The sequence below is a fragment of the Pontibacter amylolyticus genome, from assembly GCF_014638845.1.
GTDB classification, from domain to species: Bacteria; Bacteroidota; Bacteroidia; order Cytophagales; family Hymenobacteraceae; genus Pontibacter; species Pontibacter amylolyticus.
Map to the genome: position 1 here is coordinate 1 of NZ_BMFP01000006.1, position 115,343 is coordinate 115,343.

At 51.7% G+C, this 115,343-nt stretch carries 96 protein-coding genes; 53 read left to right on the forward strand and 43 right to left on the reverse strand.

From position 1 onward, the window contains the following. From IEV97_RS15160 to IEV97_RS15170, 3 genes are all read left to right on the forward strand, one after another. The coding region (locus IEV97_RS15160; RefSeq protein ID WP_188502346.1) for a T9SS type B sorting domain-containing protein at positions 1-1,494 on the forward strand (1,494 nt) is incomplete at its 5' end. 27 nt (positions 1,495-1,521) lie between these two features. Beyond that, positions 1,522-2,517 (forward strand): PorP/SprF family type IX secretion system membrane protein, encoded by a 996-nt coding sequence (locus IEV97_RS15165; RefSeq protein ID WP_188502347.1) that lies wholly within the window; start codon positions 1,522-1,524, stop codon positions 2,515-2,517. A 12-nt stretch (positions 2,518-2,529) separates the two neighbouring features. Beyond that, the gene (locus IEV97_RS15170) at positions 2,530-3,750 is read left to right on the forward strand and encodes an OmpA family protein (protein ID WP_188502348.1); all 1,221 of its coding nucleotides are present in this window, start codon (positions 2,530-2,532) and stop codon (positions 3,748-3,750) included. Positions 3,751-3,987: 237 nt separating this feature from the next. On the opposite strand, the gene IEV97_RS15175 is transcribed toward IEV97_RS15170, so the two are convergent. Then, the gene (locus IEV97_RS15175) at positions 3,988-5,232 is read right to left on the reverse strand and encodes an ROK family transcriptional regulator (RefSeq protein WP_188502349.1); all 1,245 of its coding nucleotides are present in this window, start codon (positions 5,230-5,232) and stop codon (positions 3,988-3,990) included. A 299-nt stretch (positions 5,233-5,531) separates the two neighbouring features. On the opposite strand from IEV97_RS15175, the gene IEV97_RS15180 reads away from it, so the two are divergent. The 9 genes from IEV97_RS15180 (at position 5,532) to IEV97_RS15220 (ending at position 19,942) form a co-directional block, all read left to right on the forward strand. Next, positions 5,532-7,640: a hypothetical protein gene (locus tag IEV97_RS15180; protein ID WP_188502350.1), complete on the forward strand. Its 2,109-nt coding sequence runs from the start codon at positions 5,532-5,534 to the stop codon at positions 7,638-7,640. Between the two features lie 87 nt (positions 7,641-7,727). Next, a complete protein-coding gene (locus IEV97_RS15185) occupies positions 7,728-8,930 on the forward strand; it encodes a DUF5689 domain-containing protein (protein ID WP_188502351.1) in 1,203 nt (400 codons plus the stop codon). Positions 8,931-8,979: 49 nt separating this feature from the next. Further along, positions 8,980-12,222, forward strand: coding sequence for a SusC/RagA family TonB-linked outer membrane protein (locus tag IEV97_RS15190; RefSeq protein WP_188502352.1), 3,243 nt, complete (start codon positions 8,980-8,982; stop codon positions 12,220-12,222). Between the two features lie 10 nt (positions 12,223-12,232). Next, complete coding sequence (locus tag IEV97_RS15195; RefSeq protein WP_188502353.1) at positions 12,233-13,996, forward strand: RagB/SusD family nutrient uptake outer membrane protein; 1,764 nt, start codon at positions 12,233-12,235, stop codon at positions 13,994-13,996. Between the two features lie 134 nt (positions 13,997-14,130). Then, positions 14,131-14,955 (forward strand): endonuclease/exonuclease/phosphatase family protein, encoded by an 825-nt coding sequence (locus IEV97_RS15200; protein WP_229733973.1) that lies wholly within the window; start codon positions 14,131-14,133, stop codon positions 14,953-14,955. A 13-nt stretch (positions 14,956-14,968) separates the two neighbouring features. Then, positions 14,969-16,597 carry an alkaline phosphatase PafA gene (gene pafA / locus IEV97_RS15205; protein ID WP_188502354.1) on the forward strand — a complete coding sequence of 543 codons (1,629 nt, stop codon included), beginning with the start codon at positions 14,969-14,971 and terminating at the stop codon, positions 16,595-16,597. Between the two features lies 1 nt (position 16,598). After that, positions 16,599-17,786, forward strand: coding sequence for a n-acyl-d-glucosamine 2-epimerase (locus IEV97_RS15210; protein WP_188502355.1), 1,188 nt, complete (start codon positions 16,599-16,601; stop codon positions 17,784-17,786). 3 nt (positions 17,787-17,789) lie between these two features. Then, the gene (locus IEV97_RS15215; RefSeq protein WP_188502356.1) at positions 17,790-19,046 is read left to right on the forward strand and encodes a sugar MFS transporter; all 1,257 of its coding nucleotides are present in this window, start codon (positions 17,790-17,792) and stop codon (positions 19,044-19,046) included. Positions 19,047-19,675: 629 nt separating this feature from the next. Continuing rightward, positions 19,676-19,942, forward strand: coding sequence for an Arm DNA-binding domain-containing protein (locus tag IEV97_RS15220; RefSeq protein WP_188502357.1), 267 nt, complete (start codon positions 19,676-19,678; stop codon positions 19,940-19,942). A 110-nt stretch (positions 19,943-20,052) separates the two neighbouring features. Here IEV97_RS15220 and IEV97_RS15225 read toward each other — a convergent pair whose 3' ends face one another. The 6 genes from IEV97_RS15225 to IEV97_RS15250 form a co-directional block, all read right to left on the reverse strand. Continuing rightward, a complete protein-coding gene (locus tag IEV97_RS15225; protein ID WP_188502358.1) occupies positions 20,053-21,120 on the reverse strand; it encodes a LacI family DNA-binding transcriptional regulator in 1,068 nt (355 codons plus the stop codon). A 270-nt stretch (positions 21,121-21,390) separates the two neighbouring features. Next, entirely contained in the window at positions 21,391-22,824 is a 1,434-nt protein-coding gene (locus IEV97_RS15230; protein ID WP_188502359.1) for a Gfo/Idh/MocA family protein, read from the reverse strand. A gap of 40 nt (positions 22,825-22,864) precedes the next feature. Next, positions 22,865-23,563 (reverse strand): carbohydrate-binding family 9-like protein, encoded by a 699-nt coding sequence (locus IEV97_RS15235; protein ID WP_188502360.1) that lies wholly within the window; start codon positions 23,561-23,563, stop codon positions 22,865-22,867. Between the two features lie 4 nt (positions 23,564-23,567). Then, entirely contained in the window at positions 23,568-24,731 is a 1,164-nt protein-coding gene (locus IEV97_RS15240; protein WP_229733975.1) for a phosphotransferase enzyme family protein, read from the reverse strand. Next, positions 24,713-25,633 carry a nucleotidyltransferase family protein gene (locus tag IEV97_RS15245; protein WP_188502361.1) on the reverse strand — a complete coding sequence of 307 codons (921 nt, stop codon included), beginning with the start codon at positions 25,631-25,633 and terminating at the stop codon, positions 24,713-24,715. The genes IEV97_RS15240 and IEV97_RS15245 overlap by 19 nt, the downstream gene beginning before the upstream one ends. Before the next feature lie 577 nt (positions 25,634-26,210). Beyond that, entirely contained in the window at positions 26,211-27,260 is a 1,050-nt protein-coding gene (locus IEV97_RS15250) for a LacI family DNA-binding transcriptional regulator (protein ID WP_188502362.1), read from the reverse strand. Positions 27,261-28,253: 993 nt separating this feature from the next. Between IEV97_RS15250 and IEV97_RS15255 the strand changes: the two genes are divergently transcribed. Together IEV97_RS15255 and IEV97_RS15260 are read left to right on the forward strand one after the other, a co-directional pair. Beyond that, positions 28,254-31,283 carry a SusC/RagA family TonB-linked outer membrane protein gene (locus IEV97_RS15255; protein ID WP_188502363.1) on the forward strand — a complete coding sequence of 1,010 codons (3,030 nt, stop codon included), beginning with the start codon at positions 28,254-28,256 and terminating at the stop codon, positions 31,281-31,283. 19 nt (positions 31,284-31,302) lie between these two features. Then, positions 31,303-32,796: a RagB/SusD family nutrient uptake outer membrane protein gene (locus tag IEV97_RS15260; RefSeq protein WP_188502364.1), complete on the forward strand. Its 1,494-nt coding sequence runs from the start codon at positions 31,303-31,305 to the stop codon at positions 32,794-32,796. A 419-nt stretch (positions 32,797-33,215) separates the two neighbouring features. On the opposite strand, the gene IEV97_RS20100 is transcribed toward IEV97_RS15260, so the two are convergent. Both IEV97_RS20100 and IEV97_RS15270 read right to left on the reverse strand, forming a co-directional pair. Beyond that, positions 33,216-33,413 (reverse strand): JAB domain-containing protein, encoded by a 198-nt coding sequence (locus IEV97_RS20100; protein ID WP_229733976.1) that lies wholly within the window; start codon positions 33,411-33,413, stop codon positions 33,216-33,218. Then, the gene (locus IEV97_RS15270; protein ID WP_188502366.1) at positions 33,407-33,658 is read right to left on the reverse strand and encodes a hypothetical protein; all 252 of its coding nucleotides are present in this window, start codon (positions 33,656-33,658) and stop codon (positions 33,407-33,409) included. Before IEV97_RS15270 ends, IEV97_RS20100 begins: the two co-directional genes overlap by 7 nt. 500 nt (positions 33,659-34,158) lie before the next feature. Here IEV97_RS15270 and IEV97_RS15275 point away from each other — a divergent pair, with 500 nt between their 5' ends. The 8 genes from IEV97_RS15275 (at position 34,159) to IEV97_RS15310 (ending at position 44,427) form a co-directional block, all read left to right on the forward strand. Further along, positions 34,159-34,725 (forward strand): RNA polymerase sigma factor, encoded by a 567-nt coding sequence (locus IEV97_RS15275; protein WP_188502367.1) that lies wholly within the window; start codon positions 34,159-34,161, stop codon positions 34,723-34,725. A gap of 54 nt (positions 34,726-34,779) precedes the next feature. After that, positions 34,780-35,844, forward strand: coding sequence for a FecR family protein (locus IEV97_RS15280; RefSeq protein ID WP_188502368.1), 1,065 nt, complete (start codon positions 34,780-34,782; stop codon positions 35,842-35,844). 91 nt (positions 35,845-35,935) lie between these two features. Then, complete coding sequence (locus IEV97_RS15285; RefSeq protein ID WP_188502369.1) at positions 35,936-39,058, forward strand: SusC/RagA family TonB-linked outer membrane protein; 3,123 nt, start codon at positions 35,936-35,938, stop codon at positions 39,056-39,058. Positions 39,059-39,077: 19 nt separating this feature from the next. Beyond that, the gene (locus tag IEV97_RS15290; RefSeq protein ID WP_188502370.1) at positions 39,078-40,406 is read left to right on the forward strand and encodes a RagB/SusD family nutrient uptake outer membrane protein; all 1,329 of its coding nucleotides are present in this window, start codon (positions 39,078-39,080) and stop codon (positions 40,404-40,406) included. 98 nt (positions 40,407-40,504) lie between these two features. Further along, positions 40,505-41,479: a phosphodiester glycosidase family protein gene (locus IEV97_RS15295; RefSeq protein ID WP_188502371.1), complete on the forward strand. Its 975-nt coding sequence runs from the start codon at positions 40,505-40,507 to the stop codon at positions 41,477-41,479. Between the two features lie 23 nt (positions 41,480-41,502). Next, positions 41,503-42,693 carry an Sb-PDE family phosphodiesterase gene (locus tag IEV97_RS15300; RefSeq protein ID WP_188502372.1) on the forward strand — a complete coding sequence of 397 codons (1,191 nt, stop codon included), beginning with the start codon at positions 41,503-41,505 and terminating at the stop codon, positions 42,691-42,693. Between the two features lie 36 nt (positions 42,694-42,729). Beyond that, positions 42,730-43,674 carry a sugar phosphate isomerase/epimerase family protein gene (locus IEV97_RS15305; protein ID WP_229733977.1) on the forward strand — a complete coding sequence of 315 codons (945 nt, stop codon included), beginning with the start codon at positions 42,730-42,732 and terminating at the stop codon, positions 43,672-43,674. A gap of 486 nt (positions 43,675-44,160) precedes the next feature. Then, a complete protein-coding gene (locus IEV97_RS15310; protein WP_188502373.1) occupies positions 44,161-44,427 on the forward strand; it encodes a hypothetical protein in 267 nt (88 codons plus the stop codon). Positions 44,428-44,750: 323 nt separating this feature from the next. On the opposite strand, the gene IEV97_RS15315 is transcribed toward IEV97_RS15310, so the two are convergent. The 8 genes from IEV97_RS15315 to IEV97_RS15350 form a co-directional block, all read right to left on the reverse strand. Further along, positions 44,751-46,148, reverse strand: coding sequence for a GH1 family beta-glucosidase (locus IEV97_RS15315; protein ID WP_188502374.1), 1,398 nt, complete (start codon positions 46,146-46,148; stop codon positions 44,751-44,753). Positions 46,149-46,205: 57 nt separating this feature from the next. Continuing rightward, positions 46,206-47,192, reverse strand: a complete 987-nt coding sequence (locus IEV97_RS15320) for a glycosyltransferase family protein (protein ID WP_188502375.1) — start codon at positions 47,190-47,192, stop codon at positions 46,206-46,208. Continuing rightward, entirely contained in the window at positions 47,189-48,031 is an 843-nt protein-coding gene (locus IEV97_RS15325; protein WP_188502376.1) for a UDP-2,3-diacylglucosamine diphosphatase, read from the reverse strand. Before IEV97_RS15325 ends, IEV97_RS15320 begins: the two co-directional genes overlap by 4 nt. 705 nt (positions 48,032-48,736) lie before the next feature. Next, positions 48,737-49,633 carry a hypothetical protein gene (locus IEV97_RS15330; RefSeq protein WP_188502377.1) on the reverse strand — a complete coding sequence of 299 codons (897 nt, stop codon included), beginning with the start codon at positions 49,631-49,633 and terminating at the stop codon, positions 48,737-48,739. A 152-nt stretch (positions 49,634-49,785) separates the two neighbouring features. Continuing rightward, entirely contained in the window at positions 49,786-50,394 is a 609-nt protein-coding gene (locus IEV97_RS15335; protein WP_188502378.1) for a TetR/AcrR family transcriptional regulator, read from the reverse strand. 196 nt (positions 50,395-50,590) lie between these two features. Beyond that, positions 50,591-51,046: a cold-shock protein gene (locus IEV97_RS15340; RefSeq protein WP_188502379.1), complete on the reverse strand. Its 456-nt coding sequence runs from the start codon at positions 51,044-51,046 to the stop codon at positions 50,591-50,593. A 50-nt stretch (positions 51,047-51,096) separates the two neighbouring features. Continuing rightward, positions 51,097-51,324, reverse strand: coding sequence for a hypothetical protein (locus tag IEV97_RS15345; RefSeq protein ID WP_188502380.1), 228 nt, complete (start codon positions 51,322-51,324; stop codon positions 51,097-51,099). A gap of 137 nt (positions 51,325-51,461) precedes the next feature. Next, positions 51,462-51,653 carry a cold-shock protein gene (locus IEV97_RS15350; protein ID WP_188502381.1) on the reverse strand — a complete coding sequence of 64 codons (192 nt, stop codon included), beginning with the start codon at positions 51,651-51,653 and terminating at the stop codon, positions 51,462-51,464. 587 nt (positions 51,654-52,240) lie between these two features. On the opposite strand from IEV97_RS15350, the gene IEV97_RS15355 reads away from it, so the two are divergent. Further along, positions 52,241-53,059, forward strand: a complete 819-nt coding sequence (locus IEV97_RS15355; RefSeq protein ID WP_188502382.1) for a prephenate dehydratase — start codon at positions 52,241-52,243, stop codon at positions 53,057-53,059. A gap of 47 nt (positions 53,060-53,106) precedes the next feature. After that, entirely contained in the window at positions 53,107-54,168 is a 1,062-nt protein-coding gene (locus tag IEV97_RS15360; protein WP_229733978.1) for a bifunctional 3-deoxy-7-phosphoheptulonate synthase/chorismate mutase type II, read from the forward strand. 73 nt (positions 54,169-54,241) lie between these two features. Here IEV97_RS15360 and IEV97_RS15365 read toward each other — a convergent pair whose 3' ends face one another. Further along, entirely contained in the window at positions 54,242-55,786 is a 1,545-nt protein-coding gene (locus IEV97_RS15365; RefSeq protein ID WP_188502384.1) for a hypothetical protein, read from the reverse strand. A 167-nt stretch (positions 55,787-55,953) separates the two neighbouring features. On the opposite strand from IEV97_RS15365, the gene IEV97_RS15370 reads away from it, so the two are divergent. The 10 genes from IEV97_RS15370 (at position 55,954) to ilvA (ending at position 68,295) form a co-directional block, all read left to right on the forward strand. Beyond that, positions 55,954-57,120 carry a 2-isopropylmalate synthase gene (locus tag IEV97_RS15370; protein ID WP_188502385.1) on the forward strand — a complete coding sequence of 389 codons (1,167 nt, stop codon included), beginning with the start codon at positions 55,954-55,956 and terminating at the stop codon, positions 57,118-57,120. A gap of 3 nt (positions 57,121-57,123) precedes the next feature. Continuing rightward, positions 57,124-58,518, forward strand: coding sequence for a 3-isopropylmalate dehydratase large subunit (gene leuC / locus IEV97_RS15375; RefSeq protein ID WP_188502386.1), 1,395 nt, complete (start codon positions 57,124-57,126; stop codon positions 58,516-58,518). Then, entirely contained in the window at positions 58,518-59,114 is a 597-nt protein-coding gene (gene leuD, locus IEV97_RS15380) for a 3-isopropylmalate dehydratase small subunit (protein WP_188502387.1), read from the forward strand. The genes leuC and leuD overlap by 1 nt, the downstream gene beginning before the upstream one ends. Further along, a complete protein-coding gene (leuB, locus tag IEV97_RS15385; protein WP_188502565.1) occupies positions 59,111-60,220 on the forward strand; it encodes a 3-isopropylmalate dehydrogenase in 1,110 nt (369 codons plus the stop codon). Before leuD ends, leuB begins: the two co-directional genes overlap by 4 nt. 545 nt (positions 60,221-60,765) lie before the next feature. Beyond that, complete coding sequence (locus IEV97_RS15390; RefSeq protein WP_188502388.1) at positions 60,766-61,659, forward strand: branched-chain amino acid transaminase; 894 nt, start codon at positions 60,766-60,768, stop codon at positions 61,657-61,659. Between the two features lie 267 nt (positions 61,660-61,926). Next, the gene (gene ilvD, locus IEV97_RS15395; protein ID WP_188502389.1) at positions 61,927-63,645 is read left to right on the forward strand and encodes a dihydroxy-acid dehydratase; all 1,719 of its coding nucleotides are present in this window, start codon (positions 61,927-61,929) and stop codon (positions 63,643-63,645) included. Beyond that, a complete protein-coding gene (gene ilvB / locus IEV97_RS15400) occupies positions 63,608-65,341 on the forward strand; it encodes a biosynthetic-type acetolactate synthase large subunit (protein WP_188502390.1) in 1,734 nt (577 codons plus the stop codon). The genes ilvD and ilvB overlap by 38 nt, the downstream gene beginning before the upstream one ends. 82 nt (positions 65,342-65,423) lie before the next feature. Continuing rightward, positions 65,424-65,900 (forward strand): hypothetical protein, encoded by a 477-nt coding sequence (locus IEV97_RS15405; protein ID WP_188502391.1) that lies wholly within the window; start codon positions 65,424-65,426, stop codon positions 65,898-65,900. Positions 65,901-65,970: 70 nt separating this feature from the next. Next, positions 65,971-67,017: a ketol-acid reductoisomerase gene (gene ilvC / locus IEV97_RS15410; protein ID WP_188502392.1), complete on the forward strand. Its 1,047-nt coding sequence runs from the start codon at positions 65,971-65,973 to the stop codon at positions 67,015-67,017. A 6-nt stretch (positions 67,018-67,023) separates the two neighbouring features. Then, positions 67,024-68,295, forward strand: a complete 1,272-nt coding sequence (ilvA, locus tag IEV97_RS15415; protein WP_188502393.1) for a threonine ammonia-lyase IlvA — start codon at positions 67,024-67,026, stop codon at positions 68,293-68,295. A gap of 7 nt (positions 68,296-68,302) precedes the next feature. Here ilvA and IEV97_RS15420 read toward each other — a convergent pair whose 3' ends face one another. The 4 genes from IEV97_RS15420 to IEV97_RS15435 all read right to left on the reverse strand — a co-directional run bounded on the left by IEV97_RS15420 (position 68,303) and on the right by IEV97_RS15435 (position 75,337). Beyond that, positions 68,303-69,562, reverse strand: a complete 1,260-nt coding sequence (locus IEV97_RS15420) for an MgtC/SapB family protein (RefSeq protein WP_188502394.1) — start codon at positions 69,560-69,562, stop codon at positions 68,303-68,305. Between the two features lie 112 nt (positions 69,563-69,674). Next, positions 69,675-71,012: a TolC family protein gene (locus IEV97_RS15425; RefSeq protein WP_188502395.1), complete on the reverse strand. Its 1,338-nt coding sequence runs from the start codon at positions 71,010-71,012 to the stop codon at positions 69,675-69,677. A 53-nt stretch (positions 71,013-71,065) separates the two neighbouring features. Next, positions 71,066-74,170: an efflux RND transporter permease subunit gene (locus IEV97_RS15430; RefSeq protein WP_188502396.1), complete on the reverse strand. Its 3,105-nt coding sequence runs from the start codon at positions 74,168-74,170 to the stop codon at positions 71,066-71,068. A 78-nt stretch (positions 74,171-74,248) separates the two neighbouring features. After that, complete coding sequence (locus IEV97_RS15435; protein WP_188502397.1) at positions 74,249-75,337, reverse strand: efflux RND transporter periplasmic adaptor subunit; 1,089 nt, start codon at positions 75,335-75,337, stop codon at positions 74,249-74,251. A gap of 214 nt (positions 75,338-75,551) precedes the next feature. Between IEV97_RS15435 and IEV97_RS15440 the strand changes: the two genes are divergently transcribed. From IEV97_RS15440 to IEV97_RS15455, 4 genes are all read left to right on the forward strand, one after another. Further along, entirely contained in the window at positions 75,552-75,887 is a 336-nt protein-coding gene (locus tag IEV97_RS15440) for an MGMT family protein (RefSeq protein ID WP_188502398.1), read from the forward strand. A gap of 359 nt (positions 75,888-76,246) precedes the next feature. Next, a complete protein-coding gene (locus IEV97_RS15445; RefSeq protein ID WP_188502399.1) occupies positions 76,247-77,356 on the forward strand; it encodes a sensor histidine kinase in 1,110 nt (369 codons plus the stop codon). 545 nt (positions 77,357-77,901) lie between these two features. Continuing rightward, positions 77,902-78,639, forward strand: a complete 738-nt coding sequence (locus IEV97_RS15450) for a LytR/AlgR family response regulator transcription factor (RefSeq protein WP_188502400.1) — start codon at positions 77,902-77,904, stop codon at positions 78,637-78,639. Between the two features lie 251 nt (positions 78,640-78,890). After that, the gene (locus IEV97_RS15455; RefSeq protein ID WP_188502401.1) at positions 78,891-79,925 is read left to right on the forward strand and encodes a hypothetical protein; all 1,035 of its coding nucleotides are present in this window, start codon (positions 78,891-78,893) and stop codon (positions 79,923-79,925) included. Positions 79,926-80,051: 126 nt separating this feature from the next. Here IEV97_RS15455 and IEV97_RS15460 read toward each other — a convergent pair whose 3' ends face one another. Beyond that, a complete protein-coding gene (locus IEV97_RS15460; RefSeq protein WP_188502402.1) occupies positions 80,052-80,426 on the reverse strand; it encodes a cupin domain-containing protein in 375 nt (124 codons plus the stop codon). 109 nt (positions 80,427-80,535) lie between these two features. Here IEV97_RS15460 and IEV97_RS15465 point away from each other — a divergent pair, with 109 nt between their 5' ends. Beyond that, positions 80,536-80,919 carry a hypothetical protein gene (locus IEV97_RS15465; protein ID WP_188502403.1) on the forward strand — a complete coding sequence of 128 codons (384 nt, stop codon included), beginning with the start codon at positions 80,536-80,538 and terminating at the stop codon, positions 80,917-80,919. A gap of 187 nt (positions 80,920-81,106) precedes the next feature. Further along, positions 81,107-81,643 (forward strand): ferritin, encoded by a 537-nt coding sequence (locus IEV97_RS15470; RefSeq protein WP_188502404.1) that lies wholly within the window; start codon positions 81,107-81,109, stop codon positions 81,641-81,643. Between the two features lie 159 nt (positions 81,644-81,802). Here IEV97_RS15470 and IEV97_RS15475 read toward each other — a convergent pair whose 3' ends face one another. Both IEV97_RS15475 and IEV97_RS15480 read right to left on the reverse strand, forming a co-directional pair. Further along, on the reverse strand, positions 81,803-82,087 hold the full coding sequence (locus IEV97_RS15475; RefSeq protein ID WP_188502405.1) for a (2Fe-2S) ferredoxin domain-containing protein: 285 nt from the start codon (positions 82,085-82,087) through the stop codon (positions 81,803-81,805). A gap of 79 nt (positions 82,088-82,166) precedes the next feature. Next, positions 82,167-82,583, reverse strand: a complete 417-nt coding sequence (locus IEV97_RS15480; RefSeq protein ID WP_188502406.1) for a hypothetical protein — start codon at positions 82,581-82,583, stop codon at positions 82,167-82,169. 277 nt (positions 82,584-82,860) lie between these two features. Here IEV97_RS15480 and IEV97_RS15485 point away from each other — a divergent pair, with 277 nt between their 5' ends. Further along, complete coding sequence (locus IEV97_RS15485) at positions 82,861-85,332, forward strand: S9 family peptidase (RefSeq protein ID WP_188502407.1); 2,472 nt, start codon at positions 82,861-82,863, stop codon at positions 85,330-85,332. An 83-nt stretch (positions 85,333-85,415) separates the two neighbouring features. Here IEV97_RS15485 and IEV97_RS15490 read toward each other — a convergent pair whose 3' ends face one another. Then, positions 85,416-86,183 carry a peptidylprolyl isomerase gene (locus IEV97_RS15490; RefSeq protein WP_188502408.1) on the reverse strand — a complete coding sequence of 256 codons (768 nt, stop codon included), beginning with the start codon at positions 86,181-86,183 and terminating at the stop codon, positions 85,416-85,418. Between the two features lie 417 nt (positions 86,184-86,600). Between IEV97_RS15490 and IEV97_RS15495 the strand changes: the two genes are divergently transcribed. Then, a complete protein-coding gene (locus IEV97_RS15495; protein ID WP_188502409.1) occupies positions 86,601-87,821 on the forward strand; it encodes a S8 family peptidase in 1,221 nt (406 codons plus the stop codon). A gap of 56 nt (positions 87,822-87,877) precedes the next feature. On the opposite strand, the gene IEV97_RS15500 is transcribed toward IEV97_RS15495, so the two are convergent. Then, positions 87,878-88,381, reverse strand: a complete 504-nt coding sequence (locus IEV97_RS15500; RefSeq protein WP_188502410.1) for a GNAT family N-acetyltransferase — start codon at positions 88,379-88,381, stop codon at positions 87,878-87,880. 130 nt (positions 88,382-88,511) lie between these two features. Here IEV97_RS15500 and IEV97_RS15505 point away from each other — a divergent pair, with 130 nt between their 5' ends. Beyond that, positions 88,512-89,510 (forward strand): zinc-binding dehydrogenase, encoded by a 999-nt coding sequence (locus IEV97_RS15505; protein ID WP_188502411.1) that lies wholly within the window; start codon positions 88,512-88,514, stop codon positions 89,508-89,510. A gap of 181 nt (positions 89,511-89,691) precedes the next feature. Here IEV97_RS15505 and IEV97_RS15510 read toward each other — a convergent pair whose 3' ends face one another. After that, the gene (locus tag IEV97_RS15510; protein ID WP_188502412.1) at positions 89,692-91,890 is read right to left on the reverse strand and encodes a S9 family peptidase; all 2,199 of its coding nucleotides are present in this window, start codon (positions 91,888-91,890) and stop codon (positions 89,692-89,694) included. 130 nt (positions 91,891-92,020) lie between these two features. Here IEV97_RS15510 and IEV97_RS15515 point away from each other — a divergent pair, with 130 nt between their 5' ends. Next, positions 92,021-92,272 (forward strand): acyl-CoA-binding protein, encoded by a 252-nt coding sequence (locus IEV97_RS15515; protein ID WP_188502413.1) that lies wholly within the window; start codon positions 92,021-92,023, stop codon positions 92,270-92,272. Between the two features lie 53 nt (positions 92,273-92,325). On the opposite strand, the gene IEV97_RS15520 is transcribed toward IEV97_RS15515, so the two are convergent. The 4 genes from IEV97_RS15520 to IEV97_RS15535 all read right to left on the reverse strand — a co-directional run bounded on the left by IEV97_RS15520 (position 92,326) and on the right by IEV97_RS15535 (position 96,613). Then, entirely contained in the window at positions 92,326-92,748 is a 423-nt protein-coding gene (locus IEV97_RS15520; protein WP_188502414.1) for a putative signal transducing protein, read from the reverse strand. A gap of 21 nt (positions 92,749-92,769) precedes the next feature. Beyond that, positions 92,770-92,994: a CDGSH iron-sulfur domain-containing protein gene (locus IEV97_RS15525; RefSeq protein ID WP_188502415.1), complete on the reverse strand. Its 225-nt coding sequence runs from the start codon at positions 92,992-92,994 to the stop codon at positions 92,770-92,772. 142 nt (positions 92,995-93,136) lie between these two features. Continuing rightward, positions 93,137-93,940, reverse strand: coding sequence for a hypothetical protein (locus tag IEV97_RS15530; RefSeq protein WP_188502416.1), 804 nt, complete (start codon positions 93,938-93,940; stop codon positions 93,137-93,139). A gap of 234 nt (positions 93,941-94,174) precedes the next feature. Continuing rightward, the gene (locus tag IEV97_RS15535) at positions 94,175-96,613 is read right to left on the reverse strand and encodes a GAF domain-containing protein (protein WP_188502417.1); all 2,439 of its coding nucleotides are present in this window, start codon (positions 96,611-96,613) and stop codon (positions 94,175-94,177) included. 245 nt (positions 96,614-96,858) lie between these two features. On the opposite strand from IEV97_RS15535, the gene IEV97_RS15540 reads away from it, so the two are divergent. Further along, positions 96,859-97,491, forward strand: a complete 633-nt coding sequence (locus IEV97_RS15540) for a DUF6565 domain-containing protein (RefSeq protein ID WP_188502418.1) — start codon at positions 96,859-96,861, stop codon at positions 97,489-97,491. A gap of 173 nt (positions 97,492-97,664) precedes the next feature. Here the strand turns inward: IEV97_RS15540 and IEV97_RS15545 are convergent, their stop codons facing one another. Next, positions 97,665-97,841: a hypothetical protein gene (locus IEV97_RS15545; protein ID WP_188502419.1), complete on the reverse strand. Its 177-nt coding sequence runs from the start codon at positions 97,839-97,841 to the stop codon at positions 97,665-97,667. 259 nt (positions 97,842-98,100) lie between these two features. Between IEV97_RS15545 and IEV97_RS15550 the strand changes: the two genes are divergently transcribed. From IEV97_RS15550 to IEV97_RS15580, 7 genes are all read left to right on the forward strand, one after another. Further along, positions 98,101-98,715, forward strand: a complete 615-nt coding sequence (locus IEV97_RS15550) for a deoxynucleoside kinase (RefSeq protein ID WP_188502420.1) — start codon at positions 98,101-98,103, stop codon at positions 98,713-98,715. Positions 98,716-98,904: 189 nt separating this feature from the next. After that, entirely contained in the window at positions 98,905-101,346 is a 2,442-nt protein-coding gene (locus IEV97_RS15555; RefSeq protein WP_188502421.1) for an outer membrane beta-barrel family protein, read from the forward strand. Positions 101,347-101,665: 319 nt separating this feature from the next. Then, positions 101,666-102,529, forward strand: a complete 864-nt coding sequence (locus IEV97_RS15560) for a sensor histidine kinase (RefSeq protein ID WP_188502422.1) — start codon at positions 101,666-101,668, stop codon at positions 102,527-102,529. Beyond that, on the forward strand, positions 102,522-103,262 hold the full coding sequence (locus IEV97_RS15565; RefSeq protein WP_188502423.1) for a LytR/AlgR family response regulator transcription factor: 741 nt from the start codon (positions 102,522-102,524) through the stop codon (positions 103,260-103,262). The genes IEV97_RS15560 and IEV97_RS15565 overlap by 8 nt, the downstream gene beginning before the upstream one ends. 114 nt (positions 103,263-103,376) lie before the next feature. Further along, on the forward strand, positions 103,377-105,044 hold the full coding sequence (locus IEV97_RS15570; protein WP_188502424.1) for a DUF8614 domain-containing protein: 1,668 nt from the start codon (positions 103,377-103,379) through the stop codon (positions 105,042-105,044). Positions 105,045-105,049: 5 nt separating this feature from the next. Further along, on the forward strand, positions 105,050-105,505 hold the full coding sequence (locus tag IEV97_RS15575) for a hypothetical protein (protein ID WP_188502425.1): 456 nt from the start codon (positions 105,050-105,052) through the stop codon (positions 105,503-105,505). Between the two features lie 254 nt (positions 105,506-105,759). Then, positions 105,760-105,981, forward strand: coding sequence for a hypothetical protein (locus IEV97_RS15580; RefSeq protein ID WP_188502426.1), 222 nt, complete (start codon positions 105,760-105,762; stop codon positions 105,979-105,981). A gap of 80 nt (positions 105,982-106,061) precedes the next feature. On the opposite strand, the gene IEV97_RS15585 is transcribed toward IEV97_RS15580, so the two are convergent. The 6 genes from IEV97_RS15585 to IEV97_RS15610 all read right to left on the reverse strand — a co-directional run bounded on the left by IEV97_RS15585 (position 106,062) and on the right by IEV97_RS15610 (position 112,381). Next, positions 106,062-107,660: an ArnT family glycosyltransferase gene (locus tag IEV97_RS15585; RefSeq protein ID WP_188502427.1), complete on the reverse strand. Its 1,599-nt coding sequence runs from the start codon at positions 107,658-107,660 to the stop codon at positions 106,062-106,064. Between the two features lie 13 nt (positions 107,661-107,673). Further along, on the reverse strand, positions 107,674-108,813 hold the full coding sequence (locus IEV97_RS15590) for an NAD(P)/FAD-dependent oxidoreductase (protein WP_188502428.1): 1,140 nt from the start codon (positions 108,811-108,813) through the stop codon (positions 107,674-107,676). A gap of 2 nt (positions 108,814-108,815) precedes the next feature. Beyond that, positions 108,816-109,073, reverse strand: coding sequence for a hypothetical protein (locus IEV97_RS15595; RefSeq protein ID WP_188502429.1), 258 nt, complete (start codon positions 109,071-109,073; stop codon positions 108,816-108,818). Beyond that, a complete protein-coding gene (locus IEV97_RS15600; protein ID WP_188502430.1) occupies positions 109,070-109,723 on the reverse strand; it encodes an alpha/beta hydrolase in 654 nt (217 codons plus the stop codon). Before IEV97_RS15600 ends, IEV97_RS15595 begins: the two co-directional genes overlap by 4 nt. A 57-nt stretch (positions 109,724-109,780) precedes the next feature. After that, positions 109,781-110,728: an alpha/beta fold hydrolase gene (locus IEV97_RS15605; RefSeq protein WP_188502431.1), complete on the reverse strand. Its 948-nt coding sequence runs from the start codon at positions 110,726-110,728 to the stop codon at positions 109,781-109,783. Positions 110,729-110,893: 165 nt separating this feature from the next. Then, positions 110,894-112,381 (reverse strand): APC family permease, encoded by a 1,488-nt coding sequence (locus IEV97_RS15610; RefSeq protein WP_188502432.1) that lies wholly within the window; start codon positions 112,379-112,381, stop codon positions 110,894-110,896. Between the two features lie 341 nt (positions 112,382-112,722). On the opposite strand from IEV97_RS15610, the gene IEV97_RS15615 reads away from it, so the two are divergent. Continuing rightward, a complete protein-coding gene (locus IEV97_RS15615; protein WP_188502433.1) occupies positions 112,723-112,926 on the forward strand; it encodes a hypothetical protein in 204 nt (67 codons plus the stop codon). Here IEV97_RS15615 and IEV97_RS15620 read toward each other — a convergent pair. The 4 genes from IEV97_RS15620 to IEV97_RS15635 all read right to left on the reverse strand — a co-directional run bounded on the left by IEV97_RS15620 (position 112,923) and on the right by IEV97_RS15635 (position 115,048). Beyond that, positions 112,923-113,396, reverse strand: a complete 474-nt coding sequence (locus tag IEV97_RS15620; protein ID WP_229733979.1) for a hypothetical protein — start codon at positions 113,394-113,396, stop codon at positions 112,923-112,925. The two genes, IEV97_RS15615 and IEV97_RS15620, sit on opposite strands and share 4 nt — an antisense overlap. Positions 113,397-113,508: 112 nt before the next feature. Then, complete coding sequence (locus IEV97_RS15625) at positions 113,509-113,871, reverse strand: Rieske (2Fe-2S) protein (RefSeq protein ID WP_188502434.1); 363 nt, start codon at positions 113,869-113,871, stop codon at positions 113,509-113,511. 8 nt (positions 113,872-113,879) lie between these two features. Continuing rightward, a complete protein-coding gene (locus IEV97_RS15630) occupies positions 113,880-114,251 on the reverse strand; it encodes a DUF3221 domain-containing protein (RefSeq protein ID WP_188502435.1) in 372 nt (123 codons plus the stop codon). Between the two features lie 113 nt (positions 114,252-114,364). Next, positions 114,365-115,048, reverse strand: coding sequence for a hypothetical protein (locus IEV97_RS15635; protein WP_188502436.1), 684 nt, complete (start codon positions 115,046-115,048; stop codon positions 114,365-114,367). Between the last annotated feature and the right edge of the window lie 295 nt (positions 115,049-115,343).

Sequence of the window (115,343 nt, forward strand, 5' to 3'; positions counted from 1 at the left end):
ACAGCTTCCATTACAGCAGCTGACATCAACAAAGGCTCCAGCGATAACTGCGGCATTGCCTCCATGTCCCTGTCCAAGACTGCTTTCGACTGCAGCGACGTGGGCACAAGCGAAGTAGTACTGGCAGTAACTGACGGTAGTGGCAACATCGCAACAGCAAAGGCGACTGTGACAGTAGCGGATAACCTGGCGCCAGTCGTGCAAGTGAAGCATATTACGGTGCAACTGGACGCTGCAGGCAAGGCCACCATCACAGCCGCCGATTTGGACAATGGTTCCACAGACAATTGCAGCATCGCTTCTATGTCGCTCGACAAGCGTACCTTCAGCTGCGAAGATTTGGGCGAAAACAAGGTGACGCTTACCGTGGCAGACGCAAGCGGCAATAAAGCCACCGCAGTAGCCACGGTGACTGTAGAAGACAAGGTAGTGCCAATGATCACGGCGCCTGTCGCCGTAGTGGTGAACGTGGACGCAGGCAAAACGACAGCCTCTAACGTGACCCTTGGTGAGCCAACCGCTTCGGACAACTGCAGTGTGGCGTCTGTCACCAACGACGCGCCAGTCGAATTTCCAACAGGCACCACTACTGTGACCTGGACAGTGACCGACGCTTCAGGCAACTCAACTACTGCCACCCAGACGGTAACGGTAAGACGCGATATCGTGTCAGTTGCAAACCCGGCGCAGATCAACGTACCGATCCGAACTGCCTACCCAAGCGTACCGCTTCCGGGCACTGTCATGGTCACCTACTCGGACGGTGCAACCGAGGCGATCGGTGTGGTTTGGGCGCAGGGAACCTACAACGGCCTTATCGCTGGCATCTATCCATTAACCGGCCAGTTAACACTCGCTGAAGGTACCACAAACCTGAGAGGCCTGACCGCCCAGGTGACTGTGGAAGTGCAGCCGAACAAAGTGCCGACCGCGCTCGCCTTCAGCGCCACCACCTTCAAACCAGAGGCTACGGCTGACGAGGTGATCGGCACCCTGACCACCACCGACCCGGACGACACCGAGTTTGTCTATGCCCTGGTGAGCGGCGAAGGAGCTACCCACAACAGCCTGTTTGAGATCCGTGGCGATCAGGTATACCTGAAGTCCAACAAGGGCCTGTCCGGCATGACAAGCTTCACGATCCGGGTGCGCAGCACCGACCCGTACCTGAACACGATCGAGCGCACTTTCACGCTCACTAAGCAAGCCTACGACCGCACGGTGGACCAGCTCAAGATCGTCAACGCCTTCTCCCCGAACGGCGACGGCATCAACGACAACTGGGCCATCCCGGAGCTCAGGTTCTACAACGAGGTCTACATCCAGGTGTTCGACCGCTCGGGCGTGCGCGTTTTCGAAACGACGGACCCGGAAAAGGGCTGGGACGGACGCGGACCGAACGGGCAGATCCTGAAAGGCGCCTTCCTCTTCACGGTAGAAGTGAAGGACATCAACTGGGTGAAACGCGGGGTGGTAACCATCCTGGGTAAATAAGTCGGCAACGCTTAGAGATTATTTAAAATGAAAAAGTTAATTCTATCCCTATTACTGGTTGGTGCTGTTCTGGGTGCAAAGGCCCAGAACAGAAAGCACATCGCCAATTTCCAGTTGTTTCAGCAATACTACAATCCCTCGCTGACGGGCTACGAGGGCTCCCTGCTCAAGGGCTTCCACCGCAACCAGTGGACGGGCTTTGAGGGAGCGCCAAAAACCTACTTCGCCTCCGCCGAGCTGGACCTGGCAGACCTGTCGGCCTGGCGGCGAAATGACGTGCTCAAAACCAAGCAGCATGATTTCTTTGACCGCCAGGCGGGTGCTAAGCACGCCTTCGGCCTGACGGTGTTGCAGGACGAGTTCGGACCATTCTCCGAAAGCCAGGTGCAGTTGAGTTATGCCTCGCGTGTGCGCCTCTCCGAGCGGCTGAGCCTGCGCTGGGGCGGTGCTGCGGTGTACAATGCCCAGCGCCTTGATGGCAACAGGCTCACGGTGGACAACGAGAGCGATCCCGAGTTCCAGGGCGTGCTGGGGCAGCGCCTGCGCCAGGGCAAGCTCGACCTGAACCTGGGCTGGACGCTCACCGCTGATAATTTCTACATTGGCTATGCCATGCAGGACGTGACCAAAGGCGGTATTATCTCGGGAGGAGACGAGTTTTTGCAGGATCTCTATACCCGCAAGCACCTCGTGCAGGCAGGCTACCGCACGGCACTTTCCGACCAGTTCGGGCTGGTGGCCAATGCCATGCTGCAGTACGACGATAAGCTGAAGGAGAGCGCCGAGCTGCAGCTCAAGGCCATCTACCAGAACATGCTGTGGCTGGGGGGCAGCTACCGCCAGGACCTGGCCTGGAGCGCGACCGCCGGGTTGCGCCTGGATCAGTTCCGCATCGGCTATGCCTACGAGATTCCGATTCAGAACGCCCGCCACGTGAGCCGGAGCACGAATGAGATCTCCCTCACCTACAACCTGATCCCGGTAAAATATCCGAAGTACGGCAGACAAGTGACCATCTGGTAAAGCGAAGCGAACATGAAGAAGATCGTATACACAATCGGATTGATTTTAGGGGCCCTGACCCTGGGCCAGGCCCAGACGAAACTCCTGGAAACCAATGATGAAATGGGCGGCGTGGCGCTGGTAGGAGAGGACATGCTGCTCGTTACCAAAAAAGAGGAGGGCGGGCAATACCTCTACACCGCCCGTCTCGGCGAGACGGAGACCACGGAGCGCGCTGCAGCCCTGAACGCGGGCCACATCAACGCTGTGGTTGGCGGCAACCTGGCGGCAGGCGAGGTGTTCGTCTACCATAAGTCAGGCAGGAGAGAGGAGCGCATCACAAAGTATACCTGGACCAACGGGGAGTTTGTGAAGGGCGAGGAACTGCCCGTGCCCCGCATGCGCAACCACTCCTACAACCTGGGCCTATACCTGACCGAAGACCGGCGCCAGCTTTTCATCGCCGCCGAACTGGCAGGCTCGCAGGGCTACGACGACTTATACCTGAGTGAGTGGAACGGTAAGTCCTGGTCCCGTCCGCGCAACCTCGGCAAACAGGTCAACTCCAACCAAGCGGAGTTCGCTCCTTTCGTGCGCAACGACTCACTGTATTTTTCCCGTCAGGAAGGCGAGACAGCCTACATTTACGGGGCCGCTTTGCGTGACGGACAGCTAGGAGCGGCAGTGCGGTTGACTGGAATGGTAAACGAAAAGGAAACCTACAATGCCTACTTCAGGAAAAGCAGTGACCACACCCTATGGGTGACCGGCACTGCCAAGGAGCAGCCGCGCTATGTTGCCTACCTGCTGGGAGACCTGCCTGCCGCAGCAGTCGCAGCACCCGTTGAAGAGCCTGTTTCGGAACCAGAGGTAGAAGAAGTGCCGCAGCAGATCGCGTTGGAGGAAGCTGCTCCAGCTGGGCCTGTTAAAGCCGAAGCCACGCGGGCCGCGACCCCATCGCTGGTACTCTACAACGAGTTTAACCGCGTGCACCTGAGCCTGGGTGAACTGGCCGGTTTGTCGCGCTTCCTGGGTCAGCAGCCGGACGGGGCTACCTTTGTCATCAAAGGTTACTCGGACGGATACGGGGAGCCTGCGGCAAAGAAGCGGGTGAGTGAGCAGCGTGCCCGTAGCGTGAAGGCCTACATCCGGCGCTACTTTGGAGCCAAGGATTTCCAGGTAGAAATAGAGGGAGAGGTGCTGCCCGACAAAGGCAAATCGCACCGCAAAACGGAGCTGTACCTAGTACAATAGCAAGGGAAGATCCTCAGCCAACGCACACGAGCCACTTCGCCAGGAGTGGCTCGTGTGCGTTGCGGGGAACCAGACCCGCATTTCATGAAAGGAGCTTTGAATACACCATTGCAGGGATTGCCAGGTGCTGATTGCAGCCTGGGAGGGAGTGCCTTGTGCTCTTTACTCTTGTAATGTCCAAGGAAAGCGGTGTTACGTGACGTGCAGCCATAAATGTCGCTAAACGCTGCAGGCTTACTATTGTATGGACAATATTTTATCTCTTGCCAGGAGACAGGCCCCCATGACACCTGCTTTTCTGCCGAGACTGGACATCCGGAGTTCCGTGTCGGTGCTGACGAGGCTTAAGGAATACTTATTAATCGCGGCTTTGATTGGAAGTCTGATATAGGCGTCTGTTTCGGCCAATGCTCCTCCCAAAATGATTAATTCAGGATTGAACAGGTTCATGATGGCTGCGATTCCGCGTCCTATTTTCTCACCTGCCTCGGAAATAATCTCGATAGCCAGCATGTCGTCGTTCAGAGCGGCATGAATGATATGCTGGAGGTTGATCTTGGCTAGATCACTGACCGTGTTGGTGACGATACTCGTGGCTCCCTGTTTCAGCCTTGCCTGAAATTGTTTGGTGATCGCAAGACCGGAGGCCTCCGTTTCTAAACAACCCTTCTTGCCACAATGGCAGATGATATCATTCGCCAGCAGCGGGATGTGCCCAAACTCCCCTGCGAACCCTGATTTCCCATAATACAGTTTCCCGTCTATCATGATGCCCATTCCGATGCCTTCATCTATGTTGACAAAGAGAACACTTTTTTCTGATGTAACGACACCACTGTAGAATTCACCGAAAGCCATGCCACGGGTATCATTTTCGAGGTAAGTATGGATACCTATTTTATCCCTGATGATCTCACTTAGAGGTTCCTGATGTAAATGGAAGAAGCTGTAGCTATAGCCGGTTTTATGGTTCACTCTGCCGGAAATATTGACACATGCGGCCAGAATTTTATCCTTGGGGACTGTAGTCGAGTTGATGAACTCCTCGATTTTAGTGCACAGTTGATCAAGAGACTCATTTGAATTCTCCAGGTGAAAGGGGATGTCCAGTTCTATTTTCAGAAGCTTTTCCGAGAAGTCCATCAACCCGATGTTAATGGATTCTCTTTTAACTTCCACCCCAATAAAATGAGCAGAAGAGGCTTCCAAGCCATAGATGTTAGGCTTTCTGCCAACACCTGCGTTGCTTTTCCCATAATCACGGACCAAGCCCTCAGCTATGAGCTCTGTGATGAGCTCATTGATTTTGGGAGTGCTGACATTAAGTTGTCTGCCCAAATCAGCCAATGTAGCGTTTCCCCGAGTGGAAAGGATTTCCAACACTTGTTTTTTCAACAAGGTGTTTTTATAAGAAACGCCACTCTTCTCATCCTGCTGTAACTCCTGAATAAGCGTCCCCTTTAACCCTTTTCTGTATGACATTCCTTTAAACTTCTATACAATGGTAAATATATACAGCAAACACAGGTTGCTGTCGATTCATAACATAAAGATAACACGGAAATGTATTTAAATAAATTTCGCTACTATATTTTTGTTTAAAAATTAATTTAAATACTTAACATTATTTATTAAAATATATTAAAAATGATTTTGAATATATAAAATTAATTTTCTAATTGATCCATCATTAACACGAAGATATGCATTCAAAATTTACACTGATTCTATTATTGCTGTTAATCACTGGATGTAAGCAAGCCTCAGGGGGTGGCAGCAGCTTGAAAGAGCCACAGTTGATCGTGTCAGCATCGGCGGACAATGATATTGTGAAGCTACTGTTAAAAAATCAGATTGATTTTCAGCGATTGGAGAGTGCAGATGAAGCGATAGGGAGCGCCAGAAAGCATGATGCTGTCCTCCTGCTGGCCGATACCTATCCTGCTACACGTGTCCTTTTGAGTGAGAAATCCTTTGACAGGATTAAAAAGAAAAAATTAAAGGTGTACCTGGAGTACCCGGCCAGTCTTCCCAATATGGAACTGCCTCCAGAGACCAAACGCATAAAGTTAGAAAGAGGGGTCGTCAATACCTCTAAAATCTCCGGGCTTGATTCGCTCGAGCTGCTGGGGGTAAACGACCATCAGTTTATACCATTGCAGGCAGCAGAAAGCCCGCTCATCGTGTTGGGGAAAGTAGCGGGATACGACAAAGCTGATTATGGCTTGCAGGATGTAGCGGCTTCCCCGCTGTTATTCAGGCATCAGGGGATGTTAATAAGCTCAACAAAGCTGAGTGATGCCATTACCTCCCGGTTTGGGCCTGCAGCCTCCTGGTCCAGGGTATGGGAGTACATCTTGAGGGATTTACTCTCGGCAGATGCAATCACCCTGCAGCATTGGCCCCAGGATGTCAGGCCTTCTTACTCAAAAGAGCAGGCGCTTCCGGAGAATGCCTATGAACGTTCCATCCTGAAAGGTTCAGACTGGTTTTACAAGGCACGCCTGTTCATACATCCGGACTGGCAGGAGCTGTTTGAGAAGAGAACTTCGAAGAACGGGATCGAGGTGGTGCATCCACCGGTAGGACCGGATAACCCAGTTGGTGACGGGAGTCTGGGCATATTAGAGGGGCATGCCTCCTTCATTCAGGCAGACGGGTCCCAACCCTACCGTTGGTGGCTTCGGGCAGACTGCCAGGCGGAAGTGGCGTTTTCACTTAGTTCGGCGGCAAACATGCTGGGAAAGGACGAATACAAGGAGACGGCGAAGAATTTACTGCATCACCTTTACAAGGAGTCGAACCTGCGGGCCGGAGAGCGAAATGATCCACAGAGTCCATCTTATGGTTTGATTGGCTGGGCCACTACGGATCCGGATGCCTATTACGGAGATGACAATGCGCGTGCGCTTCTAGCCACCATCGGCGCCTCAGCCAATCTCGGGACCAGTGATTGGGACGCTTACATACTAGAGGGGATCTTGGGGAATTTCAGAACGGCCGGCACAAATGGTTTCAGGGGACCCTGGTTCAGAGACGCAGCCATGCAGAAGACGGACTGGCAGACCCTTGGAAATCGTGAAATCGTTAACGTCCACCCTCATTATGAATCCTGGCTCTGGGCTTGCTACCTCTGGCTCTACGATAAGACGGGGTATGCACCGCTACTGCAGAAGGCCAAGCATGCCATTGCCATCACCATGAACAGTCACCCAGACTGGAAGTGGACAAACGGGATCCAGCAGGAATACGCACGGATGCTGCTGCCATTGGCCTGGCTTGTGCGCGTGGAGGACTCCCCGACGCATCGGCAATGGCTCGCGCTGGTGGCAGACAAGCTACTGGAGGACCTGCAGGAAAGCGGGGCCATCCGGGAGAAGTTGGGGAAAGAAGGGCTGGGAAGATACGGCCGTATCGCCTCGAATGAAGAATATGGCTCTAAGGAAGCCCCTTTGATTTCGGAATACGGCGATCCGGCCACCGACCTGCTTTATACCCTGAATTTTGCCTCATTTGCCCTGAATGAAGCTGCCGCCGCCACAAACAACCCTTCCTATAGAGCAGCCTCCAATCGGATCACCGATTTTCTGGTGCGGATCCAGGTGAGCAGCCCTGTGCATGAAGATTTAGACGGGGCCTGGTTCAGGGCATTCGATTACGAGCGCTGGGATTACTGGGCCTCCAATGCGGACTCGGGCTGGGGACCCTGGGGCACCCTGACAGGGTGGACACAGAGCTGGATTATCAACAGCCTTATCCTTACGAAGGAAAAACAAAATTTTTGGGATAATACCAACGCCCGCTACAAAGGCAATGCCCAGTTCAGGCAAATGGCAAGGGAGAAAATCAATGCCATGCTCAAAGAAGGGCAACCAGTAGGGAAACAATAGCTTTCTCCTGACAGCATCAAATTCACTATCCATAGCAATCAAGCATAACCATCAATCCAAATGTCTACACTTTACACCTCTAAAAATATGATGAATAGAGCATTAAGAAGGAGCCTGGCGATCATCCTGCTATTATCGGTTTGGGCTTGCAGTAAAAACGACGATACCACGCCTGTTCCCTTGTCCAAGCCTCAGAATATTACAGGTTTAAGAAAGGTGCAGCAGTCTGATGACCTGAAGTTTGGCGCTACCGCCATCAAGGGCATTGTGATTTCCGATGAGGCGGGTGGCAACATGGAAGCAGGAATGGTGGCGGTGCAGGAGGAGGGCAAGGATGCCGCTATTCTCCTGCAGTTGTCTGCGAGTTCCAATTTTGCGAAGGGCGATGAGGTGACGCTTAATCTGGAAGGCGCCTCGCTTTCATCCAAGGCGGGGGAGATGGTCATTTCCGATTTAAGTGCAGGTGCTGTAGAGAAAACAGGCAGAACGGTGGAGGTCACCCCCAAATCTACCACGCTTTCCGACATTGTGATCAACGCGGAATTCTGGGGTCCGATCCTGGTAAGGGTGGCTGATGTCAGCCTGAGTGGTGGTACCGAGGGGAGATTTGAGGGAGAGGTGGTGCTGCGGGACGGCATTGGGGCCGTGTATTCCATGTTGCAGCCCAATACCGCGTTTGCAGATGTGACCATGCCGGCCATGGCCAACTCCTATACCGGCATTGTCCGGATCAACGGAGACAAATTCTATATCAATCCCAGGAATGTCGAGGACATCGTGGGGGGAGTGACTGAAACGACCGAGGATTTCGAGGATGCCAGCAATACCAGCTATGACGTGAAGGAGTTGAGCTTCAAAACAGGTGTCTGGACCCTGGATGGCGCCATCACAGCGGCTACCTCGGCAGACATGAAAAACGGGGCACAGAGTGTGCGCCTGCAGGGCACGGTTGGCAACGACAAGCGAAATGGCATGGTGAGCATGAATTTCGATCTGCAGGGCGTGAAAGGCTTGAAAGTGTCCCACGGAATTTATCCGGCCAGCGCGGAGGTGGCCAACATGAACCCGACCACGATCGATGTTGAGATCTCAAAAGACGGCGGCAACACGTACACCCTGCTGCAGCAGCTAACCATTGATGTGCAAGCTAAAGTTTTGGTGACGGATGAAATAGCTGTTAATGCGGCCGCAAATGAGCAGGTGAGGATCAGGTTTGTGAACTCCTCAACCCCTTTTGCCAATAACAACAGGCCCCGCATCAACATCGACGACGTTGTTTTCCAATTTTAGGGATGGCGTATTCAGTCAAATTATTCACACTGACATTTAGCATTGCACCATGAAACAGTATTTAAAACTTTTTACTTTTCTTATCCTGCTGCTCTGCCTGGGCCTGGCACAGGAAAGCATAGGCAGGAGTGTGCAGACACAAGCGACATGGCGCCTCACCGGCACGGTTGTGTCGCAGGACAGGGAACCACTTCCAGGTGTGAGTGTGCATGTAAAGGGGACTCAGACAGCGACTGCAACCGATTCCGAAGGAAAGTTCTCGCTGACAGTTCCATCCTCTCCCGGGGAACTGGTGTTCTCTTTCATCGGTACAAATACACAGACTGTTCCTTTTCAGGGGCCGGGGGAGCTCCAGGTGACCTTGACAGACAAAGCCCAGTCACTGGATGAAGTGATTGTGGTCGGCTATGGAACTCAGAAAAAGGAGAACCTGACGGGGGCTGTGGACCAGGTGACCGCGGAGGTGTTCACCAATCGTCCTATCACAAATTTATCACAAGGCTTGCAGGGCGTCCTCCCCAACTTAAACCTGACGCCAGCTGACGGAAAGCCGACGCAGTCCCCTTCCTTTAATATCAGGGGGGCAACCTCCATCGGGCAGGGTGGCAATGCCTTGGTGCTGATTGATGGCGTAGAGGGCAATCCGGCCCTGCTGAACCCACATGACATTGAAACGGTTTCTGTCCTGAAGGATGCGGCTTCTGCCAGCATCTACGGGGCGAGAGGCGCATTTGGTGTGGTGCTGATCACAACGAAAAGACCGGCCAAGGACAGAACTAGCGTCACCTATACCACAAACTTCGCCATCAAAGAACCCACTGTCGTTCCTGACTTTGTGACAGATGGCTATCAATGGGCGACGATGTTCAATGAGGCGTTTTCAAGCTGGAACAACTACGCCAGCACACCCCAGAACGTCAACAAAACGCTTCGGTTCTCACCTGCTTACCTGGCCGAGCTGGAGCGCAGGTCCAAGGACCCCTCCCTGCCCAGGGTGGAGGTAGATCCTGTCACAGGAGAGTATGTCTACTATGAGAATACGGACTGGTTTGATCAGCTGTATAAAAAGCATACCTACTCCCAGGAGCACAACCTTGCTTTCTCAGGAAGCGGCGAGAAGACAAGCTTTTATGTGACGGGCAGGTACCTGAATCAGCCCGGGCTTTTCAGGTATAATTCGGACGATTACAAAATGTATAATTTCCGGGCTAAAGGGGCTATCGACGTGTTTTCCTGGCTGACACTGGAGAACAACACAGACTTCTCCAATGTGCAATACCACAATCCGCTGAATGTCGGAGAGGGTGGGGGCATCTGGCGAAACATGGTGGCAGAGGGGCCTCCCATGGCTCCTATGTTCAATCCGGATGGTACGTTGACGCATTCAGCGGCCTACACCGTGGGCGACTTCTGGTATGGCAAAAACGGAATGGACTCGGACCGCAGGCTGCTTCGGAATACGACGAGCTTTACTTCCAGATTCTTTGAGGACAAGTTTCAGCTGAAAGGGGACCTTACCTTTCAAAGCCTGGATGATAATGAAAAGAGAATTCGGGTACCAGTGCCCTATAGCCGGGTGCCGGGCGTTATTCAGTATGTGGGCCTCAACACGAACGACCTGCGTGAGATCTACAGGGAGACGCAATACATCGCCTCCAACCTGTATGGGGAATACCAGCATACATTCCAGGAGGCCCATCGCCTGAAGGCCATGGCGGGATTTAATTACGAGTTAAACACGCACCGGAGAGTGGGCGCGCAGCGCAACGGGTTGATCTATGAAAATGCCGATGACCTGAATTTGGCTTTGGGCCAGTCCATCATCACAACAGGTGGATGGGAGCAATGGAACATCATGGGAGGCTTCTACCGGCTGAACTATGATTTCAAGGATCGCTACCTGCTGGAGGTGAATGGCCGTTACGACGGTTCCTCTAAGTTTCCGGAGCATGAGCGGTTTGCCTTCTTTCCTTCCGTCTCTGCCGGTTGGAGAATCTCCTCAGAGCCTTTTTGGAATGTGTCAGAGGACATCGTCTCTGACTTTAAGCTGAGGGCTTCCTATGGCTCCCTGGGAAATGGCAATATCAGATCCTATGTCTTCCAGGAGCAGCTTTCGGTTGGCCAGTTGGGGCGCATTCTGAATGGGGTGCGACCACAGTACACCAACAATCCTTCCGTGATTCCTTTCGGCCTGACCTGGGAAACGGCCACCACACAGAACATAGGGCTTGACCTGTCACTACTGCGAAACAGACTTAATATTGTAGGCGATGCCTATATCCGCAAGACGACGGATATGTTCACGCCTGGCGTGCGGCTGCCCGCCGTTTTTGGGGCTGCCACACCTAGGGGAAACTATGCTGATCTGGAGACAAAGGGTTGGGAACTGTCTGTTAGCTGGAGAGACGAATTCAGCCTGGGGGCTAAACCATTCAGCTATGATATAAGGGCCATTGTATCGGACCACACATCCACTATTCTTAAATACAACAACCCGGAAAAAAGGTTGACTGACTTTTATGAAGGGCAGCGCATCGGCGAAATATGGGGTTTTGAAACCGCTGGCTTCTTCGAATCCAGTGAAGACGTCAACCGGTCGGCGGATCAAAGTCTGTTCAATACAACGGCTACGGGTGTCTGGCGTCCGGGTGATATTAAATTCGCCGATCTGAACAACGACGGGGTGATTGACTTTGGCGAGAACACGGTCGATTCGCCGGGCGATAGAAAAATCATCGGTAACTCGGAGCCGCGCTACAGGTTCGGGCTAAATCTGGGCGCAGACTGGAGTAACTTCTTCTTCAGTGCCTTCTTTCAGGGAGTGGGCAAACAAGACTGGTACCCTAGCAGGGGAGCGAACACCTTCTGGGGGCAGTACAATGCACCTTATGGACATCCCCCTAAGTCACAAATCGGCAACATATGGACAGAAGATAATCCGGATGCCTACTTCCCACGCTATACAGGTTACCTGGCCTGGACAGGAGGGGGTACCCTGCGGGAGACACAGACCCGGTATTTGCAGAACATCGCCTATGTGCGCTTGAAGAACCTGCAGTTCGGCTATAACCTGCCTCAAGCAGTTACTTCCAAAGTACGGGCACATGCCGCCCGTGTCTATGTGTCTGGCGAAAACCTGTTTGCCTATTCCCCCATGCACAAGATTACCAGGGATATCGATGTGGAAAACACGGGTGCCTCGGACCAGGACCTGGACTCCACCAACCATGGTGACGGATTCAACTACCCCATGTTGAAAAGCTATTCTTTAGGGTTGTCCATAACGTTTTAAAGCAAGTAAGATGAAGCGGATTTTTATAGTATTCATAATAGCCTTTAGCTTTTCTGCCTGTGAAAAGCTGGACCAGGCACCAAGATCAACGGTTGGGAAAGAGGCCGTTTTTGAAAGCGAGAATGGCTTGGCGCTCTACTCCAACTCCTTTTATGACATCCTGCCCACGGCATCTGACATCCTGCGCGGGGATGCCATGTCGGATTACATCGCCAGGAAAGAGGTGCCTGACTTCATCAGACCGGGGGCTTACGGACCACGGCAAAGTACCGGATGGAACTGGTCGGAACTGAGGAACATCAATTACTTTATTGAGAATAACAACAACAGCTCCGTTCCGGAGGAGACCCGAAACCATTATATGGGGATCGCCCGGTTCTTTAGGGCGTGGTTTTATTTTGACAAAGTAAAGCGGTTTGGGGACGTGCCGTGGATCGGTAAAACTTTTGATGTGAATGATCCGGAACTGTTCAACGGCAGGGACTCGCGTGAACTGGTGATGGACTCCGTACTGCGTGACCTGGACTTTGCGATCAAGCATATCCAGACCACCAACGATGGGACGAGATCCATGATCACCCTGCCTGTTGCTTACGCCTTCAAGTCGAGGGTCTGTTTATTTGAAGGTACTTTCAGAAAATACCATGCTTCCTATAACCTGGCCAGTACAGCCGACGAATGGCTCACGCGGTCAGCAGACGCCGCAAAGGCGGTGATGCAGGACTTCTCCTTTTCCCTCCATACAGGTGGAGGCAGCTCACAGGCTTACCGGCAGCTTTTTACGAGTAAATCACCGATCACAAACGAGGTGTTGCTAGCCAATATTTATGACGATGAGCTGGCGCTTTACCATGACGCAAACTGGTACTGGACCAGTGCCACTTATGGGGACAGGGCTAATTTCACAAGAAGCTTTATCAACACTTACCTGAACCTGGACGGTACCCCTTTCACGAGCAACCCCCAATACGAAACCATGGTGTTCAGCGAGGAAGTTAAAAACAGGGATGCAAGGCTCAGCCAGACCATTCGGACAAAAGGGTACACCCGGATTAACGGTGGTAACGTGGTCGCTTCCCCTCCTGAGTTTTCCTATACCTACACAGGCTATCAACCCATCAAGTGGACACTGGATGACACGTTCTACGATAGTGGGAGCCGCAATGACAACATCATCCCGGTCATACGCTATGCGGAGGTATTGCTGAACTACGCGGAAGCGAAGGCGGAGCTAGGAACTTTAACTGACCTTGACTGGGCGCAGACGATCGGTGCCTTAAGGCAAAGGGCCGGCATGACGAATTCCACTATGCCAGCAGCAGCAGATCCGTATCTGCAGCGCGAGTTTTTCCCTGAGATCAGTAAACCAGCCTTGCTCGAGGTGCGCCGCGAAAGAGGCATCGAGCTGGCGCTTGAAGGGTTCAGATTCTATGACCTGGTGCGATGGAACAAAGGCAAACTGTTAGAGAAGGCATGGAATGGCATGTATGTCCCAGGGTTGAACATTCCCTTGGATCTGAATGAGGATGGCGTCCTGGATGTAGCCTTCTATAAATCCATGCCGGGTACACCGGTTGCGGGAGTCACTTACATCAACGTCTCTGACAATGCGAACGGAAGGCCAAACCCTCTGGTGCTATCTCAGGGTGACAAAGGGGAGATTATCTGGCTAAACACAATTCCGAGGATATGGGAAGACAAATTTTACCTCTATCCCATACCTGAGTCAGAGCGCTTAATCAACCCAGCACTCGGCCAAAACCCGGGGTGGTAGAAAACAGCACAGCCAGTGCCTCTATACCTGCTTATTAACTATTCTCTTCCTCTACCCCTACTAACGTGGCGTTTTTAATTGGGGTAGGGGGGAGATAGTCTTTGCTATTTTTCAACAGTGTATCTACTAAGCTTATGAATATGAAATACCTGGCAGGCTTTTTTGCCTTGTTCCTGCTGCTTTCGTGCAAAACTTCCTCTGAAGGCACGCCCGAGCCTAAAAAGCAGACCATTAAAGTGATGTCCTACAATATTCATATTGGGAACCCACCCTCCAAACCAGCCGGAGAAGTAGATTTGATAGCCACAGCCAAGGCAATCAACAGTGAAAAGCCTGACTTAGTAGCCCTGCAGGAAGTAGACGTGCACACCACGCGCTCCGGAACCACCTTGCACCAGGCCAAGGAATTGGCAAAGCTGACGGGTATGCACTATTTTTTTGCAAAGGCAATTGACAGGTCCGGTGGAGATTATGGCGTCGCGCTGCTGTCCCGCTTTCCGATCCTGGCTTCGTCCGTCCACTCACTGCCTGTAGAGGACGGTTCTGGGGCTGAGTTGCGGGCTGCCGGCATTATTGAAGTCGAGTTTGCCCAGGGACAGAAACTGGTATTTGTCTCCACGCACTTGGATCATCTGACGGATAAAAACAGGGAACTGCAATCCAGGGAGCTCTTGCGGGTATTGACCCCGTATGCTCAGTCTCCGATCATTATGGGTGGGGATTTCAACATGGACCCTGAGAACAAAAACTGGAGCCTGTATGAAGAGGGATTCAAGATGGGCTGCGGCAATGTCTGTCCTCCCACCTTTCCGGCTGGAAGGCCCACAACGACCATTGACTACATTCTGCTAAACAGAGCAGCTGCTTCCAAATTTACCGTCAAAGACTATTATACTGTCCCGGAACGCTATGCCTCGGACCACTTGCCATTGGTAGCGGTGCTTGAATTTGAAAATTAAACACCTGCTCCCTATGACAAGCTTTTATAGATTGCTTGCGACACTATGCCTGGTGGTTGCGGGTGCCCCTGTATACGCAGGCTCCCCTCCTAAACTGGTCGTTGGACTCGTCATAGACCAAATGAGGTGGGACTATTTATATCGGTATCAGGACAGGTATGGAAAAGACGGGTTTAACCGGTTGCTGCGCAAAGGCCATTCCTTCAACAATACCTTCATCAACTACGTGCCTTCGATGACAGCAGTGGGGCATGCCAGCATCTACACAGGCTCGGTTCCAGCCATACATGGTATAGCTGGCAATGAATGGTTTGATTTGGAGACTGGTCGCATGGTTTATTGCACGGATGACAGTACGACCCACCTGGTAGGGGGAGAAGGAGCGCCTGAAAGCATGTCTCCCCGACAGCTGCTCACCACGACCTGGACAGATGAGCTCATGTTGGCTACAAACTTCAGGTCGAAGGTAGTCGGTGTTTCCCTAAAAGACAGGGCCGCCATTCTGCCCGCTGGTCACAAACCGACAGGTGCATTCTGGTATGATGACCAAAGTGGCAAGTTCGTGAGCAGCAGCTGGTATTTTCAGAATTTACCAGCGTGGGTAGAAGCATTCAACAGCCAGCAGCTGGGGCAGCAATTACTGGCCCATGAATGGGAATCCCTATACCCCGCTGCTACTTACGGGCAAAGCACGAACGACCAGGTAACTTGGGAGAGACCTTTTAAGGGGGCACAAACAACAAGTTTTCCACACCTGGTAAAGCAACGCTTTCAGACCGACAAAGGGATTATCCGCAATACGCCCATGGGGAATACCTTAATTCTGGAATTCGCCAAAAGCGCCATCGAAAGTTATCAGCTGGGTAGCGGTAACGTGACCGATGTGATTGCCATCAACTGTGCCTCCACGGATTACATTGGCCACCAGTTCGGGCCCAACTCCATGGAGGTGGAGGATGCCTACCTAAGATTGGACCAGGATTTAGCGTCTTTTTTCAAATACCTCGACAAGAAGATCGGAGTTGATAATTACCTGGTGGTGCTGACGGCAGATCATGGAGCCGCCCAGTCCATTGGGTATCTGGAATCGCTCCGTTTTCCGACAGGGTGGCTGAGGGGGAAGGAGAAGGTGAAGCCATTAAATGAGTCGCTAGCCAAAAGATTCCGGACGGATGGCTTAGTCAAAGCCATCTATAATTATCAGGTCTATTTTGATATGGCGAAAATAGCGGCAAATGGCTTGGACTTCCAGGCGATAAAAGCATACGCGATCGGGTATTTGCGACTCGAGCCAGGGGTGCAGTTTGTGGCAGACATGGACAACATCGCGCAGATTGCCATCCCTGAGCCTATTCGAACGATGATGGTCAACGGCTATCACTTTAAAAGAAGTGGTCAGCTGATGATCATACAGGAGCCGGGCTGGTTTGATGGTCCTTTGAAAGGAACCACCCATGGGACCTGGAATCCGGCTGATACACAAATCCCACTGATTTTCATGGGATGGAAAATAAAAGCAGGGCATTCGAATGAACGTGTCCATATAACGGACATCGCCCCAACCCTCTCTTCGCTCTTAAACCTTCAGGCGCCCAGTGGAAGCATTGGGAAAGCCTTACATGTACAACTTAAATCAGACTGAGATGACTAAAATTGACTATGCAGCCTTATACAAGTCCAACCTTTTAGAGAATGTGGTGCCTTTCTGGATGCGGCATTCTGTAGATACGGTGAATGGGGGATTTTTTACATGCCTGGACAGAGATGGACGTGTCTATGACACGGATAAGTTCATGTGGCTGCAATGCAGGCAGGTATGGACGTTCTCGATGCTTTACAACGCGATGGGCGAGCAGTCCTGGTTAGACGCTGCCCGGCAGGGGGCTGAGTTTTTAAAGAAAAACGGACGGGATGAACAGCAAGACTGGTACTTTTCCTTAACGAGAGAAGGAAAACCGCTCACCCAGGCTTACAATATATTCTCGGACTGCTTTGCCACCATGGCATTTGCCCAGCTCAGCAAAGCAACCGACAGTGCCGCGTATGCCAAAATTGCCATCGATACCTTTCATAAGATCCTGGAACGGAAAAAGAATCCGAAAGGGAAATTTTCGAAGGCCTTCCCCGGGACCCGGGATCTGCAGGGGTTCTCACTCCCCATGATCATGTGTAACCTGGTGTTGGAAGTGGAGCATTTGCTTGATCCACAGCTGGTGGAGCAGACCATTACCGATGGGGTAGATACCGTGATGAAGACTTTCTATCAGCCGGAGTTGGGAATTATCCTGGAGAATGTAGACATGGATGGGAAGTTTTCTGATTCGTTTGAGGGCAGGCTGGTGAATCCGGGTCACGGCTTGGAAGCCATGTGGTTCATCATGGATATTGCCGAGCGGACCCATGACACGGCTTTGACAGCGCAATGTGTGGAGATCGTGCTTTCCACCTTAGAGTTTGGCTGGGACAAGGAGCATCGGGGGCTGTTTTACTTTCTGGATATCAAAGGCAACCCACCTCAGCAGTTGGAGTGGGATCAGAAACTATGGTGGGTGCATATCGAAGCCATGATTGCAGCGCTTAAAGGGTACCTGCACACAGGGAACGAGCAATGCTGGGAGTGGTTTGAGAAACTCCATCAATACACGTGGGAGCATTTTGTGGATCAGGAGCACGGGGAATGGTTCGGGTATTTGAACAGGCAGGGCGAGGTGTTGCTTCCGCTGAAGGGTGGAAAGTGGAAAGGCTGTTTTCACGTGCCCAGAGGCTTGTACCAGCTATGGAAAACGATGGAAAGGGTCGAGAAAAGTGAGTATTCATTAGCAAAATCGTAGATTATGGCCATGTTACCGGTTAAAAACCAGCTGGAGGTATCCCAGGAAACCACACCTAGCAAGAACTACCTGCCAGCCCTCCTGGCCTTGGCGGTCCTGTATTTTATGATGGGGTTCATTACTGTACTAAACGATACCCTGGTCCCATTTTTTAAGGAGGGCTTCACGCTTACCTATTCCCAATCCTCGTTGGTGCAGTTCTATTTCTTCCTGACCTATGGCTTACTCTCTATCCCCTCAGGGAAAATAGTGGAAAGAATAGGGTATAAGAATGGCATGGTAGCCGGTTTCCTAATAGCTGGGTTGGGTGCTTTTCTGTTCCTGCCCGCTTCGTGGTTCCACCAGTATGAGCTATTCCTGGCAGCCCTGTTTATTGTTGCCACGGGAATCGTTTTGTTGCAGGTTGCCGCCAATCCTTATATAACCGTGTTAGGTTCACCAAAGACTGCCGCTTCCCGCTTGACGCTTATACAAGGGGTTGGGTCCATCGGTACGACAGTGGCGCCCATTTTCGGAGCCCAGTTCATCCTCTCGCGGTTAAGTGAATCAAATGCCTCAAGCGATGCCTTGGTGAAACCCTATCTGATGATCAGCCTTGGGTTGCTCTTAATTGGAATCATTGTGTTTCGTTTAGCTTTGCCTCAGATATCCGCTTCGTCAAGCAGTGAGCAAACGGAAGGGACAGGACAGCGATCCATTTTCAGTTTCCGTCATCTCAATTACGGCATTATCGCTCTGTTTATGTATGTCGGTGCGGAAGTGGCTATCGGCTCCTTCTTAACGAACTATATCGCGGATACGCTTTCGATCGAGGAGCATGCGGCCAACCTGTACTTGTCCTTTTACTGGGGTGGCATGCTAGTCGGTCGGTTCATAGGTGCCTATGTGTTAAAGCTGTTACAGCCTTCAAGAGTACTGGTGATCGTTGCTTCCTTGTCTGTAGCGTTGATACTGACCTCCATTCTTTCAACAGGCTATCTGGCAGTCTGGGCGATGGTATTGGTTGGCTTGTGTAACTCCATCATGTTCGCCGTTATTTTTTCCTTATCAGTAAATGGGCTAGGAAGATTTACCACCAGGGCTTCCGGTTTACTGTCTACCGCGATAGTAGGAGGAGCATTTGTGACGTATGCCCAAGGCTTGTTAATTGATCATTTTTCCTGGGGGATAGCCTTCATCATTCCACTGTGCTGCTACTTCTATCTTATTTTTTATGGTTTGAATGGATACAGGCCTTCTAGTAGTTTCAAAAGTCACTAATGGTCAGGTTGAATCTGGTTGTAATACTGAACGAATGTTTCCATAACATTTCACTTCGATATTTGATGAAGACAGGACAAGAGTTTTCTCCCGAACCTAAGTCTTTTGTATTGGCAGACCGGAGAATTTGTTGAATAATTAGGATATGTCCTGTGTAAAATAAGATATATCTGCTATTGAATGGCAATCGGAGTAAACCTGTTGGTGAGTAAAATTTCTGGTTGAAATTGATAAAAAATACGCGTAACTTTAAAGAGAAGCATTTGCAGCTTAACTGAAAAAAGTAGGTTGGTGCGTAATTCGGTGAGTCGAATTTATAGGTTGCTTTAAGTATATGATTATCAGGTGATTGTGAATAGGTTCGAGACCCTCACTCTCTGCGGAGTAACTTATCAGTTAGCATAAAAAGCCCTTAAATCAGCGATTTAAGGGCTTTTTTGTTTTCAACCCCACCTGAATTTTTCATTTCTCTCCTTTCTGAGGCAGCAAATTCGGGTACCCGAAGCTGTTGCGATTCCGGGTACCCAAATTGATGTATAACTCACTGGCTGTAAGTAAGATGTGTAATATTTTTACATCTTGTGGAGTCTTTAATTGATCATTAAATTCAACCAAAAAGGAGGAGCAAAATGGACACTAAGATCAGTATCCTGTTTTACGGCGGGAAAGACAAGACCACGAAAGACAATCTCTTACTGTTTTACCTGCGCGTCACCCTACAGGGCCAGCGGCTGGAGCTAAGCACCCACCGCTACGTCTCGCCAGAGCGCTGGTCGGTGGAGGCGGGCAAAGTGAAGTGCAGCTCAGCGGACGCCAGCAGCCTATGCCCTTGGGCTGCTTCTGCTTCATTGCCTCATGGTGCTCCTCTTCCCTGTAAGGCGCAAACCAATGGCTGAAGGCACTGTAGCCCAAGCTTGCGGCCACATCGGCATAGAAAAACATGCGTCGTGCATACAGTCCCAAGGACAAACTGATGATGGGAATGTCGCCTGAGATACTAGGTATACTACATGTCTGCTTCAATGTAGTAGTGCAGGTTTTCCTTTGTGATAATATCCAGCGGCAGGTATTTGATTGGGTTATTCTTTTTCTTAAAGATCAGATGATCAGCTAATCCATGGATTCCCCAGTAGCCTTGCCCTTTGGGGTTCTGATTGATCAAAAAGTCGATCTGGCCGCTGTTCAAGTAGTGCAGGTTCTTCTCAATCAGGTCATAACCGACCAGGTTGACATGCTGCAGGCCCTGCTGTGAAAGGTGCTCGGCTACAACATTGGCTTTGGAGTTGGTTACAAAAATGCCTTTGATATCTGGGTGGGCCTTGAGGAGTTCGTCTAATTGCTGCGGAATAGTTTGCTGCTGCTTGCTTTGGAGGTCTGTCTGCAGCACGTGAATGAGCTCGTCCATACCCTGTGCCGCAAAGTAATCCACAAAGCCCTGCTCTTTGTGGATCAGGTGGGTGGAGTTTTGTATATCCTCGTCGATATGTGCTACTACAAAAGTGGCCTTGCCTTTATAGCCGAAGTGAAGTAGCTTGCCTGCCAACACACCACTCTGGTAAGAGTCCTGCCCAATATACATGAGTGGTTCGCAAGCAGGAATGTGCGTGTTAAACAGCACGAATGGGATTCCGTCTCTCTTCCACTTGCTGAAGTAGGAGAGGGACTGGCGGTAAAAGATAGGGGCTATCAGAACGCCATTACAGTTTGACTCAGATACCTTGTCTGCTTCTTTTACAAAGGAGCTTGCATCGAAAGGATCAAAAATGTACCGAGTGACACGAATGCCGTATTGGTGTAGTTCTTTTTCAGCTTTTTCAACACCAGCCTGCGGGGCCTGCCAGTACCGGTCAACGGCCGGGTCAGGTATAAGTGCGGCAATGTTGTAGATTTTATTGGTGACAAGGGCCCTGGCTATGATGTTGGGGGTGTAGTTAAGCTCTTCCGCTATTTTGAGTACCCGCTCCCGCACTTCTTCAGCCACACGACCCCGGTTGTGAAGCACGCGGTCCACGGTGCCTGTCGATACGTTTGCTTTCTCAGCTATATCCTTTATTCTGACGATTTGATTACCCACGTGCTACACTATCCTATTGAACACATACCCTAGTCAGGAAGGCGCCTGTTATCAGTAAACCTGCTTTCACTTCTCTGACTCAAAAATATTAATTTAAATTCATAATCAGCGCATACAGTTTTGCTGTAACAGCGATACCGGTTACCCAACAAAAAAGAATGACGGTGCCTGGTTCCAATAGAACCAAGTACCGTCGTTCTCCAATCTACCATAGCCTTAGCGCTTTTTACAGGTGACAACTGCCAGAAAGCGCTAAGGCCGGGTGTGCTGTCAGATTCTGACATTTGTGGTGCCTGCCCCCTGCAGCGATATATCCACTGGTGCATTTTTCTGCCAGGCACCCGCTGTAAAATCGGGTACATCGATGGAGTTGGAGCGGTTTGCCACCGACCATTCGCTCAACAGGCCTACCGCTGTCCAGGAGGCAGCATCATATACATCCTGATCCAGTGGCAGTCCATTACGCAGGCAGTCGATCAGGCGCCATTCCATTAGGAAATCCATGCCACCGTGGCCGCCAATTTTTTTTGCCATTTCGCCCAGTTTCTTGATGATCTCCGGAGTGTATTGCTCCTCTACCGCCTTAAACTCCTCCGGCTTAAGCCATCCGTTGTGCCCTGTGGCGATCTTCTTCTCCGGCCATTTGCGGGCAATGCCTTTGGTGCCACTCACCAGGTGGATCCGTGAGTAAGGGCGCGGCGTCGTCACGTCGTGCTGAATCATCATGGTTTTTCCTTTCTTGGTGCGGATGGTGGTCGTGTTCATGTTGCCACGATAAGTGTCCTGCACGTAAGGCGTAAAGAAGGAGTCCTTCGCCGCCAATCGCTTTGCCTCCTCGTACATCTGGAAATCATCGGTCGATACAGATACCAGATAGTCCATGGCATCGCCCCGGTTGATGTTCATGATCTGGCAGATTGGGCCCAGGCCGTGCGTGGGGTAGAGGTTGCCATTCCGGGTCATGTTTTCTTTCAGGCGCCACATGTTCTCGTAGCCCTTTTTAGAGAAGTTCAGGTCCAGTAGCTGGTGGATGTAAGCTCCCTCTCCATGAATGATTTCCCCGAAATAACCCTGCCGGGCCATATTCAGGGTGAGCATTTCAAAGAAATCATAGCAGCAGTTCTCCAGCATCATGCAGTGTTTTTTGGTGCGCTCGGATGTCTCAACCAACTGCCAGCATTCTTCTATTGTCAGGGCAGCAGGCACTTCTACTGCCACATGTTTGCCCTGTTCCATCGCATATAATGCCATAGGCGTATGTGTGTCCCATGGGGTGGCGATGTAGATCAGGTCAATATCATCACGCTCACACATCTTTTTCCAGGCATCCTCGCTGCCTGCGTATGAAGTCGGATTATGGTTGGTGCTGCTGTCAGCTAACTTCTTTTGTACTGCCTGTACTTTTTCCGGTACCAGATCGCAGAGACCTTTGATCTCCACACCCTCAATTCGGTTCATGCGCATCACGGCACCCGGGCCCCTCATGCCCAGCCCTATATACCCTACCCGTACTTTGTCAAGCTTAGGCGCCCTGTAGCCGGACATGTTGAATTGCTGGGTATGGGAGCGACCTGCCTGTTTTTGTGCCTGGTCAGTACCTGTTTGGACGGCTGCTGTAGCACAGCCACCCAAAAGACCGGTTCCCGCCAGACCAATGCCAGCCAGACCAGTTAGTTTGAGGAATTCTCTGCGATTGTTACTCATGGTGATCTCTTTAAGTCCAGATGATATGTTTTAAGGTTGTTTATGCTTTAAAAAATTGAAGACTGGTGTGGTTCTCCTCCATTTGATACTCCGTCGGCAGAAACTGCAAGCTTCCGAAGAACTCTGGCAAGTGAAAGTTTGGTGTCGAAGTCTGCAGCTGATTCCAGGCCAGGAAATGGGGGACGGGTAATTCGTCTCCACACTTATAGAAGTTACCGCTGGCCTGCACCTTTTCCAGGCTGGCAAAGCTATGCTCGGAGAATGCGGATGCAGGTATAGCCAGTGTGAGGTGCCAGGTTTTAAGTGGCGATGTGGTGTTTCCGGCCCGCAGGCTGGCAAAGCGTCTTATTTTAGAGACCGTGGCTGGGTGCAGTAGCTTTCTGTTGTGACGGTCAGGACCAAAGCCCGCACGGCAGGTGCCCAGACAGTTGAATTCCAGATTATAGTACTCCCGCTCTCCCTGAAAAGCGATAAAAAACTCAACACAGCTATCCTTGTACACCGGGTCATGGGTATTCCGGTACCTGGCCTGCACAGAGGCCTCACGAACATAATATTTCAGGAAGATGCAATCGCCACTATAGGCAATGGCAAAAGCAGCGTCGGGTTTTTCGTCAGTAGAAAGTCCAAGGGAGTTGCTGATCTGTTGCTGGGATAGCTTATCCAGTTCAAGGGAAATCAGGTTCAGCAAACTGTCCTGTTGCAGGTGGCGGAGGAGGGGGATCTGTAGATGGCCCATAGCTTTATTTTGGTTGTTGTAAAACCGTTTGACGACATGAGGCGTGTATGTCCTCAATTATCCCCTGAAGCACTTCGGACTTGTCTTCGAGAACCTCGACCAACCGGAATTGGGCTCTGCACCGCTGCAGGTTATGCGCCGGGAAATGTACCTTGTAATAGTTGTCTCCATCAATGTAGTCTGTCAGGAAGCGCAGGCCCATGATGAAGGGGAGCAAGGTTATTCCGAGCGTCAATGAGTTTATTTCCTGGCCCGTCAATGAATGATGCGTCTCTTCCAGAAAACCCTGGGTAAAGCCCCGGAACAGGTTAAGGTCAATGTCAATTTTTCTTAAATCCTTTTCGTCTTCGGGCGTGGTGACGGCAGTGGTACGGATGGCATCCCCATAGTCATAGGCAACGAATCCCGGCATGACCGTATCCAAATCTATCACGCACTGTGCCTTGTCCTGGCTGTCGAGCAGCACGTTGTTAAACTTGGTATCGTTGTGTGTGATCCGGAGTGGTAAACTCCCTTCGCGGCCAAGCCGGATGATCGCCGCCATGGCATGCGCACGCTGCCTGACAAACTGAATTTCAGGCTGAACTTCTTTTACTCTGCCGGCCATATTTTTCTCGAGGGCTGTTTCAAACTGCTTCAGTCGATACTCTACATTATGAAAGTCAGGTATGGATTCGTGTAGTAAATGGACGCTCATATCAGCAAGCAGTGCCTGAAAGCGACCAAAGGCTTTCCCCCCTTCATAAGCCTGCTGTGCGTTTTCAACTACATCGTAGCTGCGTGTGCCTTGCAGCAAAAGGTAAAGGCGCCAATAGTTGCCAACCTGGTCCTGATGATACATGGTGTGCTGATGCGTCGGAATAAGTGTTAGCACCTCCCGGTCTGACTGCTTGCCTGGCACGGCATCCAGCTTCTTCCTCAGGTGAGCAGTAACCTGCTCGATGTTTTGCATTAGCTGCGGCACATTCCTGAACACATGGTGGTTAATGCGCTGCAACAGATAATCAGGAGCAGTTGGCGCCTGGTTCTTGACATAGTAAGTGTCATGGATATGGCCTGAACCATAAGGTGTTATACTGGCAACACGCCCCTCTATGGCAAAATGAGAAAGAACGTTATCGAAGTTGGATGCGGCTTCCGTGTTATCTTTCATTGTGAGGTTTCCCATAGGTTTTCAGGATAGACCCTGGCTTTTATCAAATTCTTGATGCTTTGCATAGCTGTTGATTTGTCCTCCGGATAAGTTACCCCAAACCATTTTTCGGGAGTTGGTATTACCTTAACCCGAGCTTCACCAGCAGCGATCATCTTATTCACTACTGCCGGTAAGTAGAATTCTGCTTTCAGGTCGCGCCCTTTTTCATGCAGAAACGCCTTTAGGTACTTCTCAAAATAAGGAAAAACGCTTGGCTTAAACGCCATGAGGTTCATAGACACAATGGCATTGCCCTGCAACTGCTGATGCGGTGCGTCTTCGTCTTGCACCAGAATTTCACCGGCGTTCGTACGCACGATCTTGGTTAGTTCCGTTAAGGAAGCAAGGGAGTCATCAGGGGCAACAGCACAAATGCCGCGGGATACGCTTCCATGTTCAGAAAGTGTGTTTGCGAGTTGAAACCCGATAAGCCCGTGCTCCTGGCAATCTGTGCTGTTGTTTAAGAATTCAACGATCATTCTGAGCGACTCATAGCCATAAAAGTCGTCCGCGTTGATGACAGCAAAGGGTTCATCTATCTGGGAGGAGGCCACCCATACCGCATGGCCTGTACCCCATGGTTTTTCCCTTCGATCGGGTACACTATAACCCAATGGCAGCATGTCAAGCTCCTGTGCCACGTACCCAACGGGAACATGGGCAGGCAATCTGTGCAGCATGACAGCCTTGAATTCCTCGGCTATCGATTGCCGGATTACGAAGAGGATCTTGCCGAATCCTGCCTTTACAGCATCATGGATAGAGTAGTCGATGATAGTTTCACCATTGGGCCCGAAGCCATCAAGCTGCTTCAAGCTACCATACCTGGAGGCCATACCCGCTGCTAAAACCAGTAAAGTGGGGCGTTTCTGCATGTAATAGAAATTAGATGTATTGACACCTCATTCATCTAGATGAGGCTACTTACAAATAGAGAATCCACTCAGTGAGAAAAAGCTGCCTTACAGAAAGTCCCGGCTGAGTACTGTTGTACAAAAGCAGTTGTTCCGGCTAACTGGAGGGGACAGGGGTCGCCTGCATCAATCCAATAGTGAGCGCTTTCATTCAACAGTCACTAAAAGTAAAAATGTAGACTGTACAAAGCAAGAAAAATTTGATAATGTTTACGAACACGCAGTGCGTTTGTTCGATAACACACTTGTTGCTTCAGGCAATTGGTTCAATTTCGCCTGTGGAAGTTTTTCGTGATAGGTAAGTAGTGCAGAGGGGCTTTGAGCTCCTTCTGATCAAGGTATTAGAAGGGAAGGCGGTACCTGCAGGCCGGCCCACTGCAGGATTAAGGGGGCGCATGGCAAGCTTTACCTGAATCATAAGACAGGAGAGCAGGGGTGATTTGTGTTTGTGAATTTGAAATTCCTGAAAGGGCGCGCAGCTAGGCATGATTGCGCCTAAGGTTGCCGATAGAGCAGAGGCCGTGAAAGTTCTAAAGGGTCAATACTGCTGGCAAAGGCGCTGATCCTTCAGGTTTTCTACAAGTTGAGACTCTATCATGACCTTGTAATATGCCTGTGACTTTTTAGGTTCCGTTCCTTTGGAAGACAGAAGGTCCATGAGAATCTCCGTCGCCTTCTGTCCCTGATTATAGGGAAATTGCTCCACAGAGGCCAAAGGAGCGTGTGACATGTAATTTGTCATGGGTAGATTGGCATAACTCACATACTCCAGTTCTTCATTAATTCTTATGCCGAGTTTCCTGGCATGATTTAAAGCATAAAGCCACACGTAATCATTGAACGTGACAACAGCAGTCACCTTGCGCTTATTAGCTAGCAGCTGATCGAGTGCGTTTTGGGCTCCTATCTCTGTCAAGTCACAGTTTACGACCAGGGATGGATCAAATTTCAGTCTGTTCTTCAACATTGCTTTGATGTAGCCCTCCCGTCTCTCGGTGCTGGCGTAAAGTGTATCAGGCCCGTTGATCATTCCGATGGCGCGGTGTCCTTTCTTTAACAGGTAAGTGACTGCCTCAATGGTTCCGGTGACCATGTTGCACGAGACTGAATGTATATCTTCTTTCGGCGGGATTCTGTCAAAGAACACGACCGGTATATTGTATTGGCTAAGGCTGTCAAAATGCTCAAATGAGGATGTGTTCTTGGAAACGGAAACCAACAGGCCATCCACCCGGTGGTGTTTCATTTTTTCCACCAGTTGTTTCTCTTTTTGTTCGTCGTCATGCGACTGTGCCAGCAATACTGTATAGTTCCTTTTATAAGCAGTGTCTTCTATTGCGCTGATGGCAGCCGAGAAAAAGGCTTCCGAGAGCTCTGGCAGAATAACGCCGATCGTGTATGTTTTGCCTTGCTGAAAGAAAATAGCTGTCTGGTTTCGTTCATAGTTAAGCTCCTTGGCAAGCTTTTTTACCTTCAAACGGGTGGCCATGCCTATTGTAGGATGGTCATTCAGAGCTCTTGAAACTGTAGAAGTAGAGATGTTAAGAATTTTAGCAATTTCCTTTATCGTTGTCGGTTTGCCAGTCATGTAATCGAAGCATAGTACTTTATAAAAATAGACATAATGGGTGGCAATGTAAAGCGGTGAGCCGGGATTAATATTGTTTTGCGCAAGTATACTTATTATTGCGACTGTTTATGCGTGTGCGATAACATTTTGCACAAATGTTCGCAGGAAAATTGAGTCTATCCCTGCTGCCTGGCAACTAGGTGCCTAATGAGCCGTTGCCTAGGCAGGAGCTTAATGGAGCTTAATTATTCCCAAGTACTGGCCTTTCTCGTTGGTTTACCTTCCCTCTGCCTATATGCTTTAACCAAAGGCTTTTATTAATGAAATGCCTTATTTCACCCAATGAAGCACATTGTGATTTTATGTGCAGACTGCAGGTTAGTGCATGTAAGGGTGTATGGCTGCAGTTGCACAAGTTGGCCAGGTTAAAGTTTTACGCAAACGTTTGAGTAGTTACTTACGAGCTGAAGTTGAGAGTCAACATGTATTGCATCTTAGATGAGTATTTATTTTCCACCCGTTTTCCACCCGTGCAATCACTCGGATGCCTGTTACAATGACTGTAGCTCTGTTTAAAGCTGCTCCTGATCAAGCGTGAGCTTTATTTTCTTCCACCATACACCTTTGCCCTCTCTTTCCCCAGTTTAGTTACGCTGACTGCCTGAAGCGTGGTAGAACCAGTGAAAGCGGGATCAAGCGCACGGCTTCAAAGACGGTATAGGTAAGTCTTTGGCAATGCGTGTGCAAACAATGATTTTGAAAAATCAAAGGCTGGGTATTTTGCAAACGTTTGCGTTGCGATTTTGGGGCTAAGGATGGGGGAGGGAATATTATTATTTCTAAATTAAAACATGCGTTATCGCACACACTATTATACTTTGACAATCTAACCTGGAACCACTAAGCTCAAAAAGTATGATTGAAAACTACAGAAATGTTGGAGCTCTTCTTCGCAAAATTCTCCACCTGCTAAATCGAAGGGATAGAAAGCCTGTCCAGCCGCTGCCACTCTTGGTAACTGTACTATGCTCTCTGTTTGCCTTAAGTCCGTCGTTTGCGCAAAGCAAGCAGTCCATACGTGGCAAAGTAATAGATGATCGGAATCAGCCGCTCATTGGTCTGACGGTGGTCGTGAAGAACTCTGCCACCGGCACGACTACCAACGCTGAGGGTGACTATACGATCACAGCCGCCCCATCTGATGTGCTGGTCTTCTCTTATATAGGATATCAGCCGAAAGAGGTGCCTGTGGGTAGTCAAACGACGATCAATGTGACAATGGCGACAGATGCCAAAAGTCTTGATGAAGTTGTCGTAGTAGGCTATTCCAGCAGGTCACAGTCAGAGTTGGTAAGCTCAGTATCAGTGGTGAGCGGAGAGAAGCTACGGGACGTAACCAGTAACAATACAGCTACTATGTTACAGGGAAAAGCTTCCGGTGTGGTGGTGTCGAGTGCCAGTGGCCAGCCTGGCGAGGCGCCAACAGTACGTATTCGGGGTACAGGTTCTATTTCCGCTGGGGCTGAGCCGCTTTATGTGGTGGATGGCGTGATTGGCGGAACTGCCAACCCGACAGATATCGAATCGATCACTGTGTTGAAGGATGCCGCTGCTACAGGCCTCTATGGCTCCAGAGCTGCCAACGGTGTGATTGTAATTACCACGAAGCGGGGCAAAGCAGGTAAAACGCGGGTGTCTTATAACGGCACCACAGGTGTGAGCCGCCGCACGACCGGTAATTTTGAGGTGATGGACGGTCAGCAGCTGTTTGACTACACCAGCCGGATGTACCAAAACGACTACACCGGCAAGCGGGACAATCACATTGCGACTCTCAGCAAAACAACACCTAACCCAACGGAAGCAGAAATCAATGCTTACCTGGCCTCTAAAAGCTTCCCGACGACTTACGGAGATTACGCAAAAGGTGTCCTGCCTGTCCAACCGGAGAATACGGACTGGCTGGATGAAGCTTTCAAAACCGGCATTACCAACAACCATCAGCTCTCCGTGTCAGGCGGTTCGGAAAAGACCAGGTTCTACCTGAGTGGAAACTACTTCCAGGAAGAAGGTACGGTAGTGAATACAAGTTATGAGCAGACCAATTTCAGAGCGAACATCACCCATGACATCAACCCGGATGTAACCGTCACGGCACGCGTTAATACGCAGTTTTCAACCAGAAGCAATGACCCATCTGGAGCAATCTACCAGTCATTTATCAACATGCCCTGGGACAACCCTTATAACGAGGACGGTACTATCCGATTTGTAGATGCCAATACGAGTGAGTGGTACGGCCGTGACAGAAGTAATTTCCTGTTCACAAGCCAGTACAATTACAACAAGCGCAGAGGCCAATCACTGGATGGGGACCTTAAGCTGGAATACAGAATAACAGACTGGCTCTCGTTCTCTACCACCAATAGGTATAGTGTGGGCAATGCACGCTCTGAGTCTAACAATGATTCGCGTACACCCGGCGGCAAGTCTGTGAACGGCTCCCTGAGCAATTCATATGGCTATAACAACAGCTTCCTGACTTCCAACCTCCTGACTACAAGCCAGCAGTTTGGTCTTAACAATGTGCGGGGAATACTGGGGGCTGAGTATCAGTCTAACTTCAACGATGGCATGCATGCTACAGGACAAGGCATTTTCCCCGGACTGGAAGTACTGGATGCTGTCGCCAAGCCGGTTGCTATCGGCGGCTACAAGTCAGAGAGTAAGTTCATGTCCGGCTTCCTGAACGCGGACTACGATTATGACGGCAGGTACTTTGCCACGGTTTCTTATAGGAGGGACGGTTCCTCCCGTTTTGGCCAGGACAAGCGCTTTGGTGATTTCTACTCCATTGGCGGCGCCTGGTCTGTTTCCAACGAAGATTTCTTCCAGGAGCTAGCCAGTACGGTCCACCTCTTAAAGGTGCGAAGCAGCTATGGTGTGACCGGTAATGCCAACATCGGCGACTTTGCAGCACTGGATCTCTATCAGTTTAACGTACAGTATGCCAATCAGCCTGGTGGTTTTCCGCGCCGTCTGGTGAACCCGAGCCTGACCTGGGAAAAGGCGCACACCTTTGATGTCGGCCTGGAGGTAGGTTTGTATAGCCGGGTGGATCTCACCGTGGACTTCTACAGCAGGACCAACAAAGCCATCCTGCAGGATGTGCCGCTTTCCTCTGCCACGGGCTTCTACTGGCAGACGCAGAACATCGGTTCCGTTAGAAACAAAGGGATTGATATAGAGTTAAGCACGCAGAATCTGACAGGAGAATTTGCCTGGGAAACCGACTTCAACCTGTCTTTTAACCGCAATAAGGTACTGGAACTGTACGGTGGGCAGCCAATTGAACAGGGCAACCAGCGCATAGCGGTAGGGCAGCCGATTGGCTCCTGGTACATGAGAGACTGGAAAGGCGTGGATCCGGCTACGGGGGCTCCGCTGTGGTTACTGAGAAAGTATGATGCGGAAGGCAACTTCGCGAAAGACACCGTGACGACTTCTTATAACAGCGCCACACGGGTATACACCGGTACGGCTGTACCTAAATTTTCCGGAGGTTTCCGCAACACCTTTGCCTATAAAAACTTTACCCTGTCTGCTTTCTTCAATTTTGTATACGGCAACAAGGTGTACAACTATAACCGGGAGCTGTTTGATGCAGACGGTGCCTACCCAACTTATAACAGTATGGTGCTCCAGAACGGCTGGAGCCGTTGGGAAAAAGAAGGCGACATTGCCACGCATCCGAAAGCGGTCTTGAACGGCAACTTGGCCTCTAACAAAGTCTCGTCGCGTTACCTGGAGGATGGCAGCTACCTGCGTCTGCGCAACATCACCCTATCCTATAATCTGCCGGCCGCCTTTGCTGCTAAGTTGAAGGCAGAAGGGGTGCGGGTGTTTGCCAGCGGTGACAACTTATGGACATTGACCAATTTCTCAGGTATGGACCCGGAAGTGGATTTGACCACCGGCTCCTCTGTCACAAGATATCCCATCAGCAGGAAGCTCATGATCGGCGTTAACGTTGACTTTTAACCCTTAAACCCAATCAGCCATGAAACTTATTTTTAGAAAATATATTTTCCCAGCTATGCTTAGCACCGTGGTGCTTGCCGGCTGCTCCGATGATCTGGAAGTTAAGCCTTACGATGGGCTTACGTTTGATCAGACAACCAATACGCCTGAAGGACTCAAAGCTGCCACTATAGGAAACTACAGTTATCTGAAAGACAGTTATTATACCCGCAATTATCACATGCTGACTGAGTATGCCAGTGACAACGTGGCGTTGAGCGGTACTACTACGGATCCTTTATTCTACGCCTACAATTACCAGCACCTCACCTCGATGTCCATTACCACAAACTTCTTCCGGAAGGCTTACCAGGCAATATACGGAACAAATGTGGTGATAGAGAAGCTGAAGGAGGGGCAGTCCGCGGAACTCGACCAGATACTTGGCGAGAACTACTTCCTACGGGCCATGGTGCACTTTGACCTGGTAAATGTTTTCGGGCGCCCTTATGCGCAGGATCAGGGAGCGTCGTTGGGAATCATGATTCGGGACAACACCGATATAAACGATCTGCCTGCCCGCAGCACAGTAAAGCAGACGTATGAATTCATTCTCAAAGACCTGGAGAAGGCGGCGCAACTGATGGGCAGCACTAAGAATAGCAGCTTTGCCTCCAAAGAGGTAGCCTATGCGCTTCTGTCGAGGGTGCACCTCTTTATGGAGAATAACGAGAAGGCGATTGAGTATGCGAACATGGTGATCAACTCCAATCGGTATGCCTTGGTAAGCACAGCTGATCTACCCAAGTATTTCTCGTTCGCCAGCGAAAGCAACAAAGAGACGATCTTTGCAATCAAGCACACCATACAAGATGACAGAGGCTGGGCTTCTCTTGGGTCTATGTATCTGAGCGATGGCATGGGGTACGGTGAAATGTATGCCTCAGCCAGTTACCGTGACCTGGTTAATAAATTTCCTGATGACAAGCGAAGAGAGTTTATTGTGCCGGTATACCTGAGAAATGCAGATGGCTCGATCAGAACAGGAGCCGATGGCAAACCATTGCTGGCCTCAAGAAACGGTTATGAAAAATACTTCATTACCAAATATTCTTATCAGGAGGGTGTGGTTACGTTGAGCTCTCCGGTATACCTGCGTCTGGCAGAAATGTACCTGAGCCGCGCGGAGGCCAATGCCAAGCTCGGGAACCATGCAGCTGCGTTGGAGGATGTAAACCTGATCAGGCAACGGTCTGGCTTATCAGGCGATGCCCTTTTCTCCCCTTCTAACATGATGGGCTATACCAGTGTGTTGGACGTAGTCCTGGATGAGCGCCGACTGGAGCTGGCTTGGGAAGCGCATCGAAAGTTTGATGTGTTCCGCAATAATCGCACGATGGTTCGCAACTATCCGGGCACTCATCTGCTTTCTGGGCAAACAACCCAAGAAATACCTTATACACATCCACGAGTCGTGTTCTTTATTCCGGAAGAGGAGATCATACTGAATCCTAACCTGGTTCAAAATCCATAGCCTGGGCGGCGATAAAAGAATCTTTCGTTAAAGCTGCTTCGGACGGAAGATGTGCCTTGTTTAAGACTTTAAGCAGCGGGCAATCTTGTATTTGTATCTGAAAAATCAAAACGGGGGTGTTAGAAAGGTCAGAAGGGGTGGCGTGATAAAATAAACTCAGAGACCCTTGACTTACGAAAGCCGCCAGGTTTCTCCTCCTTGGTGAAGCGTCTCAGCCTGTTTGCGCGAGCATGGTGTTTACTGGCATAGGAAGATTTCCGAGTTGGAGCGATGGAATTGTGGGCGCACGCGATGTAGAAAGGGTGGGCATTGACACAGCAAAGAGATGGGCGGCACCCTTCATGAGCCTGTCACGCTTTTGAATGCGACTAAGGAACCTTCATCACCACTTAGTACCCTATCAGTTAGCAAACAAGCCCTTAAATTAGCGATTTAAGGGCTTGTTTGTTTTTAGCCCTACCTATATCCAGCAGTTCCCCGCCAGCCTTCATCTTCCTGGTCAGCTGCAGGTCGGCCGCGCTGGGGTTGAGGTTGCCCGAGAGGCGGTTGCGGGAGAGGATGATCCCGGGGGCGCAGGCCTTCAGGGCTGCCACGAAGACGAGCTTGGGATCTACCACGGTGCCGGCCACCCCGCCAGTGGAGAGCTCGTCGACGCCAAGTACCCGGAGGCGCGGTTGAGCAGCAGGACCTTGAACTGCTCGACAAACTCCAGTTTGCCTATGTCCCAACTGGTTTTGAGCACCTGATAGGAGTCGGCAAAGCAGGTGACCGGCGGTCTTTCGGAGGGTTTTACTCTGTTGCAGTAGGTGAGCTTGATCTCGGCTGCTCTGGTGAGGGCGGAGGTTTGAACGGTCTTTCCCATAATCATGATGTTTAAGTGTGAGGAAATGGCTTATGGAGCTTCGGCGCCGGACTAAAGGCAAGGTGGAGCCAAAGAAAATGCGGAGGGTCCGCCGCCAGGTGAATACCCTTTTTGTTTTGACGACCTTGTCCCTGTGTCCGGATCGCAAGGCTACCTTTGCGCCCAAGCAAGTGACTTTGGATCTTGGCTTTGAGCTGGGGGAATGGGGCTTAGCGGGAGGCTGCTACTCATCCGTGGCGGCAAGGGCAGGAAGGACCGCGCTATGCTACTGTGATAGAAACTACTAGAGAGCCTCAGGTCCTATTGGGGAATATCGTTTGGTCAGGGTATATAGGCGGACATACCTATAATAAACACCATTGGCAATAAGGGGAGGTAGTTGTGCCTACTCATTTCACTTGCTACATGTATCGGTGCAGTAACATCGATTTAACACAAACTTAACCCACGCGCTCCTGAAATGTTGGTTCCTTTGTACAGGATTAAACGTTACCAGCGTGATGACTTCTGAAAGTACTGACCGGCTAAGCATACGAATCACCCCAGATGAGGCCGCATTTGAGAAGCTATATGGCGAGTACCACCAAAAAGTATACTTCTACTTCCGCAAACAGACCCACTCTGAGTTCATGGCCGAAGAGCTCGTGCAGCTGACCTTTATCAAACTCTGGCGACACCTGGACCGCCTGTCGGACGAAGTGCCCGTCTCCTCCCAGATCTTCCGGATAGCCCGGACCACGCTCATCGACACACTGCGAAAAAAAGCAGTGGAGCGCGAAGCCCTGCAACACGCCCAGCTCCCCGGAGAACACACCTATACCGAGAACACCGTGTACGCCCACTGCCTTCAGGAAGATATTCAGGCAGCGGTAGAACAGTTGCCACCGATTCGCAAAAAGGTCTTTCAACTCAGCCGTATGCAGGGCCTCTCGTACCAGGATATCGCCCGCGAACTTTCCATCTCTACCAAAACCGTGGAAGACCACCTCACCAAAGCTACCAAACAGTTGAAGTTGCTCCTCCGATATAGCCATGTGCTGCTGTGGACCTGGCTCGGCGCATGTTAAATAATTGTTTCCAGCAGGGGACAGGCTGCTGAGGAGCGTATTCACTGTGTTTAGATGCTACAAATGGACCCACACCAGCTAGAACGATTTCTGCATAATGATTCCAGCGCCAGCGAAGCCAGGGTGGTGGCCCAGTATCTGGAAGAAAACCCGGCGGCACTCGAGCAACTCCTGCCGGAAACGGAGTGGGAGCAGTTCGACAGCAAGGGGTGGCTGAAGGAGAAAACATCACAACGGATGTTGCGGCACATACGGCGCGAAGTCGGGTTGAAGGGCGGAAGGTATGGGGATTTGTATAGGATTGCCGTTGCCGCTTCGCTTGTGTTGGGCCTTTTCCTGGTCGGGCAGCTATCCCTGAACCGTACGGATGCCGGAAGCTCAGTAGTGATGGCATCCGATGTAACAAAGGATGTATTTGTCATAAAAGTTAACAAATCCTTGAGACCGGTAACTATCCTGTTGGAAGACGGCTCGGATGTGGAGCTACTGCCCGGGGCGGAAATCAGCTACCCGCAGCCTTTTGTGCAGGACGACCGGCGCACGGTCTACCTGAAAGGCGAAGCCGTATTCAACGTAGCCAAAGACAGCCAGCGGCCCTTTACCGTTCAGGCAGGCGGCCTGGCCACTACCGCACTAGGGACTACTTTTAAAGTAAAAGCGCCAGGCGGCAGCAAGCCGGTGCTGGTGCAGCTGTATACCGGCAAGGTGGTCGTAAAAGCTGTCTCCGAAGCTATGCAGCAAAAGGTAAAAGAAGTCTACCTGAGCCCGGGGCAGCAACTCGAGCTGGACCCGGAAAATCCGGAAGGGGGCGTTAGCAGCCTCATTACCAGGAAAGAAAGTCCTCAAAAAGTACCTGTCCGGACTGCTGATGAAGTAGGAAGCATGACTGTGATCGGCGACGTCATTGAGTTCAGCAAACGCCCTTTGCCTGCGGTGCTCAACGAGCTTTCCAGGGTATACGCGCAGGATATCCGCTACAGGCAGGCCGATATAAACAGGATCAGTTTTACCGGCAGGATCAGCACCACCGATTCGTTGGAGCAGGTGCTGCAGACCATCGCTGTGCTTAACGAGCTGAAATTGAAAAAGGAGCAGAATAGCTACCGCATCAGAAAATAAATCAGAAACATAAAAATTGCTCCGTCTACTGACGGATGAAACGTCCTGGCAACAGGACGTAAGGGGAAATCTTTATCCAAACACATACACTATGAGCGTTAAATTTACCAGGAAAGGCAGGCCGATCTGGCCCAAAGTCCTATTGTTTTTCATGCTGGCCGTCCTGTACGGGCAGAGCGGTTACGGCCAAGCTACACCGGATCAGGTAGTGGGCGTAGTGCAGGATGGTAACGGCGAGGCGCTTATCGGCGTGTCGGTGCTGGCCAAGAACGAAAGCACGGGCCATACCAGCGGTACTACCACCAACGCAGAAGGAATGTTTTCTTTCAGCAGGCTGCCGCTTGGCGGCCCATATACCTTCACGTTCAGCTACATTGGTTTCGAGCCGCAGGCGCTCACGGGTTACACCTTAGAGGAAGGTGAGAAAGAGTCCCTGATGGTCAAGTTGAAAGTGGCTGAGTCGAAGCTTAACGAGGTGGTAGTAATCGGCTACGGCCAGAACACGCGCCGCAACATCACCACGGCCATCTCCAGCGTAAACCCCGCGGATGTGGCCGACCGCAACGTGCCGAGTGCCAACCAGTTGCTGCAAGGCCAGGTAGCGGGCGTGAACCTGACAGTGAGCAACGGTACGCCCGGCGGCGCTTCCCGCGTCAACATCCGGGGCGTGAGCTCGATCAACGGCGACAACGAGCCGCTGTATGTGGTGGACGGCATTCCGATCTCCAAAGCGCGGGCCAGCTACAACTATACCGGCGAGTTCATCCAGGACCCGCTCTCGCTCATCAACCCTTCTGATATCGAGTCCATCGAGGTGCTCAAAGACGCTGCTTCGGCCGCCATTTACGGCAGCCGCGCTGCCAACGGCGTGATTCTGATCACGACCAAACAGGGGCGCAAAGGTGAGCCGAAGATCTCGGTTTCGCAGGTGTCGGGTATTCAAGCCATGCCTAAAAAGCTCAACCTGCTCAACCCGCAGGAATACATTAGCCTGCAGCAGGAGGCGGTGGATAACTACAACAGCGACCTGAACCTGAGCCCGGGCAAAAGCGGCTACATCGACATCAACAAAGTACTGGGCAACGTGCCCGCTGATCCATACGACGTGAACTGGCAGGATTTGATCATCAACGAGGGCGCAGCAACACATCAGACGGACTTCTCCTTCAGCGGATCCAGCAACACGGTGAAGTACTATACCTCGGTAGGCTATCAGAACCTGGAAGGCCTGTTAAAGAACAGCGCCCTGGAACGCTACTCGCTGCGTACCAACCTGGATTTCACCCCGAACAAAGTCCTCAACTTTGGCCTGCGTTTCGGCGGTAACTATACCAACAGCTCTTCGGCGCCCAACGGCGACCAAGGCACGGCGCTTTTCCAGCGCTCGCTCGAGCAGCGCCCCTACGACCGCATCTACAAAGACGACGGCACGTTCAACATCGGCGGGAAGGACATCCTGCGTCACAACGGCGTACAAGTGCTGGAGAATGACCTGATCGAAGACAAAAACTACCAGGCGCTCATCAACCTGTACGGCAACGTTAACTTTCTCCAATACCTTACCTGGCACACAGCCTACAATGCTGAACTTCGCTTTGGCCGTGGTTTCCGACACCAGACGCGCCTGCACCCATACGCCTCCGGTAAAGGCCTGACCATCGATACGCGCGGCAACCGGGTTTCCCAGAATATCGACAATACGCTGACCTTCTTCAAGAACTGGGGCGGAGACCTGAACACGGAAGCTATGGTGGGCTATACCTATTACCAGGACGCTTACGATTTCAACAACGCGCAGGGCACGGAGTTTCCGTCGGATGACTTCAGGCACATCACCTCGGCCACGGTGACCACGGCAAGCGGTGACGCCAACAAGTATGCGATGGAGTCTTACCTCGGGCGGGTACAGCTGGATTACAAGGGACGCTACTTCCTGTCGTCTTCGCTGCGCTACGACGGTTCATCCAAGTTCCACAAAGACAACCGCTACGCCTACTTCCCTTCTGTGTCGGCAGGCTGGGTGTTCACGAGCGAAAACTTCTTCCCGACAGCAGAATGGCTGGAGTTTGGTAAGCTGCGCGCCAGCTGGGGCAAGACCGGCAACCAGGACGGGATCGGCATTTACAGCTACATGCCGCTGGCATCGGGTGGGTATAATTACGGCGCCGAAACCGGTCTATCGGTTACTTCGCTGGGCAACCTGGACCTGAAATGGGAAACCACCCGGCAGACGAACTACGGTCTGGACCTTTCGTTCCTGAACGGTAGGCTGGCGCTTACCTATGACAACTTCATTAAGAAGACCGACGACCTGCTGTACAACGTGCCGACGCTGGCCACGAGTGGATTTACGCACCGTACCACCAACATCGGCTCCATGGAAAACAAGGGGCATGAGTTTACCCTCACCAGCGTCAACATCGAAAAGGACCGCTTCCGCTGGAGCACCAGCCTGAACATGGCTTCCATCCGCAATAAAGTGACCAGCCTGATCGGTAACGAGCCGATCCAGGTAGGTGGCTGGAATGCCATCATCCCGGGACAGCCGCTGGGCGTGTTCTACGGGTATAAGCAAAGTGGCATATACCAGACCATCGAAGAGATCCCGGAAGCCTTGCAGAAGCAGGGAGTGCGCCCGGGCGACATGATCTTTGAAGACCTGGACGGCAACAACCTGATCAACTCGGCTGACCTGTCCGTGATCGGGAGCGCTCAGCCTGACCTGTTCGGTGGCCTGACCAACAACGTGGAGATCGGCAACTTTGACATCTCGCTCTTTGCCACTTTTTCCCTCGGCAATGAGATCGCCGCTGCCTGGCGCTCGGGCCTGGACCACATGGGTGGCCGCGACTACAACCAGGTGCGGGACACTTACGAAAACCGCTGGACCGGACCGGGCACCAGCAACGACGTACCGCGTGCCACCAAAAGCGCCTATAACATGAAGAACAGCAGCTACTTTGTGGAGGATGCCTCCTACCTGCGCATCAAGAACCTGACCATCGGCTACAAGCTGCCAGCCTCTATGCTGCAGAAGCTGGCCATACAGCAGGCGCGGGTATACTTGTCCGGCACCAACCTCTATACCTTCACCGGGTACAGCGGCTACGATCCGGAGGCTTCCAGCTCGCTTGACGCCCGCTCGTTCGGCATCGACAACCTGGTGACGCCACAGCCACGCGCCTTTATGGCCGGGATCAATGTAAGTTTTTAATCTTCAAACAAGTATAAACATGCTTCGAACATATAAACTAGCAGCTTTAAGTATGGCCCTGGGGGCTGGTGTGCTTTTCTCCTCGTGCAGCAAAGAACTGGATGTAACACCGGAAAGCGCCGTATCGCCTGATCAGATCAACGAAAGCAATGTCGGCTTTTTTCTCAACGGCCTGTACCGGGCCGCTACCCCGGAACGGGACAACTACCTGATCAACGACATCCGGGGCGGCAACTATACCTGGACGCCGCTTTCGGGCAACAACAGTGCCTACGGCCGACTCATCACAGGCAACGGGGTAGACGACGGTTTGAGCTATTCCTCGTCTCTCTGGAAAAATACCTACAGGACCATTTACAGCGCCAACAACGTGATACAGGCCTGTGACAAGCTAGGCGCGCAGGGAAGCGTGAAAGTGGTGAAAGCCGAAGCGAGCTACCTCAGGGCTTACCTGTACTACCAGCTGGTTACCGCTTTTGGCGGGGTGCCGCTGATCGTGGAAAATACCACCGAGAACCTGCCCCGCAACACAGCCGACCAGGTATGGGAGCAGATCATCAAAGATTTGGACTTTGCCATCGCCGAGGCCAAACCGCTGAAAGAAGCCACGAACAAACGCGTGTCCAAAGAAGCGGCTACGGCCTTGAAAGCGCGCGTACTGCTGGCCCGGGGCAACAAGGCAGAGGCAGCCCAGCTGGCTCAGAGCGTGATCCAGAGCAGCGGCCTGGGCCTGGTGGCAGACTATGGCAGCATCTTCCGCAACACGGCTTCGTCCCGCGAAGTGCTCTTTGCTTTCTCTAACCTCAAAACCGAGACCAACCTACGCTTGTCCAGTTTGTTCTGGCCCTACGGCACGGCCTGGGCTGGTTCTTACTTCGTGCAGCCTTCCACCGAGGTGCTCGAGTCGCTTTATACTCCGGAAGACGTGCGCGGCATGGTGAACATCGACACCATTTACAACGCCGACAAAACCTATAACGTCATTGTGAGCAAGTACTGGGACGTGCAGCCGGTGATCGTCAGCCGCCTTTCCGAAATGTACCTGATCAGCGCCGAAGGGCTGCCGTTGGAGCAGGGCCTGGTATACCTGAATGCGCTTCGCAAGGTCCGGGGCGTGGAGGAGTATGAGCTAGCAGATTTTGCCTCGCCGGAAGCTTACCTTGAAGCAGTGCTGGAGGAGCGCAGAAGAGAGCTCTACAGTGAAGGCTTCCTGTTCTTCGACCTGGTGCGCACGGGCAAGGCGATTGACCTTCCCAACATTCAAAATACCAACCAGTATGTGCTGCCCCTGCCCGGCGACCAGATCAACCTGTCGAACGGTGTGCTGACACAAAACCAAGGCTATTAATGGTAATAAGTAAAGTAGATTGATTGTGAGAAGGGAGTCAACCGAAGTGGCGACTCCTTTCTTTTTAACTTCCCAACCACGTGCACATTAACTCAAACATGATATTAAAAAAACTCAGTTTCCTGGCGCTAGCGGCTGGTATACTGGCCGCCTGCCAGCCCACAAAACCGGAAGCCGCCCTCCGTGCTGCCACCACAGTAAAACCAGTACTTCAAGATACGGTTGGCTGGAAGATCGACACCCTCTCCCCAGGCTTTATTAAGTATAATTACACCCGGTATTACGAGCCTTATACCTCGGCACAAATCGTGCATGTGCTGGAGGTGGACCTTGCTTCCGGTAGGTATGATCTGGTGCTGGACAACGTGTTCCCGGAGGATTCGCTGTCGGCAGTGGCGGAAGCGCACGAGCCGGCCCTGGCGGCTATCAACGGCACTTATTACGAACTGGTGGAGAACGGACAGTCCTCCTCTTTTTTCAAGGCAGATCACGAGATCAAAACCTCGGTGACCGTACCGCCTGATCACAAGCTTTTCTGGAAGCATGAAGGGGCGTTTTATTACGATGGCGGTAAAAAGCAAATGGGCATTGCCTACGGTGACAATGCTTCCTATACCCAGATGCCTTATGCCAACATCATCTCGGGTTCGCCGATGCTCATCTACGAGTACAAGCCCGTGGGCGAGATTTTTGCCCAATCGCAGGACAAGCCCCTGGAACAACTCGACTATGAGCACCCCGACCGGCACCAGGGCGTGCGGCACCCACGAACGGCCATTGCCACCGTGGACAAGAGCCGCGTCCTGCTCATCACTGTCGATGGCCGCCACGCAGGTAAATCCGCGGGCATGTCGGCCAAAGAGCTGACGCAGTTCATTCAGAAATACTTCGACCCGGCCTACGCCCTGAACCTCGACGGCGGAGGCTCCACCACCATGTGGATCAAAGGAGAAGGCGTGGTCAATTACCCGACCGACAACAAGCGCTTCGACCATTACGGCCAGCGCCGGATCCGCAACTACATCATGGTAACAGAAAAGTCCGCGAATGCAGCTTCGGCGGCAGGGAAGTAGCAGGTATCGACAAGAAATAACGTATGAAGCTAGAAAAAATAACACCACTTTTAATGGCCTGCTTGCTGTGTTTTGGCGCAGAACTGCAGGCCCAGTCCACAAGTAAAGCAGAAGAGAAGGTGAAGCTGCCGGACATCCCCGGCTACCAGACCCTGAAGGGCGATTTTCACATGCACACGGTCTTTTCGGACGGACACGTGTGGCCGTCTTTCCGGCTCTACGAGGCAGACCGGGACGGGCTGGACGCCATTTCGATCACCGAGCACATCGACTACGAAGGCTATCCGGACGAAATCAGAAAAGATTACAACAAGTCGCACCAGATCGCCACGGAATCGGCCGCCAAGACGGATGTGCTGGTGATACAAGGGGTGGAGATCTCTCCCCGTGTGACGCCCTACCACCACAACGCCCTCTTTGTAAAGGATGCCAACAAGTTGCCTTCCGATTACATGAAAGACGGGAAAAAGAAGTTTGTGATGAAGGACAACCCGACTGAAAAGCAGCTGCTGGCTCCCTTCTGGGAGGCCAAGAGGCAGGGTGCCTTCATCTTTTACAACCACCCCAACTACCGCTGGTGGGACAAGGACAAGTATGGCCTGGACCTCTTCTCGGACCTGCACCGGAAAATGCTCGCCGAAGGGTTGCTGCACGGCGTGGAAGTCGTGAATTCGGGTATCTACAACCTGGAAGCGCACCGCATGGCCGAGAAGTATAACCTGACCATGCTGGCCAACTCCGACGAGCACCGGGACATCAGCTATACCTACCGTCACTCGCACCGGCCGATGACACTGGTCTTCGCCAAAGAACGCTCGGAGGAGGGAATCCGGGAAGCGCTGCAGGCACGCCGCACGGCGGTATACTTCGACGATTACCTGGTGGGCCGGGAAAAGGAGCTGGACGCCTTCTTCAAAGCTTCGCTGGAGGTAAAGGCTGTGAAAAGCAACCGACGAAACGTCGAGCCGGTCATCCTGATCCATATTCAAAACAAATCGGACATCCCGTACGAGGTGGTGTGCAAAAGCGACCAGGACTTCGAAAACCTGCCCCTAGGCCGCCTCACGCTGAAACCGCACGAAACGACCACCCTGACCCTGAAGACCTTGTGGCAGGAGCTGCCCGAAGTGCCGCTGCGCTTTGAGGTGCAGAACGTACTGGTGTCTCCGGAGAAAGCGCTTCAAACCGAGCTGCGGGTCAAGGTGACCGAGTAACAAAGCAAGTATAACAAGACTCTAAATTTTAAACGTGTGAGAAAGTCGTTCCATTGTTCTATGCTGGTGTGCCTCCTATACCTGGTGACAGCTACAATTGCTTTTGCCAGTCCACCTAAAACAGCACCGAAGCCCCTGAAAATTGGCTATGCGCTGGGGTTGAACAAAGTTTCGGCGGAGCAGATGCAATATGCCAAATCAGTAGGGGTGGATTATGTGGAGGTTTCCTTCGGAGGCCTGATTGACGGCAACCGGGATCTTAAGGTGAGCGATGAGGAGATGACCGAACTTATGCATAGGGCCAAAAAAGCAGCGGATGATGCCGGCATCAAAATATGGTCCATCCACATGCCATTTGGCAAGCAAATCGACCTTTCGCTGACAGACGAAGCAGAACGCCAGCAGGTGGTAGCCCTGCATCGGAAAGTGCTCGGGTACTGCAAGATCTTACAGCTTGAAATCATTCTCTTCCACCCAAGTTATTACCTGGGCCTGAACGAGCGGGAGGCCCGTAAAAACCAGCTGATTAAATCGGCCATAGAACTGAACAAAATTGTCCGCAGTATGAACGCGACGATGGTGATCGAAAACATGCTGGGTCCCGAACTTTTGGTAGACGCGGAGCGGGAACGCCCGCTGTGCCGCACCGTGGAAGAGACTGTGGAGATCATGAACCGCCTGCCTAAAAGCATTTACGCGGCCGTGGACATGAACCACATCAAAAACCCTGAAAACCTGATCCGCGCCTTAGGCAGACGCTTGAAGTCGGTGCACATCGCGGACGGTACCGGGGAGGCGGAGAATCATTACTTTCCCTGCTCGGGGCAAGGCAATAATAACTGGACCGAAATACTGGCTGCGTTGCACGAAGCCCGCTACACCGGTCCGTTCCTTTTCGAGAGTGCTTTTGAAGACGCCAGGGATCTGAAAGCTTGCTACGAATCAATGTACAACACCTTTATAGAAGAAAACCAGTTGTAACAACGAAAGGAAGCAGGTAGCGGAATCAGAGCGGCTGACGTGCAAGGGACACGTTGGTCGCTTTTTTCTTGCTCTTCATGAGCCAAAAGCCTTACCCTGACCGGGCGGTGGGGGTGGAAATCCGGAAATGTAGCATAGGCTAGACGCAGCTGAATTGACCAGCCTGCCTGGAAGGCTGCAGGAACTCGCACCCAGTGCAGCCGAGCTTCAGCTGCTTTTTCAGATAGACTTCCGAAACAATTCTTCCCATCTGGAAACACGCTTTTTGTCAACATCCAGTGGCCTGGTCTGACCCTGTCAACCGATCAGGTCCCTGGAGGACCTGATCGGTTGACGATTCTGACGTAATGAACCGTTGCAGAATGTTACCCTATAACAGTAGTTTACAGAAACGTTATAATAGGGTAATATTCCGGCAACAGTCGTTTCCTACCTTGCAGCAGATAGATTTAGAGTTCTTATGCTTAACCATTCTCTATAAAACAAATGGCTGTAAAAACGAAAATCAACTTTGAACGCTTGCTTGTTGGCACGGAGTTGGAAACCCCAGAAGGAATAGGAAGGTTCAGATTGTATAAGGAAGGAAATTTTAAAGATCAGAATGTGCTGGTGGAGCATCCGAAAGGAAGGATGAAATGGTACGCGGCGCACGAACTACAGCTGCACGCTTCAAACAACAGGGCTGAACAGGAGGGAACCCGCATCCGGCCGTTTACCGCACGGGCGCCTGAGCTACTTTATTACGCCATATAAGCGTCTGGTTCCTTTCCATCTGAGGCCTGATCTTGGCAGATCCCTTTTTATGATTTGCTTCTTACGGCAGCCGGTTAAAACGGCTGCCGTTTTTTGTGGACGCTACTTCTGAGGTTCTTTAAGGCAGATGCTCGCCTTGGAATCCGGATGAAACGCAAAAGGCGCTTTCCCAAGCGGGAGGCGCCTTTGTACTAACCTTACTAACAATCTAATCTTTCACCTTGTACCAAAGATACAGCGGTTTTTGCAGGTATGCTACAGCCTTCAGCAGTCTTAACAGTTATATAACCTGGGCTTGAATTAGGCGTAACTTATGGCTGACTTTACCCTTGCTCATCGCCTGAATCTGCCTTTTCGCTCAGGAAGTCACGGTACCACAGGCCGGAATTTTTTACCGTGCGCTGTTGCGTTGCATAGTCCACGTGCACCAGGCCAAAACGCGGCGTATAGCCCTCAGCCCATTCGAAGTTATCGAGGAACGACCACACAAAATACCCGTCTACTTTCACCCCTTCCTGTTTTGCGCGCAGTACCTGCTGCAGGTAGCGCTGCAGAAAGTCCAGACGCCGTTGGTCGTGCACCTGCCCGTCTACCAGTTCATCTGCAAAAGCCGCTCCGTTCTCCGTGACAATGAGCTTCTTAATGCCGCTGTACCGGCTATACTGCTGTAGCATGTGATAAATGCTTTCCGGGTATACTTCCCAGTTCATCAAGGTATAGGGTACGCCTCGTTTTTGAGCCGGCACCAGATTGGCCTGCAGGAAAGGCGTCCAGAAAGAGTGTTTGACAACTTCACGGGTATAGTTCTGTATGCCAATAAAGTCGAAATCAAAAGCCATCTTGCTTTCATCGCCGGGCATGATGTACTTTTCAATCCGGCGCATAAACCTCAGGTCGTCCAGCGGATAGCCCAGGCCGAGCGCAGGCTCCAGAAACAGCCTGTTAAGCAGCGCATCAACCCGTCGGGCCGCCCTGATGTCCTGCTCGCGCTGGCGCAGGGGCTCTATGTGAGAGCAGGAGAAAGTGGTGCCTACTTCGGCGGATGCGTCTATGCTTTTCAGGATGCGCCCCCCTTCGGCCTGGCAGAGCACTGCATGGTGTACCGCCGGGATAAACAATCCGAATCCCCTGCGGCCAGGGGCGTGGACCCCCAGAAAGTACCCGGCTCCGGTAAACACCATCGGCTCATTGAGTACCATCCAGTGTTTTACCCGGTCCCCGAAGGCATGGGCGCACAAAGCGGTGTACTCAGCGAACCAGTCGACGATGTCACGGTTTGCCCAGCCACCCTTTTTTTCCAGCGCCTGCGGCAGGTCCCAATGGTAGAGGGTAACCCAGGGCGTGATGCCCAACTCCAGGCAGTTGTCTATCAGGCGCTCGTAGTGCCCGATGCCGTGTCGGCTCACCTGGCCAATACCGTTCGGGAGCAGGCGGGACCATGAGAGAGAGAAACGAAAATCAGGTATACCCATCGACTGCATCAACAGCAGGTCATCGGGGTAACAGTTGAAAAAGTCACAGGCAAAGTTCCCGTGGTGGTTTTGCTTTACGTTGCCTTTCCTGCTGGTGAACACGTCCCAGATAGAGGGCCCTTTATCTGCCATATCATGGGCTCCCTCTATCTGGTATGCCGCTGTGGCAACGCCCCAGGCAAAATCTTCTCCGAATGCAGATCTGGTAAGCACAGGCTGATCCTGTACTGGCGTGGTGGTATCTGTCATAAAAAAGCAGTGGCAAGCGCTCAGCTGCGTTATTAACTATACTTAAAACTTTTTAGGTTACGTGTTTTCCCGTACGATGCGTTGCACCAGGGCATCCGTCTCATCCGGATAGTGTACTTCCAGGGGCTCACCGTGCTCCAGCCACTCCTGAATCCTGGGCAGGTGTTTTTTCTTGAGGCTCTTGATGGTGGGCACTCCCAGAAAATTTAGAGCCGCCGCGTTGCATGCCTGCTCGAACTGGTTCTTCATCGGCACCACCAGCAGCTTTTTCTGCAGGTACAGCACTTCGGACGGCGTGCCGAAACCGGCCGCGCACAGCACGCCCGCCGATGACGCCATGCTTTGCAGGAAACGCTCGCTCTGAATGGGCTGCACCGAAACATTCTCGTGCCGGAGGGGCTGTTTGTTGTGCTTGGAGAATACCTGCCATTCGATTTTTTTAAACCGCGTGAGCTTGTTAATGATTTTGTGGTCGTCGTAGGCGGGGAGGTAAACTGTATAGTGCCCCAGGTTGCTGACTTCAAGTTCCCGGACCTGCTGGCGAATAATGGGCGTAAAGATGGAATCGTCGAACCTTGCGAAATGGAAACCATACTGCGCAGTGGTCGGGGCGTAGTTTCTCAAAATAAACTTCCCCATGTGATCCACCTCTTTCGGCTTGGGCACATGGGGGTTAAGCACCGCCACCTGGTTGCTCAGGCCAACACAATGCTTTTTGGCCAGCAGACAGGCCCAGGAGGAGATCGGCTCGAAGTCTGAAACGACCAGTTCGTAGTCTTTTACGGGCAGCTGCCGTATTTCCCTGTAGAAGCCGCGGGAGTTGGCCTGGGCAAGGGTCCTGTAAAAATCCACACCGCCATTCTTTCCGAAAATGAAACTCATCCCGTTCAGACGGTACCTGACAGGGTAGGGCAGGTTCAGGTCCACCTGGCAGCCGCTCACCAGCAGGTCGACCTCACCATGCCGCTGCAAAGCAGGTATAATGTCCAGCGCTCTTGTCAGGTGGCCGTTGCCGGTGCCCTGGATGGCGTACAGGATTCTCAAGCGGACTTCAGGTTAAATTCGACCATCATGCTTTGGAACAGCTGTATGTTTGTCGGTACCCGCTCTTCCTCCTCTTCCATCACCACCACATCCAGGTCTTCCCTGAACTTGTATAGGCTCCAGTCGCCGTTGCGGTATTCCAGCGCCGTCAGGTTCTCAATCCAGTCGCCGGAGTTGAGGTAAGTGACCCGGCCTTCTATGTTGGAGATGTCGCGCTTTTCGGGCTGGTGAATGTGGCCGCACACCACATAGTCGTAGCTGTTGGCGATGGCAATGTCGGCGGCGGTCTTTTCAAAGTTGTTGATGAACTTGACAGCGCTCTTGACGCGGTTCTTGATGTTGCGGGAAAGGTATACCTTGTCGCGGTTGAGTTTGAGGCAGCAGAAGTTGACCATACGGTTGAGCAGGATGAGCATGTCGTAGCCCTGGGCTCCCAGTCTGGCCAGCCACTTGGAGTGCTGCATGGTCACGTCAAACACATCGCCGTGGAAGAACCAGGCCTTCTTCCCGTCGAGCTCCAGCACCAGCTTGTTTGCTATCTGAAACGAGTTCATCTGAAAGCCGTCGAACTTGCGCAGCATCTCATCGTGGTTGCCCGTGATGTAATAAACGCTGGTGCCTTTGGTGATCAAACCCATCAGGTACTTGACCACTTTCATGTGGCTGGCAGGCCAGTAGTTCTTGCTGAACTGCCAGATGTCGATGATGTCGCCGTTCAGGATGAGGACGTCAGGATGGATGCTCTTCAGGTAGGCCAGAAGCTCTTTTGCATGGCACCCGTAGGTGCCCAGGTGCACGTCCGATATAACGGCTACCTCAACTTTTCTTTTTCTTGCCATATAGCAGGCGCGGGTGAGATTGGATTTACTTTAGTAATCTTGAAAGGGGAGTAGAAGGAATGCAGGCGGTAGAGGGAAACATCGAGCAGCTTTCGCGCTATGATGTGAATAAGATTGTTTGTTGTACGTGCCATTTTTTCCTTTTTTAATGATTTAGAAAGATCCCTTGGCTACAGTCTTTTTCCACTTTCCAAAAGTATTGATGTGGTGTTAAGTACACGTTATGAGTGGGTTATGCTTGTGTTATATTTGAGAGGTGGAGGAAAAGATGGCGTGCAGATTATATAAGGTTTGTCTTCTTAGCCTAAGTTGGTTGTATAGGGTAGACCAGAGAGGGAGCTGTTCCTGAGCCCGATAAGCCTTTCCCTGTTGCCAAAGCTGAGCACACCCCGCCTGACTCCTCTGATAATGGGTGGATGGTACCTGGCCTACTTCGGTTGGCAACAAATTATCAGGGGTACTGGCCAGTATGTGGGACAAGTATAACCACAAGGCCTGGTTCTATGTGGTATACTGCATAAACTCGCTGCTGGCTGCTTTTGCGTTATTCCTGCTGCTCAGGTAGCTGCGGACGATTATGAAGGCCCACACTGGCAAACAGTAGGCCTATACCTTTATAGCAACTAATACCTAAAACCCACCTGCGTTCGTACTACACCATGGGGTATTGTTACTTGCTTTCAGTCAACCAGCTCCAGATACGTTCTATTTTTCTGGTTCTAGTGAGGCTACCGCTGCCTTCCCTATAGAAGCCTTATATACAATATAACCTTCTTGTTCCAGGCCATCCAGCATGGTTTTTTTGATTTTGGTAGGGTAGCCATCGTGGTTGTAGCTATAGCGGCAGGTATAGGAGAGGTCCTTTCTGATGTTGCCCTCCCGGTCGAGCACGGTATATCTGGTAATGTTGTGGTTGCGGTAGGGAAGCTCCAGCGGCATAAACCGGACTTCGAGGGGTAGACTCCGCAGATAGCCGGGCTTGTCGTCGTACTCCAGCTCGATGGTAAGATAAGGCTTTTGGGCGCTGGGAGCACTGTAAGTGACTTTGGTTAATTTGCCTTGCTCATAGGAGTAGGTAATCACCTTGGAAATATACTTGGGGTCATCTAGCACGGTGCTTGTGTTCCAGTCAGCAGGGTTGTAAAAATAGTATTTGGACTCTGTCAACTGGTTTAAGGTATCATACGCATGGTAGACGTAGTCCCTTATATTAGAATGCCGCATGAAGGTAGTCTGAGACTCACGCGCCAAAAGACCTGCTTCTGATCTCGTCATCTGTTCTTTTCTGAACATGATGGAGTCATTTTTGTCCCAGCCAATGGGTCCCGCATCGGGTCTGAAGTTCACTTCAAAAATCTTATCCTTGAACTGGTGGTCCGGCTCCTTGAAGTAATCATCAAAATAACTATAAGTCACCTCCTCATAGAAGTTAGGCCTGTTAGTCGTGACGCTGTATACCCTGCCCTGGTCGTAGTGAAACTCGTGGGTTGTGGGACCGATCACCACCTTTTTGGGGTATAGCTGCTTGATTTCTTCTTCGCCTTTGGAGCAGGCGGCCAAAATAGCCAGAAGGGGGAGGAGGAGTAAAGTTCTTGCTCTCATGACTTGTCTGTTTAGTGAGATTGGGAAAACTTTACTAAATATAGTTATATTTTAACTTAAAGCAACTTAGATGTGCTGTTTTTCAGCTGTTTAGTTCACTGGCTAAGGTATAGCAGTAAGTTTTGATGGTGCTGGTTGAAGCCAGTTATTACTTACTTCTTCTCCAGCAAACCATGAAAAATGAGATTCGCCAGGCCCTCATATACAGCAGAAGGTGTATAGTCAATGTCTTTCATCAGTTCTGGTGGCACCTGGCTGATAAACTCCGGGTCCAGGATCTTCTCCAGCGCACTGGCGTATAGCAGCACGGCCAGCGATATATTGGCGTCTTTCCGGATGTACCCTTTCCGGCTGCCTTCTTCCAGCAAGGTTCGGAAGCGCTTAAAAGCGGCCTCGGTGCGGTAAGCCTGCAGCAGTTGCCAGGTCTTAGGGGTGTGCTTCCTGATGTCGGTAAGCAGTTGACCGTCGATAAGCGCAAAGCGCTGCCCAACGGTGTGGAAGACCTGTTCCGCTTTTCGGGTGAAATCGGTTTCTTCCTGCTGGAGCAGGTGCTCTACTTCCCGCTGCAGTGCGTCCAGGTAGTGCTTGATTACGGCATGCAGCAATTCCTCTTTTCCTCTGAAATACTGGTAAAGCGTTTTTTTGCTCATACCCAGCTGTTTGGCCAGGTCAGCCATCAATACCTTGCTGTAGCCTTGCTTAAAAAACTGTTGTTGGGCCTGCTGCAGAATCAGGGCTTTCGGGGTGTTTGTCGTGTCCATACTAGTAGGGTGCGGTTCATCATCACTGGTCCTGCCACAAAGGTACGAGCAGCGGTGACCAGGAAGCTTATACGACAAAAAAATCTCCTGCAGTCAGTATTTTTACTGACAATAGCAGGAGATTTTAGATTTATAATCACCTAAGTTAAACTAGATGGCTTAAAGCTGTATTCGTAGGCTTTTGAACCAGAGGGGATTACGCCAGTTTAACGTTAACAGCATTCAATCCTTTGGGGCCTTTCTCCACCTCAAAAGTTACACGATCATTTTCCTTGATCGCGTTCACCAAACCATTCTGGTGCACAAAGACACGCTCCTGGGTCACATGATCCTGGATAAAGCCGTAGCCTTTCGAATCATTGAAAAAAGAAACGGTCCCTTTGCGGATCAGGTCAGCCGGATCGATTTCAGCCTGCTTGGCCACACCGATCTGAATATCCTCCTGCTTGATTTCTTTCTTCTTCTTCGTAGGGTCTGGCGGCGTGTCAGTGATATTGCCGAACTCGTCCACATAGGCTAACATTTCATCCAGGCCTTTGCCTTTGTCAGAGTTGGCCATACGCTCCTCGCGCTTCTGCTCTTTGTCTTGTCTTTTCTTAAGTTTCTTCTTCTCTTTTTCTTTTTTACTGAAGGTTTCTTGTGATCTACCCATATTGCTGTTAAATGATCTATAAAATGATGGTATGCTGGTATGCAGGTTTTTTAGTACCTGAACAGGAAATTTGTGCCATTGCGAATCCACTTTTCAAAAAATGAATTGTCGTTATACTCGCCGGTTACAAGTTCGAAGTCGGGTTGGTCTTTGTTTTTACGAGAGTTCATGAACTTTGGGAGGGAATCCTGATTGTTGGGGGTCCAATCCTGTCCTTTTTGGAGGGCTACGCAGATGTACTCGCGTGTGGTAGTGTCTACCAGGTATCTTCTATTCATCGTAAGGAGGGGTTAGGTGAAACATTGCCAGGGCGGCATTATACAAACGGGGAGTGGTGCAAAGACGTGCACATCAAACTTAAAAAAAAGCCTCACCCGCAGGCAAGGCTTTTCTCGAAATGACTTATATCTAAAAACTAAGCACGCTTAACGTTAATCGCGTTTAGTCCTTTTCTGCCTTCCTGCAATTCAAAAGTCACTTTGTCGTTTTCCTGGATTTCATGTACCAGGCCAGTCACGTGTACAAAGTACTCCTGATCTGTGTTGTCTTCTTTAATAAAACCAAAACCTTTCAGGTCATTAAAGAATTTTACTGTTCCGTTATTCATTCTGTGTTGTTTAATTATATACTAACTACATTATAGCTGGTATATAGGTTCATTTATTTTTTTACAATATACGATAAAAATTTTACAATTCCGAAGTGCTGCTCGTTTTATTGTCCGAATTATATATTCTCTGAGTCAAATGCACCTTGCAAAGTGGGTTTGTGTGCTTTCAGGCAAGGTTATTAGGAGAACAGGCGTGCAGCACACTGACATATAATTACTTAGAGCGCGTTTTATTGTGTGATAAAAAACAGAAATAAAATTGGGGTTCAATAAAAAGTCTCTATATTGGCCGTTGAAATGAACAAGCAGCAGAAGTCATATACCTTCTTTTTTTACTTTTTTCCTCCACAGGACTAAAGCGGGAAAAGGTATATGTAACCATATAGAGGCCCCGCAACCAGCGGGGCCTTTTTTATTTTAAAACAGCAATTAGCATGCTTACTACACAGCAGAATTTCTTTTACGGCTTTGGTTTTAGCTTTTACTTTTTTGGTAAACGCCCGGGGCTGTATTGATTATACTTTAACCTAAAGTTATCACCAGCGCCCCGGAATCATACTCCGGGGCGCTTTTTTTTGATCTGTATGAAAATAGCAATTCAAGGTATAGCGGGAGCCTTCCACGAAGAGGCTGCCCGGCTCCGGTTCGGCGATCAGCAATTGGAAATAGTACCATGCCTCACCTTTCGGGAACTGGCTGCGGCCCTCGCCACCGGACTGGCCGACAAGGGCATCATGGCGATAGAGAATACCATCTCCGGCACCATACAGCCCAACCTGGAGCTGATTAGGGAGCATAATCTATGGATCAGCGGCGAGGTGATCATGCGCATTCGCCAGCACCTGGGCGGTGTGCCTGGCTCGTCGCTGCAGAGCATCCGCAAGGTATACTCCCACTACATGGCCCTCAACCAGTGTCGCCCTTTTTTCGAGGCCTATCCTGCAGTGGAGCTGATCGAGTCAGAAGACACGGCGCTGAGCATCCGGGACGTAGCCGAAGCCGGCTCAACGGAGCTGGCAGCCATCGGCAGCTCGTTGGCCATTGCCCAGCACGGCCTGATCGTGCTCGGGGAGGGGATTGAGGCGAGTAAGCAGAACTATACCCGCTTCCTGGTGCTGGACAGGCAGCCGCAGCCAGTCACTTCCTGCAACAAGGCGACCCTCAGTCTGGTGCTGCTACCCCACCCGGAGGCTTTCACGCAGGCCATGGCGCTGCTGCAGGAGCAACGCATTCAGCTATCCAAAATCGAATCAATAACCATACCCGGGCGACCATGGCTTTATCGCTATTACCTGGACCTGCGATTTGAGGCAGAAGAGCAGTTGGATGAACTACTGCAAGCGCTTGCACCGATAACAGAATCCCTGCACCTGATGGGGAAATATACTGCAAACAGAAAGTGAAACTAAGATTGAAATCAACCAAGCATAATACACTCATCATGAATACCATGAAAAAGATAAATAACACCTGGCCAACTAATACAAAAGAGCAACCACTGATCATCGCAGGCCCATGCAGTGCCGAAACAGAGGAGCAGGTAATGGAAATTGCCCACCAGCTGAAAACAACGGGTACAAGCATATACAGAGCAGGCATCTGGAAGCCGCGTACACGTCCCGGGATGTTCGAGGGAGTAGGTGCCGAAGGGTTGAAATGGCTGCAGCGGGTAAAGGAAGAAACCGGTCTGCGGGTGGCAACAGAAGTTGCCAATAAAGACCACGTGAATGAGTGCCTGAAGCATGGAATCGATGTGCTGTGGATCGGTGCCCGCACAACAGCCAATCCGTTCGCCGTGCAGGAGATTGCCGACGCGCTGCAGGGGGTGGATGTGCCGGTACTGGTTAAAAACCCTGTGAACCCGGACGTAAACCTGTGGCTTGGTGCGATTGAGCGACTGGAGAAGGCGGGTATCAGCAATCCGGGGGCTATTCACAGAGGGATATCGCCGCTTGGTAAATCCATCTACCGCAACAACCCGGAGTGGCAAATGCCCCTCGCCCTGAAGGAGCAGCGCCCGGACATACTCCTTATAAACGACCCAAGCCATATTGCCGGGAACCGCCAACTGCTGGCAGGTATAGCCGAGACCGCTATTGGTCTTGAGATGGAGGGACTTATGATTGAGACGCACCATAACCCCGATGCTGCCTGGAGCGATGCCGCCCAGCAGATCACGCCACAGGCGCTGACAGTGCTATTGGCTAAAATGAAGTTAACCACCGGTACTGCAGCTGAGGTGGCCACGGCCGATCTGGGGAATATGCGCAGCTCCATCGATTACATTGATGAGCAATTGATCGACTTGTTGAGCTACAGAATGCAGGTTGTGGCTGAAATCGGGCAATACAAAAGGCAGCATGGGATGGCTGTGATCCAGGAAGAAAGATGGACGGAACTGCTGACAAAACATGCAAGCCAGGCTGCTGGCAGAAACCTGGATGGAGAGTTCGTAACGCAGCTTTTCAACAGCATTCACCGCGAGTCTGTCAACAGACAGAACCTGGTTTAAATAGAATTTAGGGAAGCAGGAGATGCTGCGCTACGCATCTCTGCTGCCCCCTTTAGAGGTGTAATCCACTCTGTTATTTTAGGGTTGCGGACTTGCGTTTAATTACCTCCTGCACCGGTATGTTTTCAATTTTGCTTTCGAGCCAGGAAATAATGTCCAGGTACAGAAATGGTCTTCTTTCAAACGGATCAGCCGCTATACTCTCTAGTTTGGTCTTGAGCGAAATAAAGGCGTCCCGGAGTTCGTGCGGTGCAATGTCCCCCAGTTTGCGCAGGAAACGGAAGATCTCTACCTGCATCTGCTGCTGGTTGTTCATCTTGCCAAGGAAGTGGTATACCGACTTGATCTGGTACTCCAGCGCCTCATCTTCGCCTGCCTCATAGTGTGCTATCAGATTCAGTATCCGGGCAAAGCACTGCAAGTCTTCCCGCAGGCTGATGTCCTTAAAGCGAATGATCTTGTTGAGGTATTCGATCGCTTTGTAGTTGTCCCCGCTGCCAAAGTATAAGCTGGCTATTTTAAAAAAGAAGATCAGCTGTCGGTGCGGGTCAAGCTGCAATTTAAAATGCTCCAGTTTGTCCAGAATAACCGGTACCAGTTCCAGTCCCTCGGTAAACCGGCCTTCCATAAAGTGCAGGTTGATCTTGTTTGTTTCGATGTAGAGGAACAGCAGCATTTCGGTGTTGGGGCTAATGCGCCTCTTCTCGTCCTTCGAGAAGTCCTCTAATTGCTGCAGCACTTCTTTGAACTTGCTATAATAGAGTAGGTTGAACAAAGCTGCCAGCAAATTGTGAAGGCCTTTGATGTATAGCATGGTTTGCTTTTCCTTCATACCAGGGTAGTGTTCGAACAGGTCCACCCACTTTTGGGCATACCTGTAGGCTGACCGGAAGTCCTGTACGATGTAAAAATACCATACGTGCGACTGGTAGTAAGACAGTTTCTCATAAAAGCCTGCCGTGCTAAGGTCAAACTCAGGCAAGTGCGATTTAAAATAAGCTGTTATGGCTTCGTAATCCTCGTCGTTGCGCGCATGCCCTGCCTTGATGTAGAGACCGTACATGCGAAGCCCCAGGTTGGAAAGCTTATGCAGTTGTGACACATGCGCTGCAACGTCCATCGACTCCTCAGAAAGCGTATCCGCTCTCCCGGCCAGGCTGCGGGTAATGTACTGCGACTCGATCATCTTCTCAAAATCCAAAGCCTCCAGAGCCGTATGCTGCATTTCTGCCTGCAGGGCCTGCACTTTGACCTTATCCAGCATTTTCAGGCTCTGCTGATAAAGGCCTCTGTTATACAGCACACGGGCGTAGTCGAGTTGCTCGTGCAGTTGTATATCGATGTTCTGACCTGCGTGGTAAAGACGCAGATCAGAGAGTATATTCTTGTAAAGATTCGCCTTCATATTGGCGAGCTGAACCTTCTTCACATCAAGTGCCAGTGCCAGTATCTTCTCTTCGTCATACACGCTCAGGCTGTCGAGTGCGTCGAACAGCTGCAAAAATTTCAAGCCCTCCGTGGCACCCTGCCGCTTGGCAAAGAGACGGAAGTGCCGCTTCTCTGATTTAGTCAGCGATTTCACCAATTGAAAAACAGGATCAGTTATTCCGTTAGCCATTGTATTATTAAGCAAATTAATCCATTGGTATTCAGGTGATTGTAGTCTTGAATTTTAGTCTTGGAAATAGTAGCCTTATCTGGAAATAGTTTTTGGAGGTGCTGGTTTTGGCCTTAATTGCCCTCCAAAGTAGAGACTTTTTTCAGCAATACAGAAATCAAATTAAAATGTCGGTCCAGAAAATACAAATATTTGATACCACGCTGCGGGATGGTGAACAAGTGCCAGGCTGCAAGTTGAATGTGGATGAAAAACTGGTGATTGCAAGGCAGTTAGAGCTGCTGGGGGTGGATGTGATAGAGGCTGGTTTTCCGGTTTCGAGTCCTGGTGATTTTGAAGCGGTGAAGGCGATTGCAGCCCAGACAAAAGAAATCACAGTTTGCGGGCTGTCCAGAGCAGTAGAGCAGGACATCCTTACAGCTGCAGAGGCACTCACGCACGCAAAGCGACCGCGCATCCACACAGGTATAGGCACCTCCGAATCGCACATCAATTTTAAGCTGCGCACCACCCAGGAGAAAGTGCTGGAGCGTGCCGTGGAGGCGGTGAGGCTGGCAAAAAGGTTTGTAGAAGATGTGGAGTTCTATGCTGAGGATGCTGGCAGAACCGATAATACCTTTCTGGCCAGGGTATGCGAAGCAGCCATTAAAGCAGGCGCCACCGTGCTCAATATACCGGACACCACCGGCTATTGCCTGCCTGATGAGTATGGCGCGAAGATCAAGTACCTGGTAGATAATGTGAGGGGCATCGAGCGAGTGACTCTTTCTACCCACTGCCATAATGATCTGGGCCTTGCAACGGCCAACTCCATTGCGGGCGCTATCAATGGTGCGCGGCAGATAGAATGCACCATCAATGGGGTAGGGGAGCGTGCCGGCAACACGGCGCTGGAAGAAGTGGTGATGATCATGCGCCAGCACCCATACCTGAACCTGCAGACCAACGTCAACAGCAAACTGCTTTCAGAGGCTTCCGCCATGGTGTCGCACATGATGCGCATGCCGGTGCAGCCCAACAAAGCCATCGTGGGGGCGAATGCTTTCTCCCATTCCAGCGGCATACACCAGGACGGCGTGATCAAGCACCGCGAAACCTACGAGATCATTGATCCGCGTGATGTCGGCGTGCTGGATTCCTCTATCGTGCTGACGGCAAGATCCGGCCGGGCAGCCCTGGCCTTCCGACTGCAGAAGATCGGTTACAACTTTGATAAGAGCACCCTTGACAAAGCGTATGCATCCTTTCTGGAAGTGGCAGACCGGGCAAAAGAAGTGCATGACAAGGACCTGCATGTGCTGGTAGAGAAGGAAAACCTGTTAGTGGCAAATTAACCCATGAAGAAGACATTATTCGATAAAATCTGGGATGCCCATGTGGTGCGTTCCATACCGGGTGGCCTGGATGTGTTTTACATCGACAAGCACCTGATCCATGAAGTGACCAGTCCACAGGCTTTTGATGAACTGGAGGCCCGCAACCTGCCGCTGTACCGCAGAAAGCAGATCGTAGCCACCGCAGACCACAACGTACCGACCCGCAACCAGCACCTGCCCATTCAGGATCAGTTGTCACGGTTTCAGGTAGATAAGCTGACATCTAACTGTGAAAAGTATGGGGTGGAGCTTTTTGGCCTGGGCCACCCCAACCAGGGCATCGTGCACGTGATCGGTCCGGAACTGGGCATCACGCAGCCTGGCATGACGATCGTGTGCGGCGACAGCCATACCTCCACGCATGGCGCTTTTGGAGCCATTGCCTTCGGTATCGGCACCAGCCAGGTAGCGCAGGTAATGGCAACGCAGTGTCTGCTGCTCAGCCGTCCTCGTAAGATGCGAATCTCCGTGGAAGGTGAACTGCGCAAAGGCGTCACCGCCAAGGACCTCATCCTGTACGTGATCGCCAAACTCGGCACCGGCGGTGCCACCGGCTATTTTGTGGAGTATGCCGGCAGCGCCATCCGCTCGCTGAGTATGGAGGGGCGCATGACGGTGTGCAACATGAGCATCGAAATGGGTGCCCGCGGCGGCATGATCGCGCCGGACGAGACTACCTATACCTACCTGAAAGGTCGCCCGCACGCACCGCATGGCGAGCGCTGGGAACAGGCGCTCGCATACTGGAGCACCCTGTATACTGAAGAAGGCGCCGAATTTGACGCCGAGCTGACCTTTGAAGCGGCCGATATTGCGCCGATGATCACCTATGGCACCAATCCAGGTATGGGCATTGCCATCAACTCCACTATACCTGCCACCGTGCCTGCCAGTGAGGCAGCCAGCTTTGACAAATCGCTGCAATACATGGGTTTTGCGCCGGGTGAGTCGTTGCTGGGCAAGGAAGTGAACTACGTGTTTATCGGCAGCTGCACCAACTCCCGCATCGAGGACCTGCGCCAGGTAGCGGAGTATGTGAAGGGCAGGCAGAAAGCCAGCCATGTGGAGGCGATCATCGTGCCGGGCTCAAAGCAGGTAGAGCTTCAGGCTCGTGAGGAGGGGCTGGACAGACTGTTGGCCGAAGCAGGGTTTGAGCTTAGAGAACCTGGTTGCAGCGCCTGCCTCGCCATGAACGACGACAAGATTCCGGCTGGTGCCTATTGCGTTTCCACCTCCAACCGGAATTTTGAGGGACGGCAAGGGCCGGGTTCCCGCACACTGCTGGCCAGTCCGCTGGTGGCGGCCATTACCGCCGTGGAAGGAAAGATCGTGGACATAACCCAATACCTGAACTAATGGAGAAGTTTGAAATCATGCGGACGGGAGCTGTTCCCATGCCGATAGAGAATATTGATACCGACCAGATTATACCTGCCCGCTTTCTGAAAGCCACTTCCAGGGAAGGCTTTGGTGAGAACCTTTTCCGGGACTGGCGCTACGACAGCAACGGCGAACCCAAAACGGACTTTGTGCTAAACAGCAGCCGCTACAAGGGGCAGGTACTGCTGGCCGGCAAAAATTTTGGCTGCGGATCGAGCCGCGAACACGCTGCCTGGGCCATCTATGATGCCGGTTACCGGGTGGTGATCTCCAGCTACTTTGCCGACATCTTCCGGGGCAATGCCCTCAACAACGGCCTGCTGCCTTTGCAGGTGTCGGATGAGGTGCTACAGCGGCTGTTCGCGCTGGTGGAGGCCGATCCGCAGACGGAATTTGTAGTGAACCTGCTGGAACAGAAGCTATACCTGCCGGCAACCGGTGAGCGCATCACATTCGATATAAACCCCTACAAGAAAGAGTGCCTGATCAAAGGCTATGATGACATTGATTTTTTAGTGAGCCAGAAAGAGGCGATAGAAGCATACGAGAATACAAGAGCATGGACATATTGAATAAAAAAATCGTTGTACTGCCCGGCGACGGCATCGGACCTGAGGTTTGTGAGGAAGCGATCAAGGTATTGGAGGCAGTAGCAGAAAGGTTTGGCCATCGGTTTACCTTTGAAAAGCACCTGATGGGGGCCTGCGCCATTGACGCCACAGGGAACCCGCTGCCGGATGAAACGCTGGAGGCCTGTTACTATGCTGACGCGGTGCTGCTGGGCGCCATCGGCGATCCAAAGTATGACAACAACCCTGCTGCTAAGGTACGGCCGGAGCAGGGGCTGCTGCAATTGCGTAAGTCGCTGGGACTGTACGCCAACATACGCCCGGTAACAGCCTACGATGTGCTGCTGGACCACTCACCGCTAAAGAGCGAACGCATTGCCGGTGCTGATATGCTTATCTTCCGGGAACTGACCGGAGGCATCTACTTCGGCGAAAAAGGCCGTACCGCTGATGAAGCGTATGATCACTGCACCTACAACCGGGAAGAGATCACCCGGATCGCGCACCTTGCCTTCCAGGCTGCTGAAAACCGACGCAATAAGCTTACCCTGGTCGATAAGGCCAACGTGCTCGAAACGTCACGCTTATGGCGGGAGGTCGTGCAGGGTATAGCACCGGAGTATCCTTCCGTAGCAGTAGACTACCTGTTTGTGGACAATGCCGCCATGCAGCTGATCCTGAACCCCCGTCAGTTTGACGTCATGCTGACCGAGAACATGTTCGGGGATATCCTGTCGGACGAAGCTTCTGTCATTGCCGGTTCGCTGGGACTGCTCCCTTCGGCTTCGGTAGGAAATATTGTGTCGCTGTTTGAGCCGATTCACGGCTCTTACCCACAGGCCAAAGGCAAAAGTATAGCCAACCCGATCGCAGCCATCCTGTCCGGCGCGATGATGCTGGAGCACTTTGGCCTTCAGGCGGAAGCAGATGCTGTAAAGGAAGCAGTGCAGAATGCCTTACGCAACGAGGTGCTGACGCCTGAGCTGAATGCCGTCTCTCCGTATACCACGGAGCAAGTGGGTAGTTTTATAGCCTACTTTGTGCTAGAGGGTGTAGGGAGCGTGCCTCAAAAAGAGAATATTGAAGTGGGATTAAGCACGATCATCTAACTACAATAGTGGTGCCCCAAGCCTGTGGAGGTATATACCAGGAACATTAGGTTATAGAAAGCGTCTTGCTACTGATTTGTCTTCTGATAGTCACCAAGGTTTTTTTAATGCATTGAAGAAGAAGGTGCATCAATAAATTTTTTTGAAAAAATCTGTTGAAAAATATGACCCCTATCAAAAATGCATTACATTTGCCAGCACTGTATGAAAAACCAACTCACAGCCATCGTCATTATTAGCATTATTAACCTTGTGGTAATTACACAAGGCATGGAGATGGTTTGCTGAAACTGAAAGTAAAATTATAAGCTATACTTTGGCAGCCGTCTCCCGCAAGAGACGGCTGTTTTTGTTTTAACACCTTTGATTATTAAAACTATGCGCGCAATAGCTGCATTTATTATTGTCATTATTATTCTTATTCCTCAGCCACCGGGTTGAAGAAACGGACTTCTGTTGCCTATAGAAAGCCTTTCTGACTACCCGGTCAGAAAGGCTTTTTTTGTTTACCCATACCAAACCTAAATCTTAAATAATTAGCTACGATGTATTTTAACAACAACACGCTTGTTTTTCTGGACGGCAATTATGTAAAAGCCGACCAGGCCAGTTGTAGTGTCTATGCCCAGTCGCTACACTATGGGTATGCCGCTTTCGAAGGCATCAGGTCTTACAGCACACCGGCGGGCACGCGTATTTTCAAAGTGAAAGAGCATTACGAACGCCTGCACTATTCCTGCCGGGCGGTGGGCCTGCCACTGGCATATTCGGTGGAGGAGCTGACAGACTTCACCTACCAACTGCTTGAGAAGAATAACCTGACGGAAGCCTACATTCGTCCGCTGGTATATGCCGGCGAGCCAAATATGGGTATAAAAGCACCCGCCACGAGCAACGTTTTTATTGCCGCCTGGGAGTGGGGCAAATACCTCGGAAACCAGTGCCTGCGCCTGATGGTCTCCCCTTACGAGCGTCCCAACCCCAGAGCGGTGCCCATCGAGGCCAAGATAGCCGGCCATTATGTCAATTCCATTATCGCCAGTTCCGATGCCAAAAACAAAGGGTACGACGAGGCGCTGTTGCTTGATATGAACGGCTTCGTAGCCGAAGGGCCGGGCTCCAATTTCTTCTATGAAAAAAACGGGGAGCTTCACACAGCGCCGGCAGGCAGCATTCTCAAAGGTATAACCCGCAACACCGTCATCGAGCTGGCAAGAGCGTCTGGCATCAAAGTGCATGAGCGATTCTTCACACCGGAGGAGCTGAAGGAGGCAGAAGGAGCCTTCCTGACGGGCACTGCCGCTGAAGTAGTAGGTGTGTCTTCTATTGGCAGTCACGTCTTCAGGAAGCCCTTTGAAGAAACTATTGGCGCTGCGCTGGCGGCTAAATATTCAGCACTGGTGACAGGGCGTGCTGCCAGTCCCGTGCTGACACACTAGCCTGCATCGGGAGTAACGCTAACTGCCTTCCCATCCGTGTAGCGATGCCTGCAAGCAGCAAATTTGTCTGTTTCTTTACACTTAGAGATTGTAGTATGCAGGTGTTAAAATACTAAAAGGCAGGTGGTTAAACTTGTTTTTGCTATGGGTAGAAATAGTAAGCAGGTATAAAAGCAGTTTTCAGGAGCGATAGTAAAAAACTGAAATTGCAGCAAGTACGGCAGCAGTTACTGCTACCATTTTGAAAAGAGAATAAAGAGAATAACAATGGCATTGAATAAATACAGCCGCATCTATACCCAGGACGACAGCCTGCCAGCCTCTCAGGCCATGCTGATCGGCGCGGGGCTTTCGGAAGCTGATCTCCGCAAACCATTTGCAGGCATTTGCTCCACAGGCTTTGATGGCAACACCTGCAACATGCACCTCAATGGCCTGGCCGATGAGGTAAAGCGTGGGGTGAACCAGGCAGGCATGGTGGGACTACGCTTCAATACCATCGGCGTGAGCGACGGCATCACCAACGGTACACCAGGTATGCGCTATTCGCTTGTGTCGAGGGAGATCATAGCCGACTCCATCGAAACCATGGCCGGCGCTCATAACTATGACGCTTTGGCCTGCGTGGTAGGCTGCGACAAAAACATGCCGGGTTCACTCATGGCCATGGCCCGCCTGAACCGTCCTTCACTCATGGTGTATGGCGGCACGATCAAAGGCGGGGAGTTCAAGGGTGAAAAGCTGAACATCGTTTCGTGCTTTGAGGCCTACGGTAAAAAGCTGAACGGGCAACTTTCAGAAGAGGATTACAGGGGCATTATCCGCAATGCCTGTCCGGGGCCGGGTGCCTGTGGGGGTATGTATACGGCCAATACCATGGCTTCTGCCGCGGAGGCCCTGGGGATGTCGGTGCCTTTCTCTTCTTCAGCGCCCGCTGCCAGCCAGTCCAAAAAGGAAGAATGCCTGAGCACAGGGGATTACCTGCTTCGTCTGCTGGAAATGGACCTGAAGCCGCAGGACATATTGGTGAGAGAGGCCTTCGAGAATGCCCTGGTCCTGATCACGGTGCTCGGAGGCTCTACCAATGCCGTTCTGCACCTGATCGCGATTGCGCATGCTGCAGGTGTAAGACTAAGCCTGCAGGATTTTCAGTCGGTGAGCGACAGGGTGCCCGTGCTGGCTGACCTGAAGCCAAGTGGAAAATACCTGATGGAAGACCTGTCTGCCGTGGGTGGCGTGCCTGCTGTGATGAAGACACTGCTGAACGAAGGTTTGATCACTGGCGATCTGCTGACAGTGACGGGCAAAACCGTGGCTGAAAACCTGGCAGGCATACGACCGCTGGGTGAGGAGCAAGACCTGCTTCGCCCGCTTTCGAACCCCATCAAGGCAGACGGACACATCCAGACCCTGTATGGCAACCTGGCTCCGGAGGGGGCGGTGGCAAAGATCTCGGGTAAAGAAGGATTAACCTTTGAAGGCCCCGCCATTGTGTTCAATTCCGAAGAAGAGCTGAACGAAGGTATAGCAGAGAGGAAGATCAAGGCAGGCCATGTGGTGGTGATCCGCTATGTGGGTCCTAAGGGTGGACCCGGTATGCCGGAGATGCTCAAGCCTACTTCTGCCATCATGGGTGCAGGCCTGGGAGATAAAGTAGCCCTGATCACCGATGGCCGCTTCTCTGGCGGCACGCATGGCTTTGTTATTGGGCACGTTTGTCCCGAAGCTTACGACGGCGGCACGTTGGCCCTGGTAGAGGACGGCGACTGGATCTCACTTAATGCCACGACCAACTCCATTCACCTGCATGTGGAAGACGCGCTGCTGAGCCTGCGACGCGACAAGTGGGTAAGGCCGGCTGCAGGAGCAGCCAAAGGCGTCCTGCTCAAGTACATCAGAACCGTGAGCGACGCCAGTAAGGGATGTATAACAGATTTAGAAGAAACCCATGTCAACGAAAGAGAAACCAGCCCCGGCATTGCCTGATAATGCGAAAATTGTGTCAGGGGCAGAGGCAGTCATCCTCTCCCTGATGGCCGAAGGTACAGAAACAATCTTCGGCTACCCAGGCGGTGCGATCATGCCGATATACGATGCGCTCTACGATTATGCTGATCAACTCAACCACATCCTGGTGCGCCACGAGCAGGGTGCCATTCATGCGGCACAAGGCTTTGCCAGGGTAACCGGTAAAGTAGGTGTATGCTTTGCCACCTCTGGTCCGGGGGCTACTAACCTGGTAACCGGGCTTGCGGATGCCAAGGCAGATTCTACGCCCCTGGTATGCATCACCGGACAGGTGGCAGCTCCTCTGTTGGGTACGGACGCTTTTCAGGAAGCTGATGTAATCAGTATTACAACGCCGGTTACCAAGTGGAATATACAGGTAACGGACGCTGCTGATATTCCGGCAGCTATCAGCAAAGCCTTTTACCTGGCGCAGAGCGGCAGGCCAGGGCCGGTGCTACTCGATATTACCAAAGACGCACAATTTACAAAAGCACCTTTCAGCTATGAGAGATGCACAGAGGTTAAACACTATGCACCCAAACCGCCGCTTAGCATTGCAGCGGCGGAGCAGGCTGCGGACCTTATAAATAGTGCAAAAAAGCCACTTATTCTGGCCGGACAGGGGGTACACCTGGCAGGAGCGCATGAGGAGTTGCTGGCGTTGGCTGAGAAAGCCGATATTCCGGTAGCCACCACCTTGCTGGGCCTGTCGGCTATACCTTCCGAACATCCGCTTAACGTGGGGCTATTGGGTATGCATGGCAACTACGCACCTAACGTGAAAACAAACGAAGCTGACCTGATCATTGCTGTGGGGATGCGTTTCGATGATCGGGTGACCGGCCGTACCGATACCTACGCCAAGCAGGCTAAAGTCATACACATCGACCTGGACCCTGCTGAGATCAACAAGATCATCAGAGCAGATGTGGCTTTGGTGGCAGATGCCAGAGAAGCGTTGGCGGCATTGTCTGTTCTTGCGGAGGAAAACGAGCACAGGGAGTGGCTGCAGGAATTCCAGGTGTGTATGGAGAAGGAATATGAGAAGGTGGTGCGCCATGACCTGTTTCCTGCTGATGAAAAGATGATCACTATGGGAGAGGTGCTCCGCTTCATCAACGAGACGGCAGAAGCAGACAGCATCCTGGTGACGGATGTGGGGCAGCACCAAATGGTCGCGTCCCGCTATTTTAACTACCGGCGTCGCAACAGCAACGTGACCTCCGGCGGCCTCGGCACCATGGGGTTTGCCCTTCCGGCGGCCATCGGCGCCAAGGCCGGACGTCCAGAGGCCCAGGTGATTGCCGTGATCGGGGACGGTGGTTTTCAAATGAACATCCAGGAACTCGGCACGATCATGCAAACCGGCCTGGCCGTGAAGGTGATCATCCTGAACAACAACTACCTGGGTATGGTGCGCCAGTGGCAGCAGTTATTCTTCGAGAAACGCTACTCCTTTGTAGAAATGGAAAATCCGGACTTTGTGAAAATAGCACAGGGCTATGGCATTCGGGCCAGAAAAGTTGAACGGCGGGAAGAACTGCAAGCCATACTGGAGGCTGTTCTCGAAAGTCCGCATGCTGAGGTGCTGGAGGTGCTAGTAGGCAAGGAGGACAATGTCTTTCCCATGGTTCCTACGGGAGCCTGTGTCTCAGAGATCCGGCTGGAGTAGGCGTCGCCAACCAACTTTATAAAGAATCCAATGGGGAGAACCTCGGGTGATTTCCTTTTTTCAAATGATTAACACTAAGACAATGCAAGAGTCATTCATCTTCACGATCAGCGCAACAGCGGACAAAACGATCCTGGGACGTATCGTGCAGCTTTTCACGCGCCGGAATATTGCTTTTCAAAACCTGATTGCCTCCAGGCCGGATGACGAGGCAAACTATCACTATCGCATCGAAGCCAAAACAACCCAGCGTTGGGCGGAGCAGATCAACAAGGAGCTGAGGCGAATTATCGGAGTGGCACATGCGGCTGTCCTGCGACAGGAGGAAGTGGCATGGATGCCGGTAGCCTTGTATAGGATCAACCGCAGGCAGCTGCCGCAGCCGGTGCTGGAGCATATCTTACTGGCTCACCAGGCCCGGCTGCTGACTGCCGACTCAGAGAGTATTGTGCTGGAGAAGGCAGGGGATGCCGGTTCATCTCTAGCGCTGCTCGAGGCACTACAGCCATACGGTGTGCAGGAGGTTTCAAAGTCTGGTGCCATGATCATGGCAGGTTAAGCTGCAGGCAAGAGATAAATTCTTTAAGACATATCTGAAAATCTAAACTAACTCATTAATAAAAAACCTTATGGCAACTATCAAATTCGGAGGAGTAGACGAAACTGTAATAACGCGCGAAGAATTTCCACTCGCCAAAGCGCGGGAGGTACTGCAAGACGAGGTAATCGCTGTGATCGGCTATGGCGTGCAGGGCCCGGGGCAGGCACTCAACCTCCGCGACAACGGCTTCAATGTAATCGTGGGCCAGCGTAAGAATTCCTCTTCCTGGCAAAAAGCCTTAAACGACGGCTGGGTGGAAGGAGAAACCCTGTTTACAATTGAAGAAGCAGCTGAGCGTGGCACGATCATCGCCAACCTGCTCTCAGATGCGGGGCAGATTGCTGTATGGCCTACTCTAAAGGAAAGGCTGACTCCCGGCAAGTCACTGTACTTTTCCCATGGCTTCGGCATTACCTTCCATGACCATACCAGCATCGTGCCGCCTGCCGATATTGACGTAATATTGGCAGCCCCTAAGGGTAGCGGTACCAGCCTGCGCAGACTATACCTGCAGGGTGGCGGTCTCAACTCTTCATTTGCCGTGTACCAGGATGCAACAGGTAAAGCTTATGAAAAGGCCATCGCCATGGGGATTGGCATCGGTTCCGGCTACCTGTTCGAAACTGATTTCCAGAAAGAGGTATACAGCGACCTGACAGGCGAGCGCGGTATATTGATGGGTGCGCTGGCTGGTGTCATCGAAGCCCAGTACCAGGTGCTGCGCCAGCGTGGCCACTCTCCTTCAGAGGCATTCAATGAAACAGTAGAAGAGCTTACCCAGAGCCTGGTGCCGCTGGTAGGCGAAAACGGTATGGACTGGATGTTCTCTAACTGTTCAGTAACCGCGCAACGTGGTGCTCTTGATTGGAAAGGGAGATTCAAAGAAGCTACACTTCCTGTGCTGAACGAACTGTATGATAGTGTGGCCTCCGGCGCTGAGGCGGAGCGGACGATACAGCGAGGCACTACGCCGGGCTATCGTCAGGAACTGGAAGCAGAGCTGCAGGAGTTGCGGGAATCAGAGTTGTGGCAGACGGGTGCGCGGGTAAGAGAATTGCGCTCGGTCAGTAAATAAATTCAAATGAATAAAGTAGAAACCGATACCGATTTCCTTGTTTCGCTGGAAAAAGTGGAACAGGCGTCGCAAAGGCTAAGGGGCGTCATCACGAAAACGCCCCTTTTGCAAAACCTGTGGCTGTCGCAGCTCTATAGTGCGAATATCTACCTGAAGCGGGAAGACCTGCAAGTGGTGCGCTCCTACAAGATCAGGGGTGCCTACAACAAAATGGCTACTCTGCCACCCGAGCAGCGCGAGAATGAAGTCGTTTGCTCCAGTGCCGGCAACCATGCGCAGGGCGTAGCTTACGCATGCCAGTTGCTCGGCATCAGAGGGCACATTTTTATGCCGGCCACCACGCCAGCTCAGAAGGTGAACAAAGTGCGCCTTTTCGGCAAAGACAAGGTAGAGGTTATCCTGACAGGTGCGACTTACGATGATACCTTCCAGGCTGCCAAAGAATTTTGCGATAGCCGGGGCAGTACTTTTATTCCACCCTTTGACGATTTGGCCATTGTGGAGGGCCAGGCGACCGTAGGTATGGAAATCCTGCGGGAAGCGGTTGGTCATATTGACTACCTGTTCATGCCCATCGGTGGCGGCGGACTGGCCTCGGGTGTTGCAAGTGTATTCAGGCAGCTGAGTCCCCGAACCAGGCTGATTGGCGTACAGCCGCTCGGGGCTCCGTCTATGTACAGGTCAGTGAAAGAGCAGCAACGCCTGACGCTTGATTCGATCGACAGCTTTGTAGATGGGGCTGCCGTCAAATGTCCAGGCGAACTCACCTTTGGCATCTGCAGGGAACTACTGGATGATATTGTGTTGGTGCCGGAAGGGCAAATCTGCGAAGACATTCTGAAGATGTACAATGAAGATGGCGTAGTGCTGGAACCCGCCGGTACACTGAGCATTTCGGCCCTCAAATCCTATGCGGATCAGTTAGTGGATAAGAACGTGGTGTGCGTCATCAGCGGCAGCAACAACGATATCACCCGCATGGAGGACATCAAGGAAAGGGCTATGAGGCACCAGGGCCTCAAGCACTACTTCATGGTCACGTTCAGCCAACAGCCGGGCGCATTACGCACGTTTGTGAATCAAGTGCTGCATCCGCAGGATGACATCATCCATTTTCAGTATATCAAGAAGAACAACAAAGAAAAAGGTCCTGTTTTTATAGGTATAGAAGTAAAGCAACCGCACGATGTAGAAGTTATCAAAGCGCGCATGGATGCGGAAGGCTTCAACTATGAGTACCTGAACGGGAAGCAAGACTTTCTTAGCCTGCTTGTGTAAGTGAAAGCTATGAAAACAACTTAAAGTCCTCCGGCCACCACCAGAGTACCAGGAGTCCGCCGAGCAGCACAATGCCAAACAGGAGTGAAACCTTGGCGAATAGCTTGCTGTTTCCCAGAAAACCGGCCAGGGCACCCTTGAAAGCGACATTGGAGAGGGCAGCCACCAGAATAATGCGCCAGCCGTTGTCGGGCGACAAATTGCCGATGTTCATCAGGCGGGAAGTAGAGAGCGTAATGGCGTCCACGTCGGTCAGGCCCGAAATGATGGCGACGATGTACAGGCCGCTGTCGCCGAGGTAGTCATTTGCAGCAGCTGTCGCCAGGATCACAATGCCGTAAATAGCACCGAAGACGAGGGCTGCTTTCAGTTGGGCGGGGTTTTCCTGCTCGGGCATGTGGTCACCTTCCTCTTTGTTGGTGAAGTAGGCGATCAGGCCGGTCACGACCATCAGCCCCACCACAACCAGCAGGGGAGGGGCTACCTGGGGCATTACACCCGGCGCCACGATCAGGATCTCCGTCAGAATTCTGAAAAAAGCCACCGTAGAGGCGATGAAGATCACAATGGCTGCCAGCTGGCTGCTTCCTTTGGACTCCTTGGCACGGCGGGCATAGCTTACTGTGGTAGCAGTGCTCGAGATCAGTCCGCCTAGCACTCCGCCCAGGAAAGTGCCTGCCTTATTTCCGAAGATCTTATACACGAAATAGCCCAGCAGCCCTATACCTACGATCAGCACCACCATCAGCCAGATGTTGTAAGGGTTGAGTACCTCGTAAGGGCCGAAGGCCTCGTTTGGCAGGATGGGCAGGATAACGAAGGAGATGACCACGAACTGCATGATGGCCGTCAGGTCCTGCTGCCCGATGCGCGATACCATATGGTGCAGGGTGTCTTTGAGGTGGAGGAGAACCGCCACGGTAGCGCCCAAAGCCACAGCCACCGTCTTGCTGCCGTACACCAGGTAGGCGCCTACCGCAAACATGAGCAGAAGGGCCGCTTCCGTCGTTTGGCCAACATCAGGCGAAGGCTCCTTTTTTTTCATCAGGTTGGCTGTCACTACAAGGGCGGCTGTGGCCAGCAAGCCGGCTGCTACGACCCATGCGCCCATCTCACGGGCCATCAGGGCAGTGAGGGTGCCAAAGAGTGTGATGAGAGGGAACGTGCGGATGCCGGCAATCTGGGCATTGTCATGCTGCCGCTGCAGACCAACCAGCAGGCCCAGCCCCAGTGAAATAGCAAGTATCTGGAAGAGTTCCTGTTCCATGCAGGCGGTGTATGGGCTATAAGTATGATGCTAAGATACAGCCCTAAATGATAAAAGTATAGCCGGGGCTATACTTTTATCAGACAATCGCAATATATAGCGGAAGGTATGCTTATTCGGCTCCTTCCTGCAGCAGTGTGCTGCTGATGCGCTTCAGCTCCGTTTCGGCGGCTTTTGCCTGGAACTGGATGTCGATCAGGCGGTTTTCGGCTACGAGTTGGTTACGTTGTGCCTCACGCAGTTCAATGGCCGTCAAAAGGCCCAAACGATAGCGTTCCAGGGCAATGGCGGCGTTTTCCTGGGCCAGGGTCAGGTTGGTTTCTTCTAATTGCAGCAGCTGCAGGCGGTTGGTGTACTGGCTGTAGGCCCGGGCCAATGCGGCATCCAGCAGGTTCTGCTGGCGCTTATACTCCAGGTTGGCAGACTCCAGGTTGATACGGGCATTTTGAGCCAGGCGGTTTGTGTTGAACCCCCTAAAAAGAGGCAGACTCACACTCAGGCCATAGTTATACCCCCGGTTCTGGTTAAAGAGTGGCGAGAATTCGTTCAGCGGTTCGTTCTCTGAGCGGTTGAAGTTGTAAGCGCCCACCACCCCGATCACAGGGAAACGGCTGGCACGAACGGATTTAATGTCCAGGCTGGCGATCTCCTGGTTGAGCTTGAGACGGCTCAGGAGCGGGTTGTTGGCCAGCATACCTGCATCCGCGTTCCCGTAGTTCAGGTTGGGGTCTACTACAATGGAGTCAATCGCGACAAAGTCGATGTTCGGGTCGCGGCTGAGGAGTTGGTTCAGGTTGATCTTGGCATTCTGCAGTGCCTCCTGTTGCACCAGCAGCTCCGAGCGGTCGGTGTTAAAGTCCACCTGCGCACGCAGAATCTCCACCTTGGCGCTTACCCCCACCTCGTACTGCGCCTGGGCGATGTCCACCCGCGCCTGCGAGATGGCGATGGCATCTTCAATGGCCTGCATCTTTTTGGACTGACGCACCACTTCAAAGTAATTGTCGAAAATGTTGGCAAGCGTATTCTGCACGGTCTCGCGGGTGAACAGGGCACCGGATTTTTCCAATGCCTTCAGCCGTTCGTAGTTAATGAACATGCCCATGCCGTCAAATATGGTCCAGTTCAGGTTGATGCTTCCATTGAGGTTATTGGAGCTGGCACCATTACGGGTACGGTCCGGACCTGTCTGAAACGACTGGCGGGAGTTGTTCTCACTAAAGGTACGGCCTCCTCGAGCATCCACATTCGGAAGAAAACCAGCATTGCCACGGGTGACGTTGTTCTCGGCAATGGCCTCCTGCCTGCCGGCGATCTGGATGTCGTAATTGTTTTGAAGCCCTATGCGAATGGCATCCTGCAGCGAAAGCTGTTCCTGCGCGGCAAGTTTGTGGGGGAAGAGCAGCACTACTCCCAGGAGGAACAGTGCTGCAACTTTAAGTGGGGACATTATATTAGAATGCAAAGGTTTAAATCTTAGCGTCAGAGATTCGGTTTCAGGTATTATTTGCTCAGTGCGGGTTCTCTTTCCCGCCTGCGTTCCAGCTCTTCGTCCTCGTCTTTATCCGCCATCAGGGCAAGGTTTGCCTCCGCGGACGAGAAGTACGAATAGATAGCAGGAATGATGTACAAGGTCAGACCAGTAGCGAAAATAAGGCCACCTACCACGGCTATACCCATCGAGACACGGCTCTCGGAGCCGGCACCCCACGCCAGTGCGATCGGCAAGGTACCCAGAATGGTCGACAAGCTTGTCATCAGGATAGGGCGGAAGCGTGACACCGCGGCTTCTCTGGCCGCTTCCAGCTTGCTCAGGCCCTGTTCTTTTTTCTGGTTGGCAAATTCCACGAGCAGGATACCGTTCTTGGTTACCAGACCCACCAGCATGATCATGCCGATCTGGCTGAAGATATTGAGTGTCTGATCAAAGTACCACAAGCTCAGCAAAGCTCCAGCCAAGGCCAGCGGCACCGTGAACATGATGATGACCGGGTCGCGGAAGCTTTCGAACTGTGCTGCCAGGGCCAGGTAGATTAGGCCAAGTGCCAACAGAAAGGCGAACATCAAACTGCCCGAACTCTCCTGAAAGTCCCTTGACTGACCGGTCAGGGAAGTCTGGAACGTTTCATCCAGTACGTCTTTTGCAATAACGTCCATGGCCTCTATGCCATCACCAATGGTATAGCCCTTATTCAGGGTGGCACTGAAGGTGGCAGCAGCAAAACGGTTGAAACGGTATATCTGAGGCGAGGAGCTTTCCTCTTTTAATTCGATCAGGTTGTCGAGTTGTATCAGTTCACCGGCGTTGTTTTTCACGTAAAGACTGCGCAGGTCCAGTGGTTCGCTGCGGTTTTCGCGCGCTACCTGGCCCAGTATCTGGTACTGCTTGCCACCGCGCACAAAGTAACCAAAGCGCTGGCCGCTTAGTCCCAGTTGCATGGTTTGGGCCACGTCACGCACAGTCACACCCATCGATAGGGCCTTTTCACGGTCAATCTCCACGCGTAGTTCCGGCTTGTTGAACTTCAGATTAACATCCACAAAGTTGAAGACCTGGTTCTGGCGGGCCGCCTCGAGGAAAGGAGGAATGATTTCGCGCAGTTTGGCCATACTCTGGGCCTGCACTACATAAGATACAGGTTGGCCTGCACCACGGCCGCCACCCAGGCCTTTGTCGCCGGCGGCGAAAGCACGGGCACCCGGCACCTGGTTAAGCAGAGCAGGAAGTTCATCCACAATCTGCTGCTGCGATTTGCTTCGCTCACTCGGGTCGACAAGACGGAGGCGTATAAAACCAGAGTTGGAGTTACGAGTCATCGTGGTCATGCTGCTGATGCCCTCCACTGAATCATTCACCAGCGCAGAAAGCTCGTTCATATACCTGTCCATGAACTCGAACGAGGCGCCCTCAGGGCCAGTAGTCTGGATACGGAGTCCACTTCTGTCCTCATCCGGAGTCAACTCAGAGCGCATGGTAGAGAACTGCCACCAGATGATGCCAGCAGACAGGATTACCAGCACGAAGGCCACCCAGCGGTACGTCAGGAAGCTATTCAGGCTGCTTCTGTAGGCGTTGGTTAAGGAAGCAAAAAAGGGCTCTGTTTTGCGGTAGAACCAGTTTGGCTTATCGCGGTGCTTCAGCATGCGCGACGACATCATCGGCGTAAGCGTGAGCGAGACAAAGGAGGAGATGATCACTGAACCCGCCACCACTATACCGAATTCCCGGAAGAGCCGGCCTGTCGTATCCTCGAGAAAGGCAACCGGCATAAACACGGCAGCCAGTGCGACAGTGGTAGAAATAATGGCGAAGTAAATTTCCTTTGCCCCCTTCTTGGCCGCTTTCATCGGTTCCTGCCCGTCTTCAATACGGGCATAGATATTCTCCAGCATCACAATGGCGTCATCCACCACCAGACCAATGGCCAGCACGATGCCCAGCAAAGTGAGCACGTTGATGGAGAAGTCCATCACGTACATGATAAAGAAGGTGCCCACCAGCGAGACAGGTATAGCTACTATCGGGATGAGCGTCGAACGCCAGTCACGCAGGAACAGGAAGATAACCACCACCACGAGGCCAAAAGCCACGAAAATGGTTTCCTGCACCTCTGCGATAGAGGCCCTTACATACTGCGAGTTATCGAAGCCAATAGTCAGCTCCAGATCCTCCGGAATGTCTTTCTTGATGTGCTCCAGGCGACGGTAGAACTCGTCCGCAATCTCAACCTGGTTCGTGCCGGGCTGCGGGATGATCACGACACCAATCATCGGCACGCCGTTGTAGCGCAATACTGTTTTTTCGTTTTCAGGGGCCAACTGGGCATAGCCAATATCGCGGAAGCGGATCAGGCGGGTGGCATCTTCGCGCACTACCAGGTTGTTGAATTCCTCTGGCGTGGAAATACGGCCCATGGTTCTCACCGAAAGCTCGGTGGTGGCACCCTCGATGCTGCCTGATGGCAGTTCCACGTTCTGGCGGGCAAGCGCGTCTCGCACTTCCAGCGGGGTTACCTGCAGCGCAGAAAGCTTGTCAGGGTCCATCCAGAGGCGCATGGAATAACGCTTGTCACCCCAGATGTTGATGGCACTTACTCCCGGAATGGTCTGTAACTGCTCTTTGAAAACGTTATTTCCAATATCAGAAAGGTCGAGAAGAGAGCGGGTTTCGCTACGTATACCCAGGAAGATGATCGGGTTGGCATCCGCGTCGGCTTTAGACACGGTTGGGGGCTCTGCATCTTCCGGAAGGCGTCGCTGTGCCCGGGCTACGCGGTCGCGCACGTCATTGGCGGCGGCTTCCAGGTCCACGTCAAGGTCAAACTCCACGGTAATGTTACTGCTCCCCTCGCTGCTCGAAGAGGTAAGGGTGCGGATACCGGCAATACCGTTAATCGACTCCTCGAGCGGCTCTGTGATCTCCGACTCGATCGTCTCGGCATTGGCACCGGCATAACTCGTCGATACGTTCACGATAGGCGGGTCCACGCTTGGGTATTCGCGCACACCCAGGTAGGTGATGCCAATAAATCCGAACACCATGATCGTGATACTCATCACGATGGCGAGCACGGGGCGCTTAATACTTATATCTGATAAACTTGCCATAATTGTCTTTTGCTAAACAGACCAGGAGCTGGAACAAAAATTCACCCCTTCTTACTCAATTTAACGCCACTAAGGGTGTTATTGTGATACTTCAGATGTTACTACTCTTCTGATGTTCAGGTCAGAGCCGGGGCGTGTCTGCAATATACCTGAGCTGATGATGGTGTCACCGGGCTCAACCCCTTCAATGATCTGAATGAGGGTTTCGGAGCGCTGGCCGATCTTCACCATCTGTGGCTGTGCTTTTCCGTTCTTGGCCAGGAAAATCTTGTGTCCTGTCGCCTCCGGTATAATGGCCTCTGTCGGGATCAGGATCGCCTCGTCCGTGTCCGCCAGGCTAAGCTCCACCTTCACAAAAGCGCCAGGCTTTATTTCCTGTTTGCTGTTCTCGTAGAGGGCGCGCAGTTGTAGGGTGCGTGTGGCAGGGTCAATGTTCGGCTGCACGGCGTAAATCGTCGCCTCATACCGCTCAGCGCTGCCTTCGGAAGTGAAGGTGATCTTGTCGCCCACTTTTACGGATTGGCTGTAGCGGCCAGGTATAGAAAAGTCGATTTTAAGGGGGGTGATGTCGACAATACGGGCGACAGGCGTGGTGGGGGTTACATAACTGCCCTCACTTACCTGGCGCAGGCCGATCACGCCATCAAACGGCGCGCGCACATAGGCTTTGTCCAGGGTGGCTCGCAGTGCCTGTATGTCTGCTGTGGCGGTGGCCAGTTGGTTGCTCACCTGGTCGTACTCCTGGCGGCTGATGTATTCTTTCTCCAGCAGGGTGCGCTGGCGCTCTTCCATATCGCGGTACAGCTTCTGGTTAGACTGCAGTTTGGCCAGCTGGGCACGCAGGTCTGCATCGTTCACGGTCATCAGGAGCTGTCCTTTCTTTACCTGGCTGCCTTCTTTGAAGTTAATGGCCGTTACGCGGCCGGATATTTCGCTGCGCAGCTCCACATCCTCATTCGGCATAACGGAACCGGTGGAGGTAATCTTGTTCTGGAAGGCAGTATGAGAGACTACGAATACGTCCACGGCTACTTTCTGAGCCATAGGTCCGCCCGTAGGTCCGGCAGCTTTTGTTTCTTCGTTCCCAGAAAACACTTTGCTGTACAGTAGGTAACCCACAAAGGCGGCAACTACCAGGAGAAGGATGGTTTTGACAGTTTTGTTCATTTAGGTTTAAACTTCGATTCGAGGTGCATGACCTCAAAGGTATAAAATTCTGGTTTGTATTAAATGTATAGACAACAGCAAAAAACGACTAAATTTACATGCTTATCATGGTAGTAAAAAGCATGGGCTAGCTGAACTCTACCAACTGACGCTATTATAAGACAAACGGTAGCTCCAGAGGTTTAAAAACGAATAAAAGAAATTGCGCAAAGGTATGAGCGACAACAAGAAAAACTTTTTTGAGGATGTGTATGAGGTAGTTAAGCTGATCCCGGAGGGGCGGGTGACTTCGTACGGAGCCATTGCCAGCTACCTGGGCTCCAAGGGCTCGGCCCGCATGGTGGGCTGGGCACTGATCGCTTCGCAACCCTTTGCCGCCATACCTGCGCACCGGGTCGTCAACCGGGTAGGCATGCTCACAGGCAAGCAGCACTTCGAAGATTCCAGCGCCATGCAGGAGCGGCTGGAGCAGGAGGGCGTCAAGGTGGAGAATGACCAGGTGGTGGAGTTCGAGAAGCTGTTCTGGGACCCGGCGAAGGAACTGCTGTAAACCAAAAAGAAAAAGGCACCACCTTGCGGGCAGCGCCTTTAACCACTCTAACAAATCACTGTCGGCACGAGTCCGGGGACTGCGTTGCTGACAACGGCCTTATCACAGCCTACAGAAAAAATGTCTATGCAGCACCAAAGGGGCTCTGTCTTCCCCGATAGTGATACAAGTATAGGCAGTCTGAAACTGGCAATTCTGACTTTTAGACAAGCGACCATTTTGCATGCCCTTACAGCAGGTATAGCACCCCGCAGGCTGTACGCGGCACGATGGCTGCACTTCGGGTGGCAGGTATAGCCGCTCGTCTAAAAGCACCTGTCGGCTAGGGACTTGATGCGCAGAAAACGTAACTTTGCAGGATGGAAGTAAAACTGAACGCGGCACGTGAGCTGGAGGTAAAGAGCTGGAGTCTGCCGGACGTGCGCAACATCACCCAGAACAGGCTGCTGCTGCACCTGCTCTTCTGGACAGTGTACGTGTGCTTTTTCGGGCTGCTCTACGGCAGCTACATCGACGATTACTACAATGCCTTCATGATCGAGCTCATCGAGCTGCCGTTCAAGATGCTGCTGGTCTACTTCAACATGTACTTCCTGATGCCGCAATACCTGTTGCAGCAGCGCTACATGGAGTTTGCCGTATACCTGCTGCTCATGATGGGGGCCATCGGCATCCTGATGCAGTTCGTGCTCATGCCGCTGCTCATTCACCCGCTCATATGCCCCACCACCTGTACCAACGACAACCTGACGCTCTACCGCTTCGTGCGCAATATCGTCAACCTGGGCTACCTGGTGTCCATGTCAGCGGCCATTTACCTGCTCAAGAACTGGTACCGCGACCAGCAGTCCACGCAGCAGCTGGCGCAGGACAAGCTGGAGGCCGAGCTTAAGTTTCTGAAAGGCCAGATCCACCCGCACTTCCTCTTCAACACGCTCAATAGCCTGTACTCGCTCACGCTCCGCAAATCCGAGAACGCGCCGGAGGTGGTGCTCAAGCTGTCTGGTTTGATGGATTACATGCTTTACGACGCCGCCGCCGCCAAGGTGCCGCTCGAAAAGGAACTGAACTACATACAGAACTACATTGCCCTGGAGCGCATCCGCTACGGTGACCGTGTGGACATTGCCTATACCGAGTCAGGAGGTATAGCCGGCAAGCAGATTGCGCCCATGATGCTGCTGCCCTTTGTGGAGAATGCCTTTAAGCACGGCGTGAGCACCGAAACCAAAAACGCCTGGATACGGATAGATGTAAAGGTGCAGGGCCATACCTTGGTAGTATTGGTCGAGAACTGCAAGTGCCTGGAGAAGGCCAGCGACAGCAACCGCGACTTTGCCTCGGGCATCGGCCTGAAGAATGTGCGCCGCCGCCTGGAACTGCTCTACGAAAATAGGTATAGTCTGGAGGTGGAAGACGAGCCCGAAAGCTATGCCGTGCGCCTGGAGCTGGATTTGGGGGAAAGGTAAGAAAGTTAAAAAGGTAGAAAGTTCGGAAGTTAGAACGTTGTCAGAGCGGCGTTACGCGGTTACGTCATGTTGCTACACAGCAGGGCAGATGCCGTAGGGACAGGTCACGACCCAATGCCTTCAACTTAAGAAACACTGTGCCCAAACTGTCATCTCGAATGCAATGAGAGATCTGGGTTATTTAGGAGTTTCCGCAATATTTCAGATTTCTCCCAGGGGTCGAAATGACAAAAAGATCCTTAGGTTGATGGCATTGGGTGGCGACCTGTCCGGATCGTGCATGAAATTCCCGTTGCTCTTCGGTATTTGCAATCCGACTTTTGCTTTTTTTTCATCTGAGAAGCAGCTTGGCGAAGTATGAAACGGATTATACATCCTGATAATAAATACTTTCGGATTGCAAATCCGAAAGAGCAACCAACAGGCTATACTTGTGTCCTGATTGAAACTCAGTAGGATGGGGGTACAGTAACGTATACAACGTACATCAGCCAAGATTAACGCACAACACATTTAGTATACCTTGTGCCATACCTGAATAGAACATGAAACTACGCTGCCTGATAGTAGACGATGAGCCCCTGGCGCTGGACGTGCTGGAGACTTTTGTGGAACGCCTCGACAACCTGGAACTGGTTTGCCGCTGCAACAACGCCGTGGAGGCTTACAACTGCCTGCAGAACGAGCACATCGACCTGATGTTCCTCGACATACAGATGCCCAAGCTCACAGGTATAGACTTCCTCAAGTCCATACCCAACCCGCCCAGGGTCATCTTCACCACCGCCTACCGCGACTACGCCCTCGACAGTTACGAGCTCAACGCCGTGGACTACCTGCTCAAGCCCATCGCCTTCGACCGCTTCCTGAAAGCCGTGGCAAAAGTGACGCCCGCCGAGCCCAGAGGGATAGCCACTTCGCCGGCAGCGATCAATCAAACTGAACCCGACTACAAGGATGCCTTCATCTACCTGAAAGCCGACAAGAAAATGGTGAAGGTGATGCTGGCTGATATTCTGTATATCGAGAGCCTGAAGGACTACATCCGGGTGAAGACCGACACGAAAGAGATCATCTCATACCAGAAGATCTCCTTCCTGGAAGAAAAGCTGCCCACCGACAAATTCCTGCGCATCCACCGCAGCTTTATCATCTCCCTCGACAAAGTGCAGGCCTTCTCTGCCACCGCCGTCGACGTAGGCAAAACCGAGATACCGATCGGCCGCCTCTACAAAAACGACGTGCTGCAGGTGCTCGGGCAGAACAACCTGCTGGAGAGTTAGAAAGTTTAGAAGTTAGAAAGGTAGAAGGTTAGAAAAGTAGCCTGGTACAAAGTTCAATTGTCGGGCAAAATCAGGAGTGTTATACCTAAGGTAGATGTATACCTCGATTCTTAAAATACGCAGCAGAAAGTTAAGATTTGCGTATGCTGGTATACTTTACTGAACTCCCAACTTTCTAACCTTCTACTTTTTTAACTTTCTAACTCAAATCAACTCTCTACCTTCCCAAACTCTCTAACTCCTAAACTCCCTTGAACTCCATCTCTAAAAAGAAGCTGTTTTACCCGATAGCGGCTTGCCTGCGCAGCTACCTGCACGAATACGACCGGGAGACGAAACTGCCCGTGCACTACGAGGACCTGATCCACTATACCGACGCCTTCCCGTACTACGACAAAAAAGGGCACGACACACTCTGGGAGACCATTATGTTCGATCAGCAGGCGCAGGCGGAGTTGAACACCGGTCTGACCCAGATCTACGCCCTGCTCAAAACCGACGGTGATATGTCGGTGATGGAACACCTGTACGTGTCCCGGGTCGATTACTGTACTTTTGGCAACTCCAACCCCTTCCGGGTGCAGATCATGAACCAGCTCAACGACAACTACGACTACTTCTATGTGAAGCGGGCCGATGCATCGCGCATCTACGGGCTGGAGCTGGAGTACATCCTGTCACCAAACCGCATCAACTACCTCGTGGATGGCGATACGCTCATAGAAGAGCACATTGCCGGTATACCAGGTGACCTCTTTATTAAGGAATACCTCAACCGGCCGGCCTCCAACAAGGTGCGCATCGCCAAGGAGTTTGTGAAGTTTAACGAGCGCTGCTTCGTGCGCCTGCTCGGCGACATGCGCTCCTACAACTATGTGGTGGACATCACGCCCGACTTTGAAGACGAGCAGTACCGCGTGCGGCCCATCGACTTCGACCAGCAATCTTACGAAGGGCGTAAGAGCATGTACCTGCCGCAGTTTTTTAAAGACAATAACGTGATCGTGGACCTGGTGCTCAAGCTGCTGAAGCCCGACGTGGTGCGGCAATACCAGAACGAGGAGCGCACGCTTATTTTCAGGCGCCTCCGCACAGCCCGCTACCGCCTCAAGGATCTGATTGACTGCATGCGCAAAGACACGATCTCCACACCCGAAAAAATAGCGCAGCTGAAGCAGGAACTTGCCCAGCACCACAATTCAGACGAGTTTCTCAGATGCCGGGGCATGGGCGACCTGGTGCGCCTTAACCTCAAAACCGTGATGAAAAAGGCAAAGATCAGATAGAGTTGGGGGTAAAGGACTTTTTGACAAAAGATTTTGTGACAAAGGACTGTTTTATTTAAAGGTATAATCGCCTGCGAGTGTCTTTTGTCCTTTGTCAAGCAGTCCTTTGTCAATATACCATACCTGCTACAGCCGTTCTAGGTTGGTGCGGGTGCGCTCGCTGTCGGTCAGGTTGCCGGTGTTTACGGTGGTGGCGGGCTCAAACAGCAGCACCTCGGCCTCTTCCTGCGCCACCGGCCGGTGCTCGACGCCGCGCGGCACAATCAGAAACTCGCCCGGGTGCAGGGTAATCGTTTTGTCCCGGAATTCCATCTCAAAGCTGCCTTTTACAACCAGAAACAGCTCGTCTTCCTGCTCGTGGTGGTGCCAGTCGAAAGCACCCTTGAACTTAGCCAGCTTTACCTGCTGCCCGTTCAACTCCCCGGCTATGCGCGGATTCCAGTGATCCGGTATCAGGTCGAACTTCTCCGCCAGGTTCACTTTTTCTATTTTATGGTTCATAAGCTAGTCGTTTTTTGAGAGGTGATGAATATCATTTAAATTTATTTGGACTGATTCTAAATAGGCCTTACCTTTGTAGCGTTAGTTTATAGATACAAGCGCCACCACCATGATAGCAGCGATAGCGAAGCCCGGAGAGACGATGACAGCAGCCCCTGAATTGGTCGAAATTTATGCAAACGAAGCTGGAGCCGTATTCCAGTGCGATCGAAAGAACCGCCTGATGCTGTACTTCGCCGGAACGCTGAACGTGCTCAAGGTAGATACTTTTCTGCGTTTGAAGAAAGCCGTTGCAGGCATTGACCTGGAGCAAATGGCCGCTGACCCGTCCCGGTCCTCTGATTACGAAATTGTATCGATCTGCGGCTGCGACCGCTGCTTTATCTTGTCACTGACAGAGCTGTACGCCCTGCGTGACCTGTTGGCCGGTGCCAAGTTCAGCCTGGAGTTGAACCGACTGCTGCACGAGTGCCTGACCCCGATCGAAGCATAGCCTCACAACATCAGCTATACCTGCCAGCACAACCTTAGAGTTGTGCTTTTTTTATTTAGACTTTTTCTATATTTCGCCCCATATGTCCATTTTCGGAACATTATACCTATCTTAATGGTAAGAATAAAGGACGCATGCTCTACTTGGGGCATGCCCTTAATGTAGAACGAAAAACACCCCTATACCTATGAAGGATTTATTAAGGCTAAGAACTTCACTTACCGAAGAGATAGAAAGAGTATTGAACGATCAGATTAAAATGGAGGGTGAGGCTTCGGCCATGTACCTGGCCATGTCGGCCTGGTGCGACCGCAACGGCTTCGACTTCAGCGCAGGCTATTTCAAGAAGCAGTCGGATGAGGAGCGCGAGCACATGCTGCGTCTGTTCAAGTACGTGTCTGATATGGGCGGCCGTGCCGTTTCTCCGGACATCACGGGCGTTCAGATCGAATTCGAGTCTTTCAGAAGTGTGTTTGAGCAGGCGTTGCAGCAGGAGATTGCCGTAACGCAGTCCTTCAACCGCATGGCCGACAAGTGCATGAAGACGAAAGACTTTGTGACCTTCACGTTCCTGCAGTGGTTCCTGAAAGAGCAGATCGAGGAAGAGTATGTGGCCCGCCGTGCGCTCGAGCTGTTCGATGTGATAGGCGAGGAAGGAACAGGCCAGTACGAGATCGACAAGCGTGTGCCGAAGATCACCTACGAGGACACTTACGAAGGATAAGCGAGCCCGACGAAAACAGAAAAGCCTTTGGAGCAATCCAAAGGCTTTTCTGTTTTTAGCCTATACCTGGGTAATGCCCAGAAGGTATAAGTTGCTGCAGCTATACCTGTTTAAAGCGTCTTTTGTCCTTTGTCAAAATTTTTTTTGTCCCTGTTACAGCTATACCTGTTCGTCTGATTTCAGGATATGCTCCTTGAATGTCTGGATAGCCTGCTCCTCGGTGGTATGGTGCAGCCACACGTTGTCCGGCTGAAAGCTCATGACGGGGGCGAAGTCACAGCGGTCGGTGCACTCGGTTTTCACGACTTCTACCTGCCCTTTCAGACCCATGTCTTTGATCATGTTGCGCAGCGTCTTGCCGATGTCCTTGCCGCCCTTCTTCTTGCATTTGCTACCCGTGCAGACATAAATCACTTTGTCTGGTACCTCGAATCCTTTGCTCATGTATAAGTTTGAAAGTGCTACCCTTTAAAGGGGAAAACCTGTGAATTAGTTCATGTACGTACAGCCGTACACCATCGGTTTAATTTTGCTGGCAGACTGTGAGCCATTCGCGCGCCTCGTCTATGTCCTGAAAGATGCGCATCTTAAAGCGTCCCCGCACCCGGTTCAGCATATCGGCAGAGGAAGCGGCTGCAAACGCCTCTGCGTTTGCGACGTGGGCATAGTACTTCAGTCCGGCCTCTGCTGCCATGGGTATCCATACCTGCTCAATCCACTCCACCGACTCGTCCCACCGCCCCACCAGGTGGCGGTTGTCATTCAGTCCGCAGGAGGCTTTATGCTGCTTAATGGCTTCCAGAACGGCAAGGCTGCCCTGCTTTACGTTTTCAGGAGACACATAGCCGATCCAGTCGTTGTACACCCACTGGTGCTGCTGGTCGAAGTGGATGGTGAGGTAGGTTTTGCCGGTAGAAGAAGTAAGCTCCTGTACTTTCATTTGGAGGAGGTTTATTAATCTAGGTATAGCCAGGTGCAATATAGCCAATACAAATTACGAAGTGGTTTTCTGCCAACTCAAAAATCGGAAATTATCCTGCGGCTGATTTTTTCATACGATAATATACTGCGCTACGATGTAAGGAACGAAGAGAAAAGGAAATGGGGGCCGAAGTGGTGTGAAAATTAGGCTTTCTCTGGTAACAGTTGTAAGTTAAACCTTCGGATTGACCAATTGTCTAACCCCACATCTAACCTATCTTAACCTTAAAAGAAACATGCAAATCAAGACTCTGAGAACCCCGAAGCGATTGGCTGCTTCGCTGCTGAGCCTGTTGCTACTGGCGGGCGCTCCGGCTCCTGTCGTTTTTGCGCAGGACGGCAAGCAAGCCACCACCGGCTACCAGCGACCACCCGAGGCCATCGCCTCCATCATCGACGCACCTTCTACGCCGGGCGTCAGCATCAACTCCAAAGGCGACTGGATGCTGCTGCTCGAGCGGGCGGGCTACCCCAGCATAGAGGAGCTGGCGCAACCCGAAAGCCGTCTGGCTGGTCTCCGCATAAACCCTGCCACAAACGGTCAGAGCCGTGCCACATTTATCAACAACATCAAGCTAAAGCAGGTAAATGGAGGGCAGGAGTTTGAACTGGCAGGGATACCGCAAAATGCGCAGATCTCCTACGTAACCTGGTCGCCGGACGAAAAGCAGATCGCCTTCACCATCACCAAAGCCAACGGCATTGAGCTGTGGGTGGCAGGTATAGCTGACCGGCAGGCGCGCAAGCTATCCGAAGCCACACTGAACGATGCGTATAGCGGCCGTCCGTTTTCGTGGATGCCGGACAGCAAATCGCTGCTAGTGAAGTTCGTGGACGAGAAGCGCGGCGAAATGCCGAAAGCCAACCTAGTGCCGACCGGCCCGAACATTCAGGAGAACATCGGCAAGGCAAACCCTTCTCGCACCTACCAGGACCTGCTCAAGAATAAGTACGACGAGCAGCTGTTCGATTACTACATGCAGACCCAGCTCAAACTGGTGAGCCTAGATGGCAAGCAGCAGCCAGTTGGTCAGGCCGGCATCATCAAGAGTGCCGATGTGTCGCCGGACGGGCAGTTCCTGCTCGTAGAGACGATCCAGAAGCCATACTCATACCTGGTGCCGCACTATTACTTCCCTTATCATGTGGAGGTATGGGGCCGCGATGGCAAGGTGGTGAAGCAGCTGGCCCAGCTGCCACTGGCCGAAGACATTCCAATCGGTTTTGACAACGTGGCCAAAGGTCCGCGTGGCTACAGCTGGCGCCCTGACAAGCCCGCCACACTCTACTGGGCAGAGGCGCAGGACGGCGGTGATGCAACCAAGGAAGTAGCTGAGCGTGACGTGGTGTTTATGCTCGATGCGCCCTTCTCCGGGAAGCCTGCCAAACTGGCCGGTACCAAGTTCCGCTACCGTGGCGTGCAGTGGGGCAACAAGGACCTGGCTCTTATAAATGAGCGCCTCTGGAAGACCCGTACGGAGCGTGTCGTGCGTGTGAATCCGTCGAAGCCTGCACAGACTGGCACGGTGCTGATCGAACGCTCTTACGAAGACGGTTACAGTGATCCGGGCAGCCCGGTGTATACCAAAAACCAATACGGACGCAGCGTGCTGCTGACCGACAAAAAAGGCGACAACATTTACATGATCAGTGAAGGCGGCTCTCCGGAAGGCAACCGTCCGTTCCTGAGCGAGTTCAACCTGAAGTCGAAGAAGGCGAAGATCCTGTTCCGCTCTGAGGCGCCTTTTTACGAGCGCCCGGTAGATATCATCGACCTGAACAGCAAGCGGATCATCACCCGCCGCGAGTCGGAGCAGGAAGTGCCCAACTATTTTGTGCGCGACCTGAACAAGAAGAGCATGACGCAAGTGACCAAATTCCCGCACCCATACCCGCAGCTGCAGGGCGTTCAGAAAGAGATGTTGCAGTACGAGCGTAACGATGGCGTGAAACTGACAGCGGTGCTATACCTGCCGAAGGACTATAAGAAAGAAAATGGTCCGCTTCCGATGCTGATGTGGGCGTATCCGCGTGAGTTCAAAAACGCAGCAGCTGCCGGACAGGTGAAGAGCTCGCCTTATGAGTTTACCCGTATCAGTTCTGGTTCGCCGTTGTTCTGGGTAACGCAGGGCTACGCAGTGCTCGACCGCACAGACTTCCCGATTGTAGGGGAGGGTGAAGCGCAGCCAAACGACACCTATGTGGAGCAGTTGGTAGCCAGTGCCAAAGCCGCCATCGACAAAACGGTGAGCATGGGTGTGGCGGATCCGAAACGCATTGCCGTAGGCGGACACTCATATGGTGCTTTCATGACCGGCAACCTGCTGGCCCACTCTGATCTGTTTGCCGCAGGTATAGCCCGAAGCGGCGCCTACAACCGTACGCTCACGCCGTTTGGTTTCCAGCAAGAGGAGCGCACCTACTGGCAGGCGCCGGAGGTATACAACCGTATGTCGCCCTTCTCAGCAGCTCACAAAGTAAAAACTCCGATCCTGCTGATCCACGGCGAGGCCGACAACAACTCCGGTACTTTCCCAGTGCAGAGTGAGCGCTTCTACAATGCCCTGAAAGGCCACGGAGCCACAACGCGACTGGTGTTCCTGCCGCACGAAAGCCATGGCTACGCAGCGCGTGAGTCTATCCTGCACATGCTGTGGGAAATGGATACCTGGCTGAACACCTACGTGAAGAACCGCCAGGTGCAGTAAGGTATACCTATACCTTGCGTATAAACAAAATGCCCCGGCCAAAAAGGTCGGGGCATTTTGTTTTTATACCTGGTGTCAGATGCCTATTGGTTAATCGTCTTGATCGTGTGGGGCACGATATCACGTGGCCAGTTCTGCCCGTCCACTGGCTCTTCGGCGATCTTGTCCACTACCTCCATCCCTTCTATTACCTCCCCAAACACCGTGTACTCCTGGTCCAGCGAGGGTTCACCACCGATCGTGGTATAGAGCGCAATCTGCTGTGGGGTATACTTCATGTTGTGCTTGGCCTCGAAAGCCCTTAGTTCCTGAACTGTTTTGGGCTCACCCTGCACAATGTAAAAGTTGTGTGAAGAAGACTCCTTCTCCGGGTTGCGCTCGTCGCCGTAGCGGGCCATGGCCAGAGCACCCCGCTTGTGGATGTATTTGGGGTTGAACTCCTGCGGAATCTTGTACGCCCCGTTTTTCAAGGTACGGGTATCAGAGTCGCCGCCCTGTACGGCAAATCCTTTGATGACCCGGTAAAACTCTCCCTGGTCATAAAACCCCGCTTTGGTAAGGCGCACGAAGTTGGCACGGTGCAGCGGCGTTTCAGGGTATAGCCGCAGCTTGATATCACCGTGACGCGTGCTGATGAGGATCAGGCTGTCGGCGTGTTCTTTTTCGTAGGCGGTCAGGATGGCGACGGCACTCTCTGAGGTGAGCGGCTCCAGCTTGGCATCCGTATCGGTCTCGCGATTCTCGGATTTGGTCTGTTCTTCTGTGTTAGGTTGACAGCCCGCTATACCTATGAGGAAGATCATCACGCAGAGGAGGGACTGAAGGAAGTGTGTTTTTTTCGAGTAGTTCATAGTGGTGAGTTTAGTGCATCTGTTAATATAGTGAACTGTAGGTATAGCATGCAAATAAAATTGCACTGGTGTCTTGTTAAAATAGGATTAAAATTTAACTTTTAAAGGATAGTGCTTCCTGAATACCAACTTTGTATTGCCAACAGCGTATAAAGCCGGCTTCAAATATTCTGATCCCTGCATACGCCCCTAAAAGTGCCTTGGTTGCCGTATGAACGGCAATTTGCTTGCTAATTTCAGTGCAATTTAAATGTTATAACAACGTGTGGTCTGCAGCTATCGGCAAGTGTATTTCAAAAAAAAAATTTTAAAAAAATTATACTTTTATTTGGATATATAAATATCATTCAATAGTTTGGCTTTCACTATCCTTATAATAAACCTTAAAACTTTAACTAACCTAACATTTTTGCAAGTATGAAAAACACCTTACGCGTTAAGAACGTTCTGCGTTCTGTACTATTTGGCGCAGCTCTCTCTACTGCTGCCGTTTCGTTTACCTCTTGCGACTCTGAGGCCCCTGAAGCAACTGAAGTAGCAGAGAATTTACAGACTTCTACCCAAAATGGAGCTGTTATTAAGGGTCAGTACATTGTAGTATTTAAGAAAGATGCCAATCAGCGTCTGGATGGTACTACTACCTATGCCGAGCGTGTAGGTGCAGTGCGTGAAATGGGCCAGGAATTACTTTCTTCAAATGGTATTGCCAATGCAACAATAGAGCAGGCTTACGGTCAGGCGATACTGGGTGTGGCAGCTAAACTGTCGGATGACCAGGTGGATGCGCTCCGTAGCGATAGCCGTGTAGATTACATCGAGCCGGACAGAATTGTGATGCTAGCGAAGCCAGGAACAGGTGGCGGCGGTTCTGCAGGCCAGACAGTGCCTTACGGCATTGCCCGTGTGGGTTATGGTGACGGTACCGGTAAAACTGCCTGGGTGATCGACTCAGGTATAGACCTGACGCACCCTGACCTGAATGTGGATGTAAACCGTAGCAGAACCTTCTTTACTTCAGGTAGAGATGCTAACGATGCGAATGATGGCAATGGCCATGGTACACACGTAGCAGGTACAATTGCTGCTAAAAACAACACCATTGGTGTGATCGGTGTAGCCCACGACGCAACGGTTGTAGCCGTTAAAGTACTTGACTCACGCGGTAGTGGTTCTTACTCTGGCGTAATTGCTGGTGTTGACTACGTAGCTTCGGCTGGTCAGTCTGGTGACGTGGCGAACATGAGCTTGGGTGGCCCAACTTCACAGGCATTGGATGATGCTGTGATCGCTGCTGCCAGCAAAGGCATTAAGTTCGCCCTGGCTGCCGGTAACGAGTCTACGCATGCTAACAACTCGTCTCCAGCCCGTGCTAACCACGCTAACATTTACACAGTTTCTGCCATGAACTCATCTGACTCATGGGCCAGCTTCTCTAACTATGGCAACCCGCCGGTTGACGTGTGCGCACCTGGTGTGAGCATCAACTCTACCTGGAAAGGTGGTGGTTATAACACGATCAGCGGCACATCTATGGCGTCTCCGCACGTAGCAGGTCTCCTGCTGCACGGACCACTTAGAACAAGCGGCACTGTGAAGAACGATCCGGACGGAAACCCAGATCCAATTGCAGTGAAGTAATCCGAACCGATATGGATAGTGATACAAAACGGGCAGCTGAAAAGCTGCCCGTTTTTTTATGCCAAAGCTTTGCGCATCACATAGTCGTTCATCCAGTAAGGCCCGATCGGGATGTCCTCCTCCAGCAGTACCTGATAGCCGCAGCGCTGATAAAAAGCTTTTGCATGGTTGTGCTTGTTTACATTCAGGTCCAGGTAACGGGCTCCTGCCTTCTTTACCCTTTCTTCCACCGCTGTCAGCAGTAAATTGCCCAGTCCCTCGCCCTGGCGTGAAGGGAGCAGGTATATCTTGTTGAGTTTGTATACAGCGTCTGAGGAATCTTTCATGGAATAGGCAGCAAAACCGATCGGCTCCGCAGCGTCCAGCAATAAAACAAAGCGTTGACCTTCCTGCATTTGCTGTTCCAGGGCTTCGTAGGTATAGATCACCTCAAACATGTAGTCAATCTGTTCCCGCGAGAGAATGGCACGATAAGTTGGTTCCCAGATGGCCTCGGCCAGCCGGTGAATGGTCGGTATGTCTGTGATCGTTGCTTCCCGGATGCTAAAGGTAGTGTTCATATGCGCTTATGTTGCTGTGCTTGCAACGAAGATAGTTGCTCCCGTATAAAAAGCCAATGCCTGCTCGGATAGGTTTTCAGCTTAGGGCAGAAGTTATACCTTTGTATACCTATACCTTAACCCAACTACTATGAGAGCCATTTACCTGGAAGCCATCAACAGCCCTTTTGTACTGATCGAGAAAGAGAAACCTACTGCCGGACCCGGAGAGGCCATTGTGGAGGTGAAAGCAGCCGCCCTAAACCACCGCGACGTCTGGATACAGTACGGCCGCTACTTCACCAAAGACTACCCGGCCATACTGGGGTCTGACGGAGCAGGTATCGTGACCGAAGTTGGCGAGGGTGTGGACAAAAGCTGGGTGGGGCAGGAGGTAGTGATAGATCCTTCTACTGATTGGGGCGATAATCCGCAGGCACACAGCAAGGAGTATAAGGTGCTCGGCATGCCCGAGGATGGCACTTTTGCCGACTACGTGAAAGTAAAAGCCTCCAACCTGCACCTCAAACCGGCTCACCTGAGTTTTGAAGAAGCGGCTGCTCTGCCGTTGGCGGGCGTTACAGCCTATCGTGCCATGTTTACAAAGTGTGGATTGAAAGCAGGTGAGCGGGTGTTAATCACGGGTGCCGGTGGTGGTGTGGCTCTTTTTGCCTTGCAGTTTGCGGTAGCTGCTGGAGCAGAGGTATGGGTGACATCCGGATCAGATGAGAAAATAGAAAAGGCCAAAGAACTGGGTGCAACCGGCGGCATAAATTACAAGAAAGAAAACTGGGGAAAGGAGCTGAAAGCTGAAGTCGGCGGATTTGACGTGAGCATCGACGGGGCTGCCGGCGAAGGGTTTGTGCAACTGGTGAAATTGGCCAGGCCGGGCGGTCGCATCGGGATCTATGGCGGCACCACCGGTATGATCGGCCAGATCAACCCGGCTGAGATTTTCTGGAAACAACTCGCTATACATGGTAGCACTATGGGCACCAACCAGGACTTCGCCGAGATGATCACTTTTGTGGCAGAGAAGAAAGTTAAGCCAGTGGTAGACATCGTTTTCCCATTAAAGGAAACCGAGCAAGCCATGCGCTACATGGAAGCCGGTAAGCAGTTCGGAAAGATTGTGGTGAAGGTGAGTTAAACTGATTCCATAAGAGAACCCCTCCCTGTGTCATCTCGACGATAGGAGAGATCTGGAGTCTTTCAAAGACCGAGCAAGATTTCAGATTTCTCCCAAAGGTCGAAATGACAAGGTATAAAAGAGGAAGCCCGCTGCAAATCCATTTGCAGCGGGCTTCCTCTTTTATACCTGTACTCTATACCTACTCCGTGATTCCTGCCAACTTTAAGAAGAAAGCGTACTGCAGGGCTGTTTCGCGGTACGGCTGGAAGCGGCCGGAAGCGCCGCCGTGTCCTGCTTCCATGTTGGTCTGAAAGAGTACAAGGTTATCGTCGGTCTTTAACTCGCGGAGCTTGGCTACCCACTTGGCGGGCTCAAAATACTGTACCTGCGAGTCGTGCAGACCGGTGGTAACGAGCATGTTCGGGTAGTCCTTGGCCTCCACGTTGTCGTAAGGGGAGTAGGAAAGCATGTAATCGTAGGCGTCTTTCTTGGCCGGATTGCCCCACTCGTCAAACTCACCGGTGGTCAGTGGAATGCTGGTGTCGAGCATGGTGGTGACCACATCCACAAACGGTACGGCGGCGTGCATGCCTTCATACAGGTCGGGACGCATGTTGGCAACAGCACCTATTAACAGGCCTCCGGCGCTACCGCCCTGCGCAAAAAGCTTGTCCGGATTGGTATAGCCCTGCTGGATCAGGTACTCGGATACATCAATAAAGTCCGTGAAGGTGTTTTTCTTCTTCATCAGCTTACCGTCCTCATACCATTGGCGGCCCATTTCCTGACCACCACGAATGTGCGCAATAGCATACACAAAGCCACGGTCAAGTAAACTCAAACGTACGGAGCTAAAACCGGGGTTCATGCTAATGCCATAAGAGCCGTAAGCGTACTGCAGGGTCGGGTTGTTGCCATCGAGCTTCAGGCCTTTGCGGTATACCAATGAGACTGGAATCTTAGTGCCATCTTTGGCGGTGGCGTAAATACGCTTGGATTCATAGTTGTTCTTGTCGAAATCACCCACTACTTCCTGTTCTTTCAGCAGGGTTTTCTGCTTCGTTTCCATGTTGTAGTCGAACGTGGAGCTTGGCGTGGTGAGGGAACTGTAAACGTAGCGCAGCACTTTGCTATCGAAGTCGGGGTTGATGCTGATGCCGGCGGTATAGGCTTCTTCCCCGAAATCTACGTAATAGTCTGTTTTCGGGTCATTCCATTTCTTCACGCGCAGCTCCGTGAGGCCGTTCTTGCGCTCCTGCAGCACCAGGTAGTCTTTGAAGATCTCTGCCTCTTCCAGGTATGTGTCAGCACGGTGTGGAATTACTTCTTTCCAGTTCTGCTTGGTGGTTTTGCCCACCGGGGTCTTCATCAACTTAAAGTTGGTCGCGCCGTCTTTGTTCGTGCGGATGTAGAAGCTGTCGCCGAAATGGTCGACGCTGTACTCCAGACCGCGCTCGCGTGGCTGCACCACCTTGGGTGTAGCGGTTGGGTTGGCGGCATCCAGAAAGCGGTACTCCTGCGAGAGCGTGCTGCTAGAGCCGATGATGATGTACTTGTCTGACTTGGTCTTATACACAAACGTGTTGAACGTCTCATCAGCCTCGTGGTATACCTCTTTGTCCTGCGCGGTGGGAGTGCCCAGGGTATGGCGGAAGATCTTGAAGGAACGCAAAGACGGGTCCTTCATGGTATAGAAGACCGTCTTGTTGTCGTTTGCCCACACCGCACCACCAGTGGTGTTGGGTATACGGTCAGGCAGCATTTCGCCGGTCTGCAGATTTTTGAAGCGAAGGGTATACTGGCGGCGGCTTACGGTGTCCTCCCCAAAAGCGACCAGACGGTTATCCGGGCTCACGTTCATGCCGGCGGCCGCATAGTAACTCTTGCCCTCGGCGCGTTCGTTGGCGTTCACCATGATCTCTTCCTTGGCATCCAGGCTCCCCTTTTTGCGGGCATAGATCGGATACTCTTTGCCGGCCTCAAAGCGCGTATAATAGAAGTAACCGTTCTTCTTATAGGGAACAGACTCGTCGGTTTGCTTGATACGGCCCACAATCTCGTTGAAGAGCTTTTCCTGAAGCGCTTCCGTGTCAGCCATTACCTGCTTGGTGTAAGCGTTTTCGGCGTTCAGGTAGGCGATCACTTCCGGGTTCTCGCGCTCGTTCATCCAGTAGTAGTTGTCAATGCGGGTATGACCGTGCGCCGTGAGTTCTTTTGGTTTCTTGGCAGCGACAGGCGGCTGCGCGACATCAGCCTTTGCCGTGGTGTCGGCCGCCTGCTCAGTTGTGGCCGTCTCGGCTGTAGTGGGTTGTTGTGTGGTGCTGCAGGCTGTGCCCGCCAGCAAGCAAGCCGATAGCAGTAGGGCCGGAGCCGTCGTGCTGTTGTGTCCTTTTTTCATAGTGTGTATTTTTTATACAGAATATAAAAATAAGGAAAATATTGGAAACTCAATTATAAAATAAAGTTATGCATGCAGCGTATTTTTTTATACCTTGTCACCACTAAAAAAACGATTAATCTAATACACTATGGCAACACAAGAAGAATTTGAGCAGGCAGTAGCTCAGTCGAAGGAATTGACGGAACGACCATCGAATACGATTCTGCTGCAACTTTACAGCTTATTCAAGCAGGCTACGGAAGGGGATGTGAACACAGAGCGTCCGGGTGGTTTCGATTTTAAAAACATAGCCAAATGGGATGCCTGGAAAAGTCTGGAAGGAACGAGCCAGGAAGATGCCCGCGCGCAGTATGTGCAACTGGTAAACAGCCTGAAGTAAGCCCGAAAGCTGAAAACAGCAGGTATAAAAAAAGCGCCCTGAGGGGCGCTTTTTTAGTTTTCTTTCCAGGTATAGCCGCAGTCATGGCAGCCGTAGCGCTTGCTGACGAAGGGCAAAGTTATACCGAGCACGCCTCCAAAGAACCCACGGGCAGAGATGTTTTTTGACTCGCAGATCGGGCAGGCCTCTGCATCCTCGTATACCTGCGTAGGAGGCGCTAACTCAATGCTATCATCGATGATATACTCACTAGTGCCGCGCTCTATACGGCCCAGTAACTCGAGGGCCTCTTCCACATCACCTTCTGTCACCTGCAGTTTCACCCCGCCTACTGCCAGCGAGTAAAGTGGCTGTGCCGCTATAATTTGCTCGTCGCCTAAAAAGCAGAGAATTCCCTCCGCCTCCAGACGTCCTTTCAGGATGTGGGCTTCGGTGGGCTGGCTGAAAGTGGCAACGGTGATCAGGCGCTCTGCCATAGGGAACAGGATGTGTTACGGTTATTGTTTTTTGGGAGGGAGATCGAAGGCTTCAGCGTCATGCTCGAAGTGCCCTTTGTGCGAACCGTCGCAAAATGGTTTGTTCTTCGACATGCCACAGCGGCAGATCGAAACCAGTTCGCGTCCACCAAGCCCGTATACGTTACCGTTCTTGTCCACAATCTCAAACTCACCCTCTACACGCAGAGAGCCATTGCTGTTCACTGTTATTTTTGTCTTCGACATTATCTTTTGTTTAGTACAGTAACAAATATAGCTTTTTTACGGCAATATTACCAGAGGCCAGCCTGCAGCACGAGAAGGACAGAAACACCACAGCCCCCGGACGCGGAGGGCCGGGGGCTGTGACACTACTGACGCATCAGGCTTAGTTGCTGTACACGTAGTTGAATGTTTGGGACTTACCGTTTGGCAATGTCACTGTCTGGCTGATTGGCATGCCGCTGTCGTCGTACTTGTAAGAGTAAGAGCGCGTGAATGCCTTTTGGCTGTTGTGCACTTCCATAGAAGAGCGCACCAGGTTGTTCGGGCTGCTGGCCGAGCCTGGCTCTGCAAAAGCATGCAGTGGGTTCGGGTTGGAGTCGTAAGAGTTGGTTGTGGTTGCGTAAAGCTTCGCTTCTCCTGTGCCATCGATCACAAACTGCTTCTCCTGGGCGTAGTTACCGTTCGGCATCACCTCATAAGTCGAGAATGACTTCAGTTTGCCTTTCTCCTCAGTGCCTTCGAAAACGGACTTCTTGCTCAGCTTCTTGGCTGCGTCATAGGCGTAAGTGGTGTAGGTCTGGTACTCCGGCTTGCCACCTGAAAAGTAAGTAGACACCGATTTGCTCAACTCGCCTTTGTCACTGTAGGTGTAGTGCTGCTCTGTCAGAAGGGTCTGGCTTTTGCCTGCATAGGTGGTGCTCTTGATCAGGCGGCCCTTGTTGTCACGCTCGTACTTGTCGAGGCTCTCTACCTCGCCGGTTTCCGGGTTGTAATGGTTTACCTGGCTGAGCTGCTTGCCCACCACATTGTAAGAAGTAACCTCTGCGGAGTCCAGCGTGATGTGTGACAGGCTGCCACGGTCAAAAGTAGGCTCTGCAGAAGACTCACTGTCGTTTTTCTCGCAAGACGATAGGGCTACCACGCCAAATACGAGCATGGCGGGTAAGAAACGGTTTTTCAATTTCATTTGGCTAAAAGTTGAAAAGTGAAAATAAATAAACAGCACAGGGCGCTTCCCCGGCAGTCTCAGGTAAAACGCCCTTTCCTTTAAAATAATTGCACTGCTGCAGAGAAAATTATAGAGATAGCTGGGGTTGACAGAATCTTACAACTTTAAATATGTTGTAAGATTCTGATTTATAAATTGTTATTAAATAGATGTTCTTGTTAAAAAAGTTACTTTTTATATAAAAGTGCAATTTTAATTGAGAGCGGCTGCGCGGGCGATTTGCAGCAGCTCGTCGCCGGCATCGATGTCGTGGCGCAACTGCTCCTGGAAATTGATTGAAATGCGAAGTGCCTTCAATCCCTGCACGCCCTGTAGCTCTTCTATCTCCAGGTCTTCTATCTCTTGCCCAATGTAGCCTTCCGCCTGCAGGAAATCGATGTAACGGCGGTACTCTTGTGCTTCGCGCGGCTGGGTATAGACGATGGCCACCTTGCCGGGTTGGGTGAGGCGCTCTTCGGTGCCACGCAGCGTGGCCTTGTCTATCCGCTTCTTGATGATCTCGTAGCGGATGTTGTCGGCGCCCTCCACATCAAACTTTTTCTCGTCGAGCCGGAAGCGGATGCAGATTGGGCTGCTGTGCACCAGGATCAGCTGGGTGATCTCGAGCGGCAGCTTCAGGTTAGCGCGCAGTTTGTGGATGCGACGAGCAATCTCGCAGGTGAGCATCAGCTGCCAGAGGCGCATGTTCTTCAGGTATAGCTCCTCAAAATGACCGCTGTTCAGTAGCGAAGCACCGATGTAAATGTTATACTCCAGGCCATCGGTCTTATACTTCTCAAAGTAGTGCGGAAAGATCTGCTGTGCTTTTTCCTCTTCCCGGTCCAGGAAGCTGGAAATGGTGTCGTTGATCAGGTATAGGCTCTCTTCGTAGGCCCGTCGCTTGTTGTACACCACGCCGTTCGGATTGTTGGTGGCCTTGCGATAGGCTTCGATGGCCTTTTGGGTGGACGGGTACTTCTGGGTAAAGTGATTGAAGAGCGGTTCGATCTCGCTGCGCAGAAACTCCAGCACCACCGCCTCATCGCCCGAGCCCAGCTCCTGGACAATGTTTTGCGAGTACTTGTCTATCTTGTAGATCAACTCGTCCAGAATGGAGAGCGGCAGCTTGTCTTTGGCGGCCAGTATCACCTCCTTGGCCAGCACCAGCTGCTCGAGCAGGTCGCCTTGTATGGCCTTGATGCGCTCCGAAGCAGAACTGCGGACATCCGATACCCCGTAAAGCGGAAAAATGTCACGGAACACGATCGGCTCGATCTCGGCCGGCACATTGCGTTCCATCTTATCGAGCAAATTGATGGCCGCCTGCGTGAAGCGCCACTCCACAATCGGGTGAATGGCCGTGTACTTCTCTTTGATAATGTTTTGGATGCTGCTGCGCAGCTCGTCGAGCATGCGGTTGAGGGCCAGGGCAAAGAGCGGCAGTATCTCCTTGAGCTTGATGGTGGAGAGCGCATTCAGTTCGCCAGGTATAGGCGAGGCCAGTTCCAGCATGCCGATCGTTTTGCCTTCGTACTGCAGTGGCGCGATGATCAGGTTGCGCACGCCGGACTTGATCAGCTCCTGCTCCAGCCTGTTCGTTTCGTCCAGTTGCTCCAGGTCGTCCACTATAATGGTATTGCCCTTTACGAGCACAGGCGCGTAGATAGAATCCATTAAATCTTCGAGTTTGATGCGGGAATCTTTTTGAAGCACCAGCCCGTTCCAGGTTTTGCGGGTAAAATTGTGGTCAAAGTCGTGCAGCTCGGGCAGGGAAGACAAACCCAGCCGCAGCCCCGGTAGCCCGAAAAGCACGCGCAGCTTCTGCTGCAGGCTTTCAAACCCTTCCGGCGTGTTCACCGAGTCCTGGTCGAGAAGGTCGTAGCGCAGCGAGGAAATAGTCGACTCGTTGGTCACGTCCGTGAAATCATAGATGGCAAAGCCGCTGAACTCGAAGTTCTCCGGTGGGATCTTCTGCATCCACAGGTCCAGGTCGTTGTAGCGGTTGATCAGGAAGTTGATTTCCTGCGTGCTGAGTTTCTTGATCGGGCCTTTGGCCTTCACTTTCATGAACTTCAGGTCGGTGATCAGCTTGTAGTGCCGGTCCAGTTTGGTGAACTTGTCTTTGATGCTGAAGATAAAGGGCTCGTCCACAAAGAAGTTGGCGTTGTAGAACTTCTCCAGGATCAGGGTATAGGCCGAGAGCGTCTGGCGGAAGAGCAGCGTTTTGAGGTCGAGGTTAAGCTTTTGGGTATAGTTGCCGCCTCCCAGCAGGTCGAGTTCCTCCAGACGCGGTGTGGCGTAGAAGCTGTCGAAGTGAAAGGGCAGCACTGTGGCACGCAGGTCGTTCTCCCAGAGGGCGCTCGGGAAAATGTCCTCCATCAGGATGTCGACCGTGTCGATGTACTTGTTGATAATAGACACATCTTCGATCGGCTCCAGCAGCTCGGGGTTTTGGCGCAGCAGACCGGCCAGCTCGTTTACGCGAGACACATTGCAGTTCGGGTCGGTCTTGATCTTGTTTTCCCAGTAAGTCACCAGCGGTGACAGACTGAGGGTCGCCTTGAACGGAAACCGCTCGGCGCTCAGGATGATCTCGTCCCGGTTGGGTATGGAAACAACGGTTTCGTGGAAGTTGCCCCTCGATTTGCGCATATAATTTTAATTTGGTTTGATGGGGGAAGAACGTGTATGGCACAATCCCAAGTGCAGTGCAGGCGAAATGCCTGTCTCTGCTTTAAACGTAAGCAGCCACAAAAAGATAGCAGGCGGCATGTTATACCGGGTGCAGGTATAGCAGCGGCATTAAAAAAAATATAGCTCCATCAGAATATTCTGGCATAATATTTAAAGGGAGAGCTGTGTTAAAGGAGTATGCTGTAACATTATAAAACCAACCTATGAAGAAGCTATTTGTTGCCACCCTCATGCTTTTGATGGTGATAAGCACGCTTGAAGTACAGGCCCAGACCAAATCGAAACTGGAGCAGGACCTGGAGGATTTCCGCACCTGGATGAACAGAAGAGTAAACCAGGGCGACAGCATCACAAGGGCTGAATGGCCGACAGTTAAGCAGGAGTTCAGGGCACGCACCCAACGCCTGGACCGCAGCAGCAGCCAAATGAACGAAGCCTCGAAACAGGAGTACGGCGAGCTGAAAAACCAGTACCAGGAGTGGGAGGCTGAGAAGGAAGAGCGCTACGGACAGCCACTCAGCCGCGAGACAGCCGCAACCTGGGAACGCCGCCTGGCCGGCACCAACAAAATCGGCCAGCTCAAAGCCAGTCAGTTGCGCGGCGCTTTTGTCAGGTTCATGGAAAACGTGCGGGCGCAGCGCACCGACTGGAGCCTCCGCGACTGGGACTATGCCGAGCACGTATACCTGCAGCTCAACGATCGCAAGCAGCAGGTGCTCAGTCAGATGACCAACAGCGACAAGATGAAAGTGGCGGCGCTGCAAGTGGAATTCAACACCCTGCGCAAAAGCCGCGACGCCAAAGACAGGTATAACCAGATGCGGGAGCAGCGGTGATCAGGGTGTGTACCTGGACAACATGATAAAGGACTATTTGACAAAGGACAGTTACGCTTCTCAGGGTTAAAGAGTGCCAGGGTTAATTCCTGGTCACATAAGTTCCTGAAAGTGCTTATCCCGTTTTTCTTTAGTCAATCAGTCCTTTGTCAAACAGTCTTTTGTCAAATAATCTAAATGGCGTTCTGGCCTTTGGTGCCGCCAGACTGGTCGCCTTTGTTGCGGCCCTGGTTCGGGCTTTTATCCTTTTTCTGGTCTGGCATGCTGCGGTTTCCGTCCTGGCCGCCTTTCTGTTTGGCCTCAGGCTGTTGCTGCGACTTGTTTTTGTCCTGGTTGTGTCCCTTTGTCATGGCGTTATTTAAGTTTGGTTTCAATCCAGTTTACGCAGCCTGGTCAGATGAGTTGATGGCGCACAGAGCAGGAGCGGGGCAATAGAAGTGCTATACCTGCGATATTAATGTATTGAGGTATAGGTATATAGGAGGTTGATATGCAGTGGGCAGTAGGCAGTGTGCATAACCGCGTGGGTAAGTTTCAGGACCGGAGACAAACAGGCACGAAAAAAAGCTTTAATTTGCAGCCGCTTTCTTCATCCATTATACCATTACCATGCACATTGCGATCGTCGGCAACATTGGCGCCGGCAAAACTACCCTGGCCACCAAACTTTCCCAGCACTTTAATTGGGAGCTATACCTGGAGTCAGTTGAGAATAACCCCTACCTGAAGGATTTTTATGAGGACATGGAGCGCTGGGCCTTTCACCTGCAGGTGTTCTTTTTGAACAGCCGCTTCGGGCAGGTACAGCAGATCCAGGCCAAGGACGGGCACGTGATCCAGGACCGCACCATCTACGAGGATGCTTACATCTTCGCGAAGAACCTGCACGACTCCGGGCTGATGAGCACCCGCGATTACGAGAACTACTACGCCCTTTTCAAGTCGATGATCAGCATGGTGAAAGCGCCCGACCTGATGATCTACCTCAAGGCGGACCTGCCAAAGCTGATCGGGCAGATTGAGAAGCGCAACCGCGAGTACGAAAACAACATCAGCATCAACTACCTGCGCAACCTCAACGAGCACTACAATACCTGGATGAGCAGCTACGACCAGGGCAAATTGCTGGTGATCGATGTAAACAACATGGACTTCGTGGCCAACCCCGAGGATTTGGGGAGCATCATTGAAAGAATCAACAGCGAGTTGTTCGGTCTGTTTTAATAAGATTTTGCCGGTACCATTTGCGAACAATGGTATTATATAAGGTATAAGCCGCTGTGTCGTCAGGTATAGCGGCTTTTTTTATGCTGAAATCCCTATATAACGTCGAAGCTACAGCCACTTTCGTCGAATAAAATCGGGGATGATGCGGCAGGAAGCTTTCTTGGTCTGTGAATAAAATAATAGCTTATGGAACAGACCTTTCTCCCCAAACATCTGATTACTCTACTCACCTGCATCTGCCTGTCGCTTGTGTCAGCTGTACCTGTGTCGGCGCAGGGAAAGATAAGCGGCATTGTGAGAGAAGACGCTGCTAATGCAGCCCCCTTTGCCACCGTTACTCTATTAACAGCAACAGACAGCAGCTTGATAAAGGGCAAAGTGACTAACGAGCACGGTGCTTTTGACTTCGAGAACCTACCTTATGGAGAGTATATGGTGTCGGTCAGATATGTTGGTTTTCAGACAGCTTACTCCGAAACGGTTCCCATACAGGCTGACCAACCTGTAAAAGATGTTGGCTTTTTGCAGCTGCAGCGAAATACAAACCAGCTAGGCGAAGTGCTGGTACAGGCGCAACGGCAGGTGGTGGAGCGAAGCCCCGACCGCTATACCGTGAATGTGGAATCCAGCACGTTCCAGACCGACAACCTGCTCGATATTTTCCGGGCGATGCCTTTTGTGCAGGTGCAAGGCGAGAGCGTATCAGTAAACGGGAAAGGCGGCGTGCTAATTCTGTTCGACAAGGTGCAGATGCCTGGCGCTACGCTGCAATCTGTGCTGACCACCATGACAGGCGACGAAATCGAAAAGATTGATTTCATCACCAACCCGTCTTCCCGCTATCCTGCCAACATCAGCACTGTTATCAGCATCACCACCAAAGAAGCCCGCGCTTTCGGTCTGACAGGCTCGGCTCGGAGTACCTTATCGCAGGGTATTAGGGGTAGGGGACTGGTGGGCACCTCGTTCACCTATCGCCAGTCTAAATGGGTGAGCAACCTCAACCTCAACTATAACAGGTCGCTGACACACTCCGAGCACGAAGGCTACAGGGTGCCGCTGAATGGCACCGGCCCTGTGCTGCGTGAGTATGGTTTATTTCGGTACGGTAACACCATTCCTTCGGTAAGGGGTATGTTTGAATATAAGCTATCTGAGAAGCACGCGCTGGGTATACAAGCTAACTATGTGCAAACAAAAGTGGACGATAATACCACGCTTAGCAAGCGCATTGATTTTGCCAAGAAGCTCAACGGCACAACAGACTCCACCTTGCTGGCAGACGGGCGGGAGTATTCCACCCGGCATGTACAGACTTACAGCCTTTACTTCACAGGTAAGCTCGATAGCCTGGGCAAGTCGCTGGACCTTATCTTCACCTATACACCGATTCAAGGTAACACTACCAACGAGATGCTTGCGCAAAACATGTTTGGTCCTGATGGCAGCCTGTTGGGGACTTTGAGAAGGGTGAGAAACGACAATCAGAGCAGGGCCAACATCATGGTCGGGCAGATGGACTGGGAGCTTCCTTTTCTGAACAACTGGAATGTGACTGCTGGGGCCAAGATGACTCTGTCAGACAACCGCACGCAACCGACGCAGGACTATTTGCAGGATGGACGCTTTATCCGCGACGAGGCGTTTAGCTTTGAGAATGTGTTCACCGAGAATATTCTGGCAGGCTATACCACACTGGACAAGCAGCTGGGCAAAACCACCCTGCGGGCAGGTATGCGGGGAGAGCACGCCACCATGCTGGTAGAAGACAAAGTGAACATGCGCACGCCTGTTGACCGCACCTTTACCGACTTCTTCCCAACCCTGATGGTAAGCCGCCCCATGACAGACGATTTAGTGATGACGTTGAATTATCGCAAAACGGTGCAGCGGCCAGGTTTTAGTGTGCTGACCCCTTACCGGGTTTATCTCGACGACTTTACGATAGAAGAGGGCAACCCCGAATTGCTGCCGCAGTACACGCATACCTTCTCGTTGAACGGCATTTACAAAAGCAACCTCTATGTGGAGCTCGAGTACAGGCAGGAGCAGAACGTGTTCCTGAACCTGCCCATCAACCAGGACGGGGTGGCTTACTGGAAAAACAGGAATCTCGACATGACATCGGTCGGGGGCAATGTCAACTACAGCTACCAAGTGACCAACTGGTGGTCGGGCAGTGTATTCGGTATGGGCGCCTACATGACCTCGGCCATGCAGCAGAAAGACTTTGACGGCCTGGCTATACCTGGAACCTTTTACCATGCGATAGGCTGGCAAAACAGCTTCTCGCTGCCGCGCGACCTGAAGCTGGAAACAGGTTTCAACTATACAGGACCGTTTACTTATGGCTTAGCTGAATTGGTAAGCAACCACTATACCCGCATAGCGCTGAAAGGAAACCTACTGAACAAGCAGCTGCAGTATACCCTAGCGGTGCTCGATGTGCTGAGGGGCAGCGTGAGCGGCGGCGTAGTGAACAGCTCAAACATTCAGACCCGCTCCGTCAGCTATGATGATGCTAGGCGGGTGCAGCTGGGCTTGGTGTATAGATTCGGCAAGCAAACCGTGAAAACGGCAGCCACCAAAAAGCTGGGCAACGAAGATGTGGTCAATAGAGCCAATTAAGCCTTTTTAGCTATATTAGCTTTTCTTATGCCTATACCTGCGGCCTACTCTGGCTGTAGGTATGCGCTTCTCTTACATTTATATGACTGCAGTAGCTGGGAATTTAGTTCGGATGGTTTCTCTTAAAAGTAAAGCACTTGACATTATTGTTTGGGGACTGATTTTTTTGATTTGCCTGCATGGGAATGCATTTGTATTCGGCACAAACTTTATTGCGTCGCCAACCTTAATCTATACCTTCCTGCTTTTTTCAATGGTGTATGTGAATCATCTGGCATTAGTTAGAGTTGGACCTTACCTAATCAGGCACCAAAAATGGATGGCTCTTGCAGCACTGCTTCTGGTTGTATATGTGGCAAGCGTGTCCGTCATCATTCTGCCACTAGATTTCCTGGCAAGTTCTTTCCCAAACATGGCGCGGCTCAACCAATTCGCCGGGGCAAATACCATCAAGTCGGTGGCAGACATATTCTCCTATATGAATCTTATTTGGGTATTGTCGCTCGTCTTGCTGCCCAACGTGATTGCCGCTGCCTTTTACTACTTCAAGAGAAATTACGAAGCCAACAAACGGAACGCGCTCCTGCAAAAGGAGAAAACTGAAATGGAGCTGAACTTTCTGCGGGCGCAGATTCACCCGCACTTTCTCTTCAACACACTCAACAATATTTACGGCATGGTGATGGAAAACGAAAGGGCAGGGCAGGTGGTGCTCAAGCTGTCGGACTTGCTGCGCTTTTCGCTTTACGAGAGCAGCGGCAAGCGCATACCTGTTGGGAGGGAGGTGGAGTTTCTGACTGACTACATCAACCTGGAGCAGATTCGCCACCACGATACCCGCGTGGCTATCAATTACGATTTCGAGCACATCGAAAACAGCGAAAAGCCTATTGTGCCGCTATTGCTCATCAGCTTTGTTGAAAACGCTTTTAAGCACGGCGTTAACGCCACCATTGGCAAAGCCTGGGTGCACATCAGTCTGAAACAGGATAACGACTCCATCTTGTTTGAAGTGGAAAACAGCAAGCCTGCCACCCGGAAAGAGCGTCCTGCCACCGCAGGTATAGGTATAGAGAACACGAAACGCAGACTTGCCCTGTTATACCCCGATAAGCACCAATTAAACATTACCGAAACAGCCGATTCTTACAAAGTCAGTTTAACGCTCCAAACCCATGACTAAGCCCCTACGCTGCGTTATTATAGACGACGAGCCGATCGCCCAGGAGATTATCGCTAAGTATGTGGCGCGGGTGCCCTTTCTACAGCTGGCAGCCGTGTGCGACAACGCCATCGAAGCACTCGTCACCATTCGTGATGAGCAACCCGATCTTATTTTTTTGGACATCAACATGCCAGAAATGACTGGGCTGGAGATGCTGAAACTAACCCAGTCGCAGCAGTTGCAGGTTATCCTGACCACTGCCTACCCTGATTACGCCTTGCATGGTTACGAACTGGCCGTTGCGGATTACCTGTTAAAGCCCATTTCCTTTGAACGGTTTCTGAAAGCGGTGCACAAGGTAGACGAGCAGGTGCGCATGCAACGTGCCCTCAGCAGTCCACCCGAGCACGAGCACTCCAAAAGCAAAAGCGACCAACAGAACTTCTGGGTGAAACAGGACAAGAAACTGGTTCAAATCAACACCGAAGAACTGATTTTGGTGAAAGGCATGAAAGACTACATCCAGCTATACCTGCCCGACCAAAAAATACTGACGCATATGACTATGGCCAAGATTGAAGAGAAGTTGCCCGCCACGCAGTTCCTGCGGGTGAGCCGTTCCTATATCGTGCGCAAATCCGCCATCAAGGCGATTAACGGCAATATGATTGAGATAGAACTGGATGAAGAGATACTGATTGGAAGCACTTATCGGGAACAAATCAAACGCGAAATTGCGGAATGGCTTTAAAGTGACGTGCTGATCTAAGGTATAAGCCGCTGCCCTTTATCAGGGTGGCGGCTTTTTCTTTTACCTCAAATCCTGTATCTTTCTCTTGAAAAATAAAACTAACCTTATACCTGCATGAAATCACGCCACCTCATTCTCGCCTCCGCTGTAGCCGCCATGTCGGTTGCCTGCACCGGCAACACTACCAACGAAGCCCAGTCCACCGAGGCTGTGCAGACCGACTCTACTGCTACCAACCTGCAGCAGAAGCTGGGTATGTACACGACCGTGCGCCTCACTTCCGACCTGAGCGGACTGAGCGAGAAAGAGAAGCAAATGATCCCGCTCCTGATTGAGGCAAGCAACATCATGGACGAATTGTTCTGGTATGAGGCCTATGGTAAGAAAGACTCGCTGCTGAATGCCCTGACAGACGATGAAGCCAAACAGTTTGTGAAGATCAACTACGGTCCCTGGGACCGCCTCAACAACAACGAGCCTTTTATACCTGGCGTGGGACCCAAGCCGGACGCGGCCAACTTCTACCCGCACGATATGACGAAAGAGGAGTTCGAAAAGGCCAGCCTGAAAGACAAAGCCAGCCAGTATACCTTCCTCAGACGCGACGACAAGGGGCAACTGATCACAGTGCCTTACCACGTGCAGTTCAAGGAGCAGGTAACACGCGCCTCCAACCTGTTGCGCCAGGCCGCGAACCTGGCCGAGGAGCCGGGGCTGAAGAAATACCTGACCCTGCGCGCCGAAGCCCTGCTGAACGACAACTACCAGCCCAGCGATCTGGCCTGGATGGACATGAAGAACAACCGCATCGACGTCATCATCGGGCCGATCGAAACCTACGAGGACAAGGTGTTTGGCTACAAAGCGGCGCACGAAGCCTACGTGCTCATCAAGGACATGGACTGGAGCAAGCGCCTGGAGAAGTATGCCGCCTTTTTGCCGGAACTGCAGCGCGGCCTGCCGGTGCCTGCCAACTACAAAAAAGAGACACCAGGCACCGACTCTGACCTGAATGCCTACGACGTGGTGTACTACGCCGGAGACTGCAACGCGGGTAGTAAGACCATCGCCATCAACCTGCCAAACGACGAGGAGGTGCAGCTGAAAAAAGGCACGCGCCGTCTGCAACTCAAAAACGCCATGCAGGCCAAATTCGACAAGATCATGCTGCCCATTGCCGACGAACTGATCGCCGATGACCAGAAGCAGCACATTACCTTCGACGCCTTCTTCGCCAACACCATGTTCCACGAAGTGGCGCACGGCCTGGGCATCAAGAATACCATCAACGGCAAAGGCACGGTGCGCGAGGCTTTGAAGGAGCGTGCCTCTGCGCTGGAGGAAGGCAAAGCCGACATCCTGGGGCTGTACATGATCACACAGCTGCACAAGAAAGGCGAAGTGAGCGGCAGCCTGGAGGATTACTATACCACCTTTATGGCAGGCATTTTCCGCTCGGTGCGCTTTGGCGCGGCCAGTGCCCACGGCAAGGCCAACATGGTGCGCTTCAACTTCTTCAAGGAAAACGGTGCCTTCGAGCGCGATGAACAGACCGGCAAGTACCGCGTGAACTACGTGAAGATGGGAGAGGCCATGGACAAACTGTCGGAGCTGATCCTGACGCTGCAGGGTAATGGCGACTACGCGGGTGTGGGCAAATTGCTGAACGAGCAGGGACAGATCGGTGCGGAACTGCAGGCCGACCTCGACCGCCTCAGCCAGAAGAACATACCGGTTGACGTGGTGTTTGAGCAGGGCGTAGACGTGCTGGGCTTAAAGTAGGAAGCATGGAGCTGCTGTACTGGAAACAGGAGAATCTGACGTCCCGAAGGTATACAGTAAGTGATGCGAACGGACTGGTAGGCGAACTGGCCTTCCGGGGCTGGACCAGCAACGACGCGGATTTCAGCTCAGCGCGGATCAACCTGTACTTCCAAAGGCAAGGCTGGCTTGAGCATGACCTCACCATTCATTTCAGAGATGAGGTGATCGGCATGAGCAAATCGTCCGGCTTCGGAAAAACCACTACGACGCTGGTGACCGGGGAGCAGTTCACGTTTCAGGGCAAGACCTTGAACAGTAGCAGAGACTTACGCGACGAAGCAGGCCATACCCTGATGCGCTTCGAGCAGGGGAACTTCAGTATAGCAAACGGCCAGATTTCCATTTTCCGGGATATTCCGGAGCTAACCAGGCTGCTGCTGGTAGCATCCGGCCTTTACTTCAAGCACCTCGGTCATTAACGAAACCACCTCATCTGATGGCAAATCTCGCCAGAGTAGACCATCTAAATACTTGATGCTTTGATTAAAAGCCCCTTCCGATCGGCAGGGGCTTTTTTTATGGATGGCCTCAGGGTAGCATATTGAGGGTCGCATATTGTAGGTTTACAGGCACTCAGGGCAAATTGTGGAAAATTGCCCTTAAATATAGACAACCTAAAAATGGGCAGGGAGTAAAACTGTTTTCCAACTCACTTTAAATCAACTGTTTAATTATGAAAAATTTTGTGAAATCCTTTTACGATTTTAACCTAAGCAGCCCCCAGGAACGCCAGGAACGCAACCAACTATACCCTGAACTGGCCAAATTTCACATTGCGCTTCGCGAAGAAATGAGCGAAGAAGAATATCAGGAGTTTTACAGAGCGGAGAAGGATGCCGCCAAAAACCTGATGATCCCTAACCCTAATCCCAAGCCTCAATGGATACGAATGTAAGTCGTACTGAAGATAGATATTGAAAAAGGTAAACCGCGAATGGTTTACTTTTTTGTTTGTAAAAACAGAACTTAGATTATTTACTCAATTATTTTATATATAATAATTGAATCTACAGGAGTTAAGCTCACAAACCAAGGTATATATTGCGGGTAAGTATGATAGAACCTTGCATAATGAGCAGTAGTGAGACTATTCCACATATTCTGAGGGTATACTATTTCATCAACTTTTGAAAACTTCATATTAGCTTCTATTTTTTGTTTATACACTCGCTTAGGAACAACAAAATAATCGCCTGCTTCTGGCTTTGATTTCTCGGAGTCATAAAACTCCATACCTGCTTTCTTGCTATACCACTGCCAGCCCCAGTGCCCAACAGTCCATACCTTAGCACTTGATGGTATTTGTTTTAGAACAACAGGAGCTGATGCTCTATAAAAATTTGCGTATTGCCAATCGGAAATGCTTAGTAGAATGCCTAGTAGTACAGTAAAGGATATTGAAAAAACTATTGCCTTTGTAGAAATTTGCTTAATGGTATAGGCAATAATAATGAGCAGTGGGGGTAAGATTAGCAAGGAATGACGAGTTGCCATAAAAGGTGCAAAGAGGACAATGAAACCTATTAATCCAACAAACCAAAGAACGATTAATTTCATAGCAGGTGTCAATGTGGTTCTTCGCAAAAGGATATAAGGAAAGATAATCAATATCAAACCGTTGGTAAAAAAAGCAACCCAAAACAAGCTATAGAAAGGTGCTTTAAGAGGTAAACCATATACCAATAAGTAGACTATTACTACGCATGTAATAATACCAAAACAAACTCTTACTATTGTATAACGGCTCGAGGACTTTAGAAAGTGATCACAGAAAATTAAAGTGAATGGAGCAATTGCACCAAGGGTAAGTAAAAAGGAAACTGAGTTGTTAAGTAGTAGGTCTGGGGTAAGTGTGTTTTTGGGTCTTCCTAAAATATGAGAGCCTCCATATTCGAGATAGTTAGCAAGTGACCAAAAGGCAATTGTAAACACTGGTAATGATAAGACTAACGCAACCCTATTCTTTTTATGTTGCCAAACTTTATACATCAGGATTATTGCAAGAGGTAAAAGTGTATATTTTATAAGCAAACCAACGCTTAAGATCAAGGCAGCTATAAAAAGGTTTTTAAATGTATCAGCTTTGTCAGCTTTAATGATATAATACATAAACATGATAGATATACCAAGAATAGGTATATCTGTCATCAAGTTCTGATTAACGAGAAACCCTGGGCCTAATGCGAGTAAAACACTAGCTGATAAAGCAAATTCTTTGTTAAATAATTTCGCTAGTTTATAAAAAAACACAATACTAATTAGGATGAAAACTGACTGCAGAAGGTGCAGTGGAATTTCATTATAACCAAATAGAGCACCAACACTAGCAATTAAATAGAAATAGAGTGGAGGTTGATTGAAGTGATGTATAGGTTCATCTGTATCCACCCAATTTATATATCCAGACATAGGTCTCAATGGGTTGTACTGAATCCATTCAGCTGCTTCTAAATGAAAAGTATCGTCAATATGAAATGCCTTATTAATATTGATAAGTGTTGCAATAACCCAGACTGCGGACAGTATCGTCCAAGGGTAGTTCTGTAATCGATGCCGGAAGGAAGCTTTGAGCATGAATATGAGTTTGTTACAGTCTCTCCAACACCAGCTTTGCCCCCTCTTCCCCTACCAACGAACCGATGGCCACGCCCATGCCGCCCATGCGCACGGCGCAGCACACATGCTCCGATACGGGCTGCACAATGGTCGTCTTTCCCGGGCCTACCCCCATAATACCACTCCAGCGCTGCTCTACTTCATAAGGTGTGCCCGGCAGGATGACTTCGCGCAGCAGTTCGTCGAGTTTGTGCTGCACCAGGTCTGTAAGTCCCATCTCAGTTGTTTCTTCCGTTTTGAAGTCGATGTTGCGGCCGCCACCGAACAGCACACGGTTGCCGATGTTGCGGAAATAGTAAAATCCTTTGTCGTAGTGAAAGGTGCCTTTGAAGCGCAGGTCAGGTATAGGTTTGGTGATGAGCACCTGTGCACGGGCCGGCACCACCTGCAACTGAGGCAGCAGCTGGCGGGCAAAGCCGTTGGTCGCGACCAGCGCTGCGCGGGCAGGTATAGCGATGCCTTGTTTGGTAAGGGCAGTTATACCCTGGCTCTCTTCCTGCAGACGTTCGATCTCCAGTCCGTTCAACACGATCACGCCCAGACCCTGTACCTTCTGCGTGAGCGCCAGTATCATTTTCCCTGTGTCGATCTGCCCCTCGGCGGTGCTCTCGATCAGGTGCGCTACCTGCCTGAATCCAAACTCACTGATCTTGTGGTCAGCCAGGCGGTAGATGTCCCGCTCACCCGTTACCTGTTGCAGCTGTTTGTTGAGGTAGGGCATTTGTTCGAGACAGCTTTCATAGAGGGGCTGTTGGTTTTCCTCAAACAGTTCGTAACCGCCCCAGCGGTGGAAGTCGATGGCCTGGTCGCCCAGGTTCTGGCGTAGGCGCTGCAGTCCACGCCAGCGGCGCTCTACCAGTGCAAACACCTCGTCTTCGCTGTGGTGGCTCAGGTCGTCGAGCAGCTCGGAGGGGCTGCCGAAGCAGGCAAAGCCGGCGTTGCGGGTGCTGGCCCCTGTGGGCAGCAGGCCGCGCTCCACCACCATCACTTTCAGGGTGGGCTGCTGTGTTTTCAGGTATAGCGCCGCGTTCAGTCCCACGATGCCGCTGCCCACGATGAGTACGTCTACGTGGCTGAAATACGATTCCTTTTCCCAGAAGCTCAACTCCATGGCTACTCGTCTTCGCGGGTATATGTATGGGTATAGTTGCGGGCCGTCGCCTCGTCTATTATCTCGAAGCCGGTCAGCATGATCTCGCGCTCACCGCTGTTGTAGCCGCGCACGAATACGCCCTCCGGACTTTCATAGATAGAGTAGTTGTGACGGCCGAAAGGGTAGAGGTTGTTGCTCCGTAGGGTGGTCGCGTGGGTGAGGTCGGCAGTTTGTCCGTCCGGCGTTTTGATGATGAATTTCTTTTTATCTGTTGTCATGTTTGGCAGTCTTCTAAAATCTTATCCAAGATAGCACTTATCTCGGAAGCGTGGCTCAAAACCATCAGGTGGCCGGCCCTTTTTACTTTGATGATGCCCGGGTAAGTGCCCATCGGCAGGATGCGGTCGGCCGTACCGTGAATCATCACCGCGTTCTCGTAGTGGTCGGGCTGGTGCCAGTTAAGCAGCTGTCCGATAGCCCAGCGCAGGAAGTGTGGGTCAGTTTCGAGGATCACCTGCTTGAGCAGTACTTTTTCGGCTTTAGTACTGGCCCCAAACAGCAGCGGACCTATAAAATGAAAGCGCTTGAGCCAGGGCACTGGTATGATGCGGTGCAGCCTCAGGAAGCCCATCAGGCGGTAGTACCAGGGAAGGATCTTACTGCTGGCAATGCTCGAGATGAGGATGGTTTTGCGCGGGTTCAGAAATTTAGCCAGTTCAATGGCCACCACGCCGCCAAAGGACATGCCCACCAGCACCGGGTTGGGTTCAGTGATCTGCTCTGCCAACCGAACCGCATAGTCATGGAGTGGCTCGTCGTCATAGGGCTGAATCCAGCGCACGTATACCTTGTTACGGCATTTGATATGCAGAAACTGGAACATGCGCTCATCCGCCCCAAGTCCGCTGATAAAATAAACGGTGCTCATACAGCTTTGCTTCTACGGCTTTTGACCAGGTAGGGCAGCAAAGCTACGGCTTTTCTGCTAATCGAGCTGCGCGACTTCCTGGCCCAGGAAGGACAGCACGTCCTGCACAGTTGCCTGTGGCTGTTCCTCCATCGGGATGTGGCCCGCACCCGCATACAGCTTCAGCTGGGCACCTCTTATACCTTGCTGAAAACGGCTGGCATCAGCAACTGGCACCCAGGCGTCGGCCTCGCCCCAGAGGATCAGAGTGGGTGCCTGTACCTGGGCCAGTTTGTGCAGGTTGTCGGTGTCCACCGTGTTGAGGCGGTCTATCAAAGCGTTCCGATTGCCCTCGCGCAGCAACAGGTCGTGACTCAGCCTGATCGTTTCCGGTTTTAGTTTGCTATCGTCGCCATACACTTCCCTGAGGCTCTGCTCCACGATAAAACGGGGTGTAACATACCGCAACGAATGCCTCAGCAGGGGAGTTTGCGCGATCCGGAAAGGGAGCGTGATGCGCTTGTCGTTGGCATTAGTGACGCCGGTCGGAGAGACAAGAAGCAGTTTCTGCACGCGTTCCGGATGCGTGGCGGCAAAGTCGAAGGCGATCTGCCCTCCCAGGGAACTGCCCCCGATATGCGCCCGCTCGATGCCCAGGCTGTCCATAAAGTGCAGGAGCAGGTCGCGGTAATAGTCGATGGAGTAGGAGCCGGACGCATTGGGGCCGGTCAGGCCGAAGCCGGGCAGGTCGGGCCGCAGCACCCGGTACTGTTTGCTGAGTTCGGCCGTCCAGCCAACCCAGGTATGGAGCGAGGCGGCCGTGCCGTGCAGCAGGATGATCGGTATACCTTGGCCCTCGTCACGGTAGTGCAGGTCGGCACCGGCGATATCCATAAAACGGGAGGACGGCGTGGTATACCTGACTTTCAGCTCTTGGGCAGGTATATCCGCCCTGATCATCAGCGCAAAAGCACTTAATATAGCTAGCCCGGCTACTACAACTGCATGTTTTCCCTTGAACCGCATGGCGTTCGGATTGTGAGTGTGCTATTTGTTTGTACTAAAGTATGAAATTGTTTTTTGACTGTTCTCTTCCCTGCCGCTTCTTTTTGCCTACAAAATTATGCGACACAAAAAAAGCAGCCTGCCATACCTGACAGACTGCTATTCAGTTTTTATAAAGCGAAGTGCTTACAAGCCAGCGTCTTCCTTGAACTTGTTGCCGAAGAAATAATAAACCGGTATACCCAGCGCCACAATGATCAGGCCCGGCCAGGTATAGACGGGTTTGTAGATTAGCAGGATGATACAGATGCCTGAGGCGATGAGCACGTAAAGCGCCGGCAGGATCGGGTAGCCGAACGCTTTGTAAGGGCGATTTAGATCCGGGCGGCGCACACGCAGCACAAATACCCCGATAATCGTCAGGATATAAAAGAGCATCACCGCGAAGATCACATAATCGAGGAGGTCGTTGAAAGTGCCGGAGAGACAAAGCAGGCAAGCCCAGGCGCACTGCATCCACAGCGCGGCGGCCGGTACGCCGTTTTTGTTCAGGTGCCCCATCTTCTCGAAGAAGAGCCCGTCCTTGGCGATGGCATAGTATACCCTAGCACCGGAGAGAATAGCGCCGTTGTTACAGCCGAATGTGGAGATCATGATCAGAATGGCAATACCTACCGTGGCCGGGTATCCTCCGATCACCTCTGCCACGGCCGTTGCCACACGGTCATTGGAGGCGTACTTGATGCCCTGGCCCATCACATCCGCGGCATTCGGGTCGCCGTTGAGGGGGAGCACGAGCAGGTATACCAGGTTGATGACCAGGTAGAGGCCCATCACAATCGCGCTTCCGATCACCATGCTCAGCACGATGGTGCGCTTTGGGTTCACGATCTCGTCACCCGAAAAGCCGATGTTGTTCCAGGAGTCAGCTGAGAACAGGGCGCCCACCATGGCAATGCCGATGGCCGTGATCAGCGCCATACCGACCGGAGGCGCTTCGCTGGTTCCAGCGGCCGCTGCGGCCGATCCCCAGAAATCAGAGAAATTGGCCTGTACTGCCGTGTCGTTGATGCCGAAGAGCAGACCGAAAAGGATCAGGCCGAACAGGGCGATAAGCTTGGTGCTGCCAAAGATGTTCTGGATCAGCTTGCCACTCTTCACACCGCGCGAATTGATATACGTCAGGTATAGGATGCTGGCGATGGCCAGCAGTTGCACCGAGCTGAAGTGAAAGCTGCCCAACGAAAACAGCACATTGTCTTCGCTGAACCAAGGTATAAGGACTCCGGTGAAACGGGCAAAAGCGACGCCCACGGCCGCAATCACGCCGGTCTGAATCACGAGAAAGAGCGTCCAGCCGTAGAGGAAGGCTACCATCTTGTTGTAGGCCTCTTTCAGGTATACATACTGCCCGCCCACTTTCGGGAACATGGAGGACAGCTCGCCATAGCTGATGGCGCCTACCATGGTCAGGAAGCCCGAGAGCACCCACACCAGCAGCATATTGCCCGGACTGACAACCGCCCTGGATATATCGGCAGTCACGATGAAGATGCCCGAACCGATCATACCCCCGGTCACGATCATAATGGCATCGAAAAGCGTGATTTCCCGCTTAAAGCCGCTTTCTTTTTCTTCTTGCTGTACCCTCTTTACTTCTTCTGTACCCTGCATTGGAACCGTGTTATACCTGTTTAAGCAGCCTGCAAGCCAGTAAAAGGGCAGTGGCTGAGGAACAAAATTAAAGTTAATTTTTTGGGAATGGACCACTGCAGGTCATTATCTGTCAGAAAGCCTGTTCTTGATAAATTATATATAACTATACCTGTTAAAAATTGAGCTTTTTGGCTTTGAAAAGGTGTGGCCGTTCGTCTGGTTTTTCAGGTGCTTCACGGATAATTCTGGGCCCTTGGTATAAAATAGTAGTAAATGAAGTAACAGTACCTTGCATAACAAAGTACTATAGAATAACTTTGTCACAGTAATTAATTGATAACCATTTAAATCTTAAAGCCATGAAAGTATTATTCGTAATCGCCGCCACAGTATCTTGCTTCGGTCTTGCTCTGCAACCAGCTACTCAAAACTCACAAGCAGTAGACGCAGCAGTTGCCAGCCACGTAGAGATGGAAGTAGAAGAGCCCATGATGACCGTACTGCTTGACACAGTCGTGATCACACCTGTTGCGCCTCATGCGGTAGCTGCTAACGTGCGTTAAGCCGTAGCAGCCCGCCGGCCAGCGGTAGTGTCGTCCTGTTCCAGGAGCCACTCTTCGGCCAGGCGTCGTTCATAAAAGTTTTTCATGGAGAGTTGGGGGGTAATGCGCTCTTCAAGCTCTCGGACAGCGAGTCTGCTGAACATGCTGAAGGAGTAAACGTGCGCCATGTAGCGCAAACCGGCTCCGAGTGCTTGCGGCAGCCACTCAAACTGAAGCCAGTCGTTGGCTTCCTGCCAGTCGCCGGTCACCTCGGACTTGTCGTTGAGCAATTTCGGGCAGGGGTCTTTTCTTAATAGCTCCAGGTACGCTTTCGCTGCGCAGACCACATTGTCAGCCGTTATATGGCCCTGCCACTTGGCTTCTATGTAGTCCTCTTTACGCTGAATGGTCACGTACAATTCGCCCATCATGTGGCGCAGTTCTATCGGTGGGGATGGCGTCATTTCCGGACGGATGATTCTGGTTGCCATAGACATAACATCAGTTGGTTGCGCTCTAATGTAAACAATTCGTGCCCCTCACCCACAGGAATCACCCCTATTTTAAGTGGAGCGCTCCCTGTCAGGGGTAAAGGACTCCTTTTCAGGTAGTGGTCGCTGCCTGCTCGATTCCCACAAACACACCCTCATCCCTTAGTTCTATCCGGTGGAGGACCGCCTTGCGGGTACGAAAATCGCACTCTCGCCCATCCTGCAGGCTATACCTGTAGCTGTGCCAGGGGCATATCACTTCATTCAGGTAATTCGTCGTGCCTTTGCTGAGGGAGTAGCCCAGGTGCGGACAGCTGTCGTCGAGGGCAAAAAAGCCGCTGGCAGTATGCGCTAAGCAAATGGGCCGGCCATCCAGCACCAGTTGTTTCAGTTTGCGAAGGGGCACCTGTTCGCGGGCTTCTGTCACGCTGTCAAACACCTTGTGCCAGGTATAGCGCGCCTGTTTCTGTTCCATCTGTCCAGCTAGTTGCTCACACGTATGGCGGAGGCATGGGCCTGCACCGGAAAGGATTCCATCACCTGTTCATCAAACCAGGCTTCTACTAGCTGACCTTCACGCAAGTGCTCCAGCCGGAGCGTGGCGCCCTGCAGGTTTTCGATGTAGGTCTTGGCATCAATGCGCAAGGTCGCCTGGGTATAGTTTGTTTGCACACCTTCCACCGATTCGACCAGGACCACGGCCACGCCTTCCTTCTTCTTGGAGTTGGTTTTTTTGATATTCGTGATACTGCCCCGCATGTCGGGTTGCGTGTTGGGGATCTGGAAGCCGTCCTGCGTCTGGCATCCAGCCAGGAGGAGAGCTACGAGGGGGAGTATACTCAGGCATCTTCTCATGGGCGTAAAGGTCGTTCCAAGCCATCAGCCTGTGCGTGAGCCAGGCTGGCTTTTAACATTTGTACGCATGAGGGAGATGATTAGTAATGGCGCAGGCGCTTTTTATTTGCGCCCTAAGCTACCCGCATAAACTGGTCAGACAGCTCCCTGCGCACGCTTTCGCCCTGGGTGTAGTAAGAGAGGAAGTCGGTGCGGCGGCAAGTGGCCAGTCGCGGCTCCTGACGCAGCGTGAGCCGGGAGCGCTTGCCTACCGTGAGCAGGCCGATCCCTTTTCGCTCGCATAGTTTGGAAAGATAGTCAGCCATGGCGTTGCCGCGCCAACACAGGCTACTCACCTGTATACTCAACCACTGATGGTCGCCGGGTTGCTGCTTGAGCTGGTCTACCGCCACTCTTAATTGTTGTTGTATATAGCGCTTGCGCAGGCTGGAGTGCAGGAAAAAACCGGCGACAGCAAGTAGGGCAGGTATAGAGGCCATGGCCAGCCAACTGCCGGTTTGGTAGCAAAGGTAGGCTGCCACGCCGAAAATAGAACCTGCCGTGATGTAGCGAATCCTGCCCAGCCCCCTTTTCTTGTAAGAAGAGAGAATTCGCGCCAGTTTATGAGAAGCAGACGTGCTAAGCGAGACGGCAAAAAAGCTGTTGTCGTGTTTCTGGTAGGCAAACAGCGCATCAGCAAAGGTACCTTGATGGGTGGGCACCGTTCTGTTTACAAGTAAGCCAGATTTTTTTTCATGTTTGGCATAGTAGGATCCAAGGAATTCGATTGCCTGGTCTCCGATGCTGCTCTCCGCCATACGCGTCAGTTGTTTGTAGCCTTCAGATACATTGTTTCATAGTCGGGGCTACCCAGTTAAACTGATGAGCCTTAGGCAGGATGCGTAAAGTGTCTTCCACTTTTTTACAAATATAGCGAGGGTAAAATATAAAGCTAATAATTTAATTATTTTTTTGAAAAATTTACTTTATACGATAACGCTCTTTGATAAGTCCTGGCTAGTCATATTACTATTCTATACCATCTGTCTTCGAATCATAGGCTAATATGCTGTTTTAAATGCAAAACTTTTATCCTTATTGTTATATGTCGGG

Bases quoted from the DNA above. Each gene is read 5' to 3' on its own strand.
- IEV97_RS15165 (WP_188502347.1), top strand. From the start codon at position 1,522: ATGAAAAAGTTAATTCTATCCCTATTACTGGTTGGTGCTGTTCTGGGT.
- IEV97_RS15170 (WP_188502348.1), top strand. From the start codon at position 2,530: ATGAAGAAGATCGTATACACAATCGGATTGATTTTAGGGGCCCTGACC.
- IEV97_RS15175 (WP_188502349.1), bottom strand. From the start codon at position 5,232: ATGTCATACAGAAAAGGGTTAAAGGGGACGCTTATTCAGGAGTTACAG.
- IEV97_RS15185 (WP_188502351.1), top strand. From the start codon at position 7,728: ATGATGAATAGAGCATTAAGAAGGAGCCTGGCGATCATCCTGCTATTA.
- IEV97_RS15190 (WP_188502352.1), top strand. From the start codon at position 8,980: ATGAAACAGTATTTAAAACTTTTTACTTTTCTTATCCTGCTGCTCTGC.
- IEV97_RS15195 (WP_188502353.1), top strand. From the start codon at position 12,233: ATGAAGCGGATTTTTATAGTATTCATAATAGCCTTTAGCTTTTCTGCC.
- IEV97_RS15200 (WP_229733973.1), top strand. From the start codon at position 14,131: ATGAATATGAAATACCTGGCAGGCTTTTTTGCCTTGTTCCTGCTGCTT.
- pafA (WP_188502354.1), top strand. From the start codon at position 14,969: ATGACAAGCTTTTATAGATTGCTTGCGACACTATGCCTGGTGGTTGCG.
- IEV97_RS15210 (WP_188502355.1), top strand. From the start codon at position 16,599: ATGACTAAAATTGACTATGCAGCCTTATACAAGTCCAACCTTTTAGAG.
- IEV97_RS15215 (WP_188502356.1), top strand. From the start codon at position 17,790: ATGGCCATGTTACCGGTTAAAAACCAGCTGGAGGTATCCCAGGAAACC.
- IEV97_RS15220 (WP_188502357.1), top strand. From the start codon at position 19,676: ATGGACACTAAGATCAGTATCCTGTTTTACGGCGGGAAAGACAAGACC.
- IEV97_RS15230 (WP_188502359.1), bottom strand. From the start codon at position 22,824: ATGAGTAACAATCGCAGAGAATTCCTCAAACTAACTGGTCTGGCTGGC.
- IEV97_RS15235 (WP_188502360.1), bottom strand. From the start codon at position 23,563: ATGGGCCATCTACAGATCCCCCTCCTCCGCCACCTGCAACAGGACAGT.
- IEV97_RS15240 (WP_229733975.1), bottom strand. From the start codon at position 24,731: ATGGGAAACCTCACAATGAAAGATAACACGGAAGCCGCATCCAACTTC.
- IEV97_RS15245 (WP_188502361.1), bottom strand. From the start codon at position 25,633: ATGCAGAAACGCCCCACTTTACTGGTTTTAGCAGCGGGTATGGCCTCC.
- IEV97_RS15250 (WP_188502362.1), bottom strand. From the start codon at position 27,260: ATGACTGGCAAACCGACAACGATAAAGGAAATTGCTAAAATTCTTAAC.
- IEV97_RS15260 (WP_188502364.1), top strand. From the start codon at position 31,303: ATGAAACTTATTTTTAGAAAATATATTTTCCCAGCTATGCTTAGCACC.
- IEV97_RS15270 (WP_188502366.1), bottom strand. From the start codon at position 33,658: ATGGGAAAGACCGTTCAAACCTCCGCCCTCACCAGAGCAGCCGAGATC.
- IEV97_RS15275 (WP_188502367.1), top strand. From the start codon at position 34,159: ATGACTTCTGAAAGTACTGACCGGCTAAGCATACGAATCACCCCAGAT.
- IEV97_RS15280 (WP_188502368.1), top strand. From the start codon at position 34,780: ATGCTACAAATGGACCCACACCAGCTAGAACGATTTCTGCATAATGAT.
- IEV97_RS15285 (WP_188502369.1), top strand. From the start codon at position 35,936: ATGAGCGTTAAATTTACCAGGAAAGGCAGGCCGATCTGGCCCAAAGTC.
- IEV97_RS15290 (WP_188502370.1), top strand. From the start codon at position 39,078: ATGCTTCGAACATATAAACTAGCAGCTTTAAGTATGGCCCTGGGGGCT.
- IEV97_RS15295 (WP_188502371.1), top strand. From the start codon at position 40,505: ATGATATTAAAAAAACTCAGTTTCCTGGCGCTAGCGGCTGGTATACTG.
- IEV97_RS15300 (WP_188502372.1), top strand. From the start codon at position 41,503: ATGAAGCTAGAAAAAATAACACCACTTTTAATGGCCTGCTTGCTGTGT.
- IEV97_RS15310 (WP_188502373.1), top strand. From the start codon at position 44,161: ATGGCTGTAAAAACGAAAATCAACTTTGAACGCTTGCTTGTTGGCACG.
- IEV97_RS15315 (WP_188502374.1), bottom strand. From the start codon at position 46,148: ATGACAGATACCACCACGCCAGTACAGGATCAGCCTGTGCTTACCAGA.
- IEV97_RS15325 (WP_188502376.1), bottom strand. From the start codon at position 48,031: ATGGCAAGAAAAAGAAAAGTTGAGGTAGCCGTTATATCGGACGTGCAC.
- IEV97_RS15330 (WP_188502377.1), bottom strand. From the start codon at position 49,633: ATGAGAGCAAGAACTTTACTCCTCCTCCCCCTTCTGGCTATTTTGGCC.
- IEV97_RS15335 (WP_188502378.1), bottom strand. From the start codon at position 50,394: ATGGACACGACAAACACCCCGAAAGCCCTGATTCTGCAGCAGGCCCAA.
- IEV97_RS15340 (WP_188502379.1), bottom strand. From the start codon at position 51,046: ATGGGTAGATCACAAGAAACCTTCAGTAAAAAAGAAAAAGAGAAGAAG.
- IEV97_RS15345 (WP_188502380.1), bottom strand. From the start codon at position 51,324: ATGAATAGAAGATACCTGGTAGACACTACCACACGCGAGTACATCTGC.
- IEV97_RS15350 (WP_188502381.1), bottom strand. From the start codon at position 51,653: ATGAATAACGGAACAGTAAAATTCTTTAATGACCTGAAAGGTTTTGGT.
- IEV97_RS15355 (WP_188502382.1), top strand. From the start codon at position 52,241: ATGAAAATAGCAATTCAAGGTATAGCGGGAGCCTTCCACGAAGAGGCT.
- IEV97_RS15360 (WP_229733978.1), top strand. From the start codon at position 53,107: ATGAAAAAGATAAATAACACCTGGCCAACTAATACAAAAGAGCAACCA.
- IEV97_RS15365 (WP_188502384.1), bottom strand. From the start codon at position 55,786: ATGGCTAACGGAATAACTGATCCTGTTTTTCAATTGGTGAAATCGCTG.
- IEV97_RS15370 (WP_188502385.1), top strand. From the start codon at position 55,954: ATGTCGGTCCAGAAAATACAAATATTTGATACCACGCTGCGGGATGGT.
- leuC (WP_188502386.1), top strand. From the start codon at position 57,124: ATGAAGAAGACATTATTCGATAAAATCTGGGATGCCCATGTGGTGCGT.
- leuD (WP_188502387.1), top strand. From the start codon at position 58,518: ATGGAGAAGTTTGAAATCATGCGGACGGGAGCTGTTCCCATGCCGATA.
- IEV97_RS15390 (WP_188502388.1), top strand. From the start codon at position 60,766: ATGTATTTTAACAACAACACGCTTGTTTTTCTGGACGGCAATTATGTA.
- ilvD (WP_188502389.1), top strand. From the start codon at position 61,927: ATGGCATTGAATAAATACAGCCGCATCTATACCCAGGACGACAGCCTG.
- ilvB (WP_188502390.1), top strand. From the start codon at position 63,608: ATGTCAACGAAAGAGAAACCAGCCCCGGCATTGCCTGATAATGCGAAA.
- IEV97_RS15405 (WP_188502391.1), top strand. From the start codon at position 65,424: ATGCAAGAGTCATTCATCTTCACGATCAGCGCAACAGCGGACAAAACG.
- ilvC (WP_188502392.1), top strand. From the start codon at position 65,971: ATGGCAACTATCAAATTCGGAGGAGTAGACGAAACTGTAATAACGCGC.
- ilvA (WP_188502393.1), top strand. From the start codon at position 67,024: ATGAATAAAGTAGAAACCGATACCGATTTCCTTGTTTCGCTGGAAAAA.
- IEV97_RS15420 (WP_188502394.1), bottom strand. From the start codon at position 69,562: ATGGAACAGGAACTCTTCCAGATACTTGCTATTTCACTGGGGCTGGGC.
- IEV97_RS15425 (WP_188502395.1), bottom strand. From the start codon at position 71,012: ATGTCCCCACTTAAAGTTGCAGCACTGTTCCTCCTGGGAGTAGTGCTG.
- IEV97_RS15430 (WP_188502396.1), bottom strand. From the start codon at position 74,170: ATGGCAAGTTTATCAGATATAAGTATTAAGCGCCCCGTGCTCGCCATC.
- IEV97_RS15435 (WP_188502397.1), bottom strand. From the start codon at position 75,337: ATGAACAAAACTGTCAAAACCATCCTTCTCCTGGTAGTTGCCGCCTTT.
- IEV97_RS15440 (WP_188502398.1), top strand. From the start codon at position 75,552: ATGAGCGACAACAAGAAAAACTTTTTTGAGGATGTGTATGAGGTAGTT.
- IEV97_RS15445 (WP_188502399.1), top strand. From the start codon at position 76,247: ATGGAAGTAAAACTGAACGCGGCACGTGAGCTGGAGGTAAAGAGCTGG.
- IEV97_RS15450 (WP_188502400.1), top strand. From the start codon at position 77,902: ATGAAACTACGCTGCCTGATAGTAGACGATGAGCCCCTGGCGCTGGAC.
- IEV97_RS15460 (WP_188502402.1), bottom strand. From the start codon at position 80,426: ATGAACCATAAAATAGAAAAAGTGAACCTGGCGGAGAAGTTCGACCTG.
- IEV97_RS15465 (WP_188502403.1), top strand. From the start codon at position 80,536: ATGATAGCAGCGATAGCGAAGCCCGGAGAGACGATGACAGCAGCCCCT.
- IEV97_RS15470 (WP_188502404.1), top strand. From the start codon at position 81,107: ATGAAGGATTTATTAAGGCTAAGAACTTCACTTACCGAAGAGATAGAA.
- IEV97_RS15475 (WP_188502405.1), bottom strand. From the start codon at position 82,087: ATGAGCAAAGGATTCGAGGTACCAGACAAAGTGATTTATGTCTGCACG.
- IEV97_RS15480 (WP_188502406.1), bottom strand. From the start codon at position 82,583: ATGAAAGTACAGGAGCTTACTTCTTCTACCGGCAAAACCTACCTCACC.
- IEV97_RS15485 (WP_188502407.1), top strand. From the start codon at position 82,861: ATGCAAATCAAGACTCTGAGAACCCCGAAGCGATTGGCTGCTTCGCTG.
- IEV97_RS15490 (WP_188502408.1), bottom strand. From the start codon at position 86,183: ATGAACTACTCGAAAAAAACACACTTCCTTCAGTCCCTCCTCTGCGTG.
- IEV97_RS15495 (WP_188502409.1), top strand. From the start codon at position 86,601: ATGAAAAACACCTTACGCGTTAAGAACGTTCTGCGTTCTGTACTATTT.
- IEV97_RS15500 (WP_188502410.1), bottom strand. From the start codon at position 88,381: ATGAACACTACCTTTAGCATCCGGGAAGCAACGATCACAGACATACCG.
- IEV97_RS15505 (WP_188502411.1), top strand. From the start codon at position 88,512: ATGAGAGCCATTTACCTGGAAGCCATCAACAGCCCTTTTGTACTGATC.
- IEV97_RS15510 (WP_188502412.1), bottom strand. From the start codon at position 91,890: ATGAAAAAAGGACACAACAGCACGACGGCTCCGGCCCTACTGCTATCG.
- IEV97_RS15515 (WP_188502413.1), top strand. From the start codon at position 92,021: ATGGCAACACAAGAAGAATTTGAGCAGGCAGTAGCTCAGTCGAAGGAA.
- IEV97_RS15520 (WP_188502414.1), bottom strand. From the start codon at position 92,748: ATGGCAGAGCGCCTGATCACCGTTGCCACTTTCAGCCAGCCCACCGAA.
- IEV97_RS15525 (WP_188502415.1), bottom strand. From the start codon at position 92,994: ATGTCGAAGACAAAAATAACAGTGAACAGCAATGGCTCTCTGCGTGTA.
- IEV97_RS15530 (WP_188502416.1), bottom strand. From the start codon at position 93,940: ATGAAATTGAAAAACCGTTTCTTACCCGCCATGCTCGTATTTGGCGTG.
- IEV97_RS15535 (WP_188502417.1), bottom strand. From the start codon at position 96,613: ATGCGCAAATCGAGGGGCAACTTCCACGAAACCGTTGTTTCCATACCC.
- IEV97_RS15540 (WP_188502418.1), top strand. From the start codon at position 96,859: ATGAAGAAGCTATTTGTTGCCACCCTCATGCTTTTGATGGTGATAAGC.
- IEV97_RS15545 (WP_188502419.1), bottom strand. From the start codon at position 97,841: ATGACAAAGGGACACAACCAGGACAAAAACAAGTCGCAGCAACAGCCT.
- IEV97_RS15550 (WP_188502420.1), top strand. From the start codon at position 98,101: ATGCACATTGCGATCGTCGGCAACATTGGCGCCGGCAAAACTACCCTG.
- IEV97_RS15555 (WP_188502421.1), top strand. From the start codon at position 98,905: ATGGAACAGACCTTTCTCCCCAAACATCTGATTACTCTACTCACCTGC.
- IEV97_RS15560 (WP_188502422.1), top strand. From the start codon at position 101,666: ATGGCTCTTGCAGCACTGCTTCTGGTTGTATATGTGGCAAGCGTGTCC.
- IEV97_RS15565 (WP_188502423.1), top strand. From the start codon at position 102,522: ATGACTAAGCCCCTACGCTGCGTTATTATAGACGACGAGCCGATCGCC.
- IEV97_RS15570 (WP_188502424.1), top strand. From the start codon at position 103,377: ATGAAATCACGCCACCTCATTCTCGCCTCCGCTGTAGCCGCCATGTCG.
- IEV97_RS15575 (WP_188502425.1), top strand. From the start codon at position 105,050: ATGGAGCTGCTGTACTGGAAACAGGAGAATCTGACGTCCCGAAGGTAT.
- IEV97_RS15580 (WP_188502426.1), top strand. From the start codon at position 105,760: ATGAAAAATTTTGTGAAATCCTTTTACGATTTTAACCTAAGCAGCCCC.
- IEV97_RS15585 (WP_188502427.1), bottom strand. From the start codon at position 107,660: ATGCTCAAAGCTTCCTTCCGGCATCGATTACAGAACTACCCTTGGACG.
- IEV97_RS15590 (WP_188502428.1), bottom strand. From the start codon at position 108,813: ATGGAGTTGAGCTTCTGGGAAAAGGAATCGTATTTCAGCCACGTAGAC.
- IEV97_RS15595 (WP_188502429.1), bottom strand. From the start codon at position 109,073: ATGACAACAGATAAAAAGAAATTCATCATCAAAACGCCGGACGGACAA.
- IEV97_RS15600 (WP_188502430.1), bottom strand. From the start codon at position 109,723: ATGAGCACCGTTTATTTTATCAGCGGACTTGGGGCGGATGAGCGCATG.
- IEV97_RS15605 (WP_188502431.1), bottom strand. From the start codon at position 110,728: ATGCGGTTCAAGGGAAAACATGCAGTTGTAGTAGCCGGGCTAGCTATA.
- IEV97_RS15610 (WP_188502432.1), bottom strand. From the start codon at position 112,381: ATGCAGGGTACAGAAGAAGTAAAGAGGGTACAGCAAGAAGAAAAAGAA.
- IEV97_RS15615 (WP_188502433.1), top strand. From the start codon at position 112,723: ATGAAAGTATTATTCGTAATCGCCGCCACAGTATCTTGCTTCGGTCTT.
- IEV97_RS15620 (WP_229733979.1), bottom strand. From the start codon at position 113,396: ATGGCAACCAGAATCATCCGTCCGGAAATGACGCCATCCCCACCGATA.
- IEV97_RS15625 (WP_188502434.1), bottom strand. From the start codon at position 113,871: ATGGAACAGAAACAGGCGCGCTATACCTGGCACAAGGTGTTTGACAGC.
- IEV97_RS15630 (WP_188502435.1), bottom strand. From the start codon at position 114,251: ATGAGAAGATGCCTGAGTATACTCCCCCTCGTAGCTCTCCTCCTGGCT.
- IEV97_RS15635 (WP_188502436.1), bottom strand. From the start codon at position 115,048: ATGGCGGAGAGCAGCATCGGAGACCAGGCAATCGAATTCCTTGGATCC.